The organism is Roseateles sp. P5_E1, from assembly GCF_054049335.1.
Genome location: NZ_JBFUMN010000005.1, coordinates 54,111 through 166,336, shown reverse-complemented (window position 1 = coordinate 166,336; position 112,226 = coordinate 54,111). Strand labels below are relative to the sequence as shown.

Genomic DNA, 112,226 nt, shown 5'->3' with positions numbered 1-112,226 from the left:
CGCAGGCTGACGGTCTCCGCTTTCGAGATCATGGGGGCTGCCAGGGCGGCGCCCCCGGCCGTCGTGGCCGCGGCCGTCTTGATGAAACGACGGCGAGCGCTGGGTTTCTGGGTCATGGGCTGTCTCCAATGGATGTTTTGAATGCGCCTCCAACAGAACCTGCGGCCGGGCGCGTGCCGCTGAGGCTGAGTCTGGCTGGGCGCAGTCGGTGCGCAACTGGGTCAAACCCACGGGATTGCACGCACCACCCCCGAGCCGTTCAAAATCGCTGAACATTGGCGACAACGCCAATGAACCGCTCCCCCCTCTGCCGGGAACACACTGCGAACCCATATGAGCCCTGCCACCCGCTACACCCCCATCGCCATCGCGCTGCACTGGCTGCTGGCGCTGGCCATCGTCGGCGCCTTCAGCGTGGGCCTGTACATGACCAGCCTGCCGTTCTCGCCGACACGGCTCAAGCTCTACAACTGGCACAAATGGGCCGGCGTCACCATCCTGACGCTGTCCGCCTTGCGCCTGCTGTGGCGCCTCACCCATCGCCCGCCAGCCGACATCCCCATGCCGGCCTGGCAGCTGCGCGCCGCCCATGTGACGCACAACCTGCTCTATGTGCTGTTCTTTGCCGTGCCGCTGTCCGGCTGGGCCTACAGCTCGGCGGCGGGCTTTCCCATCGTCTGGTTCGGCGTGCTGCCGCTGCCCGACTTCGTGGGCAAGGACAAGGAACTCGCCGAGACGCTGAAGCTGGTGCACCACTTCGCCGCCTACGGCCTGGGCCTACTCGTCGCCGGCCATGTCGGCGCCGCCCTCAAACATCACTTCATCGACCGTGATGGCCTGCTTGCCCGCATGGGCCTGGGTCGCAACTGAACCGCACCTGAAAGGACTTCATGAAACGCCTGATCTCCGCCCTGCTGATCGCCACCAGCGCCCTGGCCGCCCAGGCCGCCACGCTGCAGCCCGAGAAGAGCGACCTCAGCTTCACTTTCAAGCAGATGGGCGTGCCGGTGGACGGCAAGTTCAAGAAGTTCGAAGCCCAGCTCGATTTCGACACCAAGAAGCCCGAGGCCGGCAAGATCGCCTTCACGGTGGACCTGGGTAGCGTGTCCCTGGGCGACGCCAGCTTCGACGCCGAGCTCGCCAAGACGCCCTGGTTCGACACCAAGCGCAACGGCAAGGCCACATTTGTGTCCAGCGGCATCAAGCCCACCGGCCCCGGCAAGTACGACGTGGCCGGCAAGCTGAGCATCAAGGGCGCCAGCCGCGATGTCGTCGTGCCCCTCACGCTGGCCTCTGGCGTGGCCAGCGGCAGCGTGGCCATCAAGCGCCTGGATTTCAAGATCGGTGACGGCGAATGGGCCGACACGTCGATGGTCGCCAACGACGTGACCGTGAAGTTCAAACTGTCCTTTTCCGGCATCTAGCCGGCCTGTAACCTCCCACCCCTCTCTTCCCACCCCCCGGAGACCTTCACGATGAAGAATGCCCTGTTGCTTGCCACCCTGATCGCCGCCGCTGGCGCCGCTCAAGCCCAAAGCGCCACCTACGCCATTGATCCCAGCCACACCGCGGTCACCTTCGAAGCCAAGCATTTCGGCACCAGCACGCTGCGCGGCCGCTGGGACAAGAAGGAAGGCACGGTCACGCTGGACAAGGCCGCCAAGACCGGCAAGGTCGAGTTCACCATCGACATGGCCTCCCTCACGACCGGCACGGCCCCGTTCGACGGCCACCTGAAGAGCAAGGACTTCTTCGCCGTCGAGGAGTTCCCGACGGCCAAGTTCGTCGGCGACAAGTTCAGCTTCAACGGCGACAAGGTGGCCAGCGTCTCCGGCGAGCTGACGCTGCGCGGCAAGACCAACCCGGTCACGCTGACGGCCACCAACTTCAACTGCTACGAGAACCCGCGCCTGAAGCGCGAGGTCTGCGGCGGCGACTTCGAGACCACCATCCAGCGCAGCCAATGGGGCATCGTCTATGCGATGCCGGCCGTCACGCCCGACGCCATCCGCCTGCTGGTCCAGGTCGAGGCCATCAAGCAGTAATCTGCCTGCCGACGCCCTCTGCAAGCCCGCCTCTGGCGGGCTTTTTGCTGTGTGGTCCGTGAACTATTCCCGAGCCCTTCACGGCGGTGTCACGCCGACCGGCACGGCCTGTCGCAGCCCCATGCAGTTCGTCATGCGTCCCGGCCGGAGTGTCGCGCCGGGCCCGCGCCGCCCAAAGCCCCTGCGTACAGTGACTCCCAACGACAGACCCCGGCCATGACTCCCTCCTTCTCCCCCAGCCCCCAGCAAAAGCTCTGGATCGAGCGTTGGCAGCGTTTTTCCGCCACCGTGGTGCGGTATTTCCACATCTACGCTGGATGGCTGGTCGGCATCAGCTGGAAGCGTTTCGTGCTGCTGTCGCTGGCGCTGCTGATCGGCGTCAACGTGCTGAAGAACCTGCCTCCCTTCACCTGGCGCATCAGCGAGCAGGTMGAGGAGCATGACCACGGCGCCGTGCGCCGCCAGGCCAAGCTCGAGGCCGAGGCAAAGAAGGCTGCCGACCAGGCCCGCAGGGCGGTCGACAGGGCTGAAAAGGGCGGCAAGAAGGTGGGCGACAAGGGCATTCACTACGAGGTAAAGATCGACGAGCGTGGTGTGCGCATCCAGCCCGTGCGCTCCGCAGCCTCGGCAGCCAGCGCCGCCGAAGGCGACGACGGCGAGCCCAAGGCCAACGAGGCCCCGGCCATTTCCATCGACTTCCCCAAGAGCGCCCGTCCCGAGGACATCCGCGCCGCCATCGACCAGGCCAAGGAGCAGCTCAGCCAGCTCAAGCAGGAGGCCGAGGAGGTCAAGGAAGCCCAGGAAGCCGCCGCCGACGCCCAGGCCGCCCTGCAGCAGGCCGCCGAGGAAGCCAAGGACGCGCAGAGCCGCAAGCGCGTCACCATCGTGCATGCCGGCGACTCCCTGGTCGACCTGGCCATCCTGTGGATCCTGGCCTCCGCCGTCATCAAGGCGATGTACAAGGGCCGCATCCAGGCCGAGGTCAAGGCCGCGCAAGCCGCCGAGAACGCCGAGAGCGAGGCCCTGAAGCGCCAGGTCATCGAGGCCCGCATGGCCGCCATGCAGGCCCAGGTGGAGCCGCACTTCCTGTTCAACACGCTGGCCTCCATCGACCACCTGATCGAGACCGACCCGCCGCGTGCCAGCCAGATGCAGAAGAACCTCATCGCGCTGTTGCGGGCCTCCATGCCCACCATGCGTGAGGCCAACGCCACCGCCACCCGCGACCTGGGCCGCGAGCTGGCCGTCATCAAGCCCTACCTCGAGATCCTGAAGGTGCGCATGGAAGAGCGCCTGCAGACCGAGATCGATGTGCCCGAGGGCCTGCTGTCCGCCGAATTCCCGCCCATGATGATCCAGGGCCTGGTCGAGAACGCCATCAAGCATGGCCTGGAGCCCAAGGCCGAGGGCGGCACGCTGAAGGTCAAGGCCGAGATCGTGCACGGCAAGCTGGCCGTCACGGTCGCCGACACGGGCCTGGGGTTTGGCCGGGCCGCCACCTCGGGCACCGGCGTGGGCCTGGCCAATATCCGCGAACGCCTGCAACTGCTGCACGGCAACCGCGCCAGCGTCACCGTCACCGAGAACCAACCCAGTGGCACGGTCGTCACGATCACCGTGCCCTATCGCAGCCGCAACGACGAAGGAGCCACGGCATGAAAACCCTGTTCAAGATTCTGTTCATCGGCACCGCGCTGATGGTCCTGATGGCGATGTTCGGCGGCTTTGCGCTGCTGCACCATGGCGGCCCCGACATGCACATCGTGCTGGACGACGGCGAGTTCTTCCTCGGCGGCAGCGATGTCGGCGACTGGCTGGGCGCGACCATCGGCCTGTTCGTCGCCGGCATCATCTGCGTCATCGTCGTGCCACTGGTACTGCTGCTGGGTGTGGCCCTGCCGCTGCTCATCGTCGGCGGCGTGCTGGCCCTGGTCGTGGCCAGCCTGCTGGGCGTCGGCGCCGTGCTCGGCTCGCCGCTGATCCTGCTCGGCCTGCTGCTCTTCGTCGTCATGCGCAACCGCCGCCGCGCGAACGCGAGCAGGTCGACGCCGGTCTGAGCTAGTAGCATCGTCGGCATGAACACTGCAGCACCCATCCGCGCCGTTCTGGCCGACGACGAAAGACTGATGCGCGAGCAATTGCGCGCCCGATTGACCGAGGTCTGGCCCGAGCTGGACATCGTCGCCGAGGCCAAGAACGGTCTCGAGGCGGTCGAGCTGACCAAGGAGCACAAGCCCGACATCGTCTTCCTCGACATCCGCATGCCGGGCTTGACGGGCGTCGAGGCCGCCCGCCAGATCGCCCAAATGGGAGATGAGGGGGAGGGCTCGGGGGACGACGACTGGCTGGTGCCCGAGATCGTCTTCATCACGGCCTACGACCAGTACGCCGTCGAAGCCTTCGAGCAGGGTGTGGCCGACTACGTGCTCAAGCCCGCCGAGCGCGAGCGCCTGCAGCTGACGGTGGCTCGCATCAAGAAGCGCCTGGCCCAGCGCGAGGCGCCCTCCAACGACTTCAGCGACAGCGCGCCGGTGCCGCTGCAGCAGCTACTGCACAAGCTGTCGGGGCAGATGAACCCGGCTGGCAAGCCGCAATATCTGCAGTGGATCCAGGCCACGGTCGGCCAGGCCATCCAGATGATCCCGGTCGAGGACGTGCTGTTCTTCATCAGCGACGAGAAGTACACCCGGGTGCAGACAGCCAAGGTCGAGGCCCTGATCCGCAAGCCCATCAAGGAGCTGGTGGACGAGCTGGACCCGCAGGTCTTCTGGCAGATCCACCGCTCCACGCTTGTGAATGCGCGCGCCATCGACGGCATCACCCGCGACTTCCGCGGCCGCCAGCTGGTGGGGGTGCGCGGTCTGACCGAGAAGCTCGAAGTCAGCCGCAGCTATACGCACCTGTTCAAGGGCATGTGATGCGGATGGCGCCCGCCTAAGCGCCGATCAATGTCTTGGCCGCGGGTAGCAGCGCCCTGAGCACCGCTTGCATGGCATCGGCGTCGGCTCTGGTGATCGGTGGCAGCGGCGCGCGGTAGGTCACGCGGTTGCGCATGTCGTGCAGCCGTGCCAGCACACTTTGCTGTGCGGCGTCGAGCTTGAGGTCGGCGGCCACCCGTTGGATGGCGGTCGCGCGATGGCCGCCTGCGTCGCCAGGGCGCACTTCGTTGAATTCCAGAACCGCCATGACGACGCTGAACATGCCTTCGTAGGCAAGCAGGAATCTCGCGGAGTCGGGCATCGGGGCCGCGGTGGCGTCCAGCATGTCCTGCGCCGTGTGCAGGAATTGGGCGATCGCGGAGGGGCTCGACGCTGCTGTCTTGAAGCTGCCGATCTTCAGCAGCGCGTCGTACTCAACCGGCCTCGGCATGCAACGCCTCCATCAGATCGATCCGCGGACCTTGCCGCACGGCAGTCAGCACGGGGTCGTCGTTCTGAGCCCACTCCGCCGCCGTGTAGAGGTTGACGTGCACAGGTCGCCCGAGTTCGGCCTGAGCAGCGTCGAGCAGCGGCGATACGTCGAACAGCGTGATGTCGCCGACGATGGCAAGGTCGATGTCGCTCTCGCTGTCATCGGTGCCGGCGGCCACGGAGCCGAATACGAAAGCACTCTCCAGGCGATGGGTCAGGGGGTGCAGGGCTTGCGCGAGGGGCTGTGCAACACCTACCGTCTTCACAATCATGCGTCGCAGTTCGGGATACAGCAGAAACGCGGGGTTGGCCGCCAGCCGCCGTTGGTTGCCCACCCGCCGCTCGCGCAGCAGGCCACTGTCGACCCAGCGCTTGAGCACCGTGCTGCCAGCGCTGCGGCTGCTGCCCATGCGGTCCAGCAGCTCGACCGTGCCGAAATCGCGGTCGGGATGCAGCATCACGGCGCTCATCAGGCGCTGCTCCGCGGGCGATAGCAAGACATCCAGTGGGCGCATGAAATTCCTAACTCAGGAACGAATGTACCTGAAAAAGGAATGTCACATTACTTCTCGACGAACGCGCGCTCGATGACGTAGTCGCCCGGCGTCGTCGTGCTGCCTTCCTTGAAGCCGCGGATCTCCAGCATCTCCTGCATGTCCTTCAGCAGCGCGGGGCTGCCGCACAGCATGATGCGGTCGGTCTCGGGGTCCAGCGGCGGCAGGCCCAGGTCGGCCTGCAGCTTGCCGGTCTGGATCAGGTCGGTGATGCGGCCCATGTTCTTGAAGGGCTCGCGCGTGRCCGTCGGGTAGTACAGCAGCTGCTCGGCAGCGAATTCGCCGAGGAATTCGTGCTGGTGCAGGTCGACCGTGAGGTGGTCGTGATAGGCCAGCTCGTTCACATGGCGCACGCCGTGCACGACGACGACCTTCTCGAAGCGCTCATAGGTCTCGGGGTCGCGCGCGACACTGATGAAGGGTGCCAGGCCCGTGCCGCTGCCCAGCAGATAGAGGTTCTTGCCCGGCAGCAGATAGTCGATCAGCAGCGTGCCCGTGGGCTTGCGGCCGACGATGATCTTGTCGCCTGGTTTGATGTGCTGCAGCTTGGAGGTCAGCGGGCCGTCCGGCACCTTGATGCTGAGGAATTCCAGCTGCTCTTCATAGTTGGCGCTGACGATGCTGTAGGCGCGCAGCAGCGGTTTGCCCGTCTCGGTCTTGAGGCCGATCATCGTGAAGTGGCCATTGGAAAAACGCAGGGCCTGGTCGCGCGTCGTCGTGAAGCTGAACAGGCGGTCGGTCCAGTGGTGGACGGTCAGGACGGTCTCTTCGTGGAAGGCACTCATGGCGGTCGTTCTTGCGGACGGTTGGGCGGACGGTTTGGCGGGTTAACCCGGGTATTTTCGCCGGGAAGTGCTCACCCGCCGTCGCCAAGGGGTCAAGTCGCGGTTTCGATGCGCAGAAGCCTCGCCCCGGCACCCTCGCTGCGCTTGACGTCCTGGGGGTTGTACAGCGCGCAGGCTTTTAGGGACAGGCAGCCACAGCCAATACAGCCCGTCAGCCGCTCACGCAGCTGCTGCAGGGCCGCGATGCGTTCGTCCAGCAACGGCGCCCAGCCGGCCGACAGCCGCGTCCAATCCGCCTTGGTGGGGGTGCGGCCCTGAGGCAGGGTGGCCAGGGCGGCCTTGATCTGCGGCAGCGTCAGCCCCACCACCTGGGCCGCACGAATGAAGGCCACCCGCCGCAGCACGTGGCGGGGGTATTGGCGGTGCCCGCCGGCGCTGCGGCCGCCGGCGATCAGGCCCTCGGCCTCGTAGAAGCGCAGCGCGCTGGCCGCCACGCCGGCACGCTTGGCCAACTGGCCGATGGTCAGCGGTGCGGCGGGCTCCATGGCACTTGACTTCAAGTCCACTTGAACTTCGAGCATGGCGCCATGTTCCCACAGCCGACATTCGCCATGCTGACCAAGACCGCCACACCCGCGCCCGCCACGCTGGCCCAGCTGCACCATCTGCTCGACGCCGGTGCGGCGCTGGCGCCCACCTACCGGGGCCGACTGAGCAACCACCTGCCCATGGCCCAGCAGGCCTTGCTGGAGCTGGGCGCCTCGGCGACGCGGCTGCAGGCCTGGACCGAAAGCTACGAAGTCCACCTCGAACCACGCGTCGCTGCTCGCCCGGGCAGCGTCACGGTCGAGCGCGACCTGGGCCGACCCGACAGCGAGACCGCCTGGCATGCTCACTTCGCGGCGCGCATTGCGGAGATCGGTGCGGCCGGCACGTTGCGCAAGGCTCTGTCCCTGCTGCTGCCTGGTGTCGGTGCCATCGCCTTCCATGGCCTGATCCGCACCGGCCATGCGGTGCTGGCCGGCCACGAGGGCGAGCTGGCGGCTGGCCTTGCGCACTGGGCGGCCCACTTCCTGTCGCTGCCGACCACGGCCGACGGCCCGCCGCTGGAACTGGCCGATTGGCTGCCGGCGCTGAGCAAGCTGTCGCGTCCGGCCTACCCGGCAGGTGCGCTGATCCACGGCCGCATGCAGGCCTGGGGCGAATCGCCGGATTTCGCCGCAGTCGCCGGCCGGCTGCGCCATGGGCCGGACACACTGCGCGACCTGGCGCTGCTGGCGGCCCGCACCTATGCGGCGACCGGCAACTTCACCGTGCTGCATCTGCTGACGGCCAGCCACGCGATGGTGGTGCTGGAGCCCTGGTGGCCGGCGCCCCAGCTGGCGCGGGGCTTCAGCGTCGCCGCTGCTGCCGGCCTGCTGGCCAGCGGCGCCGAGCCGGCGCTGATGCTCGACCGCCCACCCAGCCGCCCCTGGCCGGCGCTGATCGCGGCGGCCTGCGAACAGGACGATGCCCATGTCATCAAGCTCACCCACGCCGCCTGGCGCCTGGGCCGGCGCTGGCCTGACCCTGCCTGGCGCCGCGCCGTCGAACGCGCAATTCCATTTTGATGGAAAACAAATTCCAGTAAACTGGATGAATGGATATCACGCAACGCATCGGCCGCCGTCTGCACGAACTGCGCTCGGCCGCCGGCCTGTCGCTCGACGCACTGGCCAACAAGAGCGGCGTCAGCCGCTCCAACATCTCGCTGATCGAGCGCGGTCAGAGCAGCCCGACGGCCGTGGTGCTCGACAAGCTTTCGTCGGCGCTCGGCGTCAGCGTCGCGTCGATGTTCGAGGCTGGTCCGGCACCGACCACACGCTCGCCGCTGGCGCGTGTAGCCGAGCAACCCGTCTGGGACGACCCGGCCTCGGGTTACCGCCGCCGCAACGTGTCGCCCGCCGGCGTGTCGCCACTGCAACTGGTGGACGTCATCTTCCCGGCCGGCCAGCGCGTCTCCTTCGAAACCTCGGAGCGTGATGCCGACATCCACCAGCTCGTCTGGATGATCGATGGCGCCATGGAGATCGGCCACGGCAGCGAGCAGTGGCAGCTGAACCCGGGCGACTGCCTGGCGATGCGGCTGGATGCGCCCATCCGTTTCCACAATCCTGGAACCAAGCCGGCGCGTTACCTCGTGGCCTTGAGCGGGGCCAAGTCATGGCGCTGAACCTCGTCACTGTCGCTCCGGACCACACTGACGCGCGCTTGCTGCTGGACGAGTTGTCCGCTGCACTGCAGGCGATCACCGGCGACAGCGGGCGCAGCGGTTTCGCGGCCGACGACGTGCGCGGGCCGCGCAGCCGTTTCGTCATCGCACAGGACGAGGCCGGCGCGGCGCTGGGTTGTGGCGCCCTGCGACCGCTGCAAGATGGTGTGGCGGAACTCAAGCGCATGTACGCCCGCCCCGGCTCGCACGGTGTCGGCGCGGCGTTGCTGACTCATTTGGAGTCATCTGCGAGGCACTTGGGCTACCGCGCCCTGTGGCTGGAAACACGCGCCGTGAACACCCGCGCCGTGTCGTTCTACGAGCGGCATGGCTACCGGCGCATCGACAACTTCGGCCGCTACGCAGGCAACGCGGCGGCGGTGTGTTTTGGCAAGGAACTAGACATGGCCGTCACGATCAAAGAACTGGATGCGGCGCAGGCCGAGGCGCGCATGGACGAACTGGCCGTTGTGCTGCTCGACTGCGTGGCGGGTGGCGCCTCAGTGGGCTTCATGGCCGACCTGTCGACCGAACGTGCTCGGGTGTTCTGGCAAGGCGTGGCAGGGCAGGTGGCTGACGGCAAGCGGCACCTGTTCGTGGCGCTGGATGACGCCGGGCGGGCGTGCGGCACGCTGTCTCTCGTCGTCGACATGCCCGACAACCAGCCGCACAGGGCCGACGTGTCCAAGATGTTGGTTCATCGCAGCGCGCGCCGGCAGGGTGTGGCCGAACACCTGCTGCGGGCGCTGGAGGTAAAGGCTCGTGAGTTGGGCAAGACGACGCTGGTGCTGGACACCGTCACCGGCAGCGATGCTTCGCGGGTCTATGAGAGAACGGGTTGGCAGCGAGCGGGCGACATTCCGAACTACGCGTTGATGCCGGAAGGGCCGTTCTGCTCGACGACCTACTACTTCAAGCCGCTCTGAACCCGATGCCTCTGCGTTCGCGGACTTCAGGCTTCGCTCGATGCTCCGCCTCCAGTTGAGCCAAAAACTCATCCGGCGTGAATGCCTCGCCGAGGATCTCGACCTGGTTGCGCACGGCCGCGAAGTCGCCATGCGTCAGGCAGTCCATCGCCACCAGCCGTGAGCGCTGCTCATCGGCCGGGGCGGCGCCCGCCTCGCGCTCGAACATCGCCACGCGCTGTTCGGGCTTGAGCGCCTTGAAGCGGATCTTGAACGCGAAGCGCCGCAGCGCCGCCTCGTCGAGGTCGTCGAAGAGGTTGGTCGTGCAGATGAAGAGGCCGCTGAAGCGCTCCATGCCGGCCAGCATCTCGTTGACCTCCGACACCTCGTAGTTGCGCTCGGCATGCTTGCGGCTGCGCAGGAAGCTGTCGGCTTCATCCAGCAGCAGCACGGCGCCTTCGGTCTGGGCCGTTTCGAACATGCGCGCCATGTTCTGCTCGGTCTCGCCGACGAATTTGCTGGCGATGTCGCTGGCGCGCCTGACCATGAGCGGCCGGCCCAGGGCCTGGGCGATGTGCTCGGCCAGGGCGGTCTTGCCGCTGCCGGGTGGCCCGTAGAAGCAGAGTTGACCCGCGCCCTTGCGGCGCAATGCCTCGACGATGCGCGGGATCTCGAAGCGGCTTTCGCAGTTCAGCAGATCCAGTGCGTAGCTGGTGACGCAGGGCCGGGCCATGCTGCTGCCGTCGTCGCGGCCCAGGGCCTTGTCGGCGTTGAGCAGCTGGCGCTCGATCAGTTTCTCGGCGTCGTCGGCCGAGCCGGCCAGCTGGGCGAAGCGTACGGCTGTGCGGATCTGCGCGGGCGTCAGGCCCGGGCGTTCCGCCAGCTTGGCGATGAAGCCTTCGCTGACGGGCACCTCACCCAGCGCCTTGGCCACCAGCCCCTTGCGGGCGCCGGGCGGCGGCGACTTCAGCTCCAGGTGGTACTGGAAGCGGCGCCGGAAGGCCGGGTCGATCTGCTCGATGCGGTTGGTGACCCAGATGACCGGCACCGGGTTGGTTTCCAGGATCTGGTTGACCCAGGCCTTGCCGCTGACCGAGTTGCCGACCCCGCCTTCGCCGCTGGCGTCCAGCCGGTTCAGCAGCGAGGCTGTGTCGCTGGACAGCGGCGGGAACACATCCTCGACCTCATCGAACAGCAGGGCCACATTGGCGCTGGCCTTCAGGAAGACCTGGCTGATCTGCAGCGAACGGTAGCGGTCGCGGCCCGACAGTGAGTTGCCATCGCGGTCGGCATACTCGACCTCGTACAGATCCAGCCCCGCGGCTGCGGCAGCCACCTTGGCCAGCTCCGTCTTGCCCGTGCCCGGCGGGCCGTACAGCAGCACGTTGACGCCGGTCGCGTGCGTGGTGACGGCCTGGCGCAACAGGCCTTGCAGCAAGCTCAGGTCATCACTGACGAACTGGAAATCACTGGCGCCCAGCGTGCTCAGCGTGGCGGGCCGCGTGAAGACGGCCATCAGGTCATGCGGGCCCTGGTATTCGCGCATCAGCACCGGCGGCAGCTGGTCGCTGACTTTCATCAGGTCGGCCAGGTCGGTGATGTTGTGCTCGGAGATCAGGTTCTCGACCATGCCGATGCGCTCGAGGCGTGAACCGGCGCGCAGCGCCTCGGCGACCTCGCGTTCGTCCACGCCGGCAACGGCGGCGATTGCCGCGAAGGCTTCCTGCGCGGTGTTGACCTTGAACTCGACCAGCGCCCCGCGCAGCTCACGCTGGTAGCGGGCGAGGGTGCCGTACAGCAGGATGGCCCGCTCGGCGGGGTTGAGCTGCAGCAGCGTGCCCAGCGCAGCGATGTTCTTCTCGACCAGCGTCGACTCGCGCTTGAGCTGGCGGTCCAGGTACTCGCAGGTGGTGGCCAGCAGGGCCATCATGTCCTTGGGCGCATCCTTGACGTATTCGTCTAGGTAGAAGAACAGTGTGGCTTCCGAGAAGGGGCCGCTCCATTGGCCGAAGCGGTCGAGGAAGGCTTCGTCACTCAGCGCATCGTGGCCGCGCCACAACTCGTTGCCGGCGCAGCGCTGGCCCAGATAGCCGCGCAGCCTTTGCAGCACACGCGTGGGCCAGACGAGATGGCGGCCCGTGAAGGACAGCAGGCCGTTGAAGTCGCGCCGCAGGTTGAAGCGGCCGGCGTGCCTGACGGTCAGCGTCAGCACGAACTGCGAGCACATGCGGTCCAGCACCGGAGCGCTGTCCAGGCCGGGCGAGGGCAGCAAGCGGGCAGATGCCCGGGCGGCTGTCTCAGCGGCGACTCGCTTCACCATTCGATGGGCTCCTTGCGCAGCCTGCAGCGGCGGCGCGGACCCATCTTGTATCAGGCTTGGCGGCAGAGCAACGTCAGATCGGCCCCCTAAACGTTCAGTGCATCACGACCGGTTGCTGGCCCATCACGGCATAGCGCTCGATGAAGGCGTCCAGTTCGTCCTCGGAAGGCTCGCCGTCGTCGATGAGGGCCTGAACGCCTTGCTGGAAGGATTCGGCCAGGGCGCCTTCGATGAAGATTTCCTTGCGGGCGAACTTGTCGACGATCTCAAAACCGCCTCGGTTCAGCTGGGGGCCCGACTCCACCGCCTGAAGCTCGGTGTGCGGCACGTCGAACTGGACGACGATGAAGCTGTCGGAGTTGTAAAGCATGTGCATGGAGTTCTCCTCAGGGCTTCAACTGCGGGTGGGGCCCGGTGTTTCAAGCCCCGCTTGGTTCAGATACTGGCAGAACGCCCCGCTGTTCGGGTCATCCCATGACCCAGCAACGTGTAGGAAGCGTCAGGAGTTCACGTCGGACAGACGGATCTCGAAACCGCGCGTTTCGGGGTCGCCCTGGCGCAGGCGGACCGGCCAGTAGCCGCGGTTGGGGTCCAACCACAGCTCCACGCCAGGGTCTCGCTCACCCAGCGGCAGGCGTCGCAGATGCAGGCTGCCGGCGTCTTCAGGCGTCGCATCCACGGTCTCGAAGCTCCATTCGCGCAGTTCGCCGCGCAATCCGGCCACCCAGACACGCCAGCGCCCACCCGGTGTCGGGGCGGCCTGCACCAAGGCGGCGAGTTGCAGCCACCAGGACAGGCGGTCCTGCGCGCCCTCTGGCAGTTCGAGCTGGGCCGGGTTGGCCGAGAAGCTGACACGCCGCCCTTCGGCATCGAAGTTGATGGCCTGGCGGTCCTGACCGCCGCGCTGCAGCGCGAAGCGTTCGGGGGCCAGGCCCGCACTGCCGGTATGGCCCAGGCTTTCCAGGGCCGGCAGCGCGCGCTCGCCGATGCGGCGGGTCAGGCGCAGGCTGTAGCGGCCATCGGCTTCGGGGCGCCAGTCCAACAGCGCCTCGCCGTCCTGGCCGCTTTGGCGAAGGCGGTAGTGCCAGGCGGCTGGGCCGGCCAGGCGCAGCGGCGGGGCCTCGGGGGCGGCGATGGGGGCTTCAACGGCGGGCATCGGTGGCCTGGCGCTGGCGCGGGGCGAGCGGGCCTGAGGCAAGGGCCGGGTGGATGGGGTGGGCTCGGGCAGGGCCATGGGCAGCGTCGGCGGCTGCAACAACGCGATGCTGACGGCCCGCGCCGGCCGAGCGGCGCTGTCGTCGCGCACCCGCTCACCGCCCAGCAGCAGCGCGTGGGCGAGCAGGCTGGCCGCCAGTGCAACCGTGGCGGCGCGGGGGAAGGGCAGGGCGGCGCGCATCGCACAATGCTGCCATCACCCTGAACTCCCGCTCATGAAACTCGCCAGCTACGCCGACGGCTCGCGCGACGGCCACCTCGTCGTCGTGTCGCGCGACCAGACCCAGGCGCATTACGCCACCGGCATCGCCACGCGCTTGCAGCAGGTCCTCGATGACTGGGGCTTCCTGTCGCCGCAGCTCGAAGACCTGGCCGTGCAGCTGAACCACGGCAAGCTGCGCCACGCCTTCGCTTTCGAGCCCGAGAAATGTGTCGCGCCTCTGCCACGCGCTTATGGCTGGGCCGTTGCCGACGCCGAAGGCGGCGTGCGCCGCGAAGCTGGTCAGTTCCATGGCGCGCATCAGCCTTTGAGGGCGCCGGCGGCCTGCGAGCCGGCCCTTGCCGTCATCACGGGCGACCTGGCGGCAGCGAGTGATGCCGCCTCGGCACTTGATGCCATGCGTCTGCTGACTTTTGCCGTGGACTGGCGCCTGGACGGCGAATTGATCGCCACCCACTGCGCGCCGTTGGCCGTCACGCCTGATGAGTTGGGCGAGGCCTGGGGCGCCGGCCGTCTGCAGGCCCGCCTGGTGGCCCTGCACAACGGCGCCAAGCTCGATCCGCGCGACGTGGCTGCCCTGCCCGGTGACGCACTGGCGCGTCTGGCCCGCTTGCGGGCGCTGCGCGCCGGGCAGTTGGCCGGCTCGGCCCTGGGCGCGCTGGAGCTGCCGCTCGCGCCCGGTGACAGTCTGCGCCTGGACCTCAAGTCCGCCGACGGCCAGCACAGCCTGTTCGGCGCCATCGACATCGATCTCGCACCGCCACCCGCATCCGTATGAGCCAAGCCATCATCATTGACACCGACCCGGGCCAGGACGACGCCATCGCCCTGCTGCTGGCCGCTGCCAGCCCGGAGCTGGAACTGCTCGGCGTGACCACGGTAGCCGGCAATGTGCCGCTGGCGCTGACGACACTGAACGCCCGCAAGGTCTTGGAATTGGCCGGCCGGCGCGACGTGCCCATCTGCGCCGGTGCCGACAGGCCGCTGGACGTGCCCCTGGTCACCGCCGAGCATGTGCATGGCGACACCGGCCTGAACGGCGTCGAGCTGCCCGAGCCGACGCTGGCCCTGGACCCGCGCCATGCGGTCGACTTCATCATCCAGACCCTGCGCGAGCGCGAGGCCGGCACCGTGACGCTGTGCCCGCTGGGGCCGCTGACGAATATCGCCCTGGCCCTGCGCCAGGCGCCCGACATCGCGGCGCGCATCCGCCGCATCGTGCTGATGGGCGGCGGCTTTTTCGAGGGCGGCAACGTCACGCCGGCCGCCGAGTTCAACATCTATGTCGATCCGCAGGCGGCCCATGAGGTGTTCACGAGTGGCGTGCCCATCACGATGGCGCCGCTGGACGTCACCCACGAGGCGCTGACGACGGCGGCCCGCATCGAGGCCATCCGCGCCTTGGGCAACCGCGTTGGCGGCGTGGTGGCCGCCTGGATGGAATTCTTCGAGCGCTTTGACGAGGAGAAATATGGCCAGGACGGCGGCCCGCTGCACGACCCCTGTGTCATCGCCTGGCTGCTGGCGCCTGAGCTGTTCACCGGCCGGGACTGCAATGTGCGCGTCGAGACCCGGAGCGAGCTGACGCGCGGCATGACGGTCATCGACTGGTGGGCCGTCACCGGCCTGCCTGCCAACGCCCAGGTGCTGCGCCATGTCGATGCCGACGGCTTCTTCGCGCTGCTGACCGAGAGGCTGTCGGCTCTGCAGTGAGTGCGTCATTGAGCGAAAGCCGGGATGGTCTGGCAGGGCAAGATCCAGAACTCCATTAGTACGCGCTTGACGCATAGATGATGTTCAAACGGGTGTCGACATCATTTATATCCGGTGAGACACTGGCCGCTCGAGGGGGGACACCGCAGCGCCCGGGGGTGGAAGAGGCGCATCGTCGCGCGACGGCGCGTCGAGGAGACATCGATGCCGACCAGAGACAAGCTGCTGGAGGTCATCGCATTGCAGACCGAGGTGGCCGGACTGGGGCTGGACCTGGACTTGGACCTGGGGCGCCTGCTGGACCGCGTCGTCAAACGCACCCTGAGCCTGGTGGATGCGGACGGCGCTGCCCTGGAGATGGCCGAGGGCGACGAGATGGTCTACCGCGCGGCAGCCGGCATGGCGGAGGGCAGCCTGGGCCTGCGGCTCAAACGCAGTCACAGCCTGTCGGGCCTGTGCGTCGCCCAGGGGCGGGCGCTGCGCTGCGACGACGCACTGCTCGATCCGCGCTGCGACCGCGCCGCCTGCGAGCGCCTGGGCCTGCGTGCCATGGTCGTCGTGCCGCTGCGTCATCACGGCGTGACGGTGGGCGTGCTGAAGGCCATGTCCAAACGCGAGGGTCATTTCGCTGACCGGCATCTGTCCCTGCTGGGGCTGGTGTCCCAGCTCGTCGCCGCGGCCATGTATTTCGCCACCCGCTATGCGCCCGCCGAACTCTTCCACAAGGCGACGCATGACGGGCTGACGGACCTGCCCAACCGCTCCCTCTTCCTGGATCGCCTGCATGCCTCGCTGGCCCAGGCCATGCGGGACGGCCAGCCGCTGGCCGTCATGATGCTGGACATGAACGGCCTCAAGCGGATCAACGACGGCTTCGGTCACCGTGCCGGCGACGCGGCGCTGTTGGAGTTCGCGCGCCGCCTGGTTGGCGGCCTGCGCCAGTCCGACATGGCGGCGCGGCTTGGGGGTGACGAGTTCGGCGTGCTGCTGCGGCCGCTGGCGGCCGACGGCGGCCTGGAGGCGACGATGCAGCGGCTGGCGGCGCATCTCGACGGCGGCTTCGAGTTCGAAGGTCGGCTGCTGCAGGTCGGTGCCAGCATGGGCACGGCCTGCTTCCCCGAGGATGGGATGGATCTCGGCCGGCTCATCGAGCTGGCCGACCAGCGCATGTACCGCCACAAGCGCGGCCTGCAGCACGCCCACGCCTGAGCCGGTGGCAAGATGGCGCTCCGTCTCACCGGAGCCCGCCATGCAACGCCGCCTCGTCATCGCCAGTGCCCCCGCGCTGTTCCTGCTGCGCCCGGCCTGGGCGCTGAACCTCAGCGAGGGTGATGCCAACGCCGGCATCCGCGCGGCCCTGGAGCGCGGCGCCAATTCGGCGGTGTCGCTGCTGGGGCGTCCCGACGGCTTTCTCGGCAACCCGCTCGTCAAGATCGAGCTGCCGGGTTATCTGAGGGACGCCGCCAAGCTGCTGAAGGCCACCGGGCAAGGCAGGAAGCTCGACGAGCTCGTCACAGCGATGAACCGCGCCGCCGAAGCCGCCGTGCCGGCGGCCAAGCCGCTGCTCGTCAAGGCGGTGAAGGACATGAGCGTCGAGGACGGGCTGAAGATCCTCAGGGGTGGTGACGACTCGGTGACGCAGTTCTTCGCCGTGAAGACGCGCGAGCCGCTGGGCCAGCAGTTCCTACCCATCGTGACCAAGGCGACCGAGAAGGTGTCTCTCGCCGACAAGTACAACGCCGTCGCCAGGAAGGCCGGCGGCTTCGGCCTCGTCAAGGGCGACGAGGCCAACATCCAGCAGTACGTGACGGCCAGGGCGCTGGACGGTCTCTACCGCATCATTGGCGAGGAGGAGAAGAAGATCCGGCAGGACCCGGTTGGTACGGGCAGCGCCATCCTCAAAAAGGTTTTCGGCGGGCTGGGCTAGGGCCTGTAGTGCGCCTTGTGCCACTCGGCCAGTGACATGTCGGGGTACTCGTCAAAGCGTGGGTCCCGCGGCGAGCCCTCCACCTCGACCCAATCCGCCTTGGAACCCACCATGCAATGCACGTGCTCGGGTGGCGTCGGCAACGGCGTGTCGATGGCGCTGGCATGCGGGTGCACAAGCTCCGGCCAGGTCGGGTCCCAGAGCCACAGCGCGCTGCCGCACTTCATGCAGAAGTAGCGCCGCCCGCTGCTCTTGTGCCGGCCCTTGCTTTCCTTGTTCGGCAGCTTGGCGCGGTAGATGCGCAGATGCCGCTTGCCCTTGACCTTCATCGTGTGCGTCTGAGCGCCGAGGTTGATCGCATAGCCGCCGGCGCCGGCCGTCTTGCGGCAGATGGAGCAGTAGCAGCGCATGAAAGGGACGGGCGAGTCGGCCTCGACCGAGAACTTCACGCTGCCGCAATGGCATGAGCCTTCGAGGTGCATTTGCTGGCCTTTCTATGGGATGGCGTGCAGGAGCCCATGATGGCCGACAATCCCGGCCCTTGCCTGTTTGCTGCCGCTTCGACGGCTTTGCGATGAATTCCGATCTTCCTGATCCCGTCACCCCGTCCGAAGAACCGGCAGCCGCTGTGCCCGCACCCGTGCCTGCGCCTGAGGCCACACCGGCGGCCGCACCCGAGGCTGCGCCCCAGATCGAGAGCGCGACCGAGGTTTCCGCCGACGCCGCACCGGCTGCTGCTGGCTCGCCCGCTGCGCCGGCGGTAGATGCCACTGCCGAGCTCAAGGCCCTGTTCCCGGCCCTGTTCACCGGCAAGCCCAAGCCCGTCAAGCTGCGCGTGCAGGCCGACATCCAGGAGCGCGCACCGGGCAAGTTCAGCAAGGCTCAGCTCAGCGCCTTCCTGCGCCGCCACACCGGCAGCACCGGTTATCTGATCGCGCTGACCCAGGCCAAGAGCCGCTTCGACCTCGACGGCAACCCCGCCGGTGAGATCACGGAAGAGCATCTGAACGCCGCCAAGGAAGAGCTGACTCGCCGCCGCGGCCTGAAGCAGGAGCGCGAGCAGGTGGAGCAGGAGCGCCACCAGCTCGAGGCGCAGCAGCGCCGCAACCGAGCCCAGCTGCTGTGGGACTTCGAGCGCACGACGCTGACCGAGGCCAACTTCTGCGTGCTCAAGGGCGTGGTGGCTGAGGAGCTGCCGGGCCTGCTGGAGATCGCTCGCAAGGAGCGCGCCGAGGCGCCGCCTGCCCCGCCGCGGGAGGTGCGCCGCGATGGGCCCCCGCCGCGCCGCGATGACCGACGCCCCGGTGGTGGCGGTCGCCCCGAGGGGCGCTCAGAAGGTCGCCGCGAAGGTGGCCGGCCGCCGCAGCGCCAGGGGCAGGGCAGGAAGCCCGATCAGCCGCGCCGCGATCAGGCGGCCAAGCCCCAGGTAGCAAAGGCGCAGCCGGCCCAGGAAGCTGAGCCGACCAAGGATCAGGCGCCCGAGTAATCGGGCCGCGTCATCAGGCCGAGTAGCGTTGCTCCAGGTAGGCGAGCAAGGTGCGGATCGTCTGCGCCTCGCCGCCCACTGGCCGGCCGGCGCGAGGCGCGTCGTTCCAGGCGAACAGGTCGACGTGCAGCCAGTCTTGCTGAGGCGGCAGGAAGTCTTCCAGGAATAGCGCCGCGTTGATGGCGCCGGCCAGAGCGCTCTTGCCGGTATTGACGATGTCGCCGATCGTGCTCTCGATGCCAGCGTGATACGGTGCCCACAGCGGCATATGCCAGAGCGGGTCGTCCAGCTTCAGGCCCAGGTCAACGAGGTCGCGGGCCGTGTCCATGTGCTTGGCAAACAGCGCCGGCAGCTGGGCGCCCAGGGCCACGCGCGCGGCACCCGTCAGCGTCGCCAGGTCGATGACGAGGTCGGGCTTGCCTTCGGCGGCATAGGCCAGCGCGTCGCACAGGATGACGCGGCCCTCGGCGTCGGTGTTGCCGATCTCGATGTGCAGGCCCTTGCGCGTCTTGATGACGTCGCCGGGCCGGTAGGCGTTGCCCGAGATCGAGTTCTCGACCGCCGGGATCAGCAGCTGCAGCCGCACCGGCAGCTTCAAGGCCATGATGAGGGTGGCCAGACCCAGCGCGTTGGCCGCGCCGCCCATGTCCTTCTTCATCTGGCGCATGCCTTCGCCGGGCTTGATGTTCAGGCCGCCGGTGTCGAAGCAGACGCCCTTGCCCACCAGGGCCAGCTTGGGGTGCTTGGGATTGCCCCAGTTCAGCTCGATCAGGCGAGGTGAGCGCGTGCTCGCGCGGCCGACGGCGTGAATGCTGGGGAAGTTCTTCTTCAGCAGGGCGTCGCCGACGGTTTCTGCATAGGTCGCGTCGTATTGCTTGGCCAGGGCCTTGGCGGCGGCGGCCAGCTCGGCCGGGCCCATGTGCTCGGCCGGCGTGTTGACGAGATCGCGCGTGGCCGAAATCGCCGCGGCCAGCGCCAGGCCGCGTTCGGCGTCGGCGCCGCCCTTCAGCACCAATGTGGCCGGCGCGCGCTTGGCCGGCTTGTAGAGGTCGAAGCGGTAGCCGCCCAGCTCCCAGGACATGGCCGCGCCCTCCGGCAGCAGGGCCAGGCCGGCGTCATCCAGCTTGTAGACACCTTCCGGCAGGGTCAGCGGCAGATGGCTCAGCGAAAAGGGGTGAGCGCTGTGGGCCACGCCGGCAAAGACCTGGGCCAGGCGGCCATTGGGGCCGGGAATCAGGGCGTGGCTATCCGGCGCACCCACAAAGCCGACGGTCGCCAACCAGGCGCGGGTGGCCGGTGGCAGGCCGGGGGCCAGGGCCTGGAAGGCCGCGCGGTCCACGACGGTGATGGGAGTGGCCTTGGCCGGGAGGGTCTTTTTCAGCTGGACGGTCATCGCGGAGTCCTGGATTCAAAAGCGGCATTGTCTGCATAGCCGGTGACCGCAGGCCACAAGTGCAAAGAAGTGTGTTTGGCCTGTCAACCACCCCCAACCAGCCCGCGTTGTGCCTCCCAATCGCGCCCCACTCGGCGTGAGACGGCCCTCCAAAGGCCAGACAGCCATGATGAAGATCCAGCCCCGCACTGAACACCCGCCGCGCCGCCTGCCCCTCTCCGAGGTGGCCTGGAGCGCCGAGGAATCCGTCGAAAAGGGCCGCAAGCACGAGGCCTTCGACACCGGTTTCTACAGCGGCGAACGCCGCGGCCTCGCCCGCGCCATGCGCCTGGACCGCAAGCGCTGAAATCGGCAACTCTCCTCTTTGCAGCCCGCCGTCCGACACCGGACGGCGGGCTTTGTTTTGGGCTGAACGGGAAATCCTCCCGGATTTGCTGGCGTGACAGCGCCGAGAATGCGCCCCCATGAAAGCCGCCCGCCGCTCCATCGCCTTCTTTTCCGGCCTCCTGCTGTACTGCTTCGGCGCGGGCGCCGCCATGAAGTACGCCAGCACCGGCCTGCCGCGCCAGGTCTATGCCCAGCTGGGTGGCCGCAACAGCCTGCAGGTCATGCTCGGCGAGGCCGTCGCCATTGCGCTGCTGCTCTTCATTGCCGCGCTGATCTGGGGCTATCTGACGCTGCGGCCGCAGCGCCGCCGGCACCGCCCCTATGTCGCGTGGATGATGTCCGGCGTCGGCGTGGCCTGGGCGGGCTGGTTGATCTTCGGCGCCTTCAGCTTCGCGCTGAAACCGCGCGCCTACTCGGCGCCCCTGCAGAGCATGCTGCTGTCGTCCAGTGCGGCGCCGCTGTTCGGTGCCTTCAACATCTTCGGCGTCGTTGGCGGCGTCTGGCTGGCCGGCCGGCTGGCCAAGAGGCGCCAGGTCGGCTTGCCCACCACGCGCTCGCGCCGCCACCACGGCGAGGAGGAGTCGGCCGCTGATGCCGGCGCCGACAGCACGGTGTCGACCATCGCGCCGCACTCCGTGTCGCCACCGGTGAACTGAGCCGAGGCGCATGCCCCGCGCGGTCTGCCCGCGCTGCGAGCGCCCGGCCTGCACCTGCCTGTGCGCCACGCTGCCGGCGCCGCTGGCCGTGCGCACCGAACTGCTCATCCTCCAGCACCCGGCCGAGGCCGGCCATGCCAAGAACACCGCCGCCTTTCTGACGCTCGGCCTGAGCCCAGCCGCGTGCCTGCTGCGCGGCGAGGCTTTCGACCCCGCACTGGCCCGCCCCGGCACGGCGCTGCTCTACCCGGGCGAGGGCGAGCCGGGCACGCTGACCGACGTCGATCGCCTCGTCCTGCTGGACGGCAATTGGCGCCAGAGTCGCCGCCTGCTGGCAGTCAACCCCTGGCTGGCCGCGCTGCCGCGGCTGAGCTTGCCCGAGCAGCCCGGCCGCTATGCGATACGCCGAGCTCACCGCCCTGGCCAGCTGTCAACACTGGAAGCCGGTTTGCATGCCTTGGCCCTGTTGGAAGGCGGGCCGGAACGCTTCGCACCGCTGTGGGCCGCGTTCGATGCATTTGTTCAGGCAGGCCTGTCACGGCAGGGTGAAAGCGGGATGGCCTAGGATTTCGGGATGTTCTCGTTCCTGCGCCCCCTCCTTCCGGCTCTGCTGGCCGCCCCGCTGCTGGCCTTTGCCGCACCGCCCGAAGCGTCCACGGAGCATGTGCAGGCCCGCCTCGTCTCCAGCCAGGCCGCAGTGGCGCCGGGCCAGCGCTTCACGGTGGCGCTCGAGCAGAACATCAAGTCGCACTGGCACACCTACTGGCTCAACCCGGGCGACTCCGGCCAGGCGACGACGATCGCCTGGAGTGGCGCCCAGGCGGGGCCCATCCAGTGGCCCACGCCGGCCATCCAGGCCATCGGCCCCATCGTCAACTACGGCTACGAAGGCCGCGCGGCCCTGCTCGTCGACTTGACGGTGCCGGCCGACGCCAAGCCCGGCAGCCGCTTCAAGCCGGCAGCCGAGGTGAAGTGGCTGGTCTGCAAGGATGTCTGCATTCCCGAGCAGGTCAGCCTGGGCCTGGACTTGCCGGTGGCGGCCACAGCCAAGGCAGGCGCCGATGCGGCCCAGATCGAGGAATGGCGTGGCGCCATTCCCAAACCCGCATCGTTCGCCGTGCAGCTCAAGCCCGCGCCGCAAGGTGTGCGCCTCAGCGGCCCGGCGGCTGGCCTGAATCCGCCCATCACCAAGGCCTATTTCTTTGCCGACACCTGGGGCGCTGTCGCCCACAGCGCCCCCCAGGTGTTCCGAACCGAGGGTGCCGGCTGGGTGCTGGACGTCCCTGCCGGTGACGAGCCCTTGCCCGCCGGCAAGCCGTTGTCCGGTGTCATCGTGCTGACGACTGCGGCCGGCGAGCAGGCCTGGACCGTCTCCGTGCCCATGCCCGAAGGCGCCGGCAAGGGACCCGGCCCGGCCGATCTCAACGCCCCGACGGCCGAAACCGCCACGCCCGCCCCCGCGCCAGAAAGCGACCTCGGCCTGCTGCCTGCCCTGGCCTTGGCCCTGGTTGGCGGCCTGATCCTGAACCTGATGCCCTGCGTCTTCCCGGTGCTGTCGATCAAGGCCCTGGCCCTGGTGCGCGAGGGCAACCACAAAGCCGAGGGACTGGCCTACACAGCCGGTGTGCTCGTCAGCTTCGCGGCGCTGGCCGCGGTGTTGATTGCGCTGCGCGCCGGCGGCCAGCAGGTGGGCTGGGGCTTCCAGTTCCATTCACCGGTGTTCGTGCTCATCGTCAGCTATCTGCTCTTCCTGGTCGGATTGAACCTGTCGGGCTTCTTCGAATTCGGCGGCAGCTTCACCGGTGTGGGCTCCAACCTGGCCGCGCGCCAGGGCCTGGCGGGCAGCTTCTTCACCGGTGTGCTGGCGGCCGTCGTCGCCACGCCCTGCACGGCGCCCTTCATGGGCGCGGCCCTGGCCTTTGCGTTGTCCCAGCCGGCGGCGGTGCTGCTGGCTGTCTTCCTTGCACTGGGCCTGGGCCTGGCGCTGCCCTTCCTGCTGCTGGCCTTCTGGCCCGCGGCGCAGCGCTGGTTGCCGCGGCCCGGCGCGTGGATGGACAAGTTCAAGCAGTTCCTCGCCTTCCCGATGTATGCGGCCGTCGTCTGGCTGCTGTGGGTGCTGGCCCAGCAGGCCGGCCCGGACGGCGTCGCGATGGCGCTGGGCGGCCTGGTGCTGATCGCCTTCGCGCTGTGGCTGCACCGCGCCGGCAAGGGCGTCGTCAGCGGCGTGGCGATGGTGGCCAGCTTCGTGCTCGCGCTCAGCGTCATTCACTGGATCAGGCCCGTACCCGCCGACGCTCATGCTGCCGCACCGGGATCTGCCATCGAGGTCTACAGCGCCGAGCGCCTGGCCGAACTGCGCGCTCAAAACAAGCCGGTCTTCGTCAACATGACGGCGGCCTGGTGCATCTCCTGCCTCGTCAACGAACGCGTCGCGCTGTCGCGCCCCGAGGTCAAGGACGCCTTCGCCAAGGCCGGCGTGGCCTATCTGAAGGGTGACTGGACGCGTGAGGACCCGAACATCACCGCCGTGTTGAAAGCCCATGGCCGCTCCGGCGTGCCCCTCTACCTCTACTACGCACCGGGCGCCGCCGAGGCGCAGGTGCTGCCGCAAATCCTTACCCCCGGTCTCATCGTCGAGGCCATCTCTGTGCCCCCCGCCTCTTCCAGGAGTTCGACATGACCTTGCTTCGCCGCAGCCTGCTCGCCGCCCTGATCCTTCCTGCACTGGCCCATGCCACGGCCAATGTCGACGCGCCCGCGCCGACCTTCTCCGCCACGACGGCCGACGGCAAGACCGTCAATCTGGCCGACTACAAAGGCAAGACCGTCGTGCTGGAGTGGACCAACCACGACTGCCCGTATGTCAGGAAGCACTATGGCGCCGGCAATATGCAGACCCAGCAGAAAGCCGCCGCGGCCCAGGGCGTCGTCTGGCTGCAGGTGATCTCCTCCGCGCCCGGCCAACAGGGCTTCGTGGACGGTGCTACCGCTCAAAAGCTCAACGCCGATCGCGGCGCAGTGCCCACTGCGACCCTGCTCGACCCCAAGGGCGAGCTCGGCAAGCTCTACGGCGCGCAGACGACACCACACATGTACGTCATCAAGGCCGACGGCACGCTGGCCTACAAGGGCGGCATCGACAGCCTCGCCACACCCGACAAGGCCGACATCCCCAAGGCCRAGCCCTACGTCACCGAGGCCCTGGCCGCGGTGGCTGCGGGCCGCAAGGTCGAGAAGGCGTCGACGCGACCCTATGGCTGCAGCGTCAAGTACGCCAGCTGATCTCGCCTAGAAGACCGACAGCCCCGTCTTCGCCACGAACAGCTCCAGCGCCCGGCGGCCCAGCAAGGAGTTGCCCGTGCCGTCCAGCGCTGGCGACCAGACGCACAGCGTGAGCTGGTCGGGCACCACGGCGACGATGCCGCCCCCGACGCCGCTCTTGCAGGGCAGGCCGATGCGGAAGGCGAACTCGCCGGCCGCGTCATAGGTGCCGCAGGTCAGCATCAGCGCATTGACCCGGCGCGTCTGCGCCGTACTGAGCACGGGCGTGCCGGCCAGCGGGTGGCGGCCGTCGCGGCACAGATAGCCGGCGGCGCAGGCCACCTGTTCGCAGCTCATCGCGATGGCGCATTGGTTGAAGTAGACGTCCAGCACCGTGGCGACGTCGTTGTCCAGCGTGCCAAAGGCCTTCATGAAATTGGCCAGCGCGGTGTTGCGAAACCCGGTGTTGGCCTCCGAGCGCGCCACTTCGGCGTCGATGCGGACGGTCTCGCCGCACAGCCGGCCCAGCAGCGCCAGCAACTCGGCCTTGGCGTCGCCCTGCGACACCAGCCGGTCCGCCACTGCGATGGCACCGGCATTGATGAAAGGGTTGCGCGGGATGCCGCGCTCTGTCTCCAGCTGCACCAGCGAATTGAACGGGCTGCCCGAGGGCTCGCGGCCGATGCGGTCCCACATGGCCTCGCCCAGCGCGCGAATCGCCAGCGTCAGCGAGAACATCTTGGACATGCTCTGGATGGAGAAGGGCACGGCGCTGTCGCCGGCCGCGGCCGTCTCGCCCGCGCAGGTGCGCAGCGCGATGCCGAACTGCAGCGGCGACACCCGCGCCAGCGCCGGGATATAGCTGGCAACCTTGCCGCCGGCCGTGGCGAGTTGCGGGCGCAGTTCGGCGTTGATCTCGTCGAGGATGAGCTGGAGGTCCATGGCGGCCATTCTGGCCCGGGACAATGCCTCACCCATGCAAGCTCTGCTCGACGTCATCGCCGCCTCGGCGGCCCTTCCCCAGGGCGCTCAACGCCTCTTCCACGGCCGCGGCGGCCTGCATCCCGGCTGCGAGCACCTGACGCTGGACGCCTACCCGCCTGCGCTGCTGCTGACCAGCTTTGAGCCGCTGGCCGACGAGGCGCTGGCTGCCATCGGTGCGGCGATCATGGCGCGCTGGCCTGAGGCGCCCTGGGCCTTCCAGTGCCGCCAGGACGGCGGCCGCGTTCAGACGCGCCTGATGGCCGGCACCCTGCCCGAGCCACACGTTGTCAGCGAGGCTGGAGTACCCGATACACGCTACCTCGTGCACCTGCTGCGCGGCCAGAACCATGGCCTCTTCCTCGACATGGCCGAAGGGCGACGCTGGGTGCGCGAGCAAGTGCGGCCCGGCGGCAAGGTGCTGAACCTGTTCGCCTACACCTGTGCCTTCTCGGTCGTCGCGCTGCAGGCCGGTGCAGCCGAGGTCGTCAATGTCGACATGGCCTCGGGTGCGCTGGCCATCGGCCGCACCAACCATGAACTCAACGGTGTGAAGGCGGGCGCCAGGTTCCTGGCCCATGACATCTTCAACTCCTGGGGCAAGCTGACCCGCGGCGGGCCCTATGACCTCGTCATCTGCGACCCCCCCAGTTTCCAGAAGGGCAGCTTCGTCGCAACCAAGGACTATGCGCGGCTCGCAAAGCGGCTGCCTGCGCTGCTGGCGCCCGGGGGCCACGCATTGCTTTGCCTGAACACGCCCAAGCTGGGCCTGGATTTCCTGCACGGCGTGATGGCCGAGCACGCACCGGAGCTGGCATTCGTCGAACGCGTGGCGAATCCGGAGGTGTATGCGGACGTCTCGGCGGATCGAGGACTCAAGGTGTTGGCCTATCGACTGCCCTGAGCCTGCCGCGCCTCAGGAAAGTCGCCCCAGCTCCGCCAGCAACTTCGCCCGCGCTGCCGGATCGTTGACTGACTCCGCCAGCCGGTTGAAGAACACCGCCCGGCTGTCCGTGCCGGCTGCGGCGCGCTTGATCAGCACCTTGGCGATGGGCCCGACATGTTTCGCCAGCAGAACCTGAGCCTTGTCCATGACGGCCTCGTTCAGCGGCCCGCCGATGAGGGTGCCGCTGCCCGCGGAGCCGGCTGAGCCCGCCGTGACGCCCTTGGAGCCACCGGCCGACGGCGAACCGGCCGTGCCGCCCGCCGTGCGGTGGTGGTGGCCGCCGGTGACGAGGCTGGCCTGGCCGAGGAAGGCGTCGCGGGCACGCGGGTCGGTGACCTGCTCGGCCAGCTTGCTGTAGAGCTCGTTGATGTCCTGGCACTCGCGCGCGGCGCGGCGCACCAGCACGCTGGCCAGTGGGCCGACATGCCTGGCCAGCGTCAATTCGGCCTGGGTGAGCTGGGCCTTGTCCCAGTGCGATGGCGTCGGGGCGCTGGCCGTGCCSGCCGTGGAGCCGGGCAGGGAAGTGCCAGACAGCGAGGGCGGTGCGACAGTGGGCGTGGCCAGCGGCTGCGCGGCGCGCGCGCGCGCTGGCGCCAGCATCACGGTCTTTTCCCAGCCGGTGTCGTCGATGCTTTGACCGATGCCGTCGGTGATGGCCTGCTTGAATTCCTCGGCGGTGGCATAACGGTCTTCGGGGCGCTTGGCCAACGCGCGGGCAATGATGGCGTCGAACCAGCCCGGGCGCTCGACACCCTCGATGGTCGACGGCGGCTGCGGCATGTCGTTGACGACCTTGTACATCAGCGCCTCGGTCGTGCCGGCGAAGGGCGCGCGGCCGGTGAGGAGCTGGTAGAGCACGACGCCGGCGCCGTAGATGTCCACGCGCCGGTCCATGGGCTTGCCCAGGAACTGCTCGGGCGCCATGTGGCTGGGGGTGCCCACCATGTAGTGGGTTTGCGTGAGGTTGGTGCTCTCGATGCGGGCGATGCCGAAATCGGCCACCTTGAGCCGCCCCCCGGCCGTCGTCATGATGATGTTGGCGGGTTTGATGTCGCGGTGCCAGACGCCCTTCTCGTGCGCATGGCCGAGGGCATCGAGCAGCTGGCTCATGATGCCGGGGATGTCGGTGTCGGTGAAGCGGACCTTGGCGCTGAGGTAGCTGGCGAGCGAGCGGCCCTCGACAAACTCCATCGCGATATAAGCCACGTTCTCGGCGCGGCCGAAGTCGTAGACGGCGACGATGCCCGGATGGTGCAGCCGGCCGGCAGCCTGGGCCTCGTTGCGGAAACGCGAGGCCGGCGCACCGGGGCTGTCGTCGTCGGCGTCGAGCTGGGTGCGGATGGTCTTCAGCGCGACGGTGCGCTGGATGTCGGGGTCGAAGCCCTTGTAGACGACACCCATCGCGCCCTCACCGAGAACCTCGGTGATGCGGTATTTGCCGAGCTGTGTCGGGTGCTTCTTGTCGCTCATGCGCTGAAATGACTCATGTGTCCAGCAGCTTCATGGCCTGCACGACGCTGGCCCGCATGCGAGAGAAGGAATGGGACAGCGTGGCGATCTCGTCCTTGCTGTTGGCCTGGAACTCGGGCGCATCCAGATCGCCCTGGCTGACGCGGTCGGCCAGGGCCGACAGGCGGGTGACGGGGCGCACGACCAGCATCCAGACCATCAGGTTCAGCACGACGCCGACGGCGACGAAGACGCCGATCAGCGACGTGATGAAGACCTTGAAGGTCTGGTCGGCGCGCTGCAGCGGCACGCCCAGGGGGACTGAAACGACCTGCGCGCCGATGACTTCGTTGAGGTTCCAGCCAAAGCCGTTGGCGGGGCCGTACTTGGCGACCATGGTGGCCGGCGCGGCCTCCACGCTGCTGTGGCAGGCCAGGCAGGCGGGGTCGGTGATGCGCAGCGGGCGAGCGATGTACAGCGAGGGGCCGGCGGGCGTGTCGCGCGTGCCGACGGTTTCCTTCAGGTCGGCCGAGGAGCGGAACTGGCCGACGATGTCGACCTCCCAGCTCGTTGCGCGGTCGCGCGGGTTGGTCGGGTTCAGCGTCGCTTCCTTGTAGGCGAACTCGGGGTGCTTGGCCAGCAGCGTCCCCAGCACCTCCGTGGCGGAAAAGCTCGGCACCGTCTCCGGCAGGAACTTGTCGGTCATCTGCGAGACCAGCAGTGGCTTGATCTTCGTGTTGGTGTAGCTGCGCACGGCCAGCGCCTTCTCCATCAGCATCTGCGCGGTGGCGATGGTTTCCTGCTTGGCGTTGTCCTGCAGCAGATTGCGCGCGATGTAGCCGCTCAGGGCGATGCCCAGGCTCATCACGAGCAGATAGACCAGATTGAATTTGGCGAGCAGTTTCATGGTGTTTTTCCCGGAGGCCGGCAATGGTAGTGCGCCGATATGGCTGAGTGGCTTCGTGCTTGCTCGCGGTTCCCGGTGCAAATCCACAGAAGAAAGGGCGCCAGATCGAAATTTGGCCTACCGATGCAGGCCCTGGCCGCGTCCTTCGGCCGCGGTGCCTGGCTGCGCATGCCCGCCTGGCCGCTGCGCACGCTGGCTGGCGAGATGTCCACGCTGCTGCTGGACGGCCAGAACGTCGTTCCTGCCGCGGCGCGGGCCGCCGGCTATCGCTTCCGCTTCCCCGCGCTGCAGGCGGCGCTGGCCGACCTGGCGGCCCGGCATGATGCCGGCCATGAACTCGCCCATTGACCGCTGCAACGACGGCAGTGCGAACCCGCCGCGGCTGCGCCGCGACATCAACCTCGGCACCCTGGCCGAGCTGCCGCGCGCCTCGACCGGCTGGCGCGCGACGCATGCCGAGCAACTCGCCCTCTTGAAGGCCGACGGCCACGAAGCCGTGCAGATCTGGCAGCCCACGCGCGAGGCCGCCCGGGCCGCGCGCGACGCCGGCCTGGCCGTCACCGGCATCTGCCGCGCACTGGTCCCAACCGAGGTGGACGCCATCGTGCGTGAGCAGCGCGACCTCGGCTGCGAGATCACGACGCTGCACGTGGGCAACAGCTTCGAGACCGACGCCGAGATGGATGCCCTTGCCGCGGCCGTGCTGGAAGCCTCGGCGCGGCACGGCCACCCGCTCTATGTCGAGACCCACCGCGGCACGATGACCCAGGATCTCCGCCGCACGCTGGATCTCGTCGAACGCTGGCCGGCGCTGCGCTTCAACGCCGATCTGTCGCACTGGTACACCGGCCACGAGCTGACCTATGGCGGCGAGTTTCACGACCGCGCGCAGCGGCTCGCGCCGGTGTTCGAGCGCGTGCGCTTCCTGCATGCCCGCGTCGGCAACCCAGGATGCATCCAGACCGGGCTCGACGACCCCGGCGACTACCTCAGCCACTTCCGCTGGATGTGGCAGCGCTGCTTCGAGGGCTTTATGCGCGGCGCCGGGCCGGGTGACTACCTGAGCTTCAACGCCGAGCTGCTGCCGCAGAAGATGGGCGCCGACTTCTGGCTGCACTACGCCCAGCCGCGTGTCGACCTGGCGGGCGACCGTTTCAACGGTGAACCCAGCGACCGCTACGCGGACGCCGCGCGGCTGTGGCAGATCGCCGGCGAATGTTTCGAGGCGGCAACACGCGCAGTGGTGGGCGCGCCGCGCTGACATTCACTTCGCGGCGCATTGCTGGCATGTGAATGGCCCCGGCGTGACAGCCCTGCGTCAGCACATCGGCCGCTCTCGCGCCATACTGCTGCCACCATGCGCATCCTGCTCGTCGAAGACGACGAACAACTCGTCGAAACTACCGCCCGCGCGCTGCGCTCCCAAGGCTGGGTCGTGGACTGCACCGCCCGCGGCGAGCCCGTGCCGCGCTCGCTGAAGGAGGACGCCTACGACCTCCTCATCCTGGACATCGGCCTGGCGGGCATCGACGGCTTCGAGACGCTGCGCCGCGTGCGCGCCGAGAGCATCGCCGTGCCGGTGCTGATCCTGACCGCCCGCGACGCCGTCGAAGACCGCGTGCGTGGCCTGGAAGGCGGCGCCGACGACTACCTCGTCAAGCCCTTTGCACTGACCGAACTGGTCGCCCGTGCCCGCGCCCTGGTGCGGCGCAGCCAGGCACGCACCAGCAACCAGCTGCAGCTGGCGCGCCTGCGCATCGACCAGGAAGCCCGCCGCGCCTACATCGACGACGAGCCACTGGCCCTGTCCGCCCGCGAATGGGACGTGCTCGGCTTCCTGATGGCGCGCTCGGGCAAGGTCGTGCCCAAGGAGCACATCGCGCTGGCCAGCAATGCCTGGGACCAGGGCGTCAGCGACAACGCCATCGAGGTCTGCCTGTCGCGCCTGCGCGCCAAGATCGAGCCGGGTGGTGTGCAACTTCGCACCGTGCGCGGCCTCGGCTACCTCCTTGAAGAAATCGGCTGAGTTGTCGATTTCGCTTTTGCGATACCGGCAACGCATGGAACTGGCGTCTTTCGGGCCGAGCGCCGGGCCGCTCCCTAGCCGGCCCGCGATGGCGATGTGCTTGTGGCTCAACGCCGCAAGCATCGCCGTCCCCTCGGGGGACCGGCCAAGGTACTCCTTGGACGAGGGGTTTCAGTAGTGGCTGAGGGTTCGCACTCCAGCCTGCAGCGGCGGCTGTTCGGCTGGCTGATGCTGCCGCTGGTGCTGGCCTTGCCCGTGCTCGGCACGGCGCTGTACGAGCAGGTCAGGCACAGCGCGCAGAGCTGGCTCGACGAGGGCCTGGAGGACACCGCGCTGACGCTGGCGGGCCAGATCGACGTGCGCAGCGGCGAGCCCCGCATCGATGTCAGCGCCACCATGGACCGCGCCCTGCGCTTCGACCGCCAGGACGATGTCTTCTACCTGGTGTTGGCGCCGCGCGGCGAGGTGCTGCAGGGCGACGCCGGCCTGGCCGAGTTGCAGCCCCGCCCGGCCCCGCAGGCGGCGGGCCACTCCTCCTACGGCGACGTCAGGCTGCGCGGCCGAGAGCTGCGCCTGGTGCAACTCGGCCATGACTGCGGCACCGGTGTCTGCCAGATCCTCGTTGCCGAGACCCTGCACAAGCGCGACGCGCTGCAGAGCGAGATCGGCAGCTCGGTCGCGTTGAACGGCGTGGCGCTGGCTTTGCTGCTGGCCCTGGCCGGCTGGTGGGCCATCCGCCAGGGCCTGGCGCCGCTGACGGGCCTGAGCGCCGAGCTGGAGCATCGCGACCTGCACCGGCTGACACCGCTGGCGGCCAGCCTGCCGCGCGAGCTGGTGCCACTGCAGGCCGCCTTCAACCGCCTGTTCGAGCGCCTGGCCCGCGCGGCCGGCGCCCAGCGCGAATTCCTGGCCGACGCGGCCCACCAGCTACGCACGCCGCTGACCTCGCTGCAGACCGAGATCGAGCTGGCCATGCTGGAGCCGCACGACCAGCGCGTGGACCCGCTGCTGGAGCGGCTGCGCCAGCGTGTCGTGCGCAGCGCCCGCCTGGCCCAGCAGCTGCTGTCGCTGGCCCGCGCGGAGGACCGCAGCGTCGACGTGGGGCAGCGCATCGACCTGCGCGACATCGCCACCGAAAGCGGCCAGGACTGGGCCCATCGCGCGCTGCCTGCGGGTGTCGACCTCGGCTTCGAATTGGCCGAGGCGCCGGCGCTGGGCCATGCCTTCCTGCTGCGCGAGCTGCTCGAGAACCTCATCCACAACGCCGTCAGCTACGCCGGCGCAAGCGCCCGCATCACGGTGCGTTGCGGCAGCGATGCGGCCGGACCGTGGCTGGAGGTCGAGGACAACGGGCCCGGCATTGCGCCAGCCGACCGCCCGGCCGCCATGCTGCGTTTCCGCCGCGGTGATGCCGCCACGGGCACCGGCAGCGGCCTGGGCCTGGCCATCGCGGCCGACATCGCGGCCCGGCACGGCGGCCGGCTGGAGCTGCTGGATGCCCACGCCGGCCCGGGGCTGCGGGCGCGGCTCAGCCTGCCGCCGCTGCCTCCGGACCCAGCCCCAGCTGCTTGAAGAGGTTCATCGCGACGACGACGCGCCGCCCCGGCGTGGCCGGCACCTCGTGCATGGTGATGCCCGGGAACATGATCAACGTGCCGGGCCGCGGCTGGTAGGCGCTGGTCTTGGAGAACACCAGCGGCGCGCAACCGGCTTCAGCTTCCAGGTAGACAACGCAGCTCAGGTCGGCCGGCCAGTGGTTGTGCGGGGCCGTGTAGTCGGCCTGTTCGTAGATGGCGCCCCAGCAGTGGGTGACGAGCAGGTCCAGCCCGAGCGAGTCGAGCTCGCCCGACCAGGCTTTGGGCGCGGCCGCCTTGGCGATCTCGACGACGCTGGCGCACAGCGGCAGCAGCTTGGCATTGAGCATGTGGCTTTTCCACGGGCTCATGTACACCGACTTCACGTTGGACTCGGGCGACTGCGGGTGGCTGATGCGCAGCTCGTCGATGGCCTCGCGCGCCAGCTGCAGCCGGTCCGCGATCGGGCCCAGCTCGGCAATGATGACGGGCAGTTCGGTCTGGACGCTGGCGCCGACGATGCGTACGGATTCGGGAGTGCTCATGCCGACATTCTGGCCATCGGCGCTGGCGGGCCAAGGCCGGAAAAACGCCCGGTTCAGCCCAGCGCTTCGTACAGCGCCTGCATCTCCTGCGTCAGCTTGTGGCGCGCATCGAGATGGATCATGGGCCGGCTCAGCTCGTGCGACTCCTTGACCTTCACACTGCTCGACAGATACGGCTGCAGCACCGGCAGGCCCTCGTCCAGCAACTCCTGCACGACGCGCTGCGGCAGCGAGGCGCGGGCCTGGAACTGGTTGACGACGATGCCCTCGACCGACAGCTCGGGTGCGTGGTCGGCGCGGATCTCTTCAACGGCTTCCAGCAGGCCGTAGAGCGCCCGGCGCGAGAAGTCGTCGCAGTCGAAGGGGATGAGGCAGCCCTGGGACGCGATCAGCGCCGAGCGCGTGTAGAAGTTCAGCGCCGGCGGCGTGTCGATCCAGATCTCGTCGTAGTCGTCGGCCAGCGGCAGCAGCGCGTCGCGCAGCTTGTAGATCTTGTAGCGGCTCTCCAGCTTGCCGTGCAGCTCATCGAGCTCGGCGCTGGCCGGCATCAGGTGGAGGTTCTCCCAGGGCGTCTCGACGACGAACTCGGTCGCGCCAGGTGCGCGCACGCTGAACTTCAGCGTCGACTCGAAGAACTCAGCCGAGCCCGCGGCGCCTTCATCCAGCGCATCGCCCATCAGGTAGCGGCTGGTGTTGCCCTGGCGGTCCAGGTCGATGACCAGCACCCGCTTGCCCGCTGCCGCGGCAATCGCCGCCAGGTTGCTGGTGATCGTGGACTTGCCCACGCCACCCTTCTGGTTGAACACCACACGCCGCATCGCCGCCTCCGTTGCTGGATGCGGCGATTGTGCACTGCACAAAAGTCRGTGGGCCGGCGTGGTTTCGGCGAGCGGATGGGCGATGCCGCCATCGCCATAGGTGCGCACCACCTCGGCGATGACCACCTGGTAGCCCCTCAGCCATTTGGCCTGGGCCTGCTTGGCCTCGCGGTGCGCGGGGTGGCTCATCAGCTGCTGCAGGGCCTCCATCGAGTCCCAGTAGTAGACGTTGGAGATCAGCCCGTTCGCTGCGTTCTCCCAGGCTTCCTCGCCGAGGTAGCCGGGAATGGCGCGGGCGATGGCGGCGATGCGGTCGTCCAGCGCGAAGAAATCGGCGTCGTAGTCGCCCTTGGCGAAGGTGAAGGTGGAGGTGTACATCAGGCGATTGTCGCCAGGGCGCGCTCAACGAAGCGGCGCGGCACCATCGTCTTGGGCACGCGCACCGGGAACCAGCTGCGGATATCGCTGTCCACGCCAATGCCGTGCATGAAGTTGTACAGGCCCTTCTTCAGCCCCTGGCCCAGGCCGTCGTGATCGGTGGGCGTGGGGTCGATGAAGGCGACGTCGTTCTTCGCAAAGCGGCCATCGGCGGGCAGGGGCTGCAGCGTGACGCCGTATTCCGCCGGGTTCAGTCCGACGGGCGAATGCACCGTGCAAGCGAAGCGGTGGAAGAAGCCGCTGTGGATGCAGCCGTTCTCGAACAGCTGGCGCACGTACTCCAGCGCGTCCACGGTGTCCTGCGTTGTCTGCGTGGGGAAGCCGTACATCAGGTAGGCGTGCACCAGCACGCCCGCATCGGCAAAGGCCTTGGTCACGCGCGCCACCTGCTCGATGCTGACGCCCTTTTTCATCAGCTTCAGCAGCCGGTCCGACGCCACCTCCAGCCCGCCCGAGATGGCGATGCAGCCGCTATCGGCCAGCAGCTGGCAGAGCTCGGGTGTGAAGGTTTTCTCGAAGCGGATATTGCCCCACCAGCTGATGGCCACGCCGCGACGGATCAGCTCCTCGGCCAGAGCCTTGAGCGCCTTCGGGGGCGCGGCTTCGTCGACAAAGTGGAAGCCCGTCTGGCCCGTCTCCTTGACGATGGCCTCGATGCGGTCCACCAGCACTGAAGCCGACGCGGCCTCGTAGCGCGAGATGTAGTCCAGGCTGACGTCGCAGAAGCTGCATTTCTTCCAGTAGCAGCCATGAGCCACGGTCAGCTTGTTCCAGCGGCCGTCGCTCCAGAGCCGGTTCATCGGGTTGAGCATGTCCAGCAGCGACAGATAGCGGTCCAGCGGCAGGCCGTCCCAGGTCGGTGTGCCGACGTCATCGAAGGGAATGTCGGGCTCGACGAAGTTGGTGTACCTGACCTCCGTGCCGTCGCGCCAGAAGGTACGCACCAGGCGCGTCTTGGAGCGCTTGCCGGCGACGTGCTCCAGCAGCGCCAGCAGTGGCCGCTCGCCGGCGTCCAGCGTCACATAGTCGACAAAGTCGAAGACGCGCGGCTCGGCCAGTTCGCGCAGCTCGGTGTTCACATAGCCGCCGCCCAGCACGCAGACGACCTCTGGCCGTGCGGCCTTGATCGTCTGGGCGATGCGCAGGGCGGCGTAGACCGAACCAGGGAAAGGCACGGACAGCAGCACGACCTCGGGTTGGTGCTGTTCCAGCGCGGCCAGCGTCAACGTGTGCAGCGTGCGGTCGACGAGATTGGGCGGAGCGGCCAGGGCGGTGGCCAGCGGGTCGAAATGCGCTTGGGCCGCGGCCAGGGATTCGGCATAGCGGACGAACTCGAAGCGTTCATCCACGGCGTCGCGCAGTACGTCGGCGAGGTCGTTCAGGAAGAGGGTTGCGAGGTGGCGCGCGCGGTCCTGCAAGCCGAGGGCGCCAAACGCCCAGGCGAGCGGGTCGCCGCCGTCCTCGTCGACATAGGCGTCCAGCGACGCGAAGCGTGCGCCTTCGGGCAGGAAGGCGCGGGTATTGATGCGATGCGCCAGCGTCGGGTCGCGGCCCTGCAAGAAGCCGAGGACGCGCGGCGTGGCGGCAGCTATTGCCGGGAACTCGGCGGCAAACCAGGCCGTCTGCGGCGTGCGCTCGCCTTCGGGCAGGGCCAGCACGGCTTCATGCAGCTGGGCCAGGCCGGTGGGTGTGAACAGCTCCAGCACCAGGGCCAGCGCCAGGTCCACCTGCTGCGCATCGATGCCGCGTGAGCGCAGGAAGCCCGTCAGGTAGGCGGTGGACGGGTAGGGCGTGTTCAGCTGCGTCATCGGCGGGATGACGGAGAGGACGCGGGAACGATCAGACGGCATGCCGTGATTGTCGCGGCCGTCGGCCTCACGGAGATTGCATGCCGGCCGCACCTAGCCGGCCGTGTCTGCAGCGTGATGCTTTGCTTGGCCTTTTGCTAACTGACGGGAAATAGACACATCGTTTCGTGCCCTATTGCACGGATAGACTGATTAGCAAATATCAGCCGAAGAGTGCGAATGAAAACACTGAACAGGAAATTGCCGAGCTGGTGGGGTGCGCTGGTTGCAGCGGCGCTGCTGAGCGCATGTGGCGGCGGTGGTGGGAGCGGCGGCGAGCCTCCCACACCGCCGACCCCTTTGCCAGATACCCTCAGCGTCACGGCACCGGCGACGGCCGAGTCGACCAGTGAGCTCCAGTTTGGCAGCAGCGCGCCCTCGACGGCGGGCCTCAGCTTTGGTTGGGATTTCGGTGACGGCAAGACCAGCACCGAGACCAGTCCGAAGCATCAGTACGCCAAGGGTGGCGATTACGACGTCAAGCTCACAGTGAGCAACGCTGCAGGCGCATCAAAGACGGAGGTCGTCCGCGTCAGCATCACCAACCTGAACAACGTCAGGGGCCTGCAATGCTCCAAGACAGGCGATGGCGGCTGGTGCTGGCAGCAGCCGTTACCGCATGGCAATGTGCACACCGACAGCTTCTTTGCATCCAAGACCTCGCTGTTCGTAACGGGAGAGCATGGCGAGCTGTCCCGGAGCACGGATGGCGGCGTCACCTGGTCGACTGAGGCCAGCGGTTCCACGAAAGCGCTGAGGGCCGTCAGTTTCGCTTCGGCGAAGCACGGCTGGGTCATGGGTGACGAGCCCACGTTGCTCCGCACGACCGATGGTGGGGAGACATGGAGCCGCACGGCCCCCGTGCCCCTTGCGCTGCGAGCCGGCTTTGGCAGTCGGCTGGTGGCGGTCGACGATCAGATCGCTATCGTCGGCACCACGGGCCTGCACACGACCGATGGGGGCGCAACCTGGGCGCGGCACGATTTTTTTCTCAGCGACATTTCATCGCGCGGGACGTTCTGGGGTTTCTCCGGTGCCGAGTTGAGACGCTCCACGGACTTCGGACGGACCAGCACGGTCGTGCTCGACCTGTTGGCTCATGGCAATGGCGGTAGCGCGTTCTTCAACCTGGTCGACGACCAGACCGTGGCTGCCGGATGGGTGTTGTCGACGTTCGACCCGGCCACGGTGAGCTGGGTAACAACCTATACGCTCCTCCTGAGCTTTGACGGCGGTGACAGCTGGCGCCGCGTCGACCCGAGCACCCTTGATGGCGCCGCGATGCCGGTGGGCAACAGGCTGAGCATCATCCGGGCGAGCGCAGCGGACCAGGTGCTGCTGGCCAGCCTCGACAATCGGACGCTGATCTCCAGCAACGACGGCGGAACGCACTGGAGCACCGTGCGGCTGCCTGCGCTGGGCGCCACCGGCGAGGGAGCCCTGGCCGTCGGCACGACGGTGCTGGTGCCGTCACAGGGCCCCTTTATCTGGCGGCCATCCGAATTGGGAGGCGAGTACGCAGAACGCGGTCTGGCCTGGAGCGGTGACGGAGGGCAAACGTGGTCCTCCGCATCGGTGGAGGGCCTCAGCAAACCCACCTATGCGGCCTTCAAGCGCCTTCGTCAGGTCGATGGCAACGTCTTCAGCATGCAGGACAGCACCGGGCGCGCCTTCCTGTCGACCGACGGAGGACGCAACTGGACGATCGCGGTCGACGCCGCTCTGCTGCGCAACGACCTTCCCTCGTCGCCCTGGTTTGGCGAGTACTCCATGAAACTCGCCTTCCTCGACGCCAAGCGCGGCCTTGGTCTGGATGCGACGGGCCAACTGCGCCAGACGAGCGACGGCGGGCGAACCTGGACGACCAAGCCGAGCACGGGCCTGCCCTCCACGGCCACCAACACGGCGCTGCGCTTCGTCGACGACAAGATCGGCTGGATGCTGCAGAGCGACGGCCGCCTGTACAAGACGTCGGATGGCGGCGCCACATGGCGTGATGGCCAGCTAGTTCATGGGGGCCTGGTGCGATTCGACTTCGTCGACGCCAACCGTGGCTGGGGCGAGCCGACCGATCGGCGCGGGCTGGTGTTTACCCGCGATGGCGGCCAGACGTGGATGACCCTGTCACCGCCGCAGACGGTGAGCGTAGGTGGGCTGTTCTTCGGAGACGGGCGACAGATCGTCATCTATGGACTTCGCACGTTGCTGGCAAGTACGGTGGACGATGGCCAGACCTGGACGGTTCTCGCGCCCAACGTTGAATCGCCGTTCAACACGCGCAGCAAAGTCATCGCGAGCGATGCCAAGACCTGGTGGTCCGCGCAAACCTTCGGCTTGTACCGTTCGGACGACGCTGGCGCCACCTGGACCGAGGTGATGGGCGTCAGCGGGCAGTTCGCTGACATTGCGTTCGCCGATGCCAACAACGGATGGGCTGTCGGCCGTGGGGGCATGGTTGTTGCCACCACGGATGGCGGCAAGACGTGGGTCAGACAGCCCACGCAGGCAGACCGCGACCTGTGGCGCATCCAGGTGGTGGACAGCAAGACGGCCTGGATCGAAGGTGAGGCGGGGACAGTGCTGGCTACCGGCAACGGTGGTCGTTAGCTGGCCGGCGCGCGGCGGCGGGCCGGCGAAGCGCGGCTCACCCCACCAACCACCCAGCCAACTTCTCCGCAATCATCAATGTCGGCGAATTCGTATTCCCGCTCGTGATCGTCGGCATCACGCTCGCATCCGCGATGCGCAGCCCGCTCACGCCGCGCACGCGCAGCCGTGAGTCGACCACCGCACCGGGGTCGTCCATGCGGCCCATGCGGCAGGTGCCCACGGGCTAGATGGTTGTTGATATCGCGCGCCAGTTCCTCGTCGGTCTGGTACTACGGCCGCCGCCAGCGTCAGCTGCTGCAGCGCAAGACTGAGGCCTGGGCACCCTGACATGGCTTGCGTCGATCGGCGCATGCCTTCCTATTTGGACGGTGCTGCATTCATGGCCGGATCGTCGATGTGTAACGGTGGCCAGACGGTACTGGAAGCGCCACTTGTTCACAGCGTTACGCCGCGATTTCAGATACATTTTTTTCACTGATGACAAAGGCACACCCGAGCGAAAGCCGGGGTCGCAAAGCTTCCGGTCTAAGGCCCGCCTGGCGGGTTACGACAGCGGGGTTGCCAAGGACAAGCCGCCGGCAGGTCGCCGTCGACATGGCAGCTCTTCCGTCGCCGGGATGCGGCGCGACGCCCGACCGGGCGTGTGCGTAGGAATCAGCGCAACAACGAAAGCTGTCCATGAAGTCCACCACGCTCCCTCTTCGATTCGTAGTTCTGATCGAGTGGCGCCTGCACGCGGCGCTTGCGCTGCTGCTGACGCTGGCTGCATTGCTGTGGCCTGCACTGGCGCAAGCAGCGCCGCGCGACAAGATTGCCGCCGATTTGCGTCAGGCCGTCGATTCGGCCGCTGCGCCTCGCCAGCGCTGGCAACAGGAACTGGCTGGTCGCCGCTACGTGCACACCCTGGTCGTCAGCGACGGGCGGGACGCCGAGCTGGTCGAGCTCCGCCGCGCGGTCGTGGCGGCGGGTGGCACCGTCTACTGGCGCTACCAGTCGGTGCCGGCGCTTTTCGTGACCTTGCCCGTTGACAAGGTTGACGCGCTCGCTGCGCGGCCGGACGTGCAGAGCATCTCGCCGAACCGGCGCGCGGCCCGCACGTTCAGCCTGACCGAGGCCTCCACCGGCGCAGCCGACGTGCGTGCCGCCACGATCGGCGCGGCGCGGGGCCTGGACGGCTCGGGCGTCGCCATCGCCGTGCTGGATTCGGGCATCGCTGGGAACCACACCGCGTTCACCGATGGCCAGCGCTCGCGGGTCGCACGCGCCGTCGACTTTGAGAAGGTGACGCAAGGCGGCGCGGGCCGCGCCTGGCAGCCCGGCGTCGACCGATCCGACGCGGCGCTCGATGAACGCCCCCAAGCGGCGGGCGGGGCGGATGCATATGGCCACGGCACGCATGTCGCGGGCGTCGCCGCAGGCCGCTCGACGTCGCGTCTGCCCGAGTCAAGCGGCATTGCGACCCAGGCCTCGCTGGTCGACGTCAAGGTGCTTGACAGCCGCGGCGAAGGCGAGCTGAGCGATGTGCTGGCCGGGATCGACTGGGTCATCGCGCATGCGAAGCAGCAAAACATCCGCGTGCTCAACGTGAGCCTTGCCGCCGATTCGACCGAGTCGTATCGGACCGACCCGCTGTGCGGCGCTCTGCGCGGCGCGAGCGCAGCCGGCCTCGTGGTGGTCGTTGCCGCCGGCAACTACGGCACGGACGCTTCCGGCCAGGAGCGCTACGGCACGATCAGCTCGCCGGGCAACGAGCCCTCGGTCATCACCGTGGGGTCGGCCAACACGCAGGCGACGGCCTCGCGCAGCGACGACGCAGTCAACCATTTCAGTTCCCGCGGGCCCACCCGCGGCGGCCTGTTCCTGCCCGACGGGCGCCGCGTCGCCGACAACCTGCTCAAGCCGGACCTGGTGGCTCCGGGCAATCGCATCGTCGGCCCGATGGCGGCCGGCAGCACGCTCGCCACGGACTTCCCCTCGCTGTCGGCGCCCTATGGCGGCACGGCGCAGCCGCGGGGCCGCGGGCTGATGGACCTGAGCGGCACTTCGGTCGCTGCGCCGGTGGTGTCCGGTACCGTGGCCCTGATGTTGCAGGCCAACCCCGGCCTGACGCCCCCGTTGGTGAAGGCGATCCTGCAGTACACCGCGCAGGCCCTGCCGGGCGCCAACCTGCTGCAGCAGGGCGCGGGCCTGTTGAACGTCGACGGCGCGGTGCGGCTGGCCGGTGCGCTGCGCAGCGATCTCGCCACGGTCATCGCCAGCGGCCGCATCGCGGCGGGTGCGCCGCTGCTGGCGCCGGGCCAGGTGATGCCCGCGCCGGTGTCGATCATCGGCGGTCAGTCGGTGCCCTGGAGTCGCATCATCTTCGCCGGCGGGCGCCACCTCTACAGCGGCAGCGCGCTTTTCACCCGCTACCAGCCGGTGTACGACCCGGGCCTGTTCTGGGTGGGCGGCAGCGCGACGCGCGTTACTGTCCAGATCCGCCCCGGCGCGGCGCTGTCGACGATCACGGCGTCTCCCGTGCCGACGGGGCAGCGCTTCCTGACCGACGGCGTCATCACGCTGAATTCGCTGGTCGGCCGCAGTTCGCTGCTGGGTCGCACGGGCGTCTTCGTCCCCACCGCGACGCTTTCCGGCTGGCTGGCATCGGGCAGCGGTGTGGTGCTCAGCGAAGGCGTCGTCCTCAGTGAGGGTGTGGTCCTCAGCGAAGGGGTCGTCCTCAGCGAAGGCGTGGTGCTGAGCGAAGGCGTGGTGCTCAGCGAGGGTGTCGTGCTGAGCGAGGGCGTGGTGCTCAGCGAGGGTGTCGTGCTCAGCGAAGTTGCCCGCACCGGCGAACGATGATGGTTGCTGCAGGCGCCGAGCCCGGAGTGAGCTGGCCTCGGCGCGTCCATCAGGCACTGATGCCGGACTACAACCGCAAGGCGGCGGTGTATTGGTGGGCGGTGGTCTGCATCGGTGTGGTGGTGCTCGCGCACTCGTTGCGCCACGTCGTGAGCCTTTCGCCGGATGCCTGGTTGCGCGTGGTGGGCGGCACGCTGCTGGCGATGCTGGCCGGGCTGGTGCCGGTGCGGATTCCGCGTTCAACGAACTCGTTCACCGCTGGCGAGATCTTCATCTTCCTGCTGCTGCTGCTGAACGGGCCGGAGGCCGCGGCCGTGGCGTCGGCAGCGGAAGCGCTGGTCGGCGCCTGGCGCACCTCCAAGCGCTGGACCAGCCGCATCGCCAGCCCCGCGATGGCGGCCATTGCCATGTTCAGCGCCGGCACGGTGCTGCACGTCGCACTGGGCGAATTGCGCAACCATCAACTGGAGAGCGACAGCCTGATCCTGCTGGGCGCGATCCTGTTTGCGCTCGCCTACTTCGTGCTGAACACCGTGATGGCCACGGCAGTGCCACGGCTCAAGCGCAACGAGCCGCTGTCGGTCCGGGCATTCGTCGACGCATTCGGCTGGCTTGGCATCGCCTACGCGGGCAACGCCTCGGTGGCGACATTGCTGTTCCTCAGCTTCCGGCAGTCGGGCATCGTCGTCGTCGTCGCGGCCACGCCGATCATCGTGATCCTGCTGACGACCGGCCACTTCTTCTTTCGCCGCGAGGAAGCGGCCGAAGCGGTGCGCAAGGCGCGCGAGCAGCAATTGGCGCAGAAGCAGGCGCTGGAGAACGCGCGCCAGTCGGGCATGGCCGAGATCGCCACCAACGTGCTGCACAACGTGGGCAATGTGCTCAACAGCGTCAATGTGTCGGCCGAGTTGATCAGTGGCAAGGTCCGCGGTTCGGAGGCGGCTGGGCTGGCCCGCGCGGTGGCGCTGCTGGACGCGCATGCGCAGGACCTGGGCGACTACCTCACCCGCGACGCGCGCGGGCGGCTGCTGCCAGGCTATCTGAAGCAACTCTCGGTGGCGGTGGCCGAGGAGCGCCAGCAGATCCTTGACGAGCTGGCGGCGCTGACGCGCAGCGTGCGCCATATCAAGGAAATCGTGGCGACGCAGCAGTCCTACGCCGGCGCGTCCAGCATGGTCGAATCGACCCGCATCACCGACTTGATCGAAGATGCGCTGCGCATCGATACCGGTGGCATCGGCCCTCTGCGCGTGGAGCGCGAGTTCGAGGATGTGCCGGCATTGATGCTGGACAAGCACCGCACGCTGCTGATCCTGGTGAACCTGATTGGCAACGCGCGCCATGCGGTGCTGCAGGCGCCGCCCAACGTCGGGCAATGCATCGTGGTGCGGGTACGGGCGGTTGAAGGCGATCGCCTCCAGGTGGCTGTTGCCGACAACGGTTGCGGCATCGCGCCGGAGAATCTCACGCGCATCTTCGCGCACGGGTTCACGACCAAGCAGGACGGCCACGGTTTTGGCCTTCACAGTTGCGTATTGGCAGCTCAGGAGATGGGCGGTACGCTGACTGCCCACAGTGACGGCCCCGGAACCGGGGCCACCTTCACGCTTGAGCTACCCCTGACCGCTGCCACGGACACCCAGGCATGAACTCCTTCGAGAACCGTCGCGTCCTGCTGGTCGACGACATGCCGACGATCCATGCGGACTTCCGCAAGATCCTGGCGCCCGAGCTCGGCGCCGCGTCGGCGCTGGAAGCCGCCAAGGCGGCATTGTTCGGCGACGAGATCACCGCAGCTGCCCAGCCCTTCGAGCTCGACTCGGCCTACCAGGGCCAGGAAGGCCTGGCCCGCGTGGTCGAGGCGCTGGCGCAGGGCCGGCCCTATGCGGTGGCCTTCGTCGACATGCGCATGCCGCCCGGGTGGGATGGCGTGGAGACGGTCGAGCGCCTTTGGCAGGCCGACCCGAGGCTGCAGGTGGTCTTCTGCACCGCCTACTCCGACGCCTCATGGGAGGAGGTGCTGCAGCGCCTGGACACCCGCGGCCGGCTGCTCATCCTGAAGAAGCCCTTCGACAACATCGAGGTGAGCCAGCTGGCCAACGCGCTGGCTGCGAAATGGCAGGCCACGCAGCAGGCTGCCGCGCAGATCGATCAGCTGGAAGCTGCGGTGRCCGCGCGTACCACCCAGCTGACGCAGGCGAACGCGGCGCTGCAGGCGGAAATCACGGAGCGCAAGCAGCTGCAGACCCAGCTGGTGCAATCGCAGAGCCTGGCGTCCATCGGGCAGCTCGCCGCCGGGGTGGCGCACGAGATCAACAACCCGATTGGCTATGTCTTTGCGAACCACGGCACGCTGGATACCTACCGGGAACAGTTGTTCGGGCTGCTCGGCGCCTACCGCGCGGCCGAGGACCAGCTGCCCGCGAGCCTGGCCGCATCGCTTGCAGCACAGCGGGAGCAGGTGGGCCTGGACTATCTGCACGACGATATGCCGGCGCTGATCCAGGAGTCGCGCGAGGGCCTGATGCGGGTTCGCCAGATCGTGCAGGACCTGAAGGATTTCTCACGCGTCGACGCCGGGCAGGAATGGCAGCGCGTCGACCTGCACGCGGGCATCGAATCCACGCTCAACCTGGTCGCTGGCGAAGTGCAGCACAAGGCCGACCTGGTGCGGGAGTTCGGCCGGTTGCCGGACGTCGACTGCATGCCGTCGCAGATCAACCAGGTGGTACTGAACCTGGTCGTCAACGCAGCCCATGCGATCGATAGCGGGGTGCGCGGCACGATCACGCTTCGAACCGGTTGTGAAGGCGACGCGCATGTGTGGCTGGAAGTGGCCGACACGGGCTGCGGCATGCCGCAAGAAGTGCTCGGGCGCATCTTCGAGCCTTTCTACACCACCAAGCCGGTCGGCCAGGGCAGAGGGCTCGGGCTGTCCTTGTCCTACGGCATCGTGCAAAAGCACGCCGGGCGCATCGACGTGCACAGCCAGGTCGGCAGCGGCACGACGTTCCGCGTCACGCTGCCGATGCGGCGCGCCGAGGCGACGCCGGGCTGAGCGCGGTGACTGGGGCCCAGGTCGGTGCGCCGAACGGCTACTGCGCCAACCACCCCGCCAGCTTTTCCGCAATCATCAATGTCGGCGAATTCGTATTGCCGCTCGTGATCGTCGGCATCACGCTCGCGTCTGCGATGCGCAGCCCGCTCACGCCGCGCACGCGCAGCCGCGAGTCGACCACCGCGCCGGGGTCGTCCTTGCGGCCCATGCGGCAGGTGCCCACGGGGTGGAAGATGGTCGTCGCGATGTCGCCGGCCAGCCGCGCCAGTTCCTCGTCGGTCTGGAACTGCGGGCCCGGCTTGTATTCCTCCGGCTTGAAGCCGGCCAGCGCCGGCTGGGACACGATGCGGCGCGTCAGCTTCAGGCTTTCGGCCGCGACGTGCCGGTCCGCCTCGGTGGACAGGTAGTTGGGCCGGATGGCCGGCGCCACCGTCGCGTCGGGCGAGGTGGCGAGCACCGTGCCGCGGCTGGTCGGGTTGAGGTTGCAGACGCTGGCCGTGAAGGCGTTGAAGCCGTGCAGCGGTTCGCCGAAGGCATCCAGCGACAGCGGCTGCACGTGGTATTCCAGGTCGGGCCAGACCTTGTCGGGGTGGCTGCGCGTGAAGGCGCCGAGCTGGCTGGGCGCCATGCTCATCGGGCCGCTGCGGCGCAGCGCGTACTCCAGGCCGATCATGGCCTTGCCGAGCAGCGAGGCCGAGCGCGTGTTCAGCGTCTTCGCGCCGTCCACCTTGTAGACGGCACGGATCTGCAGATGGTCCTGCAGATTGGCGCCCACTCCCGGCAGGTGCTGCTCGACCGTCAGCCCCAGGCTCTGCAGCAGGTCGGCCGGGCCGAGGCCGCTGAGCTGCAGGATCTGCGGCGAGCCGATGGCGCCAGCGGCCAGGATGACCTCGCCGCCGACGTTGAGCCAGGGCTGTTCGACGCCATGAGGTGTCAGCACCTCGACGCCGCTGCAGCGCAGGCCCGTGTCATCCTTGAGCAGGCGCAGCTTGCGCACCTGGGCGCCCGTCCACAGCTCGAAGTTGGGCCGCCCAAAGGTGGTCGGCCGCAGGAAGGCCTTGGCCGTGTTCCAGCGCCAGCCCTTCTTCTGGTTGACCTCGAAATAGCCCACACCCTCGTTGTTGCCGGCGTTGAAGTCGCTCGTGGCCGGGATGCCGGCTTGGGCGGCGGCGGCGGCAAAGGCGTCGAGGATGGGCCAGCGCAGGCGTTGTTGCTCGACCCGCCACTCGCCCTTGTGGCCGTGCACGGCGGCAAAACCCTCGGGTGCGGTCTTGGGCGTGTCCAGCCGCCAGTGGTTCTCGTGCTTGCGAAAGGCGCGCAGCACGCGCTCCCAACGCCAGGTGTCATCACCTGTCGCCTCGGCCCAGTGCTCGTAGTCGCGGCTCTGGCCGCGCATATAGATCATGCCGTTGATGCTGGAGCTGCCGCCCAGCACCTTGCCACGCGGGTAGCGCAGGCTGCGGCCGTTCAGCCCGGCCTCGGCCTCGGTGTTGAAGCACCAGTCGGTGCGCGGGTTGCCGATGCAGTAGAGGTAGCCGACGGGGATGTGGATCCAGTGGTAGTCGTCCTTGCCGCCGGCCTCGATGAGCAGGATGCGCTTCTCCGGGTTGGCGCTGAGCCGGTTCGCGAGCAGGCAGCCGGCGGTGCCGGCGCCCACGATGATGTAGTCGAAACCTTGTCGGGACATTGAGGCGCTAGCTGGGCATGCGAAGGGCGAAACCCCAAGCGTACGTCACTCGGCGTTGGCGCTCCCCAGGCGGTACCAGTCCAGCTTGCGCGTCAGCGTCATCACGGTGGCGAGCACGGTGAACAACAGGATGGCGCCGATGGCCAGGGCCGCCTGCTCGCGGCTCAGCAGCACGTACAGCGCGCCGTAGAGCAACGCGATGCCACTGCCGAAGGCCGCGCCGCGCAGCCAGCCGCCCAGCATGGCCGCGGCGTATTGCGTCAGCACCGCGGCGGCCGCGCCCGAGGCGATCAGGTAGGCCACCAGGAAGGACAGGTGCTCCGACAGGCTGAGCAGCAGCAGGAAGAACAGGCTCAGCGCCAGGCCGACGAGCAGGTATTGCACCGGGTGCACGCGCCGGCCAGTCAACAGCTCCGTGAGGCCGACGGTGACGAAGGTCAGCGCGATGAACATCAGGCCGTACTTGATGGCACGGTCGCTCATGACGTAAGGGTTCACGGGGTCGATCAGGTCAACGCTCAGCGTGTCCAGGTTGCCGTTGCCGGCGATCACGTCGGCGACGCCGCCGCTGGCCAGTTCAGTGACCTGCCAACGCGCCTTGAACCCGTCGTCGCTGACGTCGCTGCCCGTGGGCAGGAAGCGCCCGCCGAAGCTCGGGTGCGGCCAGCTGGATTCCAGCGTCATGGTCGTGTCGCTGGCGGCGGGCACGAGGGCCAGGCTCTGCGTGCCGGCCAGGTCCACGACCAGCTTCAGCTCGAGGCGCTCGCCGGGAGGCGGGGTCTGAACGATGGCATGCAGGCCCGAGGGATAGGCGGCGTCCAGCGTGCCGGGCCTGACGGTCAGCGCATGACCGTCGCGCGTCAGGGTGACCTTGCGCAGGCCGCGAGCGTCCTTGGCTGAGAACATCGCGATGACGTCGCCGCATTCGACGCGGCCGCCGGCGTTGTCGGGCCTGGGTGTCAAGCCGGAGGTTTCCTCCCAGCGTGCCAGCAGGGTCAGCTTGCCGGCATAGGTGTTGACCTTGAACAGGCCGCGATGGCGGGGATCGGGGACGAGGTCGCCGCTGACCTGCAGCTGGGCAGGGGGCAGCCGATGCGCGAAGTTGCGGGTCTGGACGCCATCCTTGTAAGGCGCCCAGGTCTCGGTGCATTGGCGCAGCAGGATGGGGCCCAGCAGCGTCTGCGGTCCCGCCAGCGACTGCTCGACGTTTTGTTCGGCCTCGCGCTGCCGAGCCTGGCGCTCATGCGCGAGGCCGCGGATCTCGCCGAGCACGACGACCAGCAGCAGGGTGATGACGGCCAGGATGACCAGCTTGAGGAAGAGGGGGTGCTTGTTCATGCCGGCAGCATCGCCAGCGGTGGTGAGCAGACAACGAAGTGTGTGAAGCGAGCGTGAAGTCAGCGCGGAAGAACCAAGCTGACGCGCAGCCCGGGCTCCGCCGCCTCGAAAGCCAGCCAGCCGCCATGCAGCTCGGCCACGCGGCGCGCGATGGCCAGGCCCAGGCCCGAGCCCTTGACGAGGCTGCCGGGCCGGGCTGTCGAGAAGAAGCGTTTTCCCAACTGGGCAAACGCCGCCGTTGGCACGCCGGGGCCTCGGTCGCGCAGCGTCAGGCGTGCGGTCGTCGCCGTTGTGCTGACGGCCAGTTCGAGCATGGAGCCGTCCGGTGCGAAGTCGATGGCATTGATGAGCAGATTGCCCAGGGCCAGCTCCAGCAGCGCCGTGTCCACTTTGACGATCGCTTCCTCGCGCGCCGTCCAGGTGACGTTCAAGCCTTTCTGCGCCAGGCGTGACGCCTGCCGCTCGAGTTGACCTTCGGCCCAGTCGGCCAAGGTGATCCGCTGGCGCTCGCCCGGCCCGACCTGGGCCTCCAGCTGCGACAGTGCCAGCACGCGCTCCACCAGCGTCTGCAGCCGCGCGGTCTGGTCCAGCACCTGGGCGGCGAAGCGMTGGCGGTCGGCGGCGGGCAGCTCGTCCTGCAGCAGCTCGCCGCTGGCGCGCAGCGCGGCCAGCGGGCTCTTCAGTTCATGCGTCAGTGCGCGCACGTCGTGTTCGAGCTGCTCACGGCCTTCGAGGCGGCGGCGCATGTCGTCCATGGCATGGGCGAGATCGCCCAATTCACCTGGCATGGCCGGCGGTGCAATGGCCTGGCCAGCCTGGGCCTGCTGGGCATAGCGGCGCAGCCGCCGCACCGAGGCGACCAGCCACAGCGTCACCGTCACGCCGACGATGAGGCTGGCGGCCAGCAGTGCGGCGCCAGCCCAGAACACGCGGCGCTCGGCGCGGTCGATGAAGCGCTGCACGCTGGCCACCGGTTTGGCGACGCTGACGACGCCCAGCGTGCGGCCGTCCTTGAGGATGGGCGCCGCGACGACGAGGATGGTGCTGCGGTCGTCCGCGGAATAGCGCGTCGAGCGCGCGCCATAGTCGCCGCGCAGCGTCAGCGCCACGTCGCGCCACTGCGAGTAGTCCTGGCCCACGGCCGAGGGCTGGCCGGAGTCGAGCACGACGCGGCCGTGGGCGTCGGTCACATAGATGCGCAGGTCCAGGCTCTGCTTGCGCAAACCCCAGATCGGTACGTCGACCTCACGTTTCACATAGCGCTGCAGCCGCGCGGCCAGAGGGCTGTCGAGCTTGAGGCCGTTGGCGCCCATCTCATCGGCGGCGGTCTCGGCCATCAGATGGGCGGTGTCCACCATCAGGTCTTCCATGACCTCGCGCACGCTGGGCTTGACCTCGGCCAGGAAGACTTTCAGCAGTAGCACTGCGCTGAGGCCGGCGATCAGGAAGAAGCCGAAGAAGACTCTGAGCCCCAGCCGCACGTCAGGAACTCCGAACAAAGCCACAGAGGCACAGAGACACGGAGAAGCAGGCTTGTCCTCTGTGTCTCTGTGCCTCTGTGGCTGTGTTCATGGGCGGTTGGCGGCTGGTCATGGTTCCAATGAATAGCCCAGCCCGCGGTGCGTCTTGATGGGGTCGCGCGCCGGCGCCGCCTCGCGCAGCTTGGCGCGCAGCGTCTTGATGTGGGTGTCCACGGTGCGGTCTGTGCTCTCGGCGCTGCTGCCCCAGACGGCGTCCAGCAACGCGTCGCGGCTGTGGATGCGCTGCGGGGCACGCAGCAGATGCGTCAGCAGGCCGAGCTCCAGCTTGGTGAGGTTGAGCGGCACGCCGTCCAGGCTGACTCGCGTACCGTCGACCGTGAAGCCCAGCGTTGGCGCGGGCGCGGCCTGGGCGCGGCGCAGCAGGGCGCGCACGCGGGCGACCAGCTCGCGCGGGCTGAAAGGCTTGGCGAGGTAGTCGTCGGCGCCCAGCTCCAGGCCGAGCACGCGATCCATCTCCTCGCTGCGCGCGCTCAGCACGATGACGGGCAGGCGGGAGAGCGGGCCATTGCGCAGCTCTCGGCAAAGGTCMAGGCCGTGGCCGTCGGGCAGGCCGATGTCGAGGATGAGCAGCTCGGGCGCCGGTGCCGCGCGAAGGCGCTCGCGGGCCTCAGCCAGCCAGGCGCAGTGCTCGACGACGAAGCCCTCGCGCCGCAGCGCGAACGCGACGGTGTCCGCAATCGCCGGGTCGTCTTCCAGCAGCAGGATCAAGTGCGCCAACCCTTGGCCAAGCTCGCGACGAGCTGCGCAGCCGAACCCGGCGCACGGTTGACCGGCAGCGCCTGACCGGCCCAGAGGCTGATGAAGTCAGCCCGGCCGGCCCTGGCCGCCGCCTGGCGCATCGGTCGGCTGGCCGCGTTGGGCTGCGGGAAGGCGGGCAGGACGATGCCCTCCAGCTCCCGCGTGACGCGGTTGGCCACGCCGCGCGCCAGGCGGCCGGAGAAGGCGCGCGTCAGCGTCGAATCGGCGTCGCTCGCGGTCAGCAGGGCGGCGCGGTAGGGCGGCGACAGTGGGCATTCGTCGACCAGCAGAAAAGCCGTGCCGACCGTCACTGCGCTGGCGCCCAGCGCCTGCGCCGCCGCAACGCCGCGTGCGTCGGCGATGCCGCCGGCAGCGATGACCGGGACATCCAGCGCGTCGACGAGCTGGGGCACCAGCGCCATCGTGCCGATCAGCGCGCCTTCCGCGCTGCCCAGGAAGCCGCCGCGGTGGCCACCGCCTTCGTAGCCCTGGGCGATGACGGCATCCACGCCGCTGGCCTGCAGCAGCAGGCCTTCCGCCACCTGCGTGGCCGTGCCGAGCACGGTGAAGCCCTGTGCCTTCAACGCTGCCACGCGCGCCACGCCGGGGTCGCCCATGGCGAAGCTGATGACGGCGGGATGCGCGGCGATGGTGGCCTCAAGCTGGGTGTCGAAGTCCTCCTCGAAGCGCTCCGGCCGCGCCGGCGCTGGCAGGCCCAGTTCGGAGTGCCAGGCGGCCAGGCGGGCGAGGTAGGCGTCCAGTGCGCTGTCGTCGCGCAGCCAGGGCTGCGGGCAGAACAGGTTGATGCCGAAGGGCTGGCCGGTGCGCGCGCGGATGTCGGCGGCAATCTCGGTGATGCGTGCCGGCGTCAGGTAGGCCGCGCCGAGCTGGCCGAAGCCGCCGCCTGCGCTCACGGCGGCCACCAGCGCGGCGCTGGACGCCTCGCCGGCCATCGGCGCCATCCAGATGGGAGGCAGGTCAAACAGGCTCATGTGGTCACCCCACGGTTCGTGCGGCCAGCACCGGGAAAAGCTTGATGAGGCCGTCGGCCAGCAGCTCCACCGCCAGCGCGGCGAGGATGAGGCCCATCAGCCGCGTCATGATGTTGATGCCGGTCTGGCCCAGCACCTTGGCGATCTTGCTGGACGCGGAGAAGACCACGAAGGTGACGAGGGCGACGACAACGCCATAGCCGCAAAGCACGGCCAACTCCCACCAGACGCGCGTCTTGTCGGCGTAGATGACCATGGTGGAGATGGTGGCCGGGCCGGTCAGCAGCGGGATGGCCAGCGGCACGACGGCGATGCTGGCGCCGGCGTCGGCCTTGGTGTTGCCCTCCGACACATCCTCCTTGCGCGCCTCGGCCGGCTGGGCGTTGAGCATCTGCAGCGAGCTGATCAAGAGCAGGCAGCCGCCGCCCACCTGGAAGCTGGCCAGCGAGATGCCGAAGAACTCGATGATCTTCAGCCCGAACAGCGCGCTCAGCGCGATGACGATGCCGGCCGTGCTGGCGCTGACGAGGATGGTCTTGCGCCGCTGCGTGCGCGAAAAGGCGGACGTGAAATGGATGAAGAAGGGCACCACGCCAACCGGATTCACGATGGCCAACAGCGCGACGAGGGGCTTGTAGATGTCCATGGCGACTGATTGTGGCGGGCCCCGATGCTGTCAAGGCCGAAAAACTCAAGCCTCTGCGTGTTCGCGCAGGGTGCGCAGATAGTCCAGCCCTGCCGCGCCGCGGCAACCCCACCAGCTGAGCAGTTCGCCGTCGACCAACTGCACGCGTGCCTGCGGGCACAGCGCCTGCGCCGCGGCGATATGCGCAGCACCGAAGCGATAAGGCTCGGAGCTCAGCAGCACGCGGTCGATGTCGCGAAGCCAGGCTTCATCGCCCGCAAGCGCAGGGTAGCGGCCGGCGCCGTGCTCTCCGCCCAGCACGTCGGGCCAGGTGCGCCAGCCGACTTCGACCAGCAGCGTCGAGACATAGGTGTCGCGCGCCACCGTCATCCATGGGTCGCGCCAGATCAGGTAGAGCACGTTCTCGCCGGGCCAAGCGCGCTCACGGCAGCGCGCCAGCGCGGCGTTGAACTCAGCCGACAGCGCCGCGGCGCGTTCGTTGACGCCCGGCTGGTCGGCAAAGGCAGCGCGCAACTGCTCGAACAGCGCCAGGTTGTCCTCGGGCCGGCTCGGGTGGGTCACGATGACCTCGAGTACGAACTCCCGCAGCGCTTCGGCGGTTTCCAGCCGGTTCTCGTCCACGTTGACGATGACATGGGTGGGTGCGAGCTTTCTCAGCTTGGCCAGGTTCACGTCCTTGGTGCCACCCACCTTGGCAACGGTGGCAACCACCTCGGCGGGGTGGATGCAAAAACCGGTCCGGGCCACCAAGCGATGGCCCAGCCCCAAGGCCACCAGCGTCTCCGTCGCGCTTGGCACGAGCGACGCGATTCGGGGCGACGTCATTCCGCTTCGGTCACTGCCAGATAAACGGCACAGCAGCCGCGCAGCCAGACCAGGGTCGGCAGCACCAGGGCGATGGCGAACACGACGCCGCCGCCGATCAATGCAGCCAGGCCTAGCGCGCCGCCCTGCAGCGGCACGCCACTGGCGCCCAGGCCGCGCGGCCCCAAGCCCRTGACGCCGGCCAGCAACTGGTTGGCGGGCAGCTCCACACCCGCGCCGAGGATGGCCAGGCCGGCCACCATCCGCCCGCCGCTGACGACGACGAAGCTGACGGCCGCCGTGGCCAGCGCCGTCATCAGGTAGACGGCGGCCATCAGCAGCGCCGTTTCGGGCAGGCCGTGACGCAGGCGCTCGCGCAAAAAAACCAGCACGCCGGCGCTGCGCCGCCCCGCCCACACCGCTGGCCCCGCCAGAGGTCCGACGAGAACGACCAGGACGAAGCTGATGCCGCCCAGCACCAGCACGCCAGCCGGCAGCACGACGGCCAGCAGAGGCGCGCCGACGACCGGCCAATGCGTCGCCCACAGCAGCCCGGCGAGCACCAGGGCGGCCGCGCCGGCCAGGGCCAGGCAGGCCAACAGGGCGAGCAGCACGCGATGGCCGCTGCGCAGGGCGTCCGAGAGCGCGTCCTGGGGGTCGCGCACGGGCAGGCCGCGCGCCTGGTCCATCAGCATCAGACCCGTCGCATTGACGCTGAAAAAAGCGACAGCCAAGGCCAGCCCCACCCAGAGCGCGCTCAAGAGGCCTTGATCGCGCGCCAAGGCTGACTGGGCCATGGCCAGCAGCAGGCCGGCGGCGCAAAAACCGGCCAGCAGTGCATAGAGGGCGCGCAGATTGCGCGGCGCGTCGACGCTGGCGAGCACGCGGGTGAGGGGAACGAGCAGGCTGGTTGTCATGAATTCGGGTGGGGCGGGGCGATGGTATCGATGACGGGACCGTGATGGCTCCCAGGCGCCAGGGTTTGTGCTAGCTCTGAAAAACAACACTTGCCGGAGTGGCGTTCCGCAATCTCTTTACCCCGCCACCATAATCAATTGCCTGTGTCTGGACGCCGCACCTTCGCTTGAATGGTTCACGTAGGGTTGAAGCTCCACATGGTTTTTTGGTTTTGAGTAGAGAAGGGCTTCCCCATGGGAAACAAGCTTTATGTGGGCAATCTGGCCTACAGCGTGCGTGACGAATCGCTGCAAGAATCGTTCGGTCAATTTGGTACGGTGACCTCCGCGAAGGTCATGATGGACCGCGAGACGGGCCGTTCCAAGGGTTTTGGTTTCGTCGAAATGGGTTCGGACGCTGAGGCGCAAGCAGCCATCAACGGCATGAACGGCCAGGCCCTCGAAGGCCGCGCCATCGTCGTCAACGAGGCTCGTCCTCGTGAAGAGCGTCCGGGCGGCTTCGGCGGCGGCGGTGGCCGTTCCGGCGGTGGCGGCTTCGGTGGTGGTGGCGGCTACGGCGGCGGCGGCGGTGGTGGCCGTTCCGGCGGCGGCTACGGCGGCGGCGGTAGCAGCGGCGGTGGCGGCGGCTACGGTGGTGGTGGCGGCTACGGTGGTGGCGGCGGTGGCCGCTCCGGCGGTGGCGGCGGCTATGGCGGCGGCGGCGGTGGCCGCTCCGGCGGTGGCGGCGGCTACGGTGGTGGCGGCGGTGGCTACGGCGGCGGTGGCCGTTCCGGCGGCTATTGATCCCACAACCTCGCAAGAGATCTGAGCAAAGCGCCCTTTCGGGCGCTTTGTCTTTTCTGGTGGTGCATCTCTAGAACCCCAGCGTCGCCTTGGCGAAAACCTCGCTGGCGCGCACGGCACCCGGCTGTTCACGTGCCCGGTTCAGGCCCAGGCTGATGATGCGGCTCAGGCCCACACGGTGCTGGAACATCACCGACAGCACCCGCGCCCTGTCGTCCTGCGTAGCCAAGGTCGTGCCGGTGTCGGCGCGGCGGTTGAAGCGGGTCTGCTGCTGGATGAGCCGCAGGGAATCGCGCGGGCTCAGGTGCAAGACGACCAAGCTCTGGGCGCTGCGGTCCGTGAAGGCGCGGCGCCCGTCGGGCGCGTCAATCCAGGCCAGGCCGAAGCGCTGCTCGAACTCCAGCCACAACCCGGCGGGCAGCGGCAGGCGCATCTGGGCCTGGATCTGGGCTTGCGCGCCCAGGCCCACGCGATCGGCGTCGACATCCAGGCGCCGGCCCCATTCCACTTCGGCATCCACGTAGTTCAGCAGTTCGCCCGGGTTGGATTCGATGCCGATCAGCAGCGTGCGCGTCGCATGCAGCGGGCCGCCGCTCCGGGCGCGGTGGCTGTCCAGGCCAACGTGGCCCCAAACGCCGGTGTTGCGTGCGGCGGCGAACCAGAAGCCTGGCTGGAAGAGGCGGTCGACGACCTGGCCTGCCGCGACGCCGAGCAGCGGATCGGCCAGGGTGCGTGTCTCCTGAACTTTCAGCTGCACCTCGTGGTCGTGCATGTCGATGCCGGCGAACTCCCGTGGCCCCAGGCGCAGATAGCCGAAGGCCGACGCACGTCGAATGCCGCTCTGGTTGACGAAGCCGTTGTCATTGGCAAAGCGAGGGCTGATCTCCTCGACGTTGACGTTGGCCGCCCAGTCGGCATCCCGGTGGCGCCAGGCCGCCCAGGCGCGGTGGCCGCGTTCGCGGCTCACGCGCAGTACCTGGCCGTCGGCGTCCAGGCCCAGCGTCGTATCGGACAGCAGCAGATGGCCGCGCCATTGGTCGTTGTCGCCGGCACGCCAGACGGCGTCGCTGCCGATGACCTGGGTCGTCAGCCCCTTGCCAAAGTCGCGTAGCGACACCAGGCCCGCCAGGCCGAGGTCGCCAAGTTGCGTGCGGCCGCGCGCGAAGCTGGCCTGGGAGCCGCGTGGCTGCACGCCGCTGCGCGTCGCAAAGGCACCGGCGCGCAACACCGTTCCGCCGCCGGCGTCGCGCAGATTCAGGGCCGTGGCCTCGGCGCCAGCGCCGCGCCAGGTGGCGCGCAGGCCCCAGTCGGGGTCGGTGATGGCGCGCGTGTAGAAGGCCGCGAGGCTGCGGTTCTCGCCCGATTCGTCGGGCTGGGTCGGACCGACGACGTCGGCGCTCTCCAGGAAGAAGGGGCGCTTCTCGGGCACGCTGAGCGCAAAGCGCGTGTTGCCGGCGAGCTGGGGCGCGTCGAGTTCGACCTGGGAGAAATCGGGATTGAGCGTCGCGTCCAGCACCCAGTCAGCGCGCGGCCGCCACTTGAACTCGGCGCCCAGCGAGGCCTTGCGCGTGCGGCGGGTGCCACTCTCGTCGCTGCTGTCGCGCGTCGAGCGCACTGTCAGCTCGGGCCGAAAGCCGATGAAGCTGCGTTCGCGCACCTGTTCTACCAGATCGCCCAGGCCATCGAGCGGCTGCAGCTCGGCGATGAAGCTCAGCGCGTCCTTGTTCAGAGCCGGCGAGCTGACGTTGAGCGTACGGTCGTCGCGCGGGATGTTGCGCGCGACCATGATGCGCCAGGGTGCACCGCCGTCGTGCGGGAACCTGAGCGCCGCGATGGGCCAGCGCAGCTCGATGCTGTAGCCGTCGGGCAGGCGGGTCGCGGCGGCATGGATGTCGAAGTCTGGCGCCGAGTCCTCGGTGTCCTCTTCGGCCGCGAACAGGCCGTCCTCGACGCCGCCGGCCGCACTGACTCGCACGTACTGAGCCGTGCGGCGATGGCCGACGGGGTCGATGAAGACGGAGACGAAGTCCTGGTCGGCCTTGACCTGGTCGCGTCGGGCCAGCGGGGCGCGGATGCGACCGGGCTCGGGGTCCCAGGCGCGGATGCCAAAGATGAGGGCGTCCTCGGTGACGAGAACCTGCACCGTCGTTCGCCAGCGCGCGGCCTGCTTGTCGGCGGGCAGGAACTGCGCAAAGCGTTCGTAGACGGGCGCGCGCAGCCAGGCCGCGTCATCCAGCTGCCCGTCAATGACAGGCGTGGCTTCGCTGGCAGTCAGGCGCAGGGCGGTAGGCTGTTGAAGTTCGGGGGCGTTGCCCCAGGCGGGCAGGGCCAGGGCGCAAAGGCCCAGGGCCATGCCCGAGCCGAGAAGGCGAAAAGTCATGAATATCGTCCGAGGTCGGCCGCCGAACGGGGCCGCAGGAATCAATGGGCTGGCGACGTCAGCGGTGGACGTGCAGCAGCGAGCGGGCGGCGCTGAAACGATGTTCAGCGCGCGGGCTTAGCAGGGATGAAGCACCTTGGCCATGATGTCCTCCTCAGCTGCATCGGCAGCTCTCGGGTCGAAGGCGCGCAGTGTAGCCACGGCGCGCGGGCCGTGAACAGCCCTATTCGCTCGCCCGCTTCTTGCGCGGCCGACTGCCCAGTGCCCGGTCGTAGAGCCAGTTGGGCAATATCCGCAGCAGCTTGGCCAGTACACCCATCTGCCACGGAATGACGCGGTAGCTGACCTGGGCGCGGATGGCGCGCACGGCCTGGTCGGCGAAGTCGTCGACCTGCATCAGGAAGGGCATGCTGTAGCGGTTGCCGCGCGTCAGTGGTGTGTCGATATAGCCCGGCAGCAGGGTGACGACGCTCACACCGAAGGGGCGGCATTCGCCGCGCAGGCTTTCGCAGTAGGCGACGACGGCGGACTTGCTGGCGCTGTAGGCCCCATGCCCCGGCAGCCCACGGATGGCCGCGACGCTGGCCACGCCGACCAACGTGCCCGAGCGGCGCTCGTTCATCGCCGCGACGAAGGGGTGGAAAGTGGCGGCCAGGCCGACGTTGTTGGTCTCGAAGGTGCGGCGCATCACCTCGAGGTCGTCGAAGTGGGCCGTGTCCATGCCGATGCTGATGCCAGCGTTTGCAATGACCACATCCGGCAGTCCTTGCGCGGCGATGCACTCGCGGCCGATGCGGGCCATGGCGTCCAGGTCGGCAACGTCCGCGCCGTAGACCTTGAAGCGGGCCGCGTCGAGCTTCTGCTCGGCCGCCCAGCGTTCGACCTCGGCGGTGCGGCGCGCGACCAGTGCGAGGCGTGCGCCGTCGCGGTAGTAGCGCAGGGCCAGGGCCTGGCCGATGCCGCTGGATGCGCCAGTGATGAAGACCAGCTCGCTCATCTCGGGGCCTTGGAGATGATTTGCCCCTGCGCCCTGCCCGTGAAGTGGACCTGGCCGGTCAGGTGACGGTACTCGAAGTTCTGCGCGTGCAGCGTCGAGCTGCCCTGGCGGATGGTGACCGGCAGGTGCGAGCGCAGGATCTCGCTGTTGGACAGGGCCTGCAGGAACTCGCCGCGCACCTCGAGCTGGGCCGGCGCGTTCTCGCCGGCGCCAGGTGGCAGGCGGCGCAGGTGGACGTTGCCGAGCAGCTGCATGTCGCTGCCGTCGCCATTGCTGAGGGCGCGCTTGGCGTCGGCGATGGCCAGGCTGCCGTCCGGCCCGATGGCACGCACGCGGACCTCGTCGATCTCGACAGTGTCGGTGTCCGGGTAATGGCGCAGTTCGGCCCCGGCGATCTGCACATGCAGCCGCCCATCGGCGCCGATGCGCTGGATCTCGAAGTTGGCCATGCGGTAGTCGGGCAGATGGCGCGGTGCCGCGACCTCGCCCGGTGCGTCGATCAGCGGCGTGTTCTTCACCAGCCACCAGGTTGCGCTGGCCAGCGCGGCCATCAGCAGCAGCGGCAGGTAGTTGGACAGCAGGCTCTGCAGCCGCCACAGCATGGGCCTGGGCTTCTGGCGGCGCGGCAGCGGTGCCGGCAATGCAACCGGTGTCACGAGGCCTTGCCCCCGTCCAGCGTGTCGTGATGAGTGTTGAGCAGACGCTCGTAATGGCCGGCGGCCATCAGCAGCACATCGCAATACTCGCGCGCCGCGCCGTAGCCACCGGCGGCGCGCGTGACATGGTGGGCGATGGCCAGCACCTCGGCATGAGCGCCGGGTGGTGCGCAGGCGAAGCCGGCACGCATCATCAGCGGCAGGTCGGGCCAGTCGTCGCCCATGACGGCGACTTCGTCCCAGCTGGCGCCGAGTGCGCTGAGCAGGGGCTCGGCGGCGGCAAGCTTGTCGCGCGCGCCGTAGACGGCATGCTGCAGGTCCAGGTCGGCGACGCGGCGGCGCACGGCCAGGCTGTCGCGGCCGGTGACGATGACCGGCGTGATGCCCACCTGCTGCAGCGACTTCAGGCCGTGGCCGTCGAGCGTGTTGAAGGCCTTGAACGCTTCGCCATGCTCGCCGATGTAGATGCGGCCATCAGTCAGCACGCCGTCGACGTCGAAGATGGCCAGCTTGATCGCCAGGCCGCGGCCTTGCGCCTTGACGAGGAGCTCGGGAGGGAATTTCAGCGCTGGCTTCACGTCAGATCACCTTGGCACGCATGAGGTCGTTGATGCTGATGGCACCCAGCAGGCGCTGCTCGGCATCGACGACCAGGACGACGGTGATGCGCGCGGCTTCCATCAGGTCGGCCGCGTCCACGGCAAGGGCTTCGGCGCCGACGGTGCGCGGCTTGGCATGGGCGACCTCGGCGGCGGTCAGCGCGCGCAGGTCGCGGCCCTGCTCGACGAGGCGGCGCAGGTCGCCGTCCGTAAAGATGCCAAGGACGTGATCGTCGCTGTCGACGATCACGGCCATGCCCAGGGCCTTGGCGCTCATCTCGCGCATCAGGTCGGTGAAGCCGGTGTCGGCCGCCACGCGGGGCAGGGCGTCGCCACTGCGCATCAGGTCGCGCACGTGCGTCAGCAGCTTGCGGCCCAGAGTGCCGCCGGGGTGGGAACGGGCGAAGTCCTCTGCCTTGAAGCCGCGGGTGTCGAGCAGGGCCACGGCGAGGGCGTCGCCCAGGGCCATCTGGGCCGTGGTGCTGGCCGTGGGCGCGAGCTGCAGCGGGCAGGCCTCCTCGGTGACCGCGCTGTCGAGCACGATGTCGGCATGGGCGGCCAGGCTGGACTGCGGCCGCCCCGTCATGGCGACGATGGGAATGCCCAGGCGCTTGAGCACGGGCAGGATGGCGTTGAGCTCGTCACTCTCGCCGGAATTGGAGAGAGCCAGCACGACGTCACTGCTGGTGACCATGCCGAGGTCGCCATGGGCCGCCTCGGCGGGGTGGACGAAGAGGGCGGGCGTGCCGGTGGAGGCCAGCGTCGCGGCGATCTTGCGGCCCACGTGGCCGCTCTTGCCCATGCCCATGACGGCCACGCGGCCGCGGCAGGCCAGCATCAGCTGCACGGCGCCCGCAAAGGCGTCGCCCAGGCGGGGCGCCAGCTCGGCGAGGGCACGGGCCTCGACCTCGAGCGCCTGACGGCCGATGCGCACAGCGCGCTCGGCGGCAAAGACGGGAGAACTCATGAGGCCAGTGTAGACAAGGGCTCACGCGGGGTAACCGGCGTGGCATTCAGCCTCTTCGCGGGGCAGGTCAGAGCGCGCGTGAGACGCCAGCAAGCAGCAAGCCTGGTGGTTTCGGCGCCACCGGACAATGCCGGCCTATGCCGACCAAGCCATTAGATCGATCCGCGCGCGCCGCCTTGCCGGCCGGCGCACTGGCGCTGGCCCTGGCCCTGCTGGCGCTGCTGGCCTGGGACCTCAGCCATCTCGACCTCTGGGCGGTCCGCCTGGGCGGCGACGCCAACGGTTTCGCGCTGCGCGAGGCCTGGGTCACGCGGGTGCTGATCCACGAAGGCGGGCGGCTGGTCTCCTACCTGGCCATGGGCTTCATCGTGCTGCTCAATCTGGTGCCTCGGCTGCTGCCCGCGCTGAGCCGGCCGGAGCGGCGCTGGTGGCTGGTGACGACACTGATCTGCCTGGCCGTCATCTCGCTGATGAAGCGCTTCAGCCTGACGAGCTGCCCCTGGGATCTGGCCGAGTTTGGCGGTGTGGCCCATTACATCTCCCACTGGGTGCTGGGTGCGCATGACGGCGGTGGCGGGCACTGCTTCCCTTCCGGCCATGCGAGCGCGGCTTTCGCCTATCTCTGCGGCGGCTGGGCGCTGGCGCGGGCCTACCCGCGGGCTGCGCGCGCCTGGGTGCTGGCCTGTGTGTTGCTGGGCGTCGTCTATGGCGTGGGGCAGATGCTGCGCGGTGCGCATTACCCCAGCCACACGATGTGGACGGGCTGGATCTGCTGGGCGGTGACCGTGGCCGCCGCCCAGGTCCGGCCGTGGCGCTTCAAGCGCGGCGCCGCGGCCTGAGAGCGGCCAAGGCGGCCAGGCCCCCGAGCAGCAACAGGGCGCTCGCCGGTTCCGGCACCGGCGTGACCGCGCCGGCGTCAAACGCGACGCTGCCGCCGGAGCCGAACAGGCCCAGCAGCACCGTCTCGTCGCCGCTGAAGACGGCCGTGGCCGAGTTGGTCTTGAGGTTGAAGCTGCCCTCCACCCAGGCGCCGAAGCCGCCTTTGTTGTCCTGGGGCCGATAGCGCAGCTTCACGGTGTCGCCCGAGGTCATGGACGCGCTGGCGAAGAGTTCGCTGCCGCCGCCGCCGCCGCTGATGTGCAGGCTGCTGCCCAGGGTGTCGCTGAAGATCATCTGGAAGAAGGAGTCGTTGCGGCCGGTGGATACCTTGACCACGTCTAGCGTGACCGTCTTGACGTGCTTGCCCGTCGCGACGGCGAGGAACCACTTGGGAATCGAGACGTCGACATGCTGGGTCCAGGCCAGGTCGGAGAAGCTGGCCTTGCCGATGCCCCCGCTGCTGACCAGGGTCAGGCCCCAGGAAAAGCTTTCGATGTCGATCCAGTCCTTGTGGTCCTTGTCGGTCGATTCACCGGGAATGCCGTCGATGTGCAGGAAATAGTCGTTGGCGGCCTGGGCGAGGCCCGCCGTGGCCAGACCGATGGCGAGCACTGCCACCCGCCAGGCCTGCTTGAAACCAGAAGCCATGTCGAATCTCCTTGCGCCCGGAATGGGCGCAGAGATGCTGGGCAAGAGCGGGGGTGCCCGCCATCCCCACGATGCAAAGGGTTTCCACAGAGTCGAGGAGGGAACGGGCGTCCTAGACTCGCCGCACAGGGACCTGTTCACATGACGGGAATCGGTGCGAGAGGGACTGCGCGGGTGTACGGCTAGGCGTCGCGCTGAAGCCCGGGTTGCATGCCCGGGCGATGCGCGCAACAACGCTGTGCGCCCGCGCAGCCCCTCTCCCGCAGGGTTGCCGCCCAACAGCCCGCGCGCGGCGTTGCGAAGCCTCGCTGGGGCCTACCCCAGCTTCGTTTCGCGCCTTGCTCGCGGGCTGTTGGGTGGCAACGCATCCGACTCCCGCCATGTGAGCAGGTCCCAACACCACGGAGGAGACACCGTGCAGCGGACCGATATCTCGGACCCGGCCTATTTCCACAAGGTCGTCGATTGCCAATGGGCCTGCCCGGCGCACACGCCGGTGCCCGAATACATCCGCCTCATCGCGCAGGGGCGGCATGACGAGGCGTATTGGGTCAACTGGGTCAGCAACGTGTTCCCAGGCGTGCTGGGTCGCACCTGCGACCGGCCCTGCGAGCCGGCCTGCCGGCGTGGTCGCGTGGAAGAAAAGCAGGCAGCCAAGCCCGAGCCCGTCGCCATCTGCCGATTGAAGCGCGTGGCGGCGGACAACAAGAGCGACGGGTTCCGCGCCATGATCCCCAAGCCCGCCGCGCGCAAGAACAAGCGCGTGGCCTGCGTCGGTGCCGGGCCGGCGTCGCTGGCGGTGGCGCGTGACCTGGCGTTGGAGGGTTATGCGGTCACCGTCTTCGACGGGGAAGCCAAGCCCGGCGGCTTCATCCGCACGCAGATCCCGCGCTTCAGGCTGCCGGAGCGCGTCATCGACGAGGAGTGCGGCTACATCCTCGGCCTGGGTGTCGAGTGGCGCGCCGGGCAGCGCATCGAGTCGATGAAGGCACTGCTGGCCGAGGGCTGGGACGCCGTGTTCGTCGGCTGCGGCGCACCCCGCGGGCGCGACCTGCCCTTGCCAGGGCGCCAGGAGGCCACCGAGCAGATCCACATCGGCATCGATTGGCTGGCCAGCGTGTCGTTTGGCCATGTCACCAGCGTGGCGCCGCGTGTCATCGTGCTGGGCGGTGGCAACACGGCCATGGACTGCTGCCGCTCGGCGCGGCGCCTGGGCGCCTCGTCGGTCACGGTGACCGTGCGCAGCGGCTATGCGCAGATGAAGGCCTCGCCCTGGGAGAAGGAGGACGCCGAGCATGAAGGCATCCCCATCCTCGATTTCCATGTGCCCCTGGCCTTCGAGCATGTCGGCGGCAAGTTGACCGGCATGCGCTTCAAGAAGGCGCAGACAGGTGAGGAGATCGTCATCCCCTGCGATGAGGTGCTGATCGCCGTCGGCCAGGAGAACAGCTTCCCGTGGATCGAGCGCGACTCGGGCATCGACTTCGACGAGCACGGGCTGCCAGTGCTGAACGCGCAGACCTTCCAGTCTTCGCTGCCCCATGTCTTCTTCGGCGGCGACGCGGCCTTCGGCCCGAAGAACATCATCACCGCCGTCGCTCACGGCCATGAGGCGGCCGTCAGCATCGACCGCCTGCTGCACGGCGAGCCGGTCACGCAGCGCCCGCCGCCGCACGTCAACCTCGTGTCCCAGAAGATGGGCATCCACGAGTGGAGCTACGACAACGCGATCACCAACGACTTGCGCAGCAAGGTGCCCTGGACGGCTGCCAACATCGCGCTGGCCAGCATCAAGGTCGAGGTGGAATTGGGCTTCGACGCCGCCACGGCCTTCAAGGAGGCCCAGCGCTGCCTGAACTGCGACGTGCAGACGGTGTTCGCGCCAAAGCTCTGCATCGAGTGCGATGCCTGCGTGGACATCTGCCCGATGGACTGCATCACCTTCACCGAGGGCGGCGACGATCTGCGTGAGCGGCTCAAGGCGCCGGCGCTGAACCTGATGCAGGACGTCTATGTCGAGGGCGGTCTCAAGACTGGCCGCGTGATGGCCAAGGACGAGGACGTCTGCCTGCACTGCGGCCTGTGCGCCGAGCGCTGTCCGACCGGGGCCTGGGACATGCAGAAGTTCCTGCTGGTTACTGCGAAAGCGGGTGCGGCTTGCCGTGATACCGCGACGCGCAAGGAGGTGGTATGACGACGACCCCCACGCGCGCTTCGCGCACTGCCCCCCGAGGGGGCTCGGCCTCCCTAGGGGCGGCCCGTCGGGAGGCCGCATGAGCCGCATCGAAGCCGTCAACGACTTCGTCGTCAAGTTCGCCAACGTCAACGGTTCGGGCTCGGCCTCGGCCAACGAGTTGTTCGCGCGTGCCATCCTGCGCATGGGCGTGCCGGTCAGCCCGCGCAACATCTTCCCGAGCAATATCCAGGGCCTGCCGACCTGGTACGAGGTGCGCGTCTGCGAGGCCGGCTGGCTGGGCCGGCGCGGCGGCGTGGACCTGATGGTGGCCATGAACCCGCAGACCTGGGCCCAGGACCTGGCCGAGATCCAGCCTGGCGGCTATCTGTTCTACGACAGCACCAAGCCCATGCCGGCCAGCGCCTTCCGGCCCGACATCCACGTCATCGGCATGCCGGCCACGGCCATCTGCAACGCGACCTACGACGTGCCGCGCGAACGCACGCTGTTCAAGAACATCCTCGTGCTCGGCGCCTTGAGCGAGTTGATGGGCATCGAAGCCGCTGTCATCGAGAAGCTGTTTGCCGAGCAGTACAAGGGCAAGGAGAGGCTGCTGGACTCCAATGTGCGCGCCCTGCATGCGGGAGCTGAGTTCGCGCGCGACCATCTGTCGGTGCAGCCTTTCGGGCTCAAGGTCAAGACGGCCGATGCGGTCGGCGACAAGATCTTCATTGAGGGCAATGCGGCGACAGCCCTGGGCTGCGTCTACGGCGGCGCCACCGTTTGCGCCTGGTACCCGATCACGCCGTCGTCCTCGGTCGCCGAAGCCTTCGAGAAATACGCAACCAAGTTCCGCACCGACCCCGAGACCGGCGAAAAGCGTTACGCCATCGTGCAGGCCGAGGACGAGATCGCCTCCATCGGCATCATCACCGGCGCCGGCTGGAACGGCGCGCGCGCCTTCACCTGCACGTCCGGCCCCGGCGTGTCGCTGATGACGGAGTTCCTGGGCCTGGCCTATTTCGCCGAGATTCCCTTCGTCGTCATCGACGTGCAGCGCGGTGGCCCCAGCACCGGCATGCCCACGCGCACCCAGCAGGCCGACCTGCTCTCCAGCGCCTACGCCTCGCACGGCGACACCCAGCATGTGTTGCTGCTGCCCGAGGACCCGCGCGAGTGCTTCGAGTTCGCGGCCGATGCGCTGGACCTGGCCGAGCGCCTGCAGACGCCCGTCTTCCTGATGGGCGACCTCGACATCGGCATGAACCAGCGCCTGTGTGCGCCGCTCGAATGGAACGACGAACGCCGCTACGACCGCGGCAAGGTCATGACGGCCGAGCAGCTGGACGCCGGCAAGGAGTTTGCGCGCTACAAGGACGTCGACGGCGACGGCATCCCCTGGCGCACCCTGCCCGGCACGCACGCCAGCAAGGGCGCCTACTTCACGCGCGGCACGACGAGGAACGAGCAGGCCCTCTACTCCGAGCGCGGTGACGACTACATCCGCAACGTCGAGCGCCTGCGCGCCAAGTTCGCCACCGCCGCGTTGCTGGCGCCTCAGCCGCTGGTGCGCGCCGCCGCGCAGAAGACCAGCGTCGGCGTTCTCTATTTCGGCTCCACTTCGCCAGCCATGGATGAGGCGCTGGTGACGCTGGCCGAGGCTGGCATCCATATCGACGCGATGAGGCTGCGTGCCTACCCCTTCCCGCCGTCGGTGGCCGAGTTCATCGCCGCGCATGGCGCCGTCTTCGTCGTCGAGCAGAACCGCGATGCGCAGATGCGCCGCATGCTGGTCAACGAGCTGGAGGTGGCGCCGGCTCACCTCACGCCGGTGCTGCACTACGACGGCACGCCGATCACGGCCCGCTTCATCATCGACGCGATCACGCGTCATGTGCATGCGCTGGCCACGGCGCCGAGGAGTGCCGCATGACCTATCTTGCGAAGCCCAAGCTGCACCATCCCAGCCTGACCAAGAACGCGGTCGGCTACACGCGCCGCGACTACGAAGGCAAGGTCTCGACGCTGTGCGCCGGCTGCGGCCACGACTCCATCTCCGGCGCCATCGTGCAGGCCTGCTGGCAGCTCGACATCGAGCCGCACCGCGTCGCCAAGCTCAGCGGCATCGGCTGCTCAAGCAAGACGCCCGACTACTTCCTCGGTGCCAGCCACGGCTTCAACACCGTGCATGGGCGCATGCCCAGCGTGCTGACCGGCGCCTACCTCGCCAACCGCGAGCTGCTGTATCTGGGCGTCTCCGGTGACGGCGACTCGGCCTCCATCGGCCTGGGCCAGTTCGCGCACGCCATGCGGCGCGGCGTGCGCATGGTCTACATCGTCGAGAACAATGGCGTCTATGGCCTCACCAAGGGCCAGTTCAGCGCCACGGCCGATAAAGGCTCGGTCGCCAAGAAGGGCGCAACCAACAACGACACCGCCATCGACCTCGCGGCCCTCGCGTTGCAGCTCGGCGCCACCTTCGTCGCGCGCAGCTTCTCGGGCGACAAGACCCAGCTCGTGCCCCTCATTGAAGGCGCCATGCGCCACGGCGGCGCGGCCTTCATCGACGTCATCAGCCCCTGCGTGGCCTTCAACAACCACGCCGGCTCGACGCGCAGTTATGACCATGTCCGCGACCACAACGAGGCGCTGAACCGCATCGACTTCATCGACCTGGCCGAAGAGCAGGTCGTCGAGCACTCGCCCGATGTCATCGATGTGCCGCAGGCCGATGGCAGCACGCTGCGGCTGCGCAAGATGGCGCCCGACTACGACCCCACCGACCGCCTGAACGCGATGCATGCGATGCAACTCCATGCCGCAGCCGGCGAGATTGCCACTGGCCTGCTCTATGTCGACCCGGCGGCCAGGGATTGGCACGCTGCCCAGCGCACGGCCACGGTGCCTTTGAACACCCTGGGCGAAGCAGCACTTTGCCCGGGCGCCGCCGCCCTCGCCAAGATCAACGCCAGCCTGCGATAGCAGGCGCGGGCCGTCCTCGTGCCCGCGGCGAGTGTGATGACCGGATGATCCCAAGGTGGGTCACTCGGGTCAATCCGGACAGTGTTTCCCTTGATCGAAGTCTTGCCGCCAGCGCCTAGTCTTGACGCGCTTGGGCGTTTTGCAAAATTCATTGACAGGGACTTTCAGTCCGTGGAGACCTTCTGGCCTCTGCCGTAGTCGCTTCCCTCTTCGGGGGCGCGTTCCCCCGGGGCTTGGACGCCCCGGTGTTAACGGGTTGGGTAGCAGGGTGCACTCGCCACGCTTTGCGCATGCACAGCCGTTTGGAGCCTCCAACTGGGAGGCGCTGTGCAGAAAGGATGCCTTTATGGCAAAGCAGCAACGACGTCCAAGCCGTCGGCGAGCGTTGAAAGACACCCTCTGGGCGAAGCTGGAGCTGGCTTTGAGAGCCACCGCCAGTGTGGTCTGGCTCATCAAGACCTTCTGGGGGGTCTGATGGGAATGTCTTCAACACCCCTGTTTTCTCAGCATCAATGAAGCGTCCTTATCTTTCCAATCAAAGTCCGCTGTACTGTCTTGAAAGCCGAAAACGGCTGGCTGGCGAAATACTGGGACTGTCGCTGCCGAAGTTGGAAGGCCTTGCGGCGCGGGCGAACAATTACCGTGAATGCACCCGCGTCACGGGTGGCAAACAGCGAACGGTTCATGTTCCGATGCCGTTGCTTCTCGCGGTCCATCGGCGCCTTGCAGTGCTGCTGAATCGAATAGCCGTGCCGCATTACCTGCAGTCCGGGCAGACACATCGATCGCATCTGACAAACGCGCGTGCGCATGAGACGGCGCGCAACATCGCGAAGCTGGATATTCGCCACTTCTATCCCTCGATCACGAAGGACAGAGTCTGGCATTTCTTCGTCGATGGGATGCTGTGTTCCCGAGATGTGGCATCGCTGCTTGCAAGGCTTTTTACGCATCAAGGCAGCGCTCCCATCGGCAGCCCGGTCAGTCAGGTGCTTGCATTTCACGTGGTTCGGCCAATGCTGGATGAATTGCAGGAACTTGCGTCGCGGCACAGGCTCCGCTTCACGTGCTATGTGGACGATCTGACGTTCTCGGGTGATGGCGCGGATCATGGCTTCCTCGCGCTGGCCGGTGATGTCGTGCGGAGGCATGGTTTCCTTCCTCATGCAGAAGCCTGCTACGGACCGGGCGAGGACAAGCTCGTCACGGGCGTGATGTTGACGCGCGACGGGCTGCGGGTTCCTGCGCCTCAGCTGCGCCGCATCGACGCGGCGCGTCAGGAACTGCTATTGGCCGAGGGAAATGAGTCGCGTCGTGTATTGCTGTCTCGCCTGATCGGGCATCTCGCCGCGGCAGCCAGCGTCGACGATAGCTTTCGGCCGGAGTTGAGCAGCCGCTGTTTTGCGGCACGCAAGCTCGCTGCAGCCCTGCCCGCCCGACCATCGCCGTCAGACAGCAAAGTCGCGAGTGTTGTTCCCCGTTTGCGCCCTATGAGGCTGAGCTACGGCGTCGGGACGTGATGCGGGTGTGTTGCAAGGCCTGAGATGATGCGCAGACTATGCGCGCATATCCCTTCATCCTCCTTGCCACTGCCCTCGTCCTGACCGCTTGTGCCAGCTCCAACCAGGACAAGGTCGCCACCGCCGCGACCACGCCACTCAGCGACCTCAATGTCGTTCGCGCCGACATCCCCGAGGTGCTGAAGACCGCGGCCGCGGCGCCCTACGCGACGCCCGTTGACGCCAGCTGTGGCGGCCTGGCGGCCGGCATCCGTGCGCTGGACGAAGTGCTCGGCCCTGACCTCGATGCCCCTCACACCAGTGGCAATCCCGGCCTGCTAGATCGGGGCGGAGATGCCGCCACCGGTGCGCTGCAGCGCACGGCCGAGGGGGTCATTCCTTTCCGCGGCTGGGTGCGCAAGCTCAGCGGCGCCGAGCGCTACGCGCATCAAGTCAGCGCGGCCATCACCGCCGGCGGCGTGAGGCGCGGCTATCTTCGTGGGCTTTCGGCCGCCAAGGCCTGCACGGCGAAGCCGGCTTGAGCGCCTAGCGCTCCATCTTCACGGGCGCCATGTCGCGGATGTAGAAGACGCCGTCCCATTGCGCACCCAGGCCAATGCCGGTGCCCAGAGGGATGCTGTAGCCGAACTCCATGCCGCGCGCCGGCAGGCCGATCTTGAGCTTCTTCGGCGCATTGAGGAAGGCGAAGCCGGCCGGATCACTGGCCAGGGCGGACTCGAGGCTGCGCGGATAGGCCGGCGGGATTGCCTGCACCTCGCCCGAGGCGAACTCCATGAAGCGCCCCTGCAGCGCGGTGGTGTTCAGCACGTAGTAGTCGCGGMCCAGCTTCTGGCCGAGGATGTCGCCGGCATAGCGATGGCTGTCGTCGAACTTCACGCCGCGCGCCACGTGGATGGTGTGGGCCCAGATGACGGCCTTGCGGCCCGGGTAGACGTGCTGCAGCTGCCACAGCACGTTGTCGGCCATCTCGTGGTCGCGCAAGTATTCGCCGTGCCAGAAGTTGGCCGCCTGGGCCTGCAATCCGGCCAGGCTGCGGCACAGCAACTCGTCGCCGCCGGGCTTGCACAGCGCGGCCTTCAGACGCGTGGCCACCGCGTCGAAGGTCTTCGCGTCGTTGCTTGATGGTGGCGTGCGGTCCATCTGCATCAGCTTGTCGGCGAGGCGTTCGAACACCGGCCAGTCGCTGGCATCGCCTTGCAGCCTGGCGCGCAGTCGTGGCGGCAGCTCGCTGCGGCTTAGAGCCCCGCTGAGCTGGCTGTCGATGCCAGACAGCAGCATGGGCTTGGGACCGGCCTGCGCCTCGTCCAGATAGCGCAGCAGCGTGCGGCCGGCGTCGCTCTTGGAGTACATGTAGAAGACATTGCCCGGCGCCAGCGCATCGAGCTGCTCACCGCGCTGCATGGCCTGCTGCAGCAGCGCCACGTCGAAGACGCCGCTCTCCAGCAGCAGCACGTCGAAGCCTTTCTGCTCATGCAGATAGCGCACCAGCCGCGTCTTGAGCTCGAACTCCTGGCGGCCGCCATGCGTCTGCTCACCCAGGGCCACGACGCGGGCATGGCCGATGGCGTCGCCAAAGGCCTGCAGCTGCGCATCGGTCAGCTCTGCCGGTGAGTTCGCGGCCATGGGTTTCATCCGGGCGCGCACCCAGTCCATCGAGCCGTCTTCGGCCGCCCGGGCACTCGTCACCATCATCGTCAGCGCGGCCAGCGCCAGCCATTTCCTGCTCATCGCCACTCCTTCTGTGGCGGGCAGGATAGCCACTCGCAACTGGTATCTGGCTCCTCAGGACAGGCCCAAGCTGGGCTCCTGGTCGGCCTCGTCCACGGGCCGCGCTGGTATGGTCGCCAGCGCCAGCTCGGCGCTGTTCAGCGCCCCTTCGATGAAGCCCTGGTAGTCCGAATAGGCCTCGCCGACGATGTGCAAGTTGCGCGCGCCGCTGCCGAAATCGAAGGCCTTGAAGGCGTCCATGACCTTCCACGAGCGCACGCCCGGCTGCCATCCGTGGTTGGCCGCGCCGTAGGGCGCGCGGGCCCAGTCGCGGATGCCATACGTGATGATGCTGTTGCGGATGTACTGGCTGGTCTCGGCCAGGCTCAGGTCGCCAAAGACGCGCCGTGCGTTGTCGGTCAACTTCAAGGCCGACTCGGCATTCGCATCCGCCGCCCGCTTCACGTCGCGGGCCACGAAGAGGGTGAAGGCATCGACGATGCGCGCGTTCTGGTCCACCTCGGCGCGGTCGTGGCGGTCGCCGTCGATGACGTAGTGGCGCCAGAACTCGGTGGACGGGCGGTCCATATAGAGCAGCACCATGCCGTGGCCGTCGGCGTCGGCCTCGGGGGCGCGGCGGAAGTAGTGGATCTCGCGCGTCGGCATGCAATTGGCGTATTGCTGTGGCGCCTGGCCATAGCTCCACCACGGCGTGTTGCAGACGAAGAAGACCTTCAGCATCGGAAAGCCATTGACGCAGTCCAGCTGCGAGCCGATGTGTTCGGGCAGGTGGCGCGTCAGCTTGAGCAGCGGCAGCCGCGGCAGCGCGAGGATGAGCCGCTCGGCACGCAGCGTGAGAGCGCCGTTCTGCGTCGCCACGTCCAGGGCCAGCGTCGGCTTGCCCAGCTCCACGGGGCGCACGCCCATCAGCTTGTGGCCGCCGGCCAGCGTCACGTTGGCATGGCCGCGCAGCCGTGTGAGCAGCCCTTCGGTCAACTTGGCCGAACCGCCCTCGATGCTGGCGAGCTGCTGGCCCACGGTCTTGAGCGCGCGCAGCCACCAGATGATCCATTCCGCCGCGTTCAGGTTCTCCGGGATCATGTGATAGAAAGTTCCGGTGTCGCGCAGCTTCACCAGCGCCCGGTGGCTCAGGATGCCCTGGGCCGACAGCGCGTTCCAGAAGCCCATGTCCCACAGCGGCTGGCCGTGCAGCTGGGCGTGCTTGCGCAGCCGCATGTAGTCGCCTTCCGTCAGCGCATCGATCCAGGCCTGGTCATCGGGCGCACGACCCATGATGAGCATGATGCCGCGCTTGAGCAGCTGCAGCGAGTTCAGGCCGCGCTCGGCCTCGGGCAGGTCGGTGTCATCGGTGCTGACTTGATCCGATGAGGGGCCGGAGAAGTCGAGCAGGCCCACGCCGAGCTCGGCGCACAGGGCAGCGAAACGCGGCTGCAGCGTCGGCTCGAAGCGCATCGGCCCGTACTCGGCGATGAAGCCGTCCATGTCCTCGGTCTCGATGCGTCCGCCCCAGCGGTCGGCTGCGGCTTCGAGCACGAGGATGCGGTGGCCCGCGTCGGCCAGGCGCAGCGCGCAATACAGGCCCGACACGCCGCCGCCGGCGATGACGATGTCATAGGTCGTCATGGGAATGCTCCACTTGTATGTACAACTGGGGCGGGAGCATATCGGAGGCGGCGCCGCGGCTACCACCGCGGCCCGTTTGCTGTGAGCGCGATCCCTGGATCCACGAAGGCGACGCGGAGACCCTCATGCCCAGTGCGATGTGACGGTCTATCGCGGCCTTCTACGCCCGTGGCTTCAAGCGCGTCAGGGGCTATGCGATGGCGCCGGTGCCGCTGTGGCGGGCAGTGAGAGCGGCGGAGAGTTCTATTCGAAGCCCCTGATTCAGGGCCTTCTCCGGGCGCCACTGAGTCCCGCACGCTAGCTGACGGCAAGCGAGACAGAAGGCAACGATTGCCCTGTCACGCCGCACCATCGAGCCGGATGCGCTACGCCGCCGCGGGCGGCCCGAACCAGGTGGTCAGTGCGTCGACGAGCCCGACCCGAGGTGTGTTTCCGACCCAAGCAACATGGCCGTCGGGTCGAATCAACACCGCGTCGGGCGCAGTGACCACCCCGACTGCCGGAAGCTCCCACGTACCTATGTACTTTGCGTCGACCAGCCGAACCCGATCTGCCCAGGCAGCGATGTCAAAGCTCCCGGGCTCACCGACGTTGAGCAGCACCGGTCGGGCACCATGCAGCAGGGAAAAGACGCGCAGCGGGCCGATCGCGGAGACCAAGTCGAGATCGGGCATGCGGCGTCCGAGCAGGGGGTGGCCCTTGCCAAGGTCATAGTGGATGCCCAGGCCGGACATCTCCGCAGCGACTCGCTTGCGCGGCTCCTCCATCTTGAGGAGCTCGCCCACGATGCCGCGCACGGCCAGCGTGCGATCGTCCTCGCGGTGCAGCGCAACTTGCGCCATCGTGGTCTTGAGCACGCGAGCGCCAACCGGGTGGCGCTCGGCGTGATACGTGTCGAGCAGCTTGTCCGGTGACGTGCCCTTGATCACCTGTGCCAGCTTCCACCCGAGGTTCACCGCATCCTGCAGGCCCGTATTGAGCCCCAGCCCGCCGATCGGCGAGTGAATGTGCGCGGCATCGCCGGCGAGCAACACGCGTCCCCTGCGATACGCCGTAGCCTGCCGCGTCATGTCCGTGAACCTGGAGATCCAGGTTGGGCTGTGGACGCCGTAGTCGGTGCCGCACGCGGCGATGAGCAGTTCCTTGAGATCGCGCAGCGTCGGTTCGGTGGCTGCATTCGTGTTCGGTTCGGTCACCATGACGCCGATGGGGCCGACGTCCTTGTATTTGATTTCTCCGCCTTTGATCTCGTATTCCGACCGGCTGAAGGCGTGCGTGCCCGCGAGCGACCGATGCACGCCGTACGGCGGCTTCTCCGTCATCTCCACTTCCGCGAGGACGTTGCTTGTCGTCGCATCCCAGCCCGCGAAGTCGATGCCCGCCATCTTGCGTACGAGGCTGCGCCCACCGTCGCACCCGATGAGATATTGCGCCCTCAGTGACCGACCGTCTGCGAGGGCGACGTCGACAGCCGCGTCGTGCTGCACGAAGCCCGTAAGTTCTCGGCCGTAGAGGATGGGCACCTTGAGCTCGGTGACCCAGTCGGCGAGGATGCGCTCGATGTGCTTCTGCCGCAGCGCAAGCCCATAGTTGTGGCGGGTCGGGAAGTCGCTGATGTCCAAACGGGTGACGGCGAAGCCCGTGACCTGCGCGATTTGCCCCGCCGAGAGGAATCGATCTGCGATGCCGCGCTGGTCGAGCACTTCAATGGTGCGCGAGGAGAGCCCTTGGGCACGCGCGCCGGAGAGTTCTTGGTTGGGCCGGCGTTCGACGACGGCGACGTCCACCCCTGCCAGTGCCAATTCGCCCGCCAACATCAGCCCTGTCGGGCCCGCGCCGGCGATCACCACCGCATGCTCGGTCATCGCTCGTGTGCTCCAAGATAAAGCATAGGCCGGCTCAGTCGAAAGCAATCCTGGCTGCTGCTTCGCACCGGCCGCATCCTGCCGGATCTCTGCGGGGCTGGACCTTTGCATCGAAACCGTTCTTCAGCTCGCCGTCGAGACAAGTTCGACAACTCGTCAGCGACCGCCGCCGGAACATAGCTCAGAATTTCCCAGCGCCTTGACGCTGAAGTGTCTCCATGTCTGCAGGCAACTCCAACGGTCCGGCCCGCCATCACGACGTCAGGAACGAAGCTGAGAGCCTCCCGACTGCATCGGTCGCAAGGATGTTGTAGTGGCTGGCCCCAGGCACGATGGCCAGTTGGGCAGGCGCGCGCTGCGAGCCATCCAGTCCGGCATCGCGCTGCCCACCGCCGAGCAGCTTGTAGAACTCGACGATGTGCTCCGGCCGCATGGCGTCTGCGTCGGCAAAGATGAGCATCGTCGGTGCCTTGATGCCGGCGACCGCGGCCGACCAGTCGTAGTCGTGACTTTCCATCTCGGCGATGCGGCGCATCAGCTGTTCCCAGTCGACCTCCGGGTAGAGCTTGCCCATCGGCGACTGCTTGAGATGGCCGCCGATCATGGGCGCATTGGTGGCCATCTGGTCGAAGGCGGCGAGCACTTCGGGGAACCAGGCCGAGCGCTTCATGGCTTGGGAAACGACGACCAGGCGGTCGACCAGGGAGGGGTGGCGAATCGCGAGCTGCAGTGCCACGCCCCCGCCGAGCGAATAGCCCATCACCGCAGCCTTCTTCAGGCCGAGGTGCTCGATCAGGGCCGCAACATCATCGGCAAGCGTCTCGAAGCGCAGCGGCCGGTCAACGTCGCGGGTGTGTCCGTGGCCTTGCATGTGCACGGCGATGACCTGATGCGAGGCGGCCAGAAGAGGCAGATTGGCGCCGAAGGCCTCGCTGGCGGCAACACCGCCATGCAGCAGCACCAGCGGCTTGCCGTTGCCGTGCACCTCGTAGTAGATCTTCTGGCCGTGGATCGAGGCGTAGGCGGTCTTGGGGCTCTGCGATGTCATGGTCGTTGCTCCTGATGCGAGGGTGGTGGGGGCCGCCGGAGTGACGGCGGAAAAAGCCCTTGCCGGCAGTGCGGCGGCGGCCAAGGCGGTGAGAAAGCGGCGTCTTTCGAACATGAAGCTCTCCTTTGGGTCGTCGAAGGCGCGAGCCGACCCCGGCGGCTCACGGAGGCCGCCAGACAGGCAATGCGCGGAAGTGGGGAAGCGCTAGGTCTTGCGCCGGGCGCCAACGCGTGAGCCGCGCTGCGCCGGTGCGGCCTTGGGGGGCGCCTGTGGCTTGTTGAAGGTCAGTTCGAGGTAGCGGCGCAGATGGTCCAGACAATCGGCTGCAACCGCCGGGTCATGCTGCGACTTGGCCAGCACGAAGGCGCCTTGCACGACGGCCTGGGTGAACATCGCCAGGCTGTGTGCGCTCCACTCGGCTTGCGGTGCGTGAGATGCCTTTGCCGCTTCGATGTCCGGCTCCAGAGTCGCGGCGTGCTCCTGGATGTGCTGGCCGCTGGCTTCGCTCAGATGCGGATGCGTCGAGTACGTTTCCTGCGCCAGCATGCCAAGCAGGCAGGTGAACGCGGCCAGGTCGCCTTGCATCGCGCCACGGCGGAAGTCCACATAGGCCAGCAGCCGCGCCAGCGGGTCGGGTTCGTCTCGGAAGGCCGCACGCGAGAACATCAGGTCGGCCTTGGCCGAGAAGCGCTCGGCCGCCGCCATGGCGAGGTCTTCCTTGCTCGCGAAGTGGTGGAAGAAGCTGCCCTTCGTGAGGCCCGTGGCTTCGCAGACGTCTTCCACGCGCATCGCCGCGTAGCCCTTGATGCGGATCAGATTCACCGCCGCATCCAACAAACGCTCTCTCGAAGTCGTTGCCATCGCACGCCCTCCTGCATACCGGTTGGTATGTAATCTACATACCAACCGGTATGGAGTCAAGCGGCGATGAAAACCTGTTGTCGTCTGGCTGATGACTTGTTCTCCAAGCGCTAGAGCAGGTGTTCGAGGCGAATCGGGAGATCGCGCAGGCGGCGGCCGGTCGCATGGAACACCGCGTTCGCAATCGCTGCGGCGGTGCCCACCGTCCCCAGCATGCCAATGCCCTTGATGCCACCGGCGAGGTGAGGGTCGTCTTCTTCGACGATGTGAATGTCGAAGCGCGGCATATCGGCGTGGACGGGCACGAGGTAGTCGCTCAAGCTGGTGTTGACGACGCGACCCGACGCCTGGTCCATCAGCGTGGCCTCGTGCAGCGCCATCCCGATCCCGCCGACGAGCCCGCCGACGTACTGGCTGCGCGCAAGCATCGGGTTCAATATCCGGCCCGCCGCGTACGCCGCTGTGATCCGGGTGACACGTACGGTGCCCAGCGTCGCATCGACGTGAACTTCGGCGAAAACCGCGCCGAAGCCATAGGCGCTGTAGGCCGGCCGCTCGGCAGGCGCGGTCCGGGCATGGACCTGCAGTCCTTGCCCGGCGGGGGTGGCCGCCCAGGCGGCGAGTGTTTGCCGGCGATTGTCGATGCGGCTGTGCAGCAGCCCTTCCACGAGCGTGACCTGATCGCTCGCAAGGCCGTACAAGGGCGAATCGGGATCGGCCACCACGTTCGCGAGGATGCGCTTCTTCAGCCCACGGGCCGCCTCTTCCACCGCCGGGGTGAAGCTGGCTGTCGCGATGGAGCCACCGGAGTACGGGCCTTCGGGCAGATCGGTGTCACCGAGTTCGACTTGCACGGCAGCGAGCGGTACGCCCACCGCTTCCGCGGCAATTTGCGCGAGCACCGTCAACGTGCCGGTGCCAATGTCCTGCGTGCCGCACCGCACACACACCACGCCTTCGCGGCTCAAGCCGACGCTGGCTTCGCACGCCATGCGAAACACCGGGTACAGCGCGGACGCCATGCCCCAGCCGACCCACGAATGATTTTGCTGCCACTGCTGCGGCTTGCGCGGGCGACGCGACCACCCGAAGGCATCGGCTGCGACGCGCAGACATGTCTCCAGGCCGTTGCTGGACCAGGGCAGGTCGGTGTGCATGTCGCGCTCGGCGAGGTTGCGCAAACGCAGTTCGAGCGGATCGATGTCGAGTCGGTGGGCCAACTCGTCGAGCGCCGATTCGAGCGCAAAGCTTCCAGGGCCTTCTCCCGGGGCGCGCATCGGGTTCGGCTGCGGTGCATTCACGCGCACCAGGCGCTGCGTGGTCGCCACATGGGCGCAGCCGTACAGCACCCGACTCGGGGTCGCGACTGGATCGAGGTGTTCTGCGAATGTCGACGTCTGCGCAAGCGCGTCGTGCACGATGGCACGCAGACGGCCATCGGCATCCATGCCGATCTTCAGGTCCTGCACCGTCTCCTGCCGCCTGCCGACTACACAGAACATTTGTGCACGCGTCAGCTCCAACCGAACAGGTCGCTGCACGTGCCGCGCCGCCATGACTCCCAACACCAGCGCCGGAAACCACGCGCGACCCTTGGATCCGAAGCCACCCCCGACGTACTGGGCGACGACGCGCACCCGCTCCGGCGGCAAATCAAAACAATGCGCAAGAATGCGTCGCGAGCCGAACACCGCCTGGGTGGAGGTGTGCACCGTGAGGCGGCCCTGCTCCCAATGGGTGACGACGGCGTGCGGTTCGAGCGGAAGGTGGTTGTGCGTCGGCGTGGTGTAGCGCTGCGCGAGGACGTGCGCAGCTTGCGTCAACTCGCGTTCGGGCTCGCCGCGGCGGCTGTCCACAGCCACACCGCCGGCCGCCTCTTTGGGTGAAACCACTTCGCCGAGCGCGGCGTTCATCGCGGTGATGGCCGGTGCCGGTTCGATATCGACTTTCACGGCCGCAGCGGCGCGCAGCGCCTGCTGCGGCGACTCAGCGATCACCAGCGCAACGGGCTGCCCGGCGAAATGAACGGTCGCGTCCTGCAGCAGCGCAAGAAAACCGCCATTGCGGACCCTCGGCGCGTTTGCGTGCCAGAGCAACGCGACCACCCCCGGCATTGCCAGCGCGGCAGTGGCATCGACGTTGCGCACCACGCCGCTGGGCACATCTGCCTGCACGAGCGCCGCGTGAAGCAGTCCCTGGACTGTTTGTTCGGCAGCGTAGCGGGCTGCGCCGGTCACCTTCAGTTCGGCTTCCAGCCGCGGCGTGGCACGACCGTTTGGACGCTCAGGTACGGTCATGACCGGTCCCTCGTCTGCAGTAGCGCGCGCAGTACCGCACGGGGCAGCAGATCTACCTTGAATGCGTTGTGACGCAGCGGCGCCGCCCCGACCGAGGCCAACTCGGCAGCACGTTGCAGACTCTCGTCGTCGCAGCGAGCGCCGAGCAGCGCCTCTTCGCAAGCGGGCAGCCGCCACGGCACCGTGCCGACGCCCCCGGCCGCGATGCACGCTGCGCGCACGATGCCATCAGCGATTGACAGGCCGGCAGCAACCGAAACGACGGCGAACTCGAACGACTCACGGTCGCGCAGCTTCAGATAGCTCGATTGCCGCATGCAAGGCGCAAGCCGCAACTCGACGTGGGTGATCAGTTCGCCGGGCTCAAGGTTGGTCTCGCATTCGGGCCGGTCGCCCGGCAGGCGATACAAGCGCTGCAGCGCAAGGCGCCGCTCGCCGCGCGGCCCGATCAGACGCAACTGGGCGTCGGCCGCAATGAGCGCGACTGCCAGGTCCGACGCATGCGTCGCGACGCAGTGTGCACTCGCGCCGAATACCGCATGCAGGCGGTTTTCACCGTCGATGGCGCCGCAGCCGCTGGCCGGCTGCCGCTTGTTGCAGAGGGCCAAGCCGTTGCGGAAGTAGCTGCAGCGGGTTCGTTGCAGCAGGTTGCCTCCGACAGTGGCCATGTGCCGCACTTGCGGTGAAGCGCTTGCGAGCAGCGCCTGCGCGACGGCCGGCGCTTCGCGGCGCACGTCCGCGTTTGCCGCAACGTCGCTCAAGCGTGCCAGCGCGCCGATCGACAACGTGCCATCGTCAATCGACACTGTGGCTAGCGGCAACCGACCGATGTCCACGACCCGCGTCAACGAGGCGAGGCCGGCCTTGTGCAAAGGGATCAACTCCGTGCCGCCGGCAATGAAAGCCGCACCCGGTTCGGCCTGCACCGCGACAAGCGCGGATTGCAGATCGACCGCCCTCACATACGAGAACGGGTGCAGGGTCATCGTTGGCCCACCACCTGGAGTATTGCGTCGACGATGTTCGGGTAAGCGCCGCATCGGCACAGGTTGCCGCTCATCGAGGCCTCGACACTGCCGCGATCCGTTACGCCGTCCTCTTGGAGGAGGCCGAGTGCTGAAACGATCTGCCCCGGCGTGCAGTAGCCGCACTGCAGTGCGTCGCAGTCGATGAAAGCCTGCTGCAGTGGGTGCGTCAGGCCGTCGCGCGCCACACCTTCAATCGTCGTGATCTCGCGTCCGTCCTGCATGGCCGCCAACGTCAGGCAGGCGTTGATGCGGCGCCCGTCGGCGAGCACGGTGCAAGCACCGCAGGCGCCCATGCTGCAGCCCTTCTTCGTACCCGCCAGCCCCAAGTGGTCGCGCAACAGGTCCAGCAACGTGGTCGAAGCCGGCACCGTGAGCGTGTGGGCTCGGCCGTTGATCGACAGGCACACAGACGTGCGGTCATCGGCGTTGCCGGCAACACCTGGATCGACGGCGGGTGGGAAAGATTCGGTTCGCATGCGTCGAGGATATCGACGCTGCGTCACCCAACAAGTGCGTTCGCCATACGGGTATCGCCACTACCCGGCTTGCGGAACTGGCCGCGCCGTCACACCACGGGTGGTTCGGGCCTGAAGATGGTGAGCCGCAAGTCGGGAGCTCCGTCGGGCGTGAAGGACGTGATGTTGTAGGGGACCTCGCCATGCACGGGGTGCCGTAGCGTCTTTCGAACGGTCGATCGATCGGCCACCACGTCGTGATGAGCCCACCAGGCGCGGAACTCGGGGCTTGCCGCCGCGGTGCGCGCGACCAAGGCTGCAAAGCCGGGGTCCCCGTTCGAGCGGCCGAAGTCGACACGGAAGCGCGCGAGCACGTCCCGCGCGTCGATCTCCCAGTCCGCCATCCGCTCGCGGTAGAGCGGGCTCGTGAAGGTGAGCCATAACTGGTTGCGCGCCTCGGCCGGCAGGCTGCTGAAGTCGCCGAAGAGCTGACACAGCGGTTCATTCCACGCCAGCAGATCCCAACGTTTCGTCTTCAGGTAGGCCGGCAAGGTCAATGATCCGACCAGCGCTGAAAGGTCGTCCACGACGCGGCCGATGGCGGCTGACTCGACAGCCGGCGCAGGGTGGCCCGCGAGCGCCAACAGGTGCGCCCGTTCGGTGCTGCCCAGGCGCAACGCGTCGGCCACTCGTTCGAGTGCGCTCGCCGAAACGCGAATGGGCCGCGCCTGTTCAAGCCACGTGTACCAGGTGACGCCGATGCCGGCCAGCGCCGCGACCTCCTCGCGGCGAAGCCCGCGAGCGCGACGCCGCGCGCCGCTCGGCAGTCCCACGTCGGCCGGTCCCAGGCGAGCCCGGCGGCTGGTGAGGAAGACTGCCAGTTCCTTGCGTGCATCGAGGGTCACGTGAAAATTATCAGGCCTCGCAATCGACTGCCAGCGTGTGACAGCTTCTCGGCAATCAAGGCGGAGAAGTGAATGTCGCTGATAGGCGGCGGATTCAACCGGGCACAGTCCGCAGCAACAACCAAGCGGGCAACCCCAGATATAGCGCCAGCAACCCGAGTCGTTCCAGCCCCGCGCGCGCCGCTGTCGCCCACCCCGGGAGTACCAGCCAGCCAGCAAACGCGCCCAACTCGATCACCGCCCGCACCGCAGCCGCGCACAGCACCACGCCGGCAATCCAGGCCGCCCACCACAGCGCAAAGGCCGTCAGGTAGGCCGCCAGCCCGTAGCTGTAGAACTCCCCGAAGGCGCTGCCGTAGGCGATCTTCTGGTGCAGCTGGAAGGCGGGCACGGCCAGCAGGAAAGGCAGCAGCAGGAACTTGAACGCCGGCTGGGCGAGGCGGCTGGGCGGCAGTTGTGCGCGGCTGCGGGCGTAGGCCCACCAGGCAAGCCAGGCAGGCTGTTCATGCATGGGCAGCCCGAGGGCACGGGCCAGGGCCCAGGGGTCGGGCAGGGCGAGGCCGTGGAGCCAGCGCTCGCCTGAGTTCAGACGCAGCGAGGCGCCTGAGCCAGGCAGGTGCAAGCACCAAGGCTCGATGGCGGCGATGTCGCTCAGTGGGACCTCCAGTCGCCGCGAGCCGCGCGTCAGCACCAGTAAGCCTTCCGCCAGCGTGACCTGGGCTGTGCAGGCGCGCAACAGGGCCCATGCCGCTGCCTCGGGGATGAGGCACAGGGCCGTGAACATGCGCAGCAGCGCGAGGGTGTTGGTCTGCAGCGTGCCATCGCCCCACAGCCAGATTGCACCCATGGCCAGCGCGCCGCCGCGCGAGATCAGCTGCAGCAGGCCCGCCACGGCGCGGGCGGCAGGGGGCAGCACGACGAGCTGGCTCGCAAGAGTGGCTGGCAACTCGGCGGGAGAGATACCCACCCAACGCCGCAGCACCGACCACATCGCCAGTCCGGCAATGAAGACCGCCGCCGCGCGCCCGACCCAGTCGCCCCAGCGGACCATCAGCGTGGGCGCCGGGTCGCGCACTGGCAGGTCGCCGATGACGAGGGTGCGCTCGCCCATGCGCGTGGCGGCGATGACATTGCCGCGGGCGTCGATGACGGCGCTGAAGCCATTGGTCGTGACGCGGAACTGCGGCAGGCGGGTCTCGATGCTGCGAAAGGCCGCGACGGCCTGGTGCAGTGCGGCGCCTTGCTCGTGGTCAGTGAACCACGAGTCGTTGGACATGGTCAGGATGACTTGCGCGCCCAGGCGTGCGCCGGCGATGGCGAGGCCGGAGTCGGTGTCGTCAAGGCAGATCAGCGGTAACACGGGCACCTCGCGCCTATCGGCCAGGCGCAGCGGGAAGACGCGCACGCCGCTGCCCGGCCGCCAGCTGCCGGCGCCGGGCAGCCAGCCCCGCACGGTGGCGTTGTCCAGCCACTCGGGCAGGTATTCGGTGAACGGAAAGAGCCGCGTCTTGCGATACATGCCAGCCAAGCCGCTGCGGGGCGACACGAAGGCGGCGGCGTTGTATTCGCCCACCTCATCGCGGTCGTAGGTGCCGAACACGAAGGGCACTCCGGCCGCGTCGACGATGGCCTGGATCTCGGCGTCCAGTTCGGCACCGGCCGCGCTCTTGGGCTGGCCGAAGCTGGTGGGGTAGACGGTCTCGGACCACAGCACCGCGTCGACATGCTGGCGCTCGACGGCGTCGTAGCTCATGGCGAAGTGCGTATCGAGGACCTCACGCACGACGGCGGCAGCACCCTTGTCGCGGCGCAGGCGCTCGTAGTCGGTGATGTTGGACTGCACCAGGCCCATGCGCAGTGGCTTGGCTGCTGAGGTTTGCTCAGGTTGCAGCGCGAAGAGGCCATAGCCGGCCAGCAGCAGTGGGCCGACGGCAGCAAGCACCAGCGGCACAACCATCGCGCGCAGGCCTTCGCGRCGRCGCGCSAGTGCGGCGGCGACGGCCTCGTTGGCCAGCAGCAGCACGACGGTCAGCCCGGTGGCGCCGCCCAGCTCGGCGGCCTGGCGCAGCAGCGGCGCGGGGTAGAGGCCGTGGCCCAGCGTGTCGCCCAGCACATGCGGCAGCGCCCATTCGGCCGCGACCCAGGCGGTCGCGCCGATGCATGCGGCGAGGGTCACGCCGTGATGGCGGCGCACCAGGTGGCGCACGACGGCGAAGACGAGGATCTGCGGCTGGAACAGCGGCGCGGCGAGCAGGAGCAGCGCCAGGCCCGCACCCGCGCCGATCTGCGTGTAGGCGCCGAGGGCGCTGCCGAACCAGAAGAACACGGCGGCCGTGTAAGCGACCGACATGGCCCACGCACCGAGCAACGTGCGGCCCAGACGGGCTTCGGCATCCAGCGTGCGCAGCCAGGGCACCAAAGCGACGAAGCCCAGCATCCATGCCGGCCCGCCGCGGGCGTACAGACCGCAGAGCAGCGCGGCCGCGACGACGCCGGTCCACCGGCTGCGGGCGAGCCGGCTGGGCAAGGCAGCGAGCGTCAACGCGGGCCGTCCACCGGCGCCGGCACGACGATGCGCCGGATCGGCAACCCCGGCGGCGCCAGTTCAGGCGGCACGACGCGGTCGGCCGGCACGGCGACGCTGCGGCCATTGATGACCAGCGTCTGCGCATCCGGCGAGAACATCAGCAGGGGCTCGATGCGCTGGCCGTCGTCGGTGGCCTGGTGGTGGCGCACATAGCCGGGCGGCAGCTCGAAGCTGTCGGGCACGGCCAGGCCGATCAGCGGTGGCCGCGTGCCCGGAGGGTTGAAGGCACCGAGGCCCGTGCGCACGCCGGCCGCATGCAATCGCTGGATCACTTCAGCCACCGTCGGGCGTTCGCCTTCGTTGATGTAGTCGGCCAGGTCCGGCGTCTGGTCACCATTCGGGTCGCGCAGACGCAGGATGCGGGCGACCGGCGCAGTGGCCGTTGCGGTCATGACCACGGCGACCGTTGTATCCGGGACCGTTGTGTCCGGGGCGCTGGCCCGGGCGGTGGGTGTCGGGGCAGCCACTGATGCCGGCTGAGCCGGTGCCGCAGCAACCGCTGGCGATGCGGGTGCCTCAGCCGCCGGCCACCACCAGGCGAGCCCACCAACTACCGCGGCGATCGCAACCACCAGCACCCAGGGGGAGGGCCCCCAGGTGGTGTTGTGGCGGTCGTTGGGTCGCGTCATGACAGCCCGCGTTCAGTTCATGGCGCCGCCGGGTTGGACGTCGAAATCGCCCAGCCCATGCGCTCATGCCCGTACTGGTTCCAGATGGGGCTCTTGCCGTTCGTGAATGACGTGTAGCGCGCCGCGCCCGATCCGGTGGTACCGCCGAAGATGCCGGCGGACACGGTGCCGCCGCTGTAGGTCGGGTGGGTGTCGTCGGACTGGATGTAGTCGTAGCTGCTGCTGGCCGAGACGAACTTGGCGTTGGCGTCGCGCAGCGTCGATTTCAGCGTCGACGTGATGCGCGTGACGTAGCTGGCCTCGCTCTCGCCGGCCACATAGCGCAGCGCGTCGGAATCGATCACGCCGTCGCCGTTGCTGTCGTAGTCGGCGCCCATGTACTGCGCGAAGTTGTCGGCGCAGTTGAAGCCCTTCTGGCGCGCGTACTCGCACATCCAGTAGTTCATCGTCGCAATCTTGGGCAGGAAGCGGTCGCGCATGTTGACGGTGGCGCCGGTCGTCGCGTCCTTGCAGCTGCTCTGCGTGTTGTCGGCGTTGTAGCCGGGGTAGTGCAGGTTGGAGATCTGCTTGAGCTTCACGCCGGCATAGGCATTGGCGTTGATGAAGTCCATGGCGGCAGCCACATAGGTCTTGCAGCTGTTCACGGCGGCGTCCATGCCTGCGTAGTTGCAGGTGCCGGTCTGGCTCTTGAAGGCGGAGCGGGCCTGCAGGCCGTCGTTGCCACACATCTCGAAGGTGACGACGCGGGTGGACGCCGCCTGCATGTACGACTTCTCGGCCACGATCTTGTTGTTGTAGACGTCGGAGGCGACGGCGCCGGACTTGGCGCGGCGCACGCTCTCGATGCTTGCATTCCACTTGGCCGCAAGGTATTCCGCGTCCACCGTGGGCGCCGCGTATTTGGCGGCATTCAGCACCGAGCCGTTGTAGCCGGCATAGATGGAATCGCCATAGGCGACGACGCGGTATTTGACGGTCGTGCCTGTGCGGTTGATGGTCCAGGACACGTTCTGCGTCAGCGTGCTGGCGGCGGCCGGTGTGGCGCATATGACCGCAAGCAGTGGTACGCCCAGGTGGCAGGCGGCGCGGCCCAGGACCGCGCGAAGGGAAGTCCTCATCTGTGTCTCCTAGCTTGGTGTTTGCGACGGGAACCAACAGAGCGCCCGGCCGCCGCGTGGGCAGGCCGGAACCATGAACAACACTTCACGCTAGCACCCTGCCTGCGGGGCGAATCGGGGACATTCCCTCTGTGTGCGGTGCAGCAAGAGGGACGGGGAACCCTGGTAATACGACCAAATCGACGTGTCGAAGCCGCGGCGAAGATCGCGCACTTGCAGTTCGAGCCCAACAATCTCTGGCTACCGCCTCATGACTGAATTTGTCGTTTTTCTAGCAGTCTTGCTGGTTGTGAATGTGCTGGTGTCGCGCCGCGTCATCGCGACGGGGCGGCGGATACACCTGCCGGTGGGCATGCTGCTGGTGGCGATCTGGCTGTTCCCGTTGGGAGGCGCCTTCATCGCCTTCCTGTCCACACCATGGCGTCGTGTGGTGGACAAGGTCGTCGCGGACGCGGGCTATCGCGATCGCAGCAACGGGCAGGGTCCGGCGCCCGAGGAATTGGCTCACGCGGCGGGGGGTGCGAGTTTTTCAGTCATGGACCATTTGCAATGGGGCCACGAACTGCCGGTGCTGGACTGGCGCGCCCTGAACCGCTGGGCAGTGGGCGACGAGACCAGCCATGCAAGTGACGAGCAGCGCATCGCTGCGCTTGAGGCCGGGCGCCGGGCCTGGCTGCTGCACCTGGGCGAGGCGCTGGGGCCGCAGATGGGCCTGCTGGAGACGGAGGAGGCCATGGTGCTGTCGCCGCTGAACGAGCGCGAGGAGCGCGCGACCGCCGCCTACGTACATACGGCCCGCAGACGCATCGAGCGGCTGCTGGGGCCGCTTGCGAGCTTCCCTGCGGGCCAGCGCAGCCTTGTTCTGGTGCTCAACAGCGAGGACGACTACTACCGCTATGTTTCGCTTTACTACCCGGACGGCGAGTTTGCCGTTTCAGGGGGCATGTTCATAGATGCCGGCTGTCCGCACTTCGTCGTGGTGCGTGCCCATCTCGGCGCTATCGAGCCCGTCATTGCGCACGAGCTGACGCACAGCGCGTTGGCTCACCTGAGGCTGCCGCGCTGGCTGGACGAGGGCATCGCCGTCAACAGCGAACGCCGTGTGGCCGGTGCGCAGCCCTCGCTGCACACGGCGCCGGAATTGCACGGCCTACTGCGCGACCACTGGAATGCGGCCAAGGTGCAGCGGCTGTGGTCGGGCGAATCCTTCCTGCGCGCCGACGATGACACGCTGCTGTCCTATGAGCTGGCGCGCATCCTGGTGGAGCAAATGTCGCGGGACTGGGACGGCTTTGCTGCTTTCGTGCGCGCGGCCGCTCACGCGACCGACGCAGGTGGCAGCGCGGCGCGTGACGCGCTGGGGCTGGACCTGGGCGCCTGCGCGGCGGCGCTGGTGGAAGCGTCATCAGCCGAGGGCTGGTCGCCGCAACCGGCGCTCTGGCGCTGAGTGACGCCGGCAGACGGCTACTTCTGGCGGGCGATCAGTACAGCCGGATCGCCGAATCGAAATGCCAGGTGCGGCGGATCTCGATGACGTCGTACTCGCGCGCCAGCGCCGGCGTGAAGGCCGGGTAGTTGGCCTGGCTCTCAATGACGCGGCGGATGGCCTCGTCCAGCGCCGGCACGCCGCTGGAGCGGTAGAAGCTGACCGACTCCACCGTGCCGTCGGCGCGAATGGCAACCGTCACGAGCGGGTCGGTGTAGGGTTGCTTGATCGCGTCGCGGACGAGGTCGAAGGTCTGGTTGAACTGGATCTTGCGCGCCCAGGCCTCGGCGTAGAGCACCATCTCGGCGTTGGCATCGGTGCGGCCGAAGAGGCGGCCACGGCGGGCGCTGCTCCAGGACGAGGGCAGGTTGGAGGGGGCCTGGCGTGCAGCATCCCGTTGGGCGTCACGCTTGGCGGCTTCCTCGTTGAGCTGCTGGCCGATGGCGCGCAGCCGGGCTTCGCGCTGCTCCTCGGCGGCCTTGGCCTCGGCCAGCTTGGCGGCCGCGGCGCGGGCGGCTTCCTGGCGAGCCGCCTCTTGGCGCCCGGCTTCCTGTCGTGCGGCCTCCTGCCTGGCGGACTCGGCGGCCTGACGGGCGGCTTCGGTGCGTGCAGCTTCCTGGCGGGCCGTTTCCTGGCGGGCTGCCTCTTGCCGGGTTGCTTCCGCGCGCGCGGCCTCGGCGCGGGCGGTCTCCTGCCGAGCCGCGTCCTGTTGCGCCGCGAGTCGGCGTTCGGCCTCCAGCCGTGCCGCTTCCTGCTTCGCGGCGGCCTGGCGCTGGGCTTCCTGGCGTTCGGCTTCCAGCCGCGCCGCCTCGGCCCGGGCCGCTGCCTCTTGACGTGCGGCCTCCTTGCGAGCGGCCTCCTGTCGGGCCGCTTCCTGTTTCGCAGCCTCAAGTCGTTCCGCTTCGGCCAGTTTTTCGGTTTGCTGCTGGGCCTGCTGTTGGGTGTCGCGCCTGGCGCGGTCGAGCTGGGCCATTTCGGCAACGCGCTCACGGGCCTCGCGGTCCAGGGCGGCGCGCGTGCTGTCGTCGCGCGCCAGCGGGGTCAGGGCGCTGGAGGCGGCCGAGAGGGCCGCGATGACGGGGGCGGAGGCCGGGGGTTGAGGCGGCACCGTCCAGGTCGTTTCGCTGGGCCGCTCCACGGCGATGACGGCCGGGGCGGGGAGGGGTGGCGGTGCCTCATCGGCCGCCGGGGCGCGTGGCGCCGGCACAGCCGAGGTTTCGGACGGCGCAAGCGGTTCGGCGGGCAGGGGCGATGGCTCAGCGGCAGGCGCTGGCGGCGGGGTGACCAGCACGACGCGCAGGTCGGGCACCTCGGCGCGGCGGGCCTGCCAGGGCAAGCTCAGGCCGGGCAGGCCCAGGCCTTCACCGCCAAAGGTCAGGCTCAGCAGCAGCCCATGGGCCACCAGAGAGATCAGCAGGGCCCGCGCCGGGCCATGGCGCGATCTCCGCGGCCAGGAGGGGGCGGTTTCAGCGGCGAGCGCCTGCGCGAGGCTGGGGCCTGAAGACCAGCGGCTCAAGCCGGCCCCACCAGGCGGGGGCGAATCAGCTCGGGATGATCCTGGCAGCGCATGCGCCCATTGTCGTCAGACGTGCGGGCCGATCAGCACCGGGTTGCCATCAGGGGCGCCCGGCCCCGCGGATGCGGGGGGCGTGCTGGACCGGCACGCCACCCGCCAACCGCGGAATTAGGGAAGGGTTGATGCGGGGGCGTGTCGCTATCGGCGTCGCAATAACGTCTGTTCCACAAGCCTGACATTTTTCGGAGATTCCATGATGGCCTCCCTGCCCGATCCCCGCCGCCTGCTGACCCTGGATGCGCTGTTCGCGCGCCGACGTCCGGCGCGGGCGGAGCGCGAAGAGCCGCAGTTGACGCGCATGCCCGAAGACGCCGACGTGCTGATGATGCAGGAGATGGCCAGCACCCAGATGGGCCGACTGGCGGCAGAGGTGGCGCTTCAGGAGGGCAGCCGCCGCCAGTACGCCGCGCGCGAAGAGAGCGAAGTCATGGAGGCGCGGCGCGAGCGGCGCTGAATCAGATCGGCGTCAGCAGCGCCTCGCCGCGCCGCCAGGCGTCGACGTTGGCGATGAAGTTCTCCACCGTGGCGCGGATGGACTGGGGCGACCAGCCGGCCACATGGGGCGTCAGGATGACGTTGTCCAGGCCCAGCAGCTCCTGCGGCGGGCGGGGCTCGCTTTCATAGACATCCAATGCCGCACCGGCGATCTGCCCAGCCCGCAGGGCCGCGGCCAGCGCGGTGGTATCCACGCAGCTGCCGCGCGAGATGTTGACGACATGGCCGCCGGCGCCCAGCGCCGCCAGCACCTCGGCGTTGACGATGTGCCGGGTGGCCGCCCCGCCGGGCGTGGCGACGACGAGGTCGTCGGCCCAGGCAGCCAGGGCCATCACGCTGTCGAACCAGGCCGCATCGCCAGCATCCTCCCGCGGGCGGCGGTTGTTGTAGCCAATGACCATGCCGAAAGCGGCGGCACGCGTGGCTATCTTGCGGCCGATGCCGCCCAGGCCGATGACCCCCAGGCGCCTACCCTTGAAGTTGGGGAAGAGGGGCAGGGCGTCCCGCCAGACGCCGGCGCGCAGCGCCACGCCCAGCTGGGGCAGTGCCCGCACGCTGGCCAGCAGCAGGGCCAGGGCGTGGTCGGCCACGCAGTCGTCATTGGTGCCGGCGCCGTTGCAGACGAGCACGCCGCGCGCCTTGGCGGCCGCCACGTCGAGGTTCTCGTAGCCGGCGCCCTGGGCGGCCAGCAGCTTGAGGTTGGGCAGCGCGGCGATCTCGTCGGCGGAGAAGCCGGTGCCGCCATTCGTCAGCACGAGGTCGATCTCGGCGGCGTGGGCCGCTATTGCCGCGGCCCGGCCGGTGGCGTCGGGGGCGTCGATGACGCGAAAGCGTTCCAGCAGCAGGGCCTTGTGTTCGGCGGCGATCGGGACGAGCAGCAGCAAGGTTTCCATGGGCAAATTGCAGCAATCAGAAAGCGCCATCATGGCCGAACCCCTCTGCTGCTTCTCCCCCGCCGAATTCCGCGACGGGCTGGCCGCTCCCACAGGTCTGACGAATGGCTGCTGGCGCGCCCAGCGCCCACAATCGCCCCACTTCAAATTCCTCGCCCACCATGAAACGACTGCTGCTCCCCGCCTTGCTCGCGGCGACATTGGCCCACGCGGCCGGCCCCAATGCTGCGGAAGGTCCGCTGGATGCCCTGCCCTACACGCCCAGCCTGGACGTGACGGCCATGGACCGCAGCGCCGACCCCTGCGACGACCTCTACCGCTACGCCTGCGGCGCCTGGACCAAGGCCAACCCCATCCCGGCCGACCAGTCGCGCTGGTCGGTCTACGCCAAGATGGCCAACGAGAACCAGCGCTACCTGTGGGGCGTGCTGAACAAGCTGGGCCAGCCGGGCGCCGAGCGCACCGCGGCCCAGGCCAAGCTGGGTGACTACTTCGCCGCCTGCATGGACGAGGGCGCCGTGCAGGCCACCGGGCTCAAGGGCCTGCAGCCGACGCTGGACCGCATCGCCGCGCTGAAGGACAAGAAGGCCCTGCCGGCCCTGCTGGCCGAGTTGCAGCTGGCGGCCGGCAATGACCGCCTCTTCTTCGGCTTCAGCGCGGGCCAGGACTTCGCCGACGCGACGCGCCAGATCGCCTTCGCCTCGGCCGGCGGCCTGGGCCTGCCCGACCGCGACTACTACCTCAAGCGTGACGACAAGACGCTGAAGATCCGCACCGCCTACGAGGCCCATGTGGCCCGCATCTTCGAGTTGCTGGGCGACACACCCGAGGCCGCCAAGGCGGGGGCGCGCAGCGTGCTGGCCACCGAGACCACGTTGGCCCGCGCGTCGCTCTCCAAGGTCGACAAGCGCGACCCCTACAAGACCTTCCACGTCGTCGACGCGCGCGGCCTGAAGGCGCTGATGCCCGGCTTCGACTGGGCCAGCTACCAGGCGGCCCTGGGCACCACGCCCTGGCATGCCCGCTACAACGTCACCGAGCCGGCCTTCTTCAAGGCACTCGGCGCGCGCCTCAACGCGATGAGCCTGGCGGACCTGAAGACCTATCTGCGCTGGCAGCTGGCCAGCAGCCTCAGCCCCGCGCTGGACAACGGTTTCGTGCAGGCCAATTTCGACTTCTACGGCCAGACCCTGCACGGTACGCCCCAGCTGAAACCGCGCTGGAAGCGCTGCGTGCAGCTCGTCGACGTGCAGATGGGCGAGGCGCTGGGCCAGGAATTCATTGCGCGCAACTTCACGCCCGACCTGAAGGCCGCGGCGGTGCAGATGACCGACGAGATCGAGGTGGCCATGGGCCGGTCCATCGACAGCCTGGCCTGGATGAGCGCCGAGACCAAGGCCCGCGCCCACGCCAAGCTCAAGGCCATCGTCAACAAGGTGGGCTACCCGGAGCGCTGGCGCGACTACTCGGCCTTTGCCGTGCAGCCTGGCGATTTCCTGGGCAACGTCACGCGCGGCAACGCCTTTGAGGCCAAGCGCCGCCTGGCCAAGATCGGCCAGCCGCTGGACCGCGGCGAGTGGGGCATGACGCCGCAGACGGTGAACGCGTATTACGACGCGCAGATGAACGACATCAACTTCCCCGCCGGCGTGCTGCAGGCGCCGCTGTACGACGCAGCTCTCGACGAGGCACCCAACTACGGCAACACCGGCGGCACCATCGGCCACGAGCTGACCCACGGCTTCGACGACGAAGGCCGCCAGTTCGACGCCCAGGGCAACCTGAAGAACTGGTGGACCAAGAAGGACGGCAAGGAATTCGAGAAGCGCGCCGCCTGCGTGGCCGACCAGTACGCCACCTACACCGTCGTCGATGACATCAAGATCAACTCCAAGCTGACGCTGGGCGAAGACCTTGCCGACCTCGGCGGCCTGGTGCTGGCCTGGGAGGCCTGGAAGGTGCACATGACCGGCAAGACGCTGGAGAACCGCGACGGCCTGACGCCCGAGCAGCGCTTCTTCGTCGGCTTCGCGCAGTGGGACTGCGCCGATGCCCGCCCCGAAGCCCTGCGCGTGCAGGCCAAGGTCGACCCGCACTCGCCGGCGCGCTGGCGCATCAACGGCGTCGTCGTCAACATGCCGGAGTTCGAGAAGGCCTTTGCGTGCAAGCCGGGCGCCAAGCTGGTGAAGCCGGCGGGGCAGCATTGCAAGGTGTGGTGATCTGCACGGGCTGAGGGCGCTGCTCATTGCCGCCGCGATGAGCAGCGGCGTTGTCGGCAGCGGCCACTGACCGTGAAGGTAGCATTGCGCACGCAGGATGCGCCCATTTCCCGGCGTGCCTGGCGCGGGTGCCTTGGTGAAAGCCGGGTGGCACCTCGATTGCCCGCCGGAGTTCCATGACCGCTGCGCTGCATCCACCCTGCGACCAAGCCGCCATCCGCCACGGCCCTCCGGCATCGCCCTGCTCGCCGGCCAGGCAGCGGTGGGTGCTGGCGACCGCAATCCTCGCGTCCGGCATGGCCTTCATCGACGGCACGGTCGTCAACGTGGCGCTGCCGGCAATCCAGAACGAGTTGCATGCCACGCTGCATCAGGTGCAATGGGTCGTGGAGTCGTATGCGCTGTTGCTGGCCGCGCTGCTCCTGCTTGGCGGCGCGCTGGGCGACCGCTACGGCCGCCGCCGCATCTTCCTGATGGGTGTAGCGATCTTCGGCGTGGCCTCGGTGCTGTGCGCGCTCTCAAGCGGCGTGAACGCATTGATCTCCGCGCGCGCATTGCAGGGCGTGGGTGCAGCCTTGCTGGTGCCGGGGAGCCTGGCGCTGATCAGTGCGGCCTTTCCCGAGCATGAACGGGGCCGGGCCATCGGCACGTGGGCCGGCTTCAGCGGTATCACGGCCGCCGTGGGGCCGGTGATCGGCGGCTGGCTGATCGACCATTACTCCTGGACCTGGGCCTTCCTGGTGAATGCGCCGCTGGCCGCGCTGGTTGCGGCGATGGCGATGCTGCGGGTGCCGGAATCCCGCGACCCGCAAGCCACGGGGCGGCTGGACTGGCCGGGGGCGGCGCTCGTCACGGTGGGCCTGGGCGGCATCGTGTTCGCCTTCATCGAAGGGCCGGCCCGCCAGTGGGATTCGCCCGCGGTGATCGCCGCCCTCGTGATCGGCGTCGTTGCGATGGGGGCCTTCGCCTGGGTGGAGCAGCGTACAGCGCGGCCCATGCTGCCGCTGCAATTCTTTCGCGATCCCGTCTTTGCCGGCGCCAATGTGCTGACTTTGCTGGTCTACGCGGCCCTCGGCGGTGGCCTCTTCTTCGTGCCGCTGGCGCTGATCCAGGTGCATGGCCTGTCGGCCGCCGCCGCAGGAGCGGCGCTGCTGCCCCTCATCCTGATCATGTTTGCGCTGTCGCGCTGGGCCGGCGGCCTGGCCGATCGGGTCGGGCCGCGCACACCGCTGGCGATCGGCCCCGTGATCGCGGGCGCTGGTTTCGCTGCGCTGGCGCTGCCTTCCATCGAAGCCAATTACTGGACCGGGTTCCTGCCGGGCATCGTGGTGCTCGGCGTGGGCATGAGCGTGACGGTCGCGCCATTGACCACGGCCGTCATGAATGCGGCGGGCGCCGACGCGGCCGGTGTTGCGTCGGGCATCAACAACGCGGTGTCCCGTGCGGCCGGCGTGCTGGCCATCGCCGCGCTGGGGGCACTGATGGCCTGGGCATTCGGCGCTGCGCTTCGAGGCCAGCTCGACCACCACGGCGTGCCTGCTGCTGTGGCGTCGCTGGTGCTGGAGCAGCAGAGCCGGCTCGCGGCCATCGAGCTGCCGCGGGACCTGGACGCCGCCACCCGGGCCGCGGCCCAGAGCGCCATCCACGAGGCTTTCGTCAGCGGATACCGGTGGGTGATGGGCGTGAGCGCCGCGCTGTGCGTGCTGGGCGCCGCGGTGGCCGCGGTGTTGATGCGCAAGGTTGAGCGTTAAGACACGCGATGCGCACGGGCCGACTTGGGACGCCTGTGCCAGAACCGACAGCGATTTGGAAGGACGCTTCCAGCCTAGTGCCGTCGCCCGCTTTGCAGCGAAAGCGGGCGTAACAGTCCGCCTGCGCGCCTCCCATACGATCGGCCGGTCCTCCATCGGTAAAGGCCCAGCCCGTGCGACGCCTCGGCATCACGATCATCCTCAGCCTTGCTGCCACCACTCATGCGGGTGCTCGGGAATGCGAGCGACTCTGCAACACGCAGGCCCAGCCTTTGCCCGCTCAGGACGGCAAGCCATGACCCCGATTCAGCAATGGCATGCCACCCGCAGCCTGCGCCTGCTGCTGCAGACGCTGCGCGACTTGATGGTCTCGATGGGGCCGCTGCTACTGCTCGGCGGAGGCCTGCTGGTAGCTGCCTACTGGTGGCTGGATCCGCAGCCGCCGCGCCAGGTGAGGCTGGCCACCGGCCCGGCCGGAAGTGCCTATGCCAGCTTCGGCGAGGGCTATGCGAAAGCGCTGGCACGCGAGCGCATCCAGGTGGAGCTGATCGCCAGCGAAGGCGCGCAGGACGATCTGGCCCATCTGCGCGCGGGCACGGTCGATGTGGGCTTCGTACGCGGCGGTATGGCCGATCCGGTGACCGATACCGAGGCCGGCATCGTCTCGCTGGGCAGTCTGTTTTACGAGCCGATCTGGATCTTCTACCGCCGCGATCTCGGCATCGCGCGCCGCCAGCCCGGGGGCGAACTGCAGCGCCTGGACCAGCTGCGCGGCCTGCGAGTCAATGTGGATCAGGACGGCAGCGGTGTACCGCAGATTGTTGAGAAGCTGCTGGCGCTGAACCAACTGAAGCCGACCGATCTGCGGCTGTCCAATCTGGCGCCCGACGCCGCGGGTGAGGCGCTGCGCCAGGGTCGGCTGGATGCCACGGTGCTGATCTCGGCGCCGCAGGCCCGCCTGATCCGCGAACTGCTGCGCGACCCGGCCATTGCGCTGATGGCCTTCGAGCAGAACGAGGCCTATTCGCGCCAGCTGCCCTTCCTGTCCACCGTGAGGCTGCCGCGTGGTGTGGTGGGCCTGGCAGCCGATTTACCGCCGCACGACGTGCCGCTGCTCGCCACCACCACCGCACTGCTGGCGCGCGAGCAAACGCACCCTGCGCTGCGCCAACTGTTCGCGCAGGCGGCCCTGGGCCAGCACAGCGACGCCGGCTGGTTCAATGGCGCGCGCGACTTCCCCAACACCCGCACCAGCGAGCTGCCGGTCAGCGCCGAGGGCGATCGCGCGATCAACGGCACGACGCCGGCGTGGGCGCGCTACCTGCCCTTCTGGGCCGGCAATCTGCTGGAACGCATGTGGCTGGTGGTCGGCGGCCTGCTGGTGCTGATGCTGCCGCTGTCGCGCGTGGTGCCGCCGCTCTACACGTTCCGCGTGCGCTCGCGCGTGTTCCGCTGGTATGCGCGGCTGCGCGAGGTGGAAGCAAAGCTTGAAAGCGGCGCAGGCGAGCGCGACGCTTTGCTCGACGAGCTGGATGAGCTGGACCGCGTCACACACCGCATTGCGGTGCCGCTGTCCTATGCCGAAGAGCTTTACGCGCTGCGCAACAACATCTATGCGGTGCGCAAGCGCCTGCTGGCGCAGCGGTCCCGGCCAACAGCCGCACCGACCGACTAGTCAACAAGCGGCGCGGCGGCTCGCTGCCCGTCCCTACCGCCACTTCAGCCCGATCCCGGGATGCGTCCGAGTAATCCGGGTGGGAAACGCGTCTGCAGCGGCTCAGGCAGCAAAACGCTACGACAGCAGCCGGAACAGCATGTTGGGGTGGATGGGCAGGTCGGCCAGGCCGGCCACGCCCATCAGTACGCCGAAAAAGGTCGGCAGCAGGGCCACGAAATACAGCGGCCACAGGCGGGTCAGTGCCGTGACGGCCAGCAGGGCGATGGCGATGGCGAGCAGGGCGTCGGACAGGTCGAACTGGTCGTCGCGGCGGTTCAGCGTCTCGTAGGCGGTCTGGGCCGCCTCGGCCTGGGCCTTGAGTTCATCGCGCTTCTTCAGCTGATCAGCCGTCTTGGCACGGTAGCCGGCGATGGCCTTGTCGTAGTCCGCGGCTTGCGCGTTGGGTGCTCCGGCCTTGGCCAGCTCAAGTTGGGTGGCGGTCGACTCGGCCACGTCGGCGCGGATGGTGCGCGCCTGGAAGTAGGCCCAGTAGTCGAGCTTGTCGGCCTGGGCCTGCTGCATGCCTTGCACGATGTTGTCGTCCTTGACCTTGCAGATGCCCATGAAGGTGGCCAGGATCGCCACCGTGATAGCGACAGCGGCGTTCAGGCGCGCGGTGCGGGCCTCCTGCGCGGCTTCGGCGGCCTGGTCGATGAGGTCTTTGGGATCGAGGTCCATGGAGGGGGTATGTAGTTGGCAGCGGAACTATGCGCGCAGCACGGGCCTTGTCTGTGGCAATCTCGCGGCCTTCAGTTCCTGCGCAAGCCGAATGAAAGCCAAGACACTGTTGCTGACATTGCTGTTTGCCGTCACCGCCACGGTGCGGGCTGAGCCCGTCACTTTCGCGCTGGAGGCGCCTCAGGCGCGCCGGGTCTTCCTCGCCGGCGAGATGACGGACTGGGACAAGCACAAGCAGGCCATGGCGCGCGGCGCCGATGGCGTCTGGCGCGTGCGCCTGGACCTGGCGCCGGGTCAGTGGCTCTACAAGTTCGTCGTCGACGGCCGCTGGGTACATGACCCGGCCACGCCAGACCACGATGCCGACGGCCAGGGCGGCCAGCATTCCTTCGTCTTCGTTGGCGAAGGTGCATGGACGCCACCGGCCACCGGTCGAGGCCGTGTCGAGACGTACGAGGTGGCTTCTGCCACCTTCGGCCGGACCGACAAAGTCAACGTCTATCTGCCGCCCGGCTTCGAGCGCGGCCAGGCCCTGCCGGTGCTGACCCTGCTGCACGGCGGCGGCATGGACGCCGACCAGTGGTTTCGCACCGGCCACATCGAGCGCTATGCCGACCGCCTCATCGCCAGCGGCCGTGCGCGGCCCTTCGTCATCGTCATGCCCAGCAGCAACGGCCGGCGCTACGACGGCCCGGCCGAGCGCTTCATCGTCGACGAGTTGCCGGCCTGGCTGAAGGAACAGTACGGCCTCTCACCCACACGCGCGCAGTCGGCCATCGCCGGTATGTCCCTGGGTGGCTACGGCTCGGTCAAGCTGCCGCTGGCGGCGCCGCAGCGCTGGGGCTATGCCTTCGCGCTGAGCGGCTGGTATCCGGACGAGCTGATCGCCGAGGTCCAGCGCGCCGGGCGGCTGCCGGTGCCACTGGTGCTGCGCTGCGGCAGCGAGGACGAATTGGTCACGACGAATCGCGCACTGCGGGCCACGCTGCGCGCCCAGGGCCAGGCGTCCGACTATCGCGAGGATGCCGGCGCCCACACCGTCCACTACTGGAGCCAGGTGACGGCCGAGATGCTGGAGGGCGCGGACGCCTACTTCCGGCGCGCCGCTCCCTGAAGATTCGCTGATCGCGGCGTTCAGGCCAGCGGCGGCGCGGCGCAGAGTGAGCCGCTGGCGGAGATCGCGGGCGCGAGTGCGGCGATCACTTCGTCCAGCGCGGCATCGACGGCGGCGCCATGGATGCCGGCGATGCACGCCCGCTCCAGCCGCAGCGCGGCTTCGCGCAGCCCGTCCATGCCAAAGGTGCCGGCCAGGGATTGAAGGTCGTGCGCCAGGCGGCGCCCGGCCGCCGCGTCGCCGGCGTTGCGCGCGGCATCGAAGTCCTGTTCAAAGCTGCGGTATTTCTCGGCAAAGCCGCCGAGGGCACGTCGCAGCAGGGCGGCGTCGCCGCCGAGGCGGCCCAGGGCGCCGGCCATGTCGATGCCCGGTGTGGGCAGGCCCACGGCGGCAGCGCTGCCGTTGTCGGCCGGCGCGCGGGGGCGCACCCAGCGTGCCAGGGTGGCATACAGGTGCGCCACGTTGATCGGCTTGGCGACGTGGTCGCTCATACCGGCCGCGAGCGCCTTCTCGCGGTCGCCCAGCATCGCGTTGGCGGTCATGGCGATGATGGGCAGGTCCTGCCAGCGCGGCTGCTGGCGCAGCCGCTGCGTGGCCTCGAAGCCGTCCATCTCCGGCATCTGGCAGTCCATCAGCACGGCGTCGTAGTCGTGTGTGGCCAGCCGCTCCAGGGCTTCGCGGCCATTGCAGGCCATGTCCACCGCGACGCCTATGCGGCCGAGCAATTCGGCGGCGAGGTCGCGGTTGATCTCGTTGTCCTCCACGAGCAGCACGCGTGCGCCGTCCAGGCGCACGTCGAGCCGCGGTGGCAGCTGGGCGGCGGCGTGCTCGCCGCTCAGGCCGGACGCTTCGGCACAGGCGTCCAGCAGCGACCAGGGCGTCACCGGCCTGGCCATCACCACCACCGTGGCCACCGTCAGTGGCGGACTCAGATCCTGGCGACCCGCCTCGGCCAGCAGCACCAGGGCCGGCGCGCCGCCCGTGGCCTGGGAGGCGAGGCGGTGTGCGAAGTCGGCCAGGTCCAGGTCGGCCAGCGGGTGCTCCAGCACGGCCAGGCCGTAGCCTTGCGCCTCGTTCGCCGACAGCCGCGCCCGCGCCTCGGTGCCGTTGGCGGCGCAGTCGACCAGCAGCCCCGCCTCAGCGAGCGTCGCGGCATGCAGCTGGCGTGCCGCGGCATGCGCAACGACCACCAGCGCCCGCCGCCCGCGCAGGCCGGCAGCGGGCTGGGCGGTCGTCGCATCGGGCAGGGCCGCCAGACTCAGCACGAACGAGAAGCGGCTGCCCCCGCCGGCCGGGCTGTCGACCTCGAGTTCACCGCCCATCAATCGCACCAGCTGGCGGCTGATCGCCAGCCCCAGCCCGGTGCCGCCGTGGCGCCGGCTGGTCGCGGCATCGGCCTGCTCGAAGGGTTCGAACAGGCGCTGCCTGAGTTCGTCGGAAATGCCCATGCCGGTGTCGCTGACCGCGAAGCGCAGCACCGCTCGCTCGCGCTCGCGGCTCACCGTCTCGACGCTCACCTGCACCTGGCCGTGATCGGTGAACTTGACCGCGTTGCCGGTCAGGTTGAGCAGCACCTGGCCCAGGCGCACAGGGTCGCCCAGCAGCTGCCGCGGCGGGTCGCCCTGCACCGAGAACAGCAGCTCCAGCTGCTTGTCCTGCGCCTGCGGGCCCATCATGGAGGCCAGGCTGTCYAGCACCTCGGGTAGGTCGAAGGGCAGGGTCTCGACGACCAGCTTGCCGGCCTCGATCTTGGAGAAATCGAGGACGTCGTTGAGGATGGTCAGCAGCGAGCGCGCCGCGCGATTGACCTTCTGGATGTGCACGCGCTCGCGGGGCGGCAGCGCACCTTCCAGCGCCAGGCCCGACATGCCGATGATCGCGTTCATCGGCGTGCGGATCTCGTGGCTCATGTTGGCGACGAAGGCGCTCTTGGCGATGCTGGCCGCTTCGGCGGCGTCGCGCGCGTGGCTCAGCTCGGCGGTGCGCTGGCCCACGGTGTCCTCCAGGGCCGTGTGCTGGCGGCGCAACTCGGCATCGCGCGCGTGCAGCGCGCCCATCAGCGCGTTGAAGCCCTCGCCCAGCCGGGCCAGCTCGTCGGCACCTTCGACCGGCACGCGGCGGTCGTAGTCGGCGCTGACGCGCACCTCGTCGACCACCGCCGCCAGCGTGGCCAGCGGCCGGCCGATGGAGTGTTGCAGCGCCCACAGCAGGCCCAGCATCACTGCGGCCCCCAGCAGCACCAGCGCAGCGCCGAAGGCGACCATGGCGGCCAGGTTCTGCCGCTGCAGCTCAGCCAGGCTGGTGACCAGGACCAGGCGCGCATCGCCGTCCAGCGCCTGCACCCAGCGGGCCGCGCCGAGCCCGGTTGCCAGTGCAAAGCCCGGCTCGCTGCCGCCGCCCGGCGCTGCAGCCGGCCACTCGACGGCCTGCGGCGCGCGCAGCTGCGCGAGCAGCCGCCCGTCGGCCAGGCGCAACTCGGCCGACAGCACCAGCGGGTTGGGGCGCAGCGAGTCCAGGATCTCCTGCGCGCGCCGCGCGTCACCGAAGGCGACCGCCGCCTCGGCACCGACAGCGATCAATTGCGCCATGGGTTCGACCTGGGCGCGGGCGCGCTGTTCAAGGGTCAGGCGCTGCACCAGCACCAGGCCGGCCGCGCCCGCGGCAAACACCAGCACCGCCGCCACCAGCAGCGACAGCATCAGCACGCTGCGGATGCGGCGCGGCCGCGCGGCGTTCACCGGAGCCTCCGCAGGCTGCCGTGCTCGACCACTTCGCTGGACACTTCGAGCAGCTTGGCCGGAATGCCCAGCGAGGCCCGGCGTGCCTGGTCGAGATTGATGCTCATCTCGATGTGCTCGCCGGGCAGCAGGCGCACGACGCCGCCCTCGCTGAGGAATTCCGGCGCATTGCCCACGGTCAGGACCGGCAGGCCGCTCAGCTGCGCCAGTGCCGCACGCCGCGCCGACGAACTGATGGCGCCGACGAAGACGATGTGGCAGCTGGCGAGTGCCTCGGGCGACACGGCGCGCCTGACGGTGAACGGCCGGCCCTGTTCGAGCCGGCCCTGGAAGGTCTGCTCCAAGGAGGCGTCGAAGTGGTTCTCGTCAACGGTGCAGACGTTCCAGGGCATGGTGCCGTCGGCAAAGGCCCGCGACGGCCAGGTGACGTAGCGGGCGAAGTTGCGCATGAACGCGGCCTCGACCCGGGACTGCCGCTCGACCAGCGGCGCCTGCGCGCCGGCCAGCGGCCCCAGCACGCAGGCCAGGGCCGCCAGCGCGACGGAGCGTCCGAAACGCACGGCGGCCCTCACCAGGCCGCTTTCAAAGCCAGCAGCCACTCCCGGGGCCGCGAACGCGTGCTCTGCGAGGGGTGGTAGTGCCGGTCGAGCAGGTTCTTGCCGGACAGCTCGATCGACATGCGGCGCCCGCCGTCCAGCCACGCGTAGCCCGCCAGGGCGTCGATCAGCGCATAGCTCTGCCGCGCCGCCGCCGGGCCCTCGGGCAACAGCGTCTGGTCCCGCACGACGTGGGCCCCGCCGGCCAGGTAGAGCCCGCCAGAGAAATCATGCCGCGCCCAGAGGTTGAACAGATGCGGTGCGCTCATCTGCAGCCGCGCGCCGTGCAGCAGTTGGGCGCTCTTGTAGTTGATGCGCTCGGCGGCATTCAGCGTCGCCGGATCGCGCGACAGCAGGGCCGCGTCGTTGCCGCTGTACTCCAGGATGCGGGCGGCGGTGCGGCTGTAGGCCAGGTAGATCTGCCAGCCCGCGGCCGGCAGCAAGGTGGCATCGAACTCGATGCCGCGCGAGCGCTGCTGGCCGCTCTGGACGTTGTAGATGACGACGTTGCCCGAGCTGTCGGTCTGCGCCAGGTCGTTGACGGCGTTGCGGTTGCGCAGGTCGAAGGCGGTCAGCGTGGCCGTGGCGCGGCCGTTCAGCAGCTCCGCCTTGACGCCCAGGTCCCAGCCGCTGCCGCGCGTCGGCAGGGCGGGTGCGTGCGTGCCGTCGGGCCGGTTCAGCACCTGCGCGACGGGCACGAAGGAGCGTGCGAACGAGGCGAACAGCGACCACTCGGGCGCCAGGCGCAGCAGGGCGCCGTATTGCGGCGTCAGCTCATGCGTGGAGAAGGGCTGCGACGTGGCGGTGATCCGGTCGTCGACCCGGGCACGCGCGGCGGTGTAGCGCAGGCCGGCCAGCAGCAGCAGGTCGTCGTCAAGCAGCCCGAGCGTGGCGCCGGCATAGGCCGAGCGGTCCGTCTGGTGCAGGCTGCGGTCGGCGCGGTTCTCGGTCAACGCCGACAGCGGGATGTCCACCTGGCGGTTCCAGGTCGATGGGTCGCGCAGGTCCCACAGCGGCAGGGGCGAGGCGATGGGGCGGCTGCCCAGGGCTGGGTCGTTGGGCGCCTGCGCCGCCGTGTTGTCGAAGCGCCGCCTGAGCGACTGCGCGCCGAGCAGCAACCGCAGGCTGGCACGGTCGAAGCGGTACACGCCGACGCCGTCGGCGGTCAGCGTCTCGGCCTGGTTGGTGTAGGTCTGGCGACGCAGGCGGCGGCCCTGCAGAAACGTCTGGTTGTCGGACATGCCGAGGTTGCCGGAGAACAGCGCATCGATGGCGAAGCGCAGGCGTGAGTAGCCGGCGCGCAGATGCCAGTGGTCGCTCGCCTCGACATCGACCCAGCCGCTGGCGCCCGTGCTGTCGCTGCGGCGGTAGTCGACGTCGGACATGCTGTTCCAGTCGTCTGGCAACCCGGGCACGTCGACGCCGGCGCGATTCGGGTCGGCCGCGGTCGGCACGAGGCCTGCCTGCCTGCCGTAGCCGGGCTTTTGCATCAGCTGCGGGGCTTCGCGCTTGCTGTACTGCTCGGCCTTGAGGGTCACGCTGACGCGGCGGTCCGGTGTCCAGCGCAGCGAAGGTGCCAGGGTGGTGGCATGCGCGTCGTAGGGCCGCCAGTAGTGGATGTCCTGGTCGAACGAGGCTGCGACACGCAGCAGCAGGTCGGGCCGCAGCGGCGTGCCCATGTCGGCGTCGAGCCGGTAGCGGCCGTAGCTGCCGGCGCCCACCTCGACCTCGGCGAAGGGCTGGGGCCGCGGGCTCTTCGTGATCACGTTGACGATGCCGCCGGGCGCCACCTGGCCGTACAGGAAAGAGGACGGCCCCTTGACGATCTCGATGCGAGAGGCGCTGGTGAGGTCGAAGATCGACGGGCCGACGAAGCCGTCGCGCAGCACCTGGTAGGCGCCAGGCACCTGGCTCACCGCAAAGCCGCGGATCGCCAGGTTGGCATTGCCCTCATTGAAGTCGTTGCTCCGGTAGGTCACGCCCGGCGAATAGCGGGCCACGTCGAACAGGCCTTGCGGCTTCTGGTCGCGGATGAATTGCTCGTTGAAGGCCTGGATGGCGAACGGCAGGTCGTGGATCGGCGCGTCGAAGCGCGAGGCGGACACGGCGTGGGCGGCGCGATAGCCGCGGTCGAGGTTGGCGGCGACATCGAAGGGCGACAGCCGCACCTGCACGAGTTCGCCGATGTCGAGGTCGGCGACGCTGGAGGAACTCGCCGCGACCCCGGTGGCAGCCGCCAGGCCGGCGGCCAGCACCAACAGCTGCGCTGCGCCCGCGACCCGCAAGCGCATGGCGGTTCCCTGTCTCCTGCCCCCGGCTGCTGTCATCGATCACTCGATTCCATTGGGCTTGTTTGCATCGAGTTTATGCCTGTGCGCCGCCGCAAGGGGCGGCCTGCCGTTCAGGCCTGCACGACGTTGCGGCCCTGGCCCTTGGCCCGGTAAAGCGCCGCATCGGCGCGCGCCAGCACCGCGCCGCCACTGGCATCGGCGCGTTCGGCTTCGGCGATGCCGAAGCTGGCGCTGAGCGACCAGTCCTGCTCCAGCCACCGCAGTGGCGCCATATTGACCAGCCAGCGCATGCGCTCGGCCACCAGCGCCGCGCCGGCGATGTCGGTGTCGGGCAGCAGCACGCAGAATTCCTCGCCACCCAGGCGGCCGAAGCGGTCCACCTCGCGCACGCAGGGCTGCAGCTCCTTGACCATCAGGCGCAAGGCCGCGTCGCCGGCGGCGTGGCCCAGTGTGTCGTTGAGCTGCTTGAAGCGGTCCATGTCGATCATGACCAGGGCATAGCCGCGGCCGCGCGCCAGCCAGGCGTGGGCGCGCTCCAGGGCCCGGTCGAAGGCGCCGCGGTTCAGCGTGTCGGTCAGCGGGTCGCGCTCCAGCAGGCGCTCGATGCGCGTGATCAACCGCATCAGCACCAGGAAGGCCAGCGTCGCGTTCTGCAGCAAGGCCAGCACCAGGGCCGTCCACAGAAAGGCGATGTTGAACCCGGTGGGCATGCGCAGGTCGGGTGTGCGGCCGGGGTTGACGAAGGTCTCCAGGCCGCGCGCCGCCATCAGCGCCGCGATGAGGAACAGGGGCAGGGCCAGCGGCGCGGGCGTGCGCCGGCCGCCGGCCGAGCGCGCCAGGCTGCGCCAGGCGACAACGCCGGCCACCAGCGTCAGCGCGGCGCCGGCACCGTTGACGATGCGGGCCTGCCAGCGCAGGTCGCCTTCATAGGGCAGCGCCAGCAGCAGCAGCGCCGTGGCAGCCACGGCGGCGGCGCCGGGCTTCCAGTTCAGCGCCCGCGTCGTGATGCCCGGCACCGCCGCGCCGAGCAGCGCGAAGGAGGCGATGGCGAGCACGTCGCCGGGCCAGTAGGTCAGGGCGTCGGGCAGCACACCTCGCAGCACATGCAGGGTCAGCGAACCGGCGGCGGCTGCGTTCGCTCCGGCCATCGCCAGAGAGGCCCGCGGCGCGATGCGCGCGACCAGGGCCAGTGCCATCCACACCAGGGTCGCCGCCGCCGCGACGAAGATGATGCTGGCCAGCAGCGTCTGGGTCTGCGCTGGCGTGATCATGCCGTGGCGATCCCGCCGAGGTGCGTTGCCACGCAGACGCGGTTGCGGCCCTCGGCCTTGGCGCGGTAGAGCTCGCCGTCGGCGCGCGCCATGCCGACTTCGCCCCGCGGGTCGTCGGCCACCGGCAGGGCCACGCCGAAGCTGGCCGACAACGGCAGCTCCACGTCTTTCCAGCGCAGCGGCTGGGCGGCCAGGCTGTGGCGCAGGCGCTCGGCCACGCTGGCGGCGGTGGCGAGATCAGCGGGGCCGGCCAGCGGCAGCAGCGCGCAGAACTCCTCGCCGCCCAGGCGCCCCAGGCAGTCCACCTCGCGCAGGCAGGCCTGCCAGACGCGCACGCAATGCTGCAGGGCCGCGTCACCGGCCTGATGGCCGTGCTGGTCGTTGACGCGCTTGAAGTGGTCGATGTCGATCATGGCCAGCGCGAAGCCGCGGCCGCGTTGCAGCTGGGCCTGGGCCTCGCCGAGCGCCTGCTCGAAGGCGCGGCGATTGAGGGCGCCGGTCAGCGGGTCGCGGTAGGTCAGGTGCTGAATGCGCGTGATGAGGCGCCAGATCATCAGCGCGATCAGGCTGAGGGTGATGGCGGCGGTGACGACGAACCACAGCGCCGCGCGCGCCGGCGACGGCAGTTCGCCATTGAGGATGTGGTCATCCCAGCCCGGCACGAGCAGCAGCTCCGCGGCGTGCGTCAGCGTCACGGCTGCCATTGCGGCGAAGGGCAGGGTGGTGCATGCGGTGACGACGCGCGACAGCTGGTTGCCGATGCCACGCACGACCTCGCGCACGGACAGCAGGGCCAGCAGCGCCACGCTGAAAGTGCTGGCCACCTGCGGCGCCAGGCCCGAGCCACTGGCCAGGCCCAGTGCGATGCCGATGGCACCGAGGCCGCCTATCCAGCTGATGTCGCGCGGGCGCTGGCGGCTGCGCAGCATGCGGCGCAGCGCCATCAGCAGCAGCACGGCGCAGGCCAGCAGGCCGAACTCGGGAATCGCCTGGCGCAGCAGGCCGGGCCAGCCGGCCATGCAGTCGCCGCAGCCCTGCGAGGCGATGCGCACCAGATGAGCCGCCGCCATCAGCCGGCCGGCACGCGGCGCGATGCGAAAGGTCTGCGCGAGCGTCAGCCAGGCCAGGGCCGCCATCAGATTGAAGAGGGCGCTGACCTTGAGGACCGTCGGGACGTCGAGGAATTCCATGCAGCGAGGTGGGCCTGTGAACGCTACGGCAATGGGCTGAGAAGGCTCGCCGCCAGGGGCCAAGCAAGGCGCAGCACGCCGCCCGCACTCATGTGCGGGCAAGTGGTGCAACGCCGAGTGGCCCCTGGCGGCGAGCCTTCCCGCAGGGTTGTGACCAGAAAGGCCGCGCGCCGCGTTGCAAATCCTCGCCGGGTACCCCACCCCGCTCCGGTTTGCGCCTTGCTCGCAGCCTTTCTGGTCACAACTCAGCCTATTGCCGTAGCGTTCACAGTCCCCGGACGCGCATCTTCTCCGACAACGCCACAATGCCGGCCATGTCGGCTTGGGTACTGATCACCGGAGGCTCGCGTGGCATTGGAAGCGCGACGGCGCTGCGTTGCGCCGAGGCCGGCTGGGACGTGGCCATCAACTATGCCCAGGATAGCCTCGCTGCGGACAAGCTCGCGGCCAGATTGCACGGACTCGGCCGGCGCGCGCTGACCCTGCAGGCCGACGTGGCCGACGAAGTTCAGGTGGCGGCCATGTTCGAGCAACTGGACGCGGCCGGTGGCCGGCTGGCAGGCCTGGTCAACAACGCCGGCATCGTGGCGCCGGCGGCGCGGCTGGAGGCGATGACGACCGAGCGGTGGCGGCGCCTCTTCGACGTCAACGTGATCGGCACGCTGCTGTGCTGCCAGCAGGCCGCGCGACGCATGAGCACCCGGCAGGGCGGCGCAGGCGGGGCGATCGTCAACCTCAGCTCGCGCGCGGCCGAGTTCGGCTCGGCGGGCATCTATGTGGACTACGCCGCCACCAAGGGCGCCATCGACACCTTGACCAAAGGCCTGGGGCGCGAACTGATCAGCGAGGGCATCCGCGTCAACGGCGTGCGGCCCGGCATCATCGAGACGGACATCCATGCGGCCAGCGGCATGCTGGAGCGCGCGCAGGCCCAGGTGAAAGACATTCCCATCCAGCGCATGGGCCGCGCCGAGGAGATCGCCGAGGCCATCGTCTGGCTGCTCAGTGATGCATCCAGCTACACGGTGGGCACGCTGCTGGACGTGGCGGGCGGGCGCTGAGGCGCACTCAGCGGCCTGCCAGCAGGGCCCTGGCCCTGGGCAGCGCTGGGTCCTGGTCGCTCCCGGCCAGCTCCAGCTGATCAAGGTCGGGCAGGGCCTCGTCGGGTTGCAGGCCGCGGTCCAGCAGCAACTGGCCGCCTGGTGTGCGATAGACGGCCGTGGTCAGCTTTACGCCGCTGTTGGCCGACAGCTTGCGAACGGTCTGGATGCTGCCGCGTCCGAAGGTCTTGCTGCCCAGCAACTTGGCGCGGCCGTTGTCGCGCAGCGCCGCCGCAATGATCTCGGCGCCGGAGGCCGTCCCGCCATCGACGAGTACGACCAGCGGCAGCTGCGTCAGGTCCTCGGGCCAAGCACCCCGCGCGCGCGAGTTCCTGCGGTCTGCGGTGTAGGTGTGGTTGGCTTCTGGGATGCGGCCCTCGGTGCGCGTGACGACGGCTTGCTCGGGCAGGAACATCGCAGCCACTTCGATGCTGGTTTCCAGCAGGCCGCCGGGTGAGCGCCGCAGGTCCAACACCAGGCCTTTGAGCTTCCCGCCTTGCTGAAGGTCACGGAAGACGCTGCGCAGTTCGTCTGCGGTCTTGTCGGTCAGGCCGCGCACGCGCAGGTAGCCGAGGTCGCCCGCCCAACGCAGACCGGTGACCGGCTTGAACACGACGGGCTGGCGCACCAGCTTCAGCGTGCGCGGGGCGGACTCTCCCGGTCGGCGGATCGTCAGTGTCAGCTCGGTGCCAGGCTTACCTTTCAACTTCGCAATGGCCTGGGCGAGTTCGGTTTCCTCCAACGATTCGCCGTCGATGTCGAGGAGGTAGTCGCGCGGCCTTAGGCCTGCACGCTCGGCAGGCGAGCCCTCGTGCGTCGTGACGATCGTTGGCAGGCCCGCCCGGTGCACCAGTTCGATGCCGATGCCCACGGTATCCGTCTGACGCTGGCTCGTCAGGTCGTTGAATGCGTCGGCTTCGAGGAAGGTGGAGGCGCTGTCCAGCTCCTTGAACATGCCCCTCGTGCAAGCATTGATCAGCCGGTCTTCAGCCATGGGAGTGACGTAGTCGGTACGGATGATCTGGAAGCTGGCGGCCAAAACCTGCAGCGATTCCAGCGGCAGACGCTTCGCGAGGGGTGATCGCAATTGCGGCTGCGGCTGCGGTTTCGGCTGCAGCAGCGGTTGCAGTGGAGGTAGTGGTTGTAGTTGAGTTCCCGTCTGCGGCAGCGCTTGCGCCGCAAGTGCAGCAGCTAGCAATGTCGTCAAGACCGCGCATCGGATTGAAATGGGTTGTGCCATATGGAGATGATGGGGAACAGTGAACAGGAAATCAGCGCTTCTCGACCAGCGTCGATTCAACGCCGCTCTCGTCGCGCAGCCGAACGGCGGTGGCACGCGCCTCGTCGGCGCTCGGGAAGGGCCCGGCGCGCAGCCGGTGCACGCCGCCTTCGCGGACGACGGTCAGCAGCGGCAGCAGCGTCAGGTCGGCCTCGGCAATGCGCTGGCGTAGGCTTTCAGCGCCGTCCAGCTTGGCGAAGGCGCCGAACTGCAGCCAGGCGCCGGGGCCGGTGCTGGCAACCGTGGCTGCCATGTTGCCGGTTGTCTCGCGCTGCGGCGCGCCGGGCGGCGTGTCGGGCACGAAAACAGGCGTCGGTTCGCCCGCCGGCTTCTGGAAGGTGCCGGCGCGGATCTCGGCATAGGTGATGCGTCGCACCTCCACCGGCGCCACGCCGCGCAGCAGATCGAGCTTGAGGGCGGCCGTGTAGCTGAGGTCGACGATGCGGCCCTTGTGGAAGGGGCCGCGGTCGTTGATGCGCACGATGACCTCGCGGCCGTTGGCCGGGTTGCGCACGCGGGCATAGCTGGGGATGGGCAGCGTCGGATGAGCCGCCGTCATCGCATACATGTTGTAGACCTCGCCGCTGGCGGTGGGCCGGCCGTGGAACTTGCGGCCGTACCAGGAGGCCAGGCCGCGGTCGGCATAAGGGCTGTCGCCGGTGATGGGTTCGTAGCGCTCGCCCTGCACCTCATAGGGCTTGTTGGGGCCGCCGCTGCGCACGGGCTCGATGCGCGGCGCGGCGTCGGGCACCTTGGCGAGGTCGGACGGCGGATTGGGCAGCGGGCCGTCACGCTCGATGCCGACCGGCGCCACGGCCGAGCGGGTCGCGCAGCCGGTCATCAGTGCGAGCAGCAGCAGTGCGATGGGCAGGCCAGTATGCTGCACGCTGTTCCTGCAATGTCGAAGCCATGCCATGAGCAATTTCGTCTTTCCTCCAGCCGAGATCCCCAGTGCCGCCGTGCGCGGCACGGATGCCCGTTACGCGGTCAGCCGCATCTTCTGCGTCGGCCGCAACTATGCCGATCATGCCCGCGAGATGGGTGCCGACCCGACGCGCGAGCCGCCCTTCTACTTCACCAAGCCGGCCACGGCACTGACGCCCTCGGGCTCGACGGTGCCCTATCCGACCGAGACCAGGAACTACCACTACGAGATGGAACTGGTGCTGGCCATCGGCGCGCCGGTGTTCAAGGTCACGCCCGAAGCGGCCGTCGCCGCCATCTGGGGCTATGCCGCGGGTCTGGACATGACGCGCCGCGACCTGCAGGCGGTGGCCAAGGCGGCGGGCAGGCCTTGGGACACCGCCAAGGGCTTTGACCAATCCGCCATCCTCGGCGACATCGTGCGCAAGAGCGAACTGGGCGCGCTCGACAAGGGCGCCATCACGCTGGCTGTCAATAGCGTCGAGAAGCAGCATGGCGACCTGGCCGACATGATCTGGAACCAGGCGGAGATCGTCTCCAACCTGAGCCACCTCTACCACCTGCATCCGGGCGACCTGATCTACACCGGCACGCCGGCCGGCGTGGGCGCCGTGGTGGCGGGTGACGTCATCGTCGGGCGCATCGAAGGCCTGGGCGAGATCATGCTGACCATCGGCCCGGCGGAGTGACGATGTTCTCCACCGAAGAGACTTTGGCGCAGGCGCGCTCACGCAACATCCACGAGGCATTGGCCGAGGACATCGGCAAATGCGACTGGACGGCGCTGCTCGTGCCCTTGGCCAAGCGCGTGGCCGCCCAGGTGCGCGTGCGCGAGGCCGCGGTGCTGTGTGGCCGCGACTGGTTCGACGGTGTGTTTGCCGCACTGGATGCAACGGCGCGCATTGAATGGCTGTACGAGGAAGGCGCCGTGATGGTGGCGGACAGCATCGCCTGCCGCATCGAGGCCGATGGCCGTGCGCTGCTGAGCGCCGAGCGGCCGGCGCTGAATTTCCTGCAGCTGCTGTCTGGCACGGCGACGATCACGCGCGCGCATGTTGATGCCGTGGCCGGCGCCAGCACCAACCCGCGCGGCTGCGCCATCCTGGACACACGCAAGACCATCCCCGGCCTGCGCCTGGCGCAGAAGTACGCGGTGCGCGTCGGCGGCGGGCAGAACCAGCGGCTGGCGCTTTATGCCGGCATCCTCATCAAGGAAAACCACATCGCCGCAGCGGGTGGCGTGGGCGCTGCCTTGCGTGCAGCGCAGGGGCTGAATGCGGGTGTGGACATCCAGATCGAAGTCGAAACCATCGCGCAATTGCATGAGGCACTGGACGCCGGCGCCGTCAGCGTGCTGCTGGACAACTTCAGCGAAGCGCAGATGCGCGAGGCCGTGGCGGTGAATGCCGCGTATTCGGCTCAAGCGCTGCTGGAGGTCTCGGGCGGTGTCGCATTGGATCAGCTGCGCTGGATTGCCGCGACCGGCGTGGACCGCATCTCCATCGGCCGCCTGACCAAGGATGTCAGGGCGGTCGACTACTCGATGCGGGTGCTCGGTCCGGTCTAGCGACGACGCTTCAGCAGGCCAAGCAGGGCCAGGCCGGTGAGGCCCAGGGTGCCGGGCTCGGGCAGGCGGCCCGGCAATTCAGCGCCGGCCAGCAGGAAGATGTCGCCAAAGCCACCGGTGTCGCAGGGGCCGACGGATCCGCCGTTCTCCAAGGCCGGGCCCGAGCCCCTGACCCCGGTGTTGAAGCAGCCCATCCAGACCTGGACCGACATCGTGTCGTAACCCTGGTTCTCCAGGCCCCGCAGATCCAGCGTGGGCAGGTAGTTGATGAATTCGACCTCGTTGGAGGCGCGATTGGTCTTGACGAGGTCGCCGCCGTTCGGGCAGTTGCTGCCATCCGGCGAGGGGTAGGAGACCGTGGCGTTGACGACGCAGATCGCGCCRACGGTCAGCGCGAAGTCGGCGGCGCCGGGCGTCGTGATGGCGCTGCCGTCGAAGGTCTTGTCCGACGAGTACAGCAACGGGTCCTTGAAGATGTTGTTGGGGTCCAGCGCCTGGGTCTCGAAGTATTTGTTGCCCAGGTTACCGTCGGTGTCGCGCACCGTGACCAACGCCCAGATGGGAATGCTGGAGGTGTCGTTCTGCGGGTTGTTGAAGTCGAAGGCGATGGCCATCTCGTGATAGGCCCCGCCGAAGGTCAACTTCTGGTTGAGGGTGCTCAGGCCGGTGTCCCAGCTGAAGGGCGTATCGCCCGCCAGGCCGCCGTTGTTCGCCGGGTCGTTGCCGTCGCCGGTGAAGAAATACTTCTTGGTGCCGCCGTTGTTCGTCGAGAAGCCATCCTCCGACGGCATGAGCTGGTCGCCGTTGTTCAGGATGTTGCCGTTGTTGGCGGTGACGACGATGGTGTCGATCAGCGCGCCCTGGCTGGCGGCAAAGCTGTAGGGGCCGTTGAAGCCCGCGTAGCCCTTGGCGGCCAGGTGATCCAGCACCGTCGTGGAGCAGGAGACGACGTTGCCAAAGGTGGCACAGGCGGAGTTGGGAGAGGGGTAGGTCGGCGAGTAGACCGGCAGTGGCGCTGCGGCGGCCAGGCCGGCAGGGAAGAGCAGGGCGAGAAGCCACTGCGGTTGGATGCCCCAGGAAGTCTTCTTCATATGTCACCTCTCACGCGAAGCGTTGGCTTCGCGATGAGAAATGAGCATTTATCGGGCCAGGCCCCCTAAGTTGTTGAATTGGCTGCGTTTGACTTTTGACCCGTCGTCGCACTGTCAAAGGACTCGACAGCCGCGAATGAGTGGGACACCGTTGTCAACCTTCGCGCGCCGAGATGGCTGGCGCGACGAGTTCTCAGCCGTCGAACCAGGGCTCGTTGGGAAGGTCGTCAAAGACTTTCCTGAGCCCGGCACTCCAGCCCGTGCGCAGGGCCTGGAAATAAGGATCGTCGCGGCCGATGCGGTTGGGCGGCTTCATGGCCTGCTCGAACTGGTTGGCGCGCAGCATGATCATGTCGATGGGCAGGCCGACCGACAGATTGGACTGGATGGTCGAGTCGAAGCTGACGAGGGTGCACTTGGCAGCCTCGTCCAGCGCCGTCGTGTCGTAGCGGATGACGCGGTCGATGATGGGTTTGCCGTATTTGCTCTCGCCGATCTGGAAGTAGGGCGTGTCCTCGGTCGCTTCGATGAAATTGCCCTGCGGGTAGACATGGAAGAGGCGCGGGCCTTCACCCTTGATCTGGCCGCCAAGCAGCATGTTGGCGCCGAAGTCGACGCCGTTGTGCTGGTTGTCGCTGTCGCGGTTGACGATCTCCTTGAGCGTGCGGCCCAGCAGCACGGCCGCGTCGTACAGGGTGGGCACGTTGAGCAGGTGTTCGCCGTCGCCATGCAGGCGCTGGTTCAGCACGGAGATAACGGATTGCGTCGTCGCCAGGTTGCCTGCGGTCAGGATGACGATCTCGCGCTGGTGCGGGATCTGGAACTGGTACATCTTGCGAAAGCTGGCGATGTGATCCACGCCCGCATTGGTGCGGGTGTCGGACGCGAACAGCAGGCCCGCACGCAGGCGCATGGCGACGCAATAGGTCATGGTGTGGTCCCGGCGAATGAGCTGGAGGGCATGTTACGGCTGGCCTGTGCCCTTGCTGGTGCAATGGGCAGGCAGGCAGCCCAGGCCGCGCAGCGACGCCTCGACGGCTTCATCCAGCGGCGTGTGGGGCTCGCGGCCCAGGGCGGCGACGAGGCGGCTGTTGTCCATGCGCACCGGCTGGCGCCACAGATAGCGCATCTCGCGCATCTCCTTGAAGGTCGTGACGAAGGGCGAAGCGAGAGTCAGCAGCCACCAGGGGAAGGCAGAGATACGCGGCGGCTTGCCGCCCCGGGCGACGACGACGCGCTGGATGGCCTCGGCCAGCTCGCGGCCGCTGGCGTCCCAGTGGCCGCTCATGTGGAAGTTGGCGAAGGCGGGCAGTGTCGCGCGTCGTTCCAGCAACTCCACCATCGTGCGGGCGACATCCGGCAGATAGGCCCATTGGTGGCCAGCGCCGGCGGCGGCCGGGTTGCTGATGGACGTCACCGGCTTGTCGGGCTTCACCAGGCCTTGCGAGAACCAGTTGTTGCCGACCCGCGGACCGAAGAAGTCGCCGGCACGCAGCACGATGACGCGCAGCCCCGTCTCGCTGGCCGCTCGCAGCCGCGCCTCCATCTCGGCGCGGATGGCGCCCTTGCGCGTCACCGGCCGCTGCGGCGCGTCCTCGTGCAGCAGCGGGAAAGCATCGGGGCCGTAGTTGTAGACCGTGCCCGGCAGCAGCAGCGTCGCACCCAGGGCGCGGGCGGCGGCGATGCTGTGCTCCAGCATCGGCAGCACGAGGCGATCCCAGTCGCGGTAGCCCGGCGGGTTGACGGCATGAACGATGACGTCGCAGCCCTGGGCGGCAGCGAGCACGTCGGCCGCGTTCAGCGCATCGCCGCGCAGCCATTGGATGCCGTCACTCTGCGCGTGCGCCGTCGGGAGGCCACGCTTGAGCCCCTTGACCAGCCAGCCCGTGTCGCGCAACTGGCGTGCCACCTCGCCGCCAATGCCGCCACTCGCGCCGAGCACCAGGACCGTCTTGCTGCTTGTTTCCATGTCGTTCTCCAGAAGTTGATGGAACGGATTCTGGGAAGTGACGGCTTGATTGGGAATTGCTGAAGGTAGTGTCGTAGATATACATTTATGTATGGCTTCGACACTGCCCTGGGACCTGCTGCACACTTTTCTCGGCGTGCTGCGCGAGGGTTCGCTGTCGGGCGCGGCGCGGGCACTGGGGTTGACGCAGCCCACCGTCGGCCGCCATGTCGCCGCGCTGGAGCAGGCGCTCGGCCAGCCCCTCTTCACCCGCTCGCCCACCGGCCTGCTGGCCACGGAGGCGGCGCTGGCCCTGCGCGGCCACGCCGAGCAGATGGAAGCC

At 68.5% G+C, this 112,226-nt stretch carries 100 protein-coding genes, 3 pseudogenes and 1 riboswitch (2 of these 104 cut by a window edge); of the genes and pseudogenes, 46 read left to right on the top strand and 57 right to left on the bottom strand.

The features are described from left to right. Positions 1–116, bottom strand: the 5' portion of a protein-coding gene (locus ACXJKJ_RS07905) for a TRAP transporter substrate-binding protein (protein WP_457389710.1). The gene continues 994 nt to the left of window position 1, outside the view; the window shows 116 of its 1,110 coding nt (coding positions 1–116); it begins with the start codon at positions 114–116; the stop codon falls past the left edge of the window. A 217-nt stretch (positions 117–333) separates the two neighbouring features. Here ACXJKJ_RS07905 and ACXJKJ_RS07900 point away from each other — a divergent pair, with 217 nt between their 5' ends. The 6 genes from ACXJKJ_RS07900 (at position 334) to ACXJKJ_RS07875 (ending at position 4,963) form a co-directional block, all read left to right on the top strand. Beyond that, the gene (locus ACXJKJ_RS07900; RefSeq protein WP_457322853.1) at positions 334–870 is read left to right on the top strand and encodes a cytochrome b; all 537 of its coding nucleotides are present in this window, start codon (positions 334–336) and stop codon (positions 868–870) included. Positions 871–890: 20 nt separating this feature from the next. Next, positions 891–1,424, top strand: a complete 534-nt coding sequence (locus tag ACXJKJ_RS07895; protein ID WP_457389709.1) for a YceI family protein — start codon at positions 891–893, stop codon at positions 1,422–1,424. 51 nt (positions 1,425–1,475) lie between these two features. Further along, the gene (locus ACXJKJ_RS07890) at positions 1,476–2,045 is read left to right on the top strand and encodes a YceI family protein (protein ID WP_056191784.1); all 570 of its coding nucleotides are present in this window, start codon (positions 1,476–1,478) and stop codon (positions 2,043–2,045) included. A 216-nt stretch (positions 2,046–2,261) separates the two neighbouring features. Then, on the top strand, positions 2,262–3,704 hold the full coding sequence (locus ACXJKJ_RS07885) for a sensor histidine kinase (RefSeq protein WP_457389708.1): 1,443 nt from the start codon (positions 2,262–2,264) through the stop codon (positions 3,702–3,704). Next, positions 3,701–4,102 (top strand): hypothetical protein, encoded by a 402-nt coding sequence (locus tag ACXJKJ_RS07880; protein WP_457322851.1) that lies wholly within the window; start codon positions 3,701–3,703, stop codon positions 4,100–4,102. Before ACXJKJ_RS07885 ends, ACXJKJ_RS07880 begins: the two co-directional genes overlap by 4 nt. 18 nt (positions 4,103–4,120) lie before the next feature. Then, a complete protein-coding gene (locus tag ACXJKJ_RS07875) occupies positions 4,121–4,963 on the top strand; it encodes a LytR/AlgR family response regulator transcription factor (protein WP_457322850.1) in 843 nt (280 codons plus the stop codon). Between the two features lie 16 nt (positions 4,964–4,979). Here ACXJKJ_RS07875 and ACXJKJ_RS07870 read toward each other — a convergent pair whose 3' ends face one another. The 4 genes from ACXJKJ_RS07870 to soxR all read right to left on the bottom strand — a co-directional run bounded on the left by ACXJKJ_RS07870 (position 4,980) and on the right by soxR (position 7,375). After that, positions 4,980–5,414, bottom strand: coding sequence for a hypothetical protein (locus ACXJKJ_RS07870; RefSeq protein ID WP_457389707.1), 435 nt, complete (start codon positions 5,412–5,414; stop codon positions 4,980–4,982). After that, positions 5,398–5,970, bottom strand: coding sequence for a nucleotidyltransferase domain-containing protein (locus tag ACXJKJ_RS07865; RefSeq protein ID WP_457389706.1), 573 nt, complete (start codon positions 5,968–5,970; stop codon positions 5,398–5,400). Before ACXJKJ_RS07865 ends, ACXJKJ_RS07870 begins: the two co-directional genes overlap by 17 nt. A 47-nt stretch (positions 5,971–6,017) precedes the next feature. After that, the gene (locus ACXJKJ_RS07860; RefSeq protein WP_457389705.1) at positions 6,018–6,794 is read right to left on the bottom strand and encodes a ferredoxin--NADP reductase; all 777 of its coding nucleotides are present in this window, start codon (positions 6,792–6,794) and stop codon (positions 6,018–6,020) included. A gap of 92 nt (positions 6,795–6,886) precedes the next feature. Continuing rightward, on the bottom strand, positions 6,887–7,375 hold the full coding sequence (gene soxR, locus ACXJKJ_RS07855) for a redox-sensitive transcriptional activator SoxR (protein ID WP_457389704.1): 489 nt from the start codon (positions 7,373–7,375) through the stop codon (positions 6,887–6,889). A 30-nt stretch (positions 7,376–7,405) separates the two neighbouring features. Here soxR and ACXJKJ_RS07850 point away from each other — a divergent pair, with 30 nt between their 5' ends. From ACXJKJ_RS07850 to ACXJKJ_RS07835, 4 genes and pseudogenes are all read left to right on the top strand, one after another. Continuing rightward, entirely contained in the window at positions 7,406–8,404 is a 999-nt protein-coding gene (locus ACXJKJ_RS07850; protein WP_457389703.1) for a questin oxidase family protein, read from the top strand. 29 nt (positions 8,405–8,433) lie between these two features. Further along, on the top strand, positions 8,434–9,006 hold the full coding sequence (locus ACXJKJ_RS07845) for a helix-turn-helix domain-containing protein (RefSeq protein ID WP_457389702.1): 573 nt from the start codon (positions 8,434–8,436) through the stop codon (positions 9,004–9,006). Further along, positions 8,997–9,371, top strand: a pseudogene (locus ACXJKJ_RS07840) (GNAT family N-acetyltransferase); the annotation flags it as partial. The gene ACXJKJ_RS07845 and the pseudogene ACXJKJ_RS07840, both read left to right, overlap by 10 nt. Positions 9,372–9,449: 78 nt before the next feature. Further along, complete coding sequence (locus tag ACXJKJ_RS07835) at positions 9,450–9,971, top strand: GNAT family N-acetyltransferase (RefSeq protein ID WP_457389767.1); 522 nt, start codon at positions 9,450–9,452, stop codon at positions 9,969–9,971. Here ACXJKJ_RS07835 and ACXJKJ_RS07830 read toward each other — a convergent pair. The 3 genes from ACXJKJ_RS07830 to ACXJKJ_RS07820 form a co-directional block, all read right to left on the bottom strand. Then, the gene (locus tag ACXJKJ_RS07830) at positions 9,958–12,270 is read right to left on the bottom strand and encodes an ATP-binding protein (RefSeq protein WP_457351199.1); all 2,313 of its coding nucleotides are present in this window, start codon (positions 12,268–12,270) and stop codon (positions 9,958–9,960) included. The genes ACXJKJ_RS07835 and ACXJKJ_RS07830 overlap by 14 nt on opposite strands. A gap of 94 nt (positions 12,271–12,364) precedes the next feature. After that, complete coding sequence (locus ACXJKJ_RS07825) at positions 12,365–12,646, bottom strand: BTH_I0359 family protein (protein WP_457389701.1); 282 nt, start codon at positions 12,644–12,646, stop codon at positions 12,365–12,367. 123 nt (positions 12,647–12,769) lie between these two features. Next, entirely contained in the window at positions 12,770–13,666 is an 897-nt protein-coding gene (locus ACXJKJ_RS07820) for a hypothetical protein (RefSeq protein ID WP_457389700.1), read from the bottom strand. 34 nt (positions 13,667–13,700) lie between these two features. Between ACXJKJ_RS07820 and ACXJKJ_RS07815 the strand changes: the two genes are divergently transcribed. From ACXJKJ_RS07815 to ACXJKJ_RS07800, 4 genes are all read left to right on the top strand, one after another. Further along, positions 13,701–14,483, top strand: coding sequence for a hypothetical protein (locus ACXJKJ_RS07815; protein ID WP_056191804.1), 783 nt, complete (start codon positions 13,701–13,703; stop codon positions 14,481–14,483). Beyond that, entirely contained in the window at positions 14,480–15,418 is a 939-nt protein-coding gene (locus ACXJKJ_RS07810; RefSeq protein ID WP_457389699.1) for a nucleoside hydrolase, read from the top strand. Before ACXJKJ_RS07815 ends, ACXJKJ_RS07810 begins: the two co-directional genes overlap by 4 nt. Before the next feature lie 204 nt (positions 15,419–15,622). After that, positions 15,623–16,627, top strand: a complete 1,005-nt coding sequence (locus ACXJKJ_RS07805; protein ID WP_056191807.1) for a sensor domain-containing diguanylate cyclase — start codon at positions 15,623–15,625, stop codon at positions 16,625–16,627. Positions 16,628–16,667: 40 nt separating this feature from the next. Then, positions 16,668–17,345 (top strand): DUF4197 domain-containing protein, encoded by a 678-nt coding sequence (locus ACXJKJ_RS07800; RefSeq protein ID WP_056191809.1) that lies wholly within the window; start codon positions 16,668–16,670, stop codon positions 17,343–17,345. Here the strand turns inward: ACXJKJ_RS07800 and ACXJKJ_RS07795 are convergent. After that, complete coding sequence (locus ACXJKJ_RS07795) at positions 17,342–17,827, bottom strand: GFA family protein (RefSeq protein WP_457319897.1); 486 nt, start codon at positions 17,825–17,827, stop codon at positions 17,342–17,344. The two genes, ACXJKJ_RS07800 and ACXJKJ_RS07795, sit on opposite strands and share 4 nt — an antisense overlap. A gap of 158 nt (positions 17,828–17,985) precedes the next feature. Between ACXJKJ_RS07795 and ACXJKJ_RS07790 the strand changes: the two genes are divergently transcribed. Further along, complete coding sequence (locus ACXJKJ_RS07790; RefSeq protein WP_457389698.1) at positions 17,986–18,831, top strand: ProQ/FINO family protein; 846 nt, start codon at positions 17,986–17,988, stop codon at positions 18,829–18,831. Positions 18,832–18,844: 13 nt separating this feature from the next. On the opposite strand, the gene ACXJKJ_RS07785 is transcribed toward ACXJKJ_RS07790, so the two are convergent. Then, positions 18,845–20,224 (bottom strand): leucyl aminopeptidase family protein, encoded by a 1,380-nt coding sequence (locus ACXJKJ_RS07785; protein WP_457389697.1) that lies wholly within the window; start codon positions 20,222–20,224, stop codon positions 18,845–18,847. A 169-nt stretch (positions 20,225–20,393) separates the two neighbouring features. On the opposite strand from ACXJKJ_RS07785, the gene ACXJKJ_RS07780 reads away from it, so the two are divergent. From ACXJKJ_RS07780 to ACXJKJ_RS07760, 5 genes are all read left to right on the top strand, one after another. After that, complete coding sequence (locus tag ACXJKJ_RS07780; RefSeq protein WP_457319903.1) at positions 20,394–20,570, top strand: hypothetical protein; 177 nt, start codon at positions 20,394–20,396, stop codon at positions 20,568–20,570. 118 nt (positions 20,571–20,688) lie between these two features. Further along, the gene (locus ACXJKJ_RS07775; protein WP_056191818.1) at positions 20,689–21,267 is read left to right on the top strand and encodes a hypothetical protein; all 579 of its coding nucleotides are present in this window, start codon (positions 20,689–20,691) and stop codon (positions 21,265–21,267) included. 10 nt (positions 21,268–21,277) lie between these two features. After that, on the top strand, positions 21,278–21,832 hold the full coding sequence (locus tag ACXJKJ_RS07770; RefSeq protein ID WP_457389696.1) for a tRNA-uridine aminocarboxypropyltransferase: 555 nt from the start codon (positions 21,278–21,280) through the stop codon (positions 21,830–21,832). Between the two features lie 9 nt (positions 21,833–21,841). Beyond that, positions 21,842–23,947: a protein-disulfide reductase DsbD family protein gene (locus ACXJKJ_RS07765; RefSeq protein ID WP_457389695.1), complete on the top strand. Its 2,106-nt coding sequence runs from the start codon at positions 21,842–21,844 to the stop codon at positions 23,945–23,947. Further along, complete coding sequence (locus ACXJKJ_RS07760; protein ID WP_457389694.1) at positions 23,944–24,549, top strand: redoxin domain-containing protein; 606 nt, start codon at positions 23,944–23,946, stop codon at positions 24,547–24,549. Before ACXJKJ_RS07765 ends, ACXJKJ_RS07760 begins: the two co-directional genes overlap by 4 nt. Positions 24,550–24,555: 6 nt before the next feature. On the opposite strand, the gene ACXJKJ_RS07755 is transcribed toward ACXJKJ_RS07760, so the two are convergent. Next, positions 24,556–25,470, bottom strand: coding sequence for a glutaminase (locus tag ACXJKJ_RS07755; protein ID WP_457389693.1), 915 nt, complete (start codon positions 25,468–25,470; stop codon positions 24,556–24,558). A 34-nt stretch (positions 25,471–25,504) separates the two neighbouring features. On the opposite strand from ACXJKJ_RS07755, the gene ACXJKJ_RS07750 reads away from it, so the two are divergent. Then, complete coding sequence (locus tag ACXJKJ_RS07750; RefSeq protein WP_457389692.1) at positions 25,505–26,413, top strand: class I SAM-dependent methyltransferase; 909 nt, start codon at positions 25,505–25,507, stop codon at positions 26,411–26,413. A 12-nt stretch (positions 26,414–26,425) separates the two neighbouring features. Here ACXJKJ_RS07750 and ACXJKJ_RS07745 read toward each other — a convergent pair whose 3' ends face one another. Further along, on the bottom strand, positions 26,426–27,925 hold the full coding sequence (locus tag ACXJKJ_RS07745; protein WP_457389691.1) for a serine/threonine-protein kinase: 1,500 nt from the start codon (positions 27,923–27,925) through the stop codon (positions 26,426–26,428). 13 nt (positions 27,926–27,938) lie between these two features. Further along, positions 27,939–28,811 (bottom strand): c-type heme family protein, encoded by an 873-nt coding sequence (locus tag ACXJKJ_RS07740; RefSeq protein WP_056191831.1) that lies wholly within the window; start codon positions 28,809–28,811, stop codon positions 27,939–27,941. Between the two features lie 123 nt (positions 28,812–28,934). On the opposite strand from ACXJKJ_RS07740, the gene ACXJKJ_RS07735 reads away from it, so the two are divergent. The 4 genes from ACXJKJ_RS07735 (at position 28,935) to ACXJKJ_RS07720 (ending at position 32,409) form a co-directional block, all read left to right on the top strand. Next, positions 28,935–29,159 (top strand): DUF1731 domain-containing protein, encoded by a 225-nt coding sequence (locus tag ACXJKJ_RS07735; RefSeq protein ID WP_457389690.1) that lies wholly within the window; start codon positions 28,935–28,937, stop codon positions 29,157–29,159. Continuing rightward, on the top strand, positions 29,143–30,072 hold the full coding sequence (locus ACXJKJ_RS07730; RefSeq protein WP_457389689.1) for a hypothetical protein: 930 nt from the start codon (positions 29,143–29,145) through the stop codon (positions 30,070–30,072). Before ACXJKJ_RS07735 ends, ACXJKJ_RS07730 begins: the two co-directional genes overlap by 17 nt. A gap of 96 nt (positions 30,073–30,168) precedes the next feature. Then, complete coding sequence (locus ACXJKJ_RS07725; RefSeq protein WP_056191837.1) at positions 30,169–30,837, top strand: response regulator; 669 nt, start codon at positions 30,169–30,171, stop codon at positions 30,835–30,837. Between the two features lie 177 nt (positions 30,838–31,014). Next, complete coding sequence (locus ACXJKJ_RS07720; protein WP_457389688.1) at positions 31,015–32,409, top strand: sensor histidine kinase; 1,395 nt, start codon at positions 31,015–31,017, stop codon at positions 32,407–32,409. Here ACXJKJ_RS07720 and ACXJKJ_RS07715 read toward each other — a convergent pair. From ACXJKJ_RS07715 to ACXJKJ_RS07700, 4 genes and pseudogenes are all read right to left on the bottom strand, one after another. Beyond that, a complete protein-coding gene (locus ACXJKJ_RS07715) occupies positions 32,366–32,956 on the bottom strand; it encodes a hypothetical protein (protein ID WP_457319922.1) in 591 nt (196 codons plus the stop codon). The two genes, ACXJKJ_RS07720 and ACXJKJ_RS07715, sit on opposite strands and share 44 nt — an antisense overlap. Before the next feature lie 53 nt (positions 32,957–33,009). After that, a complete protein-coding gene (locus tag ACXJKJ_RS07710) occupies positions 33,010–33,774 on the bottom strand; it encodes a ParA family protein (protein WP_056191844.1) in 765 nt (254 codons plus the stop codon). Positions 33,775–33,840: 66 nt separating this feature from the next. Then, positions 33,841–34,152 (bottom strand): annotated as a pseudogene (locus tag ACXJKJ_RS07705) (antibiotic biosynthesis monooxygenase family protein); the annotation flags it as partial. Further along, on the bottom strand, positions 34,152–36,062 hold the full coding sequence (locus ACXJKJ_RS07700) for a B12-binding domain-containing radical SAM protein (RefSeq protein WP_457389687.1): 1,911 nt from the start codon (positions 36,060–36,062) through the stop codon (positions 34,152–34,154). The pseudogene ACXJKJ_RS07705 and the gene ACXJKJ_RS07700, both read right to left, overlap by 1 nt. A gap of 177 nt (positions 36,063–36,239) precedes the next feature. Between ACXJKJ_RS07700 and ACXJKJ_RS07695 the strand changes: the two genes are divergently transcribed. After that, positions 36,240–38,666, top strand: a complete 2,427-nt coding sequence (locus ACXJKJ_RS07695) for a YCF48-related protein (RefSeq protein ID WP_457389686.1) — start codon at positions 36,240–36,242, stop codon at positions 38,664–38,666. Positions 38,667–38,703: 37 nt separating this feature from the next. On the opposite strand, the pseudogene ACXJKJ_RS07690 reads toward ACXJKJ_RS07695, so the two are convergent. Then, positions 38,704–38,892: pseudogene (locus ACXJKJ_RS07690) on the bottom strand (GMC oxidoreductase); the annotation flags it as partial. Between the two features lie 252 nt (positions 38,893–39,144). Continuing rightward, positions 39,145–39,235: riboswitch (cyclic di-GMP riboswitch) on the top strand. 112 nt (positions 39,236–39,347) lie between these two features. Here ACXJKJ_RS07690 and ACXJKJ_RS07685 point away from each other — a divergent pair. Genes ACXJKJ_RS07685 through ACXJKJ_RS07675 form a run of 3 tightly spaced genes read left to right on the top strand, consistent with a single transcriptional unit; the run spans position 39,348 to position 44,565 of the window. Beyond that, complete coding sequence (locus ACXJKJ_RS07685; protein WP_457389685.1) at positions 39,348–41,507, top strand: S8 family serine peptidase; 2,160 nt, start codon at positions 39,348–39,350, stop codon at positions 41,505–41,507. Positions 41,508–41,566: 59 nt separating this feature from the next. After that, entirely contained in the window at positions 41,567–43,156 is a 1,590-nt protein-coding gene (locus ACXJKJ_RS07680) for a sensor histidine kinase (protein WP_457389684.1), read from the top strand. Beyond that, complete coding sequence (locus ACXJKJ_RS07675; protein ID WP_457389683.1) at positions 43,153–44,565, top strand: ATP-binding protein; 1,413 nt, start codon at positions 43,153–43,155, stop codon at positions 44,563–44,565. Before ACXJKJ_RS07680 ends, ACXJKJ_RS07675 begins: the two co-directional genes overlap by 4 nt. Before the next feature lie 37 nt (positions 44,566–44,602). On the opposite strand, the gene ACXJKJ_RS07670 is transcribed toward ACXJKJ_RS07675, so the two are convergent. From ACXJKJ_RS07670 to ACXJKJ_RS07635, 8 genes are all read right to left on the bottom strand, one after another. Further along, the gene (locus tag ACXJKJ_RS07670) at positions 44,603–46,252 is read right to left on the bottom strand and encodes a GMC family oxidoreductase (RefSeq protein WP_457389682.1); all 1,650 of its coding nucleotides are present in this window, start codon (positions 46,250–46,252) and stop codon (positions 44,603–44,605) included. Between the two features lie 45 nt (positions 46,253–46,297). Continuing rightward, the gene (gene creD, locus ACXJKJ_RS07665) at positions 46,298–47,590 is read right to left on the bottom strand and encodes a cell envelope integrity protein CreD (RefSeq protein ID WP_457389681.1); all 1,293 of its coding nucleotides are present in this window, start codon (positions 47,588–47,590) and stop codon (positions 46,298–46,300) included. Between the two features lie 59 nt (positions 47,591–47,649). Then, complete coding sequence (creC, locus tag ACXJKJ_RS07660) at positions 47,650–49,071, bottom strand: two-component system sensor histidine kinase CreC (protein WP_457389680.1); 1,422 nt, start codon at positions 49,069–49,071, stop codon at positions 47,650–47,652. 108 nt (positions 49,072–49,179) lie between these two features. After that, positions 49,180–49,848: a two-component system response regulator CreB gene (gene creB, locus ACXJKJ_RS07655; RefSeq protein ID WP_056191863.1), complete on the bottom strand. Its 669-nt coding sequence runs from the start codon at positions 49,846–49,848 to the stop codon at positions 49,180–49,182. Then, positions 49,836–50,861: an NAD(P)H-dependent flavin oxidoreductase gene (locus ACXJKJ_RS07650; RefSeq protein ID WP_457389679.1), complete on the bottom strand. Its 1,026-nt coding sequence runs from the start codon at positions 50,859–50,861 to the stop codon at positions 49,836–49,838. Before ACXJKJ_RS07650 ends, creB begins: the two co-directional genes overlap by 13 nt. A gap of 4 nt (positions 50,862–50,865) precedes the next feature. After that, positions 50,866–51,507 (bottom strand): MarC family protein, encoded by a 642-nt coding sequence (locus ACXJKJ_RS07645; protein WP_056191866.1) that lies wholly within the window; start codon positions 51,505–51,507, stop codon positions 50,866–50,868. Between the two features lie 45 nt (positions 51,508–51,552). Next, positions 51,553–52,332: a helical backbone metal receptor gene (locus tag ACXJKJ_RS07640; protein WP_457389678.1), complete on the bottom strand. Its 780-nt coding sequence runs from the start codon at positions 52,330–52,332 to the stop codon at positions 51,553–51,555. Further along, complete coding sequence (locus tag ACXJKJ_RS07635) at positions 52,329–53,228, bottom strand: hypothetical protein (RefSeq protein WP_457389677.1); 900 nt, start codon at positions 53,226–53,228, stop codon at positions 52,329–52,331. The genes ACXJKJ_RS07640 and ACXJKJ_RS07635 overlap by 4 nt, the downstream gene beginning before the upstream one ends. A 234-nt stretch (positions 53,229–53,462) precedes the next feature. On the opposite strand from ACXJKJ_RS07635, the gene ACXJKJ_RS07630 reads away from it, so the two are divergent. Beyond that, positions 53,463–54,011 (top strand): RNA recognition motif domain-containing protein, encoded by a 549-nt coding sequence (locus ACXJKJ_RS07630; RefSeq protein ID WP_457389676.1) that lies wholly within the window; start codon positions 53,463–53,465, stop codon positions 54,009–54,011. A gap of 70 nt (positions 54,012–54,081) precedes the next feature. Here ACXJKJ_RS07630 and ACXJKJ_RS07625 read toward each other — a convergent pair whose 3' ends face one another. The 5 genes from ACXJKJ_RS07625 to ACXJKJ_RS07605 all read right to left on the bottom strand — a co-directional run bounded on the left by ACXJKJ_RS07625 (position 54,082) and on the right by ACXJKJ_RS07605 (position 59,610). After that, positions 54,082–56,391 (bottom strand): DUF5916 domain-containing protein, encoded by a 2,310-nt coding sequence (locus tag ACXJKJ_RS07625; protein ID WP_457389675.1) that lies wholly within the window; start codon positions 56,389–56,391, stop codon positions 54,082–54,084. 223 nt (positions 56,392–56,614) lie between these two features. Continuing rightward, positions 56,615–57,388, bottom strand: coding sequence for an SDR family oxidoreductase (locus tag ACXJKJ_RS07620; protein WP_457319946.1), 774 nt, complete (start codon positions 57,386–57,388; stop codon positions 56,615–56,617). Beyond that, a complete protein-coding gene (gene lptC, locus ACXJKJ_RS07615) occupies positions 57,385–57,990 on the bottom strand; it encodes an LPS export ABC transporter periplasmic protein LptC (protein WP_457389674.1) in 606 nt (201 codons plus the stop codon). Before lptC ends, ACXJKJ_RS07620 begins: the two co-directional genes overlap by 4 nt. Before the next feature lie 50 nt (positions 57,991–58,040). Then, entirely contained in the window at positions 58,041–58,622 is a 582-nt protein-coding gene (locus ACXJKJ_RS07610) for a KdsC family phosphatase (protein WP_457389673.1), read from the bottom strand. 1 nt (position 58,623) lies between these two features. Then, positions 58,624–59,610 carry a KpsF/GutQ family sugar-phosphate isomerase gene (locus ACXJKJ_RS07605; RefSeq protein WP_457389672.1) on the bottom strand — a complete coding sequence of 329 codons (987 nt, stop codon included), beginning with the start codon at positions 59,608–59,610 and terminating at the stop codon, positions 58,624–58,626. Between the two features lie 137 nt (positions 59,611–59,747). Between ACXJKJ_RS07605 and ACXJKJ_RS07600 the strand changes: the two genes are divergently transcribed. Next, positions 59,748–60,449 carry a phosphatase PAP2 family protein gene (locus ACXJKJ_RS07600; protein WP_457389671.1) on the top strand — a complete coding sequence of 234 codons (702 nt, stop codon included), beginning with the start codon at positions 59,748–59,750 and terminating at the stop codon, positions 60,447–60,449. Here ACXJKJ_RS07600 and ACXJKJ_RS07595 read toward each other — a convergent pair. After that, positions 60,427–61,137, bottom strand: a complete 711-nt coding sequence (locus ACXJKJ_RS07595; RefSeq protein WP_457389670.1) for an Hcp family type VI secretion system effector — start codon at positions 61,135–61,137, stop codon at positions 60,427–60,429. The genes ACXJKJ_RS07600 and ACXJKJ_RS07595 overlap by 23 nt on opposite strands. A gap of 415 nt (positions 61,138–61,552) precedes the next feature. Here ACXJKJ_RS07595 and ACXJKJ_RS07590 point away from each other — a divergent pair, with 415 nt between their 5' ends. The 5 genes from ACXJKJ_RS07590 to ACXJKJ_RS07570 all read left to right on the top strand — a co-directional run bounded on the left by ACXJKJ_RS07590 (position 61,553) and on the right by ACXJKJ_RS07570 (position 68,336). Continuing rightward, positions 61,553–63,331 (top strand): FAD-dependent oxidoreductase, encoded by a 1,779-nt coding sequence (locus ACXJKJ_RS07590; RefSeq protein ID WP_457389669.1) that lies wholly within the window; start codon positions 61,553–61,555, stop codon positions 63,329–63,331. A 79-nt stretch (positions 63,332–63,410) separates the two neighbouring features. After that, a complete protein-coding gene (locus tag ACXJKJ_RS07585) occupies positions 63,411–65,246 on the top strand; it encodes a 2-oxoacid:acceptor oxidoreductase subunit alpha (RefSeq protein WP_457351137.1) in 1,836 nt (611 codons plus the stop codon). Next, entirely contained in the window at positions 65,243–66,295 is a 1,053-nt protein-coding gene (locus ACXJKJ_RS07580; RefSeq protein ID WP_056191887.1) for a 2-oxoacid:ferredoxin oxidoreductase subunit beta, read from the top strand. The genes ACXJKJ_RS07585 and ACXJKJ_RS07580 overlap by 4 nt, the downstream gene beginning before the upstream one ends. Before the next feature lie 512 nt (positions 66,296–66,807). Then, positions 66,808–67,815 carry a reverse transcriptase family protein gene (locus ACXJKJ_RS07575; protein WP_457389668.1) on the top strand — a complete coding sequence of 336 codons (1,008 nt, stop codon included), beginning with the start codon at positions 66,808–66,810 and terminating at the stop codon, positions 67,813–67,815. Between the two features lie 38 nt (positions 67,816–67,853). Then, a complete protein-coding gene (locus tag ACXJKJ_RS07570; protein ID WP_056191892.1) occupies positions 67,854–68,336 on the top strand; it encodes a hypothetical protein in 483 nt (160 codons plus the stop codon). A gap of 4 nt (positions 68,337–68,340) precedes the next feature. Here the strand turns inward: ACXJKJ_RS07570 and ACXJKJ_RS07565 are convergent, their stop codons facing one another. The 12 genes from ACXJKJ_RS07565 to ACXJKJ_RS07510 all read right to left on the bottom strand — a co-directional run bounded on the left by ACXJKJ_RS07565 (position 68,341) and on the right by ACXJKJ_RS07510 (position 83,959). Next, on the bottom strand, positions 68,341–69,543 hold the full coding sequence (locus ACXJKJ_RS07565; RefSeq protein WP_457389667.1) for an erythromycin esterase family protein: 1,203 nt from the start codon (positions 69,541–69,543) through the stop codon (positions 68,341–68,343). A gap of 54 nt (positions 69,544–69,597) precedes the next feature. Further along, positions 69,598–71,166 (bottom strand): flavin monoamine oxidase family protein, encoded by a 1,569-nt coding sequence (locus ACXJKJ_RS07560; protein ID WP_457389666.1) that lies wholly within the window; start codon positions 71,164–71,166, stop codon positions 69,598–69,600. 365 nt (positions 71,167–71,531) lie between these two features. Continuing rightward, a complete protein-coding gene (locus ACXJKJ_RS07555) occupies positions 71,532–73,031 on the bottom strand; it encodes an FAD-dependent monooxygenase (protein ID WP_457389665.1) in 1,500 nt (499 codons plus the stop codon). A gap of 253 nt (positions 73,032–73,284) precedes the next feature. After that, on the bottom strand, positions 73,285–74,079 hold the full coding sequence (locus tag ACXJKJ_RS07550) for an alpha/beta fold hydrolase (protein WP_457389664.1): 795 nt from the start codon (positions 74,077–74,079) through the stop codon (positions 73,285–73,287). Between the two features lie 204 nt (positions 74,080–74,283). Further along, positions 74,284–74,940: a TetR/AcrR family transcriptional regulator gene (locus tag ACXJKJ_RS07545; protein WP_457321988.1), complete on the bottom strand. Its 657-nt coding sequence runs from the start codon at positions 74,938–74,940 to the stop codon at positions 74,284–74,286. Positions 74,941–75,050: 110 nt separating this feature from the next. Beyond that, a complete protein-coding gene (locus tag ACXJKJ_RS07540; RefSeq protein WP_457389663.1) occupies positions 75,051–77,237 on the bottom strand; it encodes a xanthine dehydrogenase family protein molybdopterin-binding subunit in 2,187 nt (728 codons plus the stop codon). Next, positions 77,234–78,223 (bottom strand): FAD binding domain-containing protein, encoded by a 990-nt coding sequence (locus tag ACXJKJ_RS07535; protein WP_457389662.1) that lies wholly within the window; start codon positions 78,221–78,223, stop codon positions 77,234–77,236. The genes ACXJKJ_RS07540 and ACXJKJ_RS07535 overlap by 4 nt, the downstream gene beginning before the upstream one ends. After that, positions 78,220–78,741: a (2Fe-2S)-binding protein gene (locus tag ACXJKJ_RS07530; RefSeq protein WP_056191902.1), complete on the bottom strand. Its 522-nt coding sequence runs from the start codon at positions 78,739–78,741 to the stop codon at positions 78,220–78,222. Before ACXJKJ_RS07530 ends, ACXJKJ_RS07535 begins: the two co-directional genes overlap by 4 nt. An 89-nt stretch (positions 78,742–78,830) precedes the next feature. Continuing rightward, on the bottom strand, positions 78,831–79,625 hold the full coding sequence (locus ACXJKJ_RS07525) for a helix-turn-helix transcriptional regulator (RefSeq protein ID WP_457389661.1): 795 nt from the start codon (positions 79,623–79,625) through the stop codon (positions 78,831–78,833). A 94-nt stretch (positions 79,626–79,719) separates the two neighbouring features. Beyond that, the gene (lnt, locus tag ACXJKJ_RS07520) at positions 79,720–82,152 is read right to left on the bottom strand and encodes an apolipoprotein N-acyltransferase (RefSeq protein ID WP_457389660.1); all 2,433 of its coding nucleotides are present in this window, start codon (positions 82,150–82,152) and stop codon (positions 79,720–79,722) included. An 11-nt stretch (positions 82,153–82,163) separates the two neighbouring features. Beyond that, on the bottom strand, positions 82,164–82,610 hold the full coding sequence (locus ACXJKJ_RS07515; RefSeq protein WP_457389659.1) for a hypothetical protein: 447 nt from the start codon (positions 82,608–82,610) through the stop codon (positions 82,164–82,166). Positions 82,611–82,858: 248 nt separating this feature from the next. Next, positions 82,859–83,959, bottom strand: a complete 1,101-nt coding sequence (locus ACXJKJ_RS07510; RefSeq protein WP_457389658.1) for an SGNH/GDSL hydrolase family protein — start codon at positions 83,957–83,959, stop codon at positions 82,859–82,861. Positions 83,960–84,209: 250 nt separating this feature from the next. On the opposite strand from ACXJKJ_RS07510, the gene ACXJKJ_RS07505 reads away from it, so the two are divergent. Continuing rightward, entirely contained in the window at positions 84,210–85,406 is a 1,197-nt protein-coding gene (locus ACXJKJ_RS07505) for a hypothetical protein (protein WP_457389657.1), read from the top strand. A gap of 34 nt (positions 85,407–85,440) precedes the next feature. On the opposite strand, the gene ACXJKJ_RS07500 is transcribed toward ACXJKJ_RS07505, so the two are convergent. Further along, the gene (locus tag ACXJKJ_RS07500; RefSeq protein ID WP_457389656.1) at positions 85,441–86,961 is read right to left on the bottom strand and encodes a TonB C-terminal domain-containing protein; all 1,521 of its coding nucleotides are present in this window, start codon (positions 86,959–86,961) and stop codon (positions 85,441–85,443) included. A gap of 253 nt (positions 86,962–87,214) precedes the next feature. Between ACXJKJ_RS07500 and ACXJKJ_RS07495 the strand changes: the two genes are divergently transcribed. Then, a complete protein-coding gene (locus ACXJKJ_RS07495) occupies positions 87,215–87,475 on the top strand; it encodes a hypothetical protein (protein ID WP_157281053.1) in 261 nt (86 codons plus the stop codon). A gap of 1 nt (position 87,476) precedes the next feature. Here the strand turns inward: ACXJKJ_RS07495 and ACXJKJ_RS07490 are convergent, their stop codons facing one another. Continuing rightward, the gene (locus tag ACXJKJ_RS07490) at positions 87,477–88,409 is read right to left on the bottom strand and encodes an NAD(P)-dependent oxidoreductase (protein WP_457389655.1); all 933 of its coding nucleotides are present in this window, start codon (positions 88,407–88,409) and stop codon (positions 87,477–87,479) included. 161 nt (positions 88,410–88,570) lie between these two features. Here ACXJKJ_RS07490 and ACXJKJ_RS07485 point away from each other — a divergent pair, with 161 nt between their 5' ends. From ACXJKJ_RS07485 to ACXJKJ_RS07475, 3 genes are all read left to right on the top strand, one after another. Next, the gene (locus ACXJKJ_RS07485) at positions 88,571–90,628 is read left to right on the top strand and encodes a M13 family metallopeptidase (protein ID WP_457389654.1); all 2,058 of its coding nucleotides are present in this window, start codon (positions 88,571–88,573) and stop codon (positions 90,626–90,628) included. Positions 90,629–90,804: 176 nt separating this feature from the next. Further along, positions 90,805–92,379 carry an MFS transporter gene (locus ACXJKJ_RS07480; protein WP_457389653.1) on the top strand — a complete coding sequence of 525 codons (1,575 nt, stop codon included), beginning with the start codon at positions 90,805–90,807 and terminating at the stop codon, positions 92,377–92,379. A gap of 295 nt (positions 92,380–92,674) precedes the next feature. Further along, a complete protein-coding gene (locus ACXJKJ_RS07475; RefSeq protein WP_457389652.1) occupies positions 92,675–94,054 on the top strand; it encodes a TAXI family TRAP transporter solute-binding subunit in 1,380 nt (459 codons plus the stop codon). A gap of 117 nt (positions 94,055–94,171) precedes the next feature. On the opposite strand, the gene ACXJKJ_RS07470 is transcribed toward ACXJKJ_RS07475, so the two are convergent. After that, the gene (locus tag ACXJKJ_RS07470) at positions 94,172–94,774 is read right to left on the bottom strand and encodes a DUF4337 domain-containing protein (RefSeq protein ID WP_457389651.1); all 603 of its coding nucleotides are present in this window, start codon (positions 94,772–94,774) and stop codon (positions 94,172–94,174) included. Positions 94,775–94,865: 91 nt separating this feature from the next. Between ACXJKJ_RS07470 and ACXJKJ_RS07465 the strand changes: the two genes are divergently transcribed. Beyond that, positions 94,866–95,888, top strand: a complete 1,023-nt coding sequence (locus tag ACXJKJ_RS07465) for an alpha/beta hydrolase-fold protein (RefSeq protein WP_457389650.1) — start codon at positions 94,866–94,868, stop codon at positions 95,886–95,888. A 20-nt stretch (positions 95,889–95,908) separates the two neighbouring features. On the opposite strand, the gene ACXJKJ_RS07460 is transcribed toward ACXJKJ_RS07465, so the two are convergent. The 5 genes from ACXJKJ_RS07460 to ACXJKJ_RS07440 all read right to left on the bottom strand — a co-directional run bounded on the left by ACXJKJ_RS07460 (position 95,909) and on the right by ACXJKJ_RS07440 (position 103,974). Beyond that, positions 95,909–98,626: a response regulator gene (locus tag ACXJKJ_RS07460; protein ID WP_457389649.1), complete on the bottom strand. Its 2,718-nt coding sequence runs from the start codon at positions 98,624–98,626 to the stop codon at positions 95,909–95,911. Beyond that, positions 98,623–99,186, bottom strand: coding sequence for a YfiR family protein (locus ACXJKJ_RS07455; RefSeq protein WP_457320539.1), 564 nt, complete (start codon positions 99,184–99,186; stop codon positions 98,623–98,625). The genes ACXJKJ_RS07460 and ACXJKJ_RS07455 overlap by 4 nt, the downstream gene beginning before the upstream one ends. An 8-nt stretch (positions 99,187–99,194) precedes the next feature. Then, complete coding sequence (locus ACXJKJ_RS07450) at positions 99,195–101,513, bottom strand: TonB-dependent siderophore receptor (protein ID WP_457320541.1); 2,319 nt, start codon at positions 101,511–101,513, stop codon at positions 99,195–99,197. Between the two features lie 110 nt (positions 101,514–101,623). Then, positions 101,624–102,784, bottom strand: a complete 1,161-nt coding sequence (locus tag ACXJKJ_RS07445; RefSeq protein ID WP_056191931.1) for a GGDEF domain-containing protein — start codon at positions 102,782–102,784, stop codon at positions 101,624–101,626. Further along, positions 102,781–103,974 carry a GGDEF domain-containing protein gene (locus ACXJKJ_RS07440; RefSeq protein ID WP_457320543.1) on the bottom strand — a complete coding sequence of 398 codons (1,194 nt, stop codon included), beginning with the start codon at positions 103,972–103,974 and terminating at the stop codon, positions 102,781–102,783. Before ACXJKJ_RS07440 ends, ACXJKJ_RS07445 begins: the two co-directional genes overlap by 4 nt. Positions 103,975–104,288: 314 nt before the next feature. Between ACXJKJ_RS07440 and ACXJKJ_RS07435 the strand changes: the two genes are divergently transcribed. After that, a complete protein-coding gene (locus ACXJKJ_RS07435) occupies positions 104,289–105,035 on the top strand; it encodes an SDR family oxidoreductase (RefSeq protein ID WP_457389648.1) in 747 nt (248 codons plus the stop codon). A gap of 7 nt (positions 105,036–105,042) precedes the next feature. Here ACXJKJ_RS07435 and ACXJKJ_RS07430 read toward each other — a convergent pair whose 3' ends face one another. Both ACXJKJ_RS07430 and ACXJKJ_RS07425 read right to left on the bottom strand, forming a co-directional pair. Further along, positions 105,043–106,410 carry a S41 family peptidase gene (locus ACXJKJ_RS07430; protein WP_457389647.1) on the bottom strand — a complete coding sequence of 456 codons (1,368 nt, stop codon included), beginning with the start codon at positions 106,408–106,410 and terminating at the stop codon, positions 105,043–105,045. Continuing rightward, entirely contained in the window at positions 106,346–107,239 is an 894-nt protein-coding gene (locus tag ACXJKJ_RS07425; protein ID WP_457389646.1) for a septal ring lytic transglycosylase RlpA family protein, read from the bottom strand. The genes ACXJKJ_RS07430 and ACXJKJ_RS07425 overlap by 65 nt, the downstream gene beginning before the upstream one ends. A 28-nt stretch (positions 107,240–107,267) precedes the next feature. Here ACXJKJ_RS07425 and ACXJKJ_RS07420 point away from each other — a divergent pair, with 28 nt between their 5' ends. Together ACXJKJ_RS07420 and nadC are read left to right on the top strand one after the other, a co-directional pair. After that, positions 107,268–107,966, top strand: a complete 699-nt coding sequence (locus ACXJKJ_RS07420; RefSeq protein WP_457389645.1) for a fumarylacetoacetate hydrolase family protein — start codon at positions 107,268–107,270, stop codon at positions 107,964–107,966. Positions 107,967–107,968: 2 nt separating this feature from the next. After that, positions 107,969–108,844, top strand: a complete 876-nt coding sequence (gene nadC / locus ACXJKJ_RS07415; protein ID WP_457389644.1) for a carboxylating nicotinate-nucleotide diphosphorylase — start codon at positions 107,969–107,971, stop codon at positions 108,842–108,844. On the opposite strand, the gene ACXJKJ_RS07410 is transcribed toward nadC, so the two are convergent. The 3 genes from ACXJKJ_RS07410 to ACXJKJ_RS07400 all read right to left on the bottom strand — a co-directional run bounded on the left by ACXJKJ_RS07410 (position 108,841) and on the right by ACXJKJ_RS07400 (position 111,904). Next, positions 108,841–109,935 (bottom strand): PEP-CTERM sorting domain-containing protein, encoded by a 1,095-nt coding sequence (locus tag ACXJKJ_RS07410; RefSeq protein WP_457389643.1) that lies wholly within the window; start codon positions 109,933–109,935, stop codon positions 108,841–108,843. The genes nadC and ACXJKJ_RS07410 overlap by 4 nt on opposite strands. 193 nt (positions 109,936–110,128) lie before the next feature. Then, on the bottom strand, positions 110,129–110,866 hold the full coding sequence (locus ACXJKJ_RS07405; RefSeq protein WP_056191944.1) for a proteasome-type protease: 738 nt from the start codon (positions 110,864–110,866) through the stop codon (positions 110,129–110,131). 33 nt (positions 110,867–110,899) lie between these two features. After that, the gene (locus ACXJKJ_RS07400; protein WP_457389642.1) at positions 110,900–111,904 is read right to left on the bottom strand and encodes an NAD-dependent epimerase/dehydratase family protein; all 1,005 of its coding nucleotides are present in this window, start codon (positions 111,902–111,904) and stop codon (positions 110,900–110,902) included. A gap of 91 nt (positions 111,905–111,995) precedes the next feature. Here ACXJKJ_RS07400 and ACXJKJ_RS07395 point away from each other — a divergent pair, with 91 nt between their 5' ends. Next, on the top strand, positions 111,996–112,226 hold the start of the coding sequence (locus ACXJKJ_RS07395) for a LysR family transcriptional regulator (protein ID WP_457389641.1). It continues 660 nt past the right edge of the window; the window shows 231 of its 891 coding nt (coding positions 1–231); its start codon is at positions 111,996–111,998; the stop codon falls past the right edge of the window.

Coding starts and splice junctions, on each gene's coding strand:
- ACXJKJ_RS07890 (WP_056191784.1), top strand. CDS start 1,476: ATGAAGAATGCCCTGTTGCTTGCCACCCTGATCGCCGCCGCTGGCGCC.
- ACXJKJ_RS07650 (WP_457389679.1), bottom strand. CDS start 50,861: ATGAGCCTGTTTGACCTGCCTCCCATCTGGATGGCGCCGATGGCCGGC.
- ACXJKJ_RS07485 (WP_457389654.1), top strand. CDS start 88,571: ATGAAACGACTGCTGCTCCCCGCCTTGCTCGCGGCGACATTGGCCCAC.
- ACXJKJ_RS07730 (WP_457389689.1), top strand. CDS start 29,143: ATGAACTCGCCCATTGACCGCTGCAACGACGGCAGTGCGAACCCGCCG.
- ACXJKJ_RS07700 (WP_457389687.1), bottom strand. CDS start 36,062: ATGCCGTCTGATCGTTCCCGCGTCCTCTCCGTCATCCCGCCGATGACG.
- ACXJKJ_RS07810 (WP_457389699.1), top strand. CDS start 14,480: ATGAGCCAAGCCATCATCATTGACACCGACCCGGGCCAGGACGACGCC.
- ACXJKJ_RS07825 (WP_457389701.1), bottom strand. CDS start 12,646: ATGCACATGCTTTACAACTCCGACAGCTTCATCGTCGTCCAGTTCGAC.
- ACXJKJ_RS07510 (WP_457389658.1), bottom strand. CDS start 83,959: ATGAGGACTTCCCTTCGCGCGGTCCTGGGCCGCGCCGCCTGCCACCTG.
- ACXJKJ_RS07830 (WP_457351199.1), bottom strand. CDS start 12,270: ATGGTGAAGCGAGTCGCCGCTGAGACAGCCGCCCGGGCATCTGCCCGC.
- ACXJKJ_RS07400 (WP_457389642.1), bottom strand. CDS start 111,904: ATGGAAACAAGCAGCAAGACGGTCCTGGTGCTCGGCGCGAGTGGCGGC.
- ACXJKJ_RS07465 (WP_457389650.1), top strand. CDS start 94,866: ATGAAAGCCAAGACACTGTTGCTGACATTGCTGTTTGCCGTCACCGCC.
- ACXJKJ_RS07900 (WP_457322853.1), top strand. CDS start 334: ATGAGCCCTGCCACCCGCTACACCCCCATCGCCATCGCGCTGCACTGG.
- ACXJKJ_RS07785 (WP_457389697.1), bottom strand. CDS start 20,224: ATGACCGTCCAGCTGAAAAAGACCCTCCCGGCCAAGGCCACTCCCATC.
- nadC (WP_457389644.1), top strand. CDS start 107,969: ATGTTCTCCACCGAAGAGACTTTGGCGCAGGCGCGCTCACGCAACATC.
- ACXJKJ_RS07545 (WP_457321988.1), bottom strand. CDS start 74,940: ATGGCAACGACTTCGAGAGAGCGTTTGTTGGATGCGGCGGTGAATCTG.
- ACXJKJ_RS07595 (WP_457389670.1), bottom strand. CDS start 61,137: ATGGCTTCTGGTTTCAAGCAGGCCTGGCGGGTGGCAGTGCTCGCCATC.
- ACXJKJ_RS07575 (WP_457389668.1), top strand. CDS start 66,808: ATGAAGCGTCCTTATCTTTCCAATCAAAGTCCGCTGTACTGTCTTGAA.
- ACXJKJ_RS07585 (WP_457351137.1), top strand. CDS start 63,411: ATGAGCCGCATCGAAGCCGTCAACGACTTCGTCGTCAAGTTCGCCAAC.
- ACXJKJ_RS07740 (WP_056191831.1), bottom strand. CDS start 28,811: ATGAAACTGCTCGCCAAATTCAATCTGGTCTATCTGCTCGTGATGAGC.
- ACXJKJ_RS07495 (WP_157281053.1), top strand. CDS start 87,215: ATGATGGCCTCCCTGCCCGATCCCCGCCGCCTGCTGACCCTGGATGCG.
- ACXJKJ_RS07490 (WP_457389655.1), bottom strand. CDS start 88,409: ATGGAAACCTTGCTGCTGCTCGTCCCGATCGCCGCCGAACACAAGGCC.
- ACXJKJ_RS07685 (WP_457389685.1), top strand. CDS start 39,348: ATGAAGTCCACCACGCTCCCTCTTCGATTCGTAGTTCTGATCGAGTGG.
- ACXJKJ_RS07850 (WP_457389703.1), top strand. CDS start 7,406: ATGCTGACCAAGACCGCCACACCCGCGCCCGCCACGCTGGCCCAGCTG.
- ACXJKJ_RS07480 (WP_457389653.1), top strand. CDS start 90,805: ATGACCGCTGCGCTGCATCCACCCTGCGACCAAGCCGCCATCCGCCAC.
- ACXJKJ_RS07815 (WP_056191804.1), top strand. CDS start 13,701: ATGAAACTCGCCAGCTACGCCGACGGCTCGCGCGACGGCCACCTCGTC.
- ACXJKJ_RS07530 (WP_056191902.1), bottom strand. CDS start 78,741: ATGCGAACCGAATCTTTCCCACCCGCCGTCGATCCAGGTGTTGCCGGC.
- ACXJKJ_RS07505 (WP_457389657.1), top strand. CDS start 84,210: ATGACTGAATTTGTCGTTTTTCTAGCAGTCTTGCTGGTTGTGAATGTG.
- soxR (WP_457389704.1), bottom strand. CDS start 7,375: ATGCTCGAAGTTCAAGTGGACTTGAAGTCAAGTGCCATGGAGCCCGCC.
- ACXJKJ_RS07820 (WP_457389700.1), bottom strand. CDS start 13,666: ATGCGCGCCGCCCTGCCCTTCCCCCGCGCCGCCACGGTTGCACTGGCG.
- ACXJKJ_RS07735 (WP_457389690.1), top strand. CDS start 28,935: ATGCAGGCCCTGGCCGCGTCCTTCGGCCGCGGTGCCTGGCTGCGCATG.
- ACXJKJ_RS07535 (WP_457389662.1), bottom strand. CDS start 78,223: ATGACCCTGCACCCGTTCTCGTATGTGAGGGCGGTCGATCTGCAATCC.
- ACXJKJ_RS07440 (WP_457320543.1), bottom strand. CDS start 103,974: ATGGAATTCCTCGACGTCCCGACGGTCCTCAAGGTCAGCGCCCTCTTC.
- ACXJKJ_RS07800 (WP_056191809.1), top strand. CDS start 16,668: ATGCAACGCCGCCTCGTCATCGCCAGTGCCCCCGCGCTGTTCCTGCTG.
- ACXJKJ_RS07865 (WP_457389706.1), bottom strand. CDS start 5,970: ATGCGCCCACTGGATGTCTTGCTATCGCCCGCGGAGCAGCGCCTGATG.
- ACXJKJ_RS07445 (WP_056191931.1), bottom strand. CDS start 102,784: ATGATCACGCCAGCGCAGACCCAGACGCTGCTGGCCAGCATCATCTTC.
- ACXJKJ_RS07580 (WP_056191887.1), top strand. CDS start 65,243: ATGACCTATCTTGCGAAGCCCAAGCTGCACCATCCCAGCCTGACCAAG.
- ACXJKJ_RS07555 (WP_457389665.1), bottom strand. CDS start 73,031: ATGACCGAGCATGCGGTGGTGATCGCCGGCGCGGGCCCGACAGGGCTG.
- ACXJKJ_RS07435 (WP_457389648.1), top strand. CDS start 104,289: ATGTCGGCTTGGGTACTGATCACCGGAGGCTCGCGTGGCATTGGAAGC.
- ACXJKJ_RS07420 (WP_457389645.1), top strand. CDS start 107,268: ATGAGCAATTTCGTCTTTCCTCCAGCCGAGATCCCCAGTGCCGCCGTG.
- ACXJKJ_RS07780 (WP_457319903.1), top strand. CDS start 20,394: ATGAAGATCCAGCCCCGCACTGAACACCCGCCGCGCCGCCTGCCCCTC.
- ACXJKJ_RS07805 (WP_056191807.1), top strand. CDS start 15,623: ATGCCGACCAGAGACAAGCTGCTGGAGGTCATCGCATTGCAGACCGAG.
- ACXJKJ_RS07770 (WP_457389696.1), top strand. CDS start 21,278: ATGCCCCGCGCGGTCTGCCCGCGCTGCGAGCGCCCGGCCTGCACCTGC.
- ACXJKJ_RS07550 (WP_457389664.1), bottom strand. CDS start 74,079: ATGACATCGCAGAGCCCCAAGACCGCCTACGCCTCGATCCACGGCCAG.
- ACXJKJ_RS07695 (WP_457389686.1), top strand. CDS start 36,240: ATGAAAACACTGAACAGGAAATTGCCGAGCTGGTGGGGTGCGCTGGTT.
- ACXJKJ_RS07450 (WP_457320541.1), bottom strand. CDS start 101,513: ATGCGCTTGCGGGTCGCGGGCGCAGCGCAGCTGTTGGTGCTGGCCGCC.
- ACXJKJ_RS07670 (WP_457389682.1), bottom strand. CDS start 46,252: ATGTCCCGACAAGGTTTCGACTACATCATCGTGGGCGCCGGCACCGCC.
- ACXJKJ_RS07845 (WP_457389702.1), top strand. CDS start 8,434: ATGGATATCACGCAACGCATCGGCCGCCGTCTGCACGAACTGCGCTCG.
- ACXJKJ_RS07630 (WP_457389676.1), top strand. CDS start 53,463: ATGGGAAACAAGCTTTATGTGGGCAATCTGGCCTACAGCGTGCGTGAC.
- ACXJKJ_RS07880 (WP_457322851.1), top strand. CDS start 3,701: ATGAAAACCCTGTTCAAGATTCTGTTCATCGGCACCGCGCTGATGGTC.
- lptC (WP_457389674.1), bottom strand. CDS start 57,990: ATGCTGTGGCGGCTGCAGAGCCTGCTGTCCAACTACCTGCCGCTGCTG.
- ACXJKJ_RS07405 (WP_056191944.1), bottom strand. CDS start 110,866: ATGACCTATTGCGTCGCCATGCGCCTGCGTGCGGGCCTGCTGTTCGCG.
- ACXJKJ_RS07625 (WP_457389675.1), bottom strand. CDS start 56,391: ATGACTTTTCGCCTTCTCGGCTCGGGCATGGCCCTGGGCCTTTGCGCC.
- ACXJKJ_RS07870 (WP_457389707.1), bottom strand. CDS start 5,414: ATGCCGAGGCCGGTTGAGTACGACGCGCTGCTGAAGATCGGCAGCTTC.
- ACXJKJ_RS07680 (WP_457389684.1), top strand. CDS start 41,567: ATGCCGGACTACAACCGCAAGGCGGCGGTGTATTGGTGGGCGGTGGTC.
- ACXJKJ_RS07560 (WP_457389666.1), bottom strand. CDS start 71,166: ATGACGACCTATGACATCGTCATCGCCGGCGGCGGCGTGTCGGGCCTG.
- ACXJKJ_RS07710 (WP_056191844.1), bottom strand. CDS start 33,774: ATGCGGCGTGTGGTGTTCAACCAGAAGGGTGGCGTGGGCAAGTCCACG.
- ACXJKJ_RS07725 (WP_056191837.1), top strand. CDS start 30,169: ATGCGCATCCTGCTCGTCGAAGACGACGAACAACTCGTCGAAACTACC.
- ACXJKJ_RS07750 (WP_457389692.1), top strand. CDS start 25,505: ATGCAAGCTCTGCTCGACGTCATCGCCGCCTCGGCGGCCCTTCCCCAG.
- ACXJKJ_RS07645 (WP_056191866.1), bottom strand. CDS start 51,507: ATGGACATCTACAAGCCCCTCGTCGCGCTGTTGGCCATCGTGAATCCG.
- ACXJKJ_RS07755 (WP_457389693.1), bottom strand. CDS start 25,470: ATGGACCTCCAGCTCATCCTCGACGAGATCAACGCCGAACTGCGCCCG.
- ACXJKJ_RS07620 (WP_457319946.1), bottom strand. CDS start 57,388: ATGAGCGAGCTGGTCTTCATCACTGGCGCATCCAGCGGCATCGGCCAG.
- ACXJKJ_RS07775 (WP_056191818.1), top strand. CDS start 20,689: ATGAAAGCCGCCCGCCGCTCCATCGCCTTCTTTTCCGGCCTCCTGCTG.
- ACXJKJ_RS07875 (WP_457322850.1), top strand. CDS start 4,121: ATGAACACTGCAGCACCCATCCGCGCCGTTCTGGCCGACGACGAAAGA.
- ACXJKJ_RS07475 (WP_457389652.1), top strand. CDS start 92,675: ATGACCCCGATTCAGCAATGGCATGCCACCCGCAGCCTGCGCCTGCTG.
- ACXJKJ_RS07540 (WP_457389663.1), bottom strand. CDS start 77,237: ATGACCGTACCTGAGCGTCCAAACGGTCGTGCCACGCCGCGGCTGGAA.
- ACXJKJ_RS07795 (WP_457319897.1), bottom strand. CDS start 17,827: ATGCACCTCGAAGGCTCATGCCATTGCGGCAGCGTGAAGTTCTCGGTC.
- ACXJKJ_RS07835 (WP_457389767.1), top strand. CDS start 9,450: ATGGCCGTCACGATCAAAGAACTGGATGCGGCGCAGGCCGAGGCGCGC.
- creD (WP_457389681.1), bottom strand. CDS start 47,590: ATGAACAAGCACCCCCTCTTCCTCAAGCTGGTCATCCTGGCCGTCATC.
- ACXJKJ_RS07765 (WP_457389695.1), top strand. CDS start 21,842: ATGTTCTCGTTCCTGCGCCCCCTCCTTCCGGCTCTGCTGGCCGCCCCG.
- ACXJKJ_RS07640 (WP_457389678.1), bottom strand. CDS start 52,332: ATGACGTCGCCCCGAATCGCGTCGCTCGTGCCAAGCGCGACGGAGACG.
- ACXJKJ_RS07605 (WP_457389672.1), bottom strand. CDS start 59,610: ATGAGTTCTCCCGTCTTTGCCGCCGAGCGCGCTGTGCGCATCGGCCGT.
- ACXJKJ_RS07600 (WP_457389671.1), top strand. CDS start 59,748: ATGCCGACCAAGCCATTAGATCGATCCGCGCGCGCCGCCTTGCCGGCC.
- ACXJKJ_RS07715 (WP_457319922.1), bottom strand. CDS start 32,956: ATGAGCACTCCCGAATCCGTACGCATCGTCGGCGCCAGCGTCCAGACC.
- ACXJKJ_RS07470 (WP_457389651.1), bottom strand. CDS start 94,774: ATGGACCTCGATCCCAAAGACCTCATCGACCAGGCCGCCGAAGCCGCG.
- ACXJKJ_RS07895 (WP_457389709.1), top strand. CDS start 891: ATGAAACGCCTGATCTCCGCCCTGCTGATCGCCACCAGCGCCCTGGCC.
- ACXJKJ_RS07570 (WP_056191892.1), top strand. CDS start 67,854: ATGCGCGCATATCCCTTCATCCTCCTTGCCACTGCCCTCGTCCTGACC.